This is a genomic window from Burkholderia anthina (assembly GCF_902498995.1).
Lineage (GTDB): Bacteria > Pseudomonadota > Gammaproteobacteria > Burkholderiales > Burkholderiaceae > Burkholderia > Burkholderia anthina.
The window spans coordinates 1-110431 of the sequence record NZ_CABVLY010000021.1; the positions used below are offsets into that span (position 1 = coordinate 1).

Here is a 110431-nt window from a genome sequence, read left to right on the forward strand (position 1 = left end):
GCTGGCAGGATTCGAACCCACGACCCCTTGGTTCGTAGCCAAGTACTCTATCCAACTGAGCTACAGCCGCACGCAAAACAAAAATACTACTGCATCGAACTGAAAGGGCCTTCGGTTCGGAAGGCCCTCGAAAAAAGTGGCGCGGCTGGCAGGATTCGAACCCACGACCCCTTGGTTCGTAGCCAAGTACTCTATCCAACTGAGCTACAGCCGCACGCAGAAGCGGAAGTATAGCAGGGTTGTATAAAAAGGGAAGCCTTATTCGCAAAATATGTCACCCGATCCCGCAGGGCCGCCTTCGTGTACCCTTGAGACATCGGTCATCCATGTATTGAATCTGCATCATGAACAAGGCGTTTGTCAAAGAGTCGGACGGTGACGACGACGATCTCGACCCGGGTCAGCCCGCGATTCCCGCGGGCGCGAAGAACTACATCACGCCGGCCGGTCACAAGCGGCTCAGGGACGAGCTGCTGAACCTCATCGACGTCGAGCGTCCCGAGGTCGTGCGGCTCGTGTCATGGGCCGCGTCGAATGGCGACCGGTCGGAGAATGGCGACTACATCTACGGCAAGCGGCGGCTTCGCGAGATCGACCGCCGCATCCGCTTCCTGACGAAGCGGCTCGATCTTGCCGAAGTCGTCGACGCGAGCCGGCAGGAGAGCGTCGACCAGGTGTTCTTCGGCGCGACCGTCGATTACGCGACGCCCGACGGCGAAGATCATACGATCACGATCGTCGGGATCGACGAGGTCGATCTCGATCGCGGTTGCGTCAGCTGGATTTCGCCGGTTGCGCGCGCGCTCATCAAAGCGAAGATCGGCGACACCGTCACGCTGATGACGCCGGCGGGGCCGCAGCCGATCGACGTGCTCGATGTCCGCTATCCGGCGCGAAGCGACGCGTGAGCGTTTGGCCGGCCTAACGGCGCTGCCGCACCGCGCCGCCGAAACGAAAAGCGCCCCGGGCGGGGCGCTTCGTCATGGCGGTCCGGGCCGAACGGTTGCGACGATTGCTTAGAAGCGGTGGCGCATGCCGGCCGTGACGGCGATCTGCTTGTTGGTCGACGATGCGGTGCCGAGCCCGTTGATGTTCGCGCCGATCGCGAGGCCGTCCGCATTCACCCGCTGGTATTCGCCCTGCAGATACAGGTCGGTGCGCTTCGACAGCGCGTAGTCGGCCTGCAGGTTGAACTGGTGCCAGCTCGGCGTCTGGCCGTCGAGGCGGCTGTCGGTGTACGTGTACGAGCCTGCCAGCGAGAACGCCGGTGTCAGCGCGTAGCGGCCGTTGATTTCGTAGTTGTTGAAGCGCGTGCCGCCGGCGAGCGGGATACCGTTCGACACGCCGGATTGTCCGGCGCTGATGCCGGACGAATCGGTCAGGCGCGTCTGCGTGAACACGAATCCGGCCGTCGCGGGCCCGAACGTGTAATTGAGGCCCGCGCCCCACGTGCGCTGACGGCTGGCGGCGAACGTCCAGTCGCCGGCCACCGCGCCGGGATCGCTGGTCGCGAGCGCCAGCGAGTTGATGTTGTTGTTCAGCTGCATGTACGCGGCCGCGACGTTGAAGCCCATGAAGCTGTACGACGCGCCGACGCTGTACGCCCGGTTGTTCGAGAAGTCGCTCGAGTTCGAGAAGCCGTACAGCGCGCCGAACTTCAGGCCGCCGTAGTTCGCGCTCTGGTACTTGACCGCGTTGTTGATCCGGAACGAGTTGTTCAGGTTGTCGTTGTCGAACGGATGCGCGAACTGCGTGCCGCCGTACTGGGTGCCGGTCAGCGACAATGGGCCGAGGAAGTCGACGACGCTGTCGTACTGGCGACCGAGCGTGAGCGAGCCGTAGCTGTCATGCGCCAGGCCGACGAACGCCTGGCGGCCGAACTCGCGGCCGTTCTGCTTGAGGGTGCCGTTGTTGATGCCGAAGCCGTTTTCCAGCGTGAAGATCGCTTTCAGGCCGCCGCCGAGATCCTCGGTGCCGCGCAGGCCCCAGCGGCTGCCGTTGATCGAGCCGCTCGTCTCCTGCCACGCACTGTGACCGCCCTGGTTGTTCGTATAGGTGATGCCTGCATCGATCAGGCCGTACAGCGTGACGCTGCTTTGCGCATGCGCGGCGGTGGTGCACACGCCCGCCAATGCTGTGACGATCAGGGTCTTCTTCATGATCTGTCTCCAAACAGGATGATGTCGATCGAGCCTGCTGCGGGCATTGGCGGCGGCACGGTCCGGCGATGCCGGATGCGCGGGGGCGGCTGCCCTTGTCGGATATCCATTTGCAGTGTACGGATCGCGCGGAACGCAGACGAAAACTGCTTCGGGAAATACTGTATTTTGAATCACGCAAGAATCGGCGGGAATGCCGAAAGCCATGCTGGTCAAGGCTTTGTGGCAACGCAGCAAGAACAACTGGCGATCAGGAGTCCGGAGTGTGCGTTGCGCGATCGCGACAAGCGATCACGACCGGGCGCAACCGGCGCTGGCCCGATTATTGACACATCGGCAATAGAGGTTTGTGCGAGCCATGGATAATGAAAGGATGTTCTCTCGCTATACTGCGATCTCTGCTTTCCGAAGCAGACTTTTTCGTTGACGGAAAAGATCTCCAAACCTTTGTCGGCGCGACTTCCCAGTCGCGCTTTTTTTTTGCCCCGCCGTTCCGATCGCTACTGCGCGTATGAGCGCCGCTTGCGCTTGGCGGTCGGCTCCGTATCGTCGGCGTCGGCTTGCAGCGGCGTGTACGTCCAGTCTTCCATCACGTAGTGGCGCGCATCCAGTGGCGACGCAAGCAGGTTCTGCCAGTGGTCGCCATGCCAGGTCGGGTCGAACTCGGTGTCGCACGGCGCTTCACGTGCGGACTCGGCCAGGGCGCGGGACTTGCGGCGTACGCGCCCGAGCCGGCTCGCGAAGCGCTTGATTCCGTCCAGCCACATGACCGTCTCCCTCCGTCGGCATTGCATGAGGATCGCAACGTCCCCCGTTTTCCGCAACCCGGAAAAAACCCGAGGATTTTACCGAGTCGATTTGTCCCCGGTAGGTTTTGCGCGCCGTTGATTATCTGCGATCCGATCCCGGTAACATTGACAGGTTTTTGATGCGAATCAATTAATAAAAGGCGGCGGTGTGCCGATTCCAGTGGCATTGATGTTTTTTTGATAAAGCAGTCGCTAAAAATTTTCTTGACGCACCCGGATTTTCCAATTTATAAAGTCAGCACTCCGTCCCTGTGTGGAGCGCTGGTGGGGGTATCGGCGCGATGTCGCGGGATTACGGGAGGCGGCTATAAACGGTAGCTTTTTTGATCTAAACGAGTGGGGAACGAAGGTATGGATACCGGTATCGTAAAATGGTTTAACGATGCTAAAGGTTTCGGTTTTATTACGTCCGACAATGGCGGCGAAGATTTGTTTGCACACTTCTCCGAAATCCGGATGGAAGGTTTCAAAACGCTGAAGGAAAACCAACGTGTTTCCTTTGACGTGAAAGTCGGGCCGAAAGGCAAGCAGGCAGCGAATATCCAGGCGGTCTGACGCGCCACGCAGTGCCGATCACGTCCGGCCCCCGCTTAGGCGGGGGCTTTTTGCTTTTATGGGGAAGAATCCTGTCGGCCGGCCGATTCCGCTTCGGGCTGGTCGTGAGCACGCATGCCGGTGCATACTCACGGAAGCATCGTTTCCCTGTCTTTTCATGTCCGATTCCCGTCCGTCCGATCCCGCCAGCGAACAGCCGCTCGTCTTCGTCGATCTTGAAACCACCGGTGGCTCGTTCGCCGAGCACCGCATCACCGAAATCGGCGTGGTCGAAATCGGGCCGCTCGGCGTATCGACGTGGACGACCCTCGTCAATCCGGGGCAGTCGATTCCGCCGTTCATCCAGCAACTGACGGGCATTTCGGACGAGATGGTGCGTGATGCGCCGTCGTTCGCCTCGCTCGCCTCCGCGCTGTTCGAGCGGCTCGACGGCAAGCTGTTCGTCGCGCACAACGCGAGCTTCGATCGCGGCTTCCTGCGTGTCGAATTCGAGCGTGCGGGCATTGCGTTCAATCCCGACGTACTGTGCACGGTGCGGCTGTCGCGCGCGCTGTTTCCGCGCGAGTCCCGGCATGGGCTCGATGCGCTGATCGAACGGCACGGCCTCGTTCCTGCCGCGCGACACCGGGCGCTCGCCGACGCCGATCTCCTGTGGCAGTTCTGGCGGCAGTTGCACGAGATCGTGCCGCTCGAGCGTCTGCGCGACCAGATCGCGCGCACGACACGCCACTTTCGCCTTGGCGGCGACCTGACCGAGGCGTGGCTCGATACCGCGCCGGCCGGATGCGGCGCGTACGCATTGTTCGGGGAGGGCGATGTGGCGCTTTACGTCGGCCGCAGCGTGCGCGTGCGCCAGCGCTTGCGTGCGCTGCTCACGGGCGAGCGGCGGTCGTCGAAGGAAATGCGGCTGGCGCAGCAGGTGCGCCGTGTCGAGTGGCGCGAGACCGGCAACGAGCTGGGCGCGATGCTCGCCGAAGCGCAGTGGATCGCACGGCTGCGGCCGTCGTACAACCGTCGGCCCGCAGCCGACGCCGGCCGGGCAGGCAACGCACCCTGGCCGTTCGACGGCCCGGTGGCATTCGAAGCGAGCGGCGAGCGCCGCTTCTTTCACGTGATAGATGGCTGGCGCTACCTCGGCGTGGCCGAATCGCTCGATGCGGCCCTGCAGCTCGTGGTCGACGGCGCGGATGGCCCGTTCGAGCCCCATACCCATCGTCTGCTGCAGACCCAGCTCGCGCGCGGCCTGCAACTGATTCCACTCGCGACGCTCGCGCCCGCCGACTGAGCGCCGCGTGTTGCGGCGCCGTGGCCGGGCGTCGTCAGCCGATCGCGCTGGCGCCGCCGCCGGCGCATACGTGCGACAGCGCGGTGCCGAGCGCCTGAGTTTGGGTCGAGTCGTAGCGGGTGAGCGTTTTCCAGTTCGCGATGCTGCGCGCGAGCCGTGCCTGGCAATTGGGTGCGTCGCGCAGCGGTGCGACCTGTGCGAGGCCCGCGAGCATCTTCTGCGTCAGCTGGTCGAGCGCCGGCCGCGTGCTGGTCGCGAGGTCGGGCGGCGCGCCTTCGGGCGGTCGCGTCGCGCGCCACGTTGCGAACAGCGCGTCCTGCACTTCCTTGCTCGCGGCGATCTGGTCCTCGAAGAACGTCCGTGCGAACGCCGGATCCACGCCGCTCTGTCCCGCACGCTTTTCCACCGACGACAGCAATGCCGCTTCGCGCGGCCGATCCTCGATCGCCTTGTGATTCGCCCATTTCCATCGCGCGACGGGCTCGGCGAGCGTGAGCCGCTGCGATGCGAGTGCGACGAGGTTGGTGAGTGCGGTGTCGTCGCCGTCCGCATGGGCAACGTGCGGGGACGAGAAGAGGGCGACGCCGAGCGCGGCGACAGCGAGGCTGGCACGAATGGCTTGCTTCATCGGAACGATCGGGAGAGCCGGGAAGGCCCGAGGCGTAAAACGAGAAGGATAGACGAAGACAGTCGCGCGGCGGAGCGTCGCGACAGAAGAATCAGCGGGCGAGCTGATCCGGCACCGTCAGGTCGTTGCAACCCGGGTGCGAGGTGATCTGCGCCGAAAACGCAGCGATGAACCGCACGATATCGATCGACACGTGGCGGTTACAGAACGGAACGTAGGTTCACTTCGGCGAGTACAGCTTGTGCTGCTCGTCGAAGAATGCCCGGACGTGCTCGGGCAATTCAGCGAGGAATTCCACGCCGACGGGTTCCGGATCCGGGCTCATCACTTGCTCGGGCGGGGGCATGCGAGTTGGTCTTTCGTCCATGGTCATTTCTCCAGCAGGTTCAATGATTATCAACCTCGGCCTTGGATTTGTGCCAGTGGCGAATCGTTAGATTTTGTCTCTGTTGTATTAACGGCACATGCGCTGCTGCACGCCGTGCAATGCCGACTATTGCACGCGGCAGAATCGGCAACAATCGGCCGCTTGTTATACTTGCACGCACTTTTTCCTGGACCGCGATGAAACGAACGACGCGATGGATCGGCCTCGTATGGCTGGCGCTGGTACTGAACGTACTGTCGCCCGTCGTCGGCTACGCGCGTCTCGCGTCGAGCGGTTCCGGCGAGCTCACGCTCGACCTGTGCAGTGCGACCGGCGCCCGCCAGGTCGTGCTGGCCCAGTCCGGCAGCGATCAGGACACGTCGTCGCTCGATCATGCCGGCGTGCCGCACTGCGTGTACTGCCCCGGCTTCGCGGCGAACGTCGCGCTCGGCACGAGTTTGCCCGTGCTGCCGGGCTTCGTGCGCGCGTTCGCCTACCGGGCGGCCGCGCCGGCCGTCCCCGACTTCCCGCGCAAGGGCATGCGTCTCGCGCAGCCGCGCGGCCCGCCTGAAAACGTCCCGATCTGATTGATATCGTCCGCGCGCCCTAGTGGCGCGCGTGCCGCACGCGGCCCGATCCGCGCGCCGCGCCGTCCGTGCGCGGGGCGTCGACTCGCGTCCGGCGGCGCCCGGTCACGTTTTCAGGAATTCATCCATGTCGTCTACCTTCGCCGCGCGACCGTCGCGCGGTCGGCTCGCACTTGCGTGCGCGGCCGCTTTTGCCTGGCCGGCTGCACAAGCGGCTTCGATCGACGGCGCGTCGTCCGATCCGGCACCGGGTGGCGCCGGCCATCCGGCCCGCAGCGCTGCCACGGTCGCCACGGTTGTACCCGCGCCGACGGGCGACACGCTGACCGCGGTCAGCGTGACCGCCCAGCGGCAACCCGTCGATCCGAATACGCCGGCCGTCGTCGAGTCGATCACGCGCGAGCAGATCGACGCGCATACCAACGTCACCACCGAGGACGCGCTGAAGTACGCGCCGAACCTGATGGTTCGCAAGCGCTACATCGGCGACCGCAACAGCGTGTTCGCCGGCCGCGACTTCAACGAATTGCAGAGCGCGCGCGGGCTCGTCTACGCCGATGGCCTGCTGCTGTCGAACTTGCTCGGCTCGAGCTACGCGTATCCGCCGCGCTGGTCGCTGATTTCCCCCGACGATATCGCGCGCGTCGACGTGCTTTACGGCCCCTTTTCCGCGCTGTATCCCGGCAACGCGATCGGCTCGACCGTGCTGCTGACGACGCGTCGCCCCGAAAAACTCGAGGCGTCGCTGTCGACGCAGTTCTTCACGCAGCGCTACCACGACGGCTACGGGGTCGCGGACAGCTTCGGCGGCAACCACCAGACTGCCCGGATCGCGAACCGCGTCGGCAAGTTCTGGTTTTCGCTGTCGCTCGACCGGCTGGAGAACGACGGTCAGCCGATGCAGTATGCGAGCCCCAATGCCGCATACAACCCGAAGCTCGGCGCCGCGGTGCCCGTGACGGGCGCGGCGACCGACATCGGGCCCAACGGCTCGCCGCGCACGATCGTCGGCGCGCAGACCATCGAGCGAACCGAGCAGCTCAACGAGACGGTCCGGATGGGTTATGCGTTCACCGACCACGTCGACGCGACGCTGACGCTCGGACACTGGGAGAACCACTACCGGCAGCACGGCGAAACTTTCCTGCGCGATGCGGCCGGCAATCCCGTCTACGGCGGCAACGTGTCGATCGGCGGTCAGAACATGACCGTCGCACCGGGCGCGTTCGCGCCGCAGCAAGGCGACCAGGAGAACTGGCTCTACGCGCTCGGTCTGAACGGCCGGCTCGATTCGGGCTGGCGGCTGTCGGGCGTGGTGTCGGCGTACGACGTGTCGCGCGACGTGCTGCGCGCCGCGTCGACCGTGCAGGGCGGCGCGGGCACGCTGTTCCAGGGCGACGGCACGGGCTGGCGCACGCTCGACCTGAAGGCCGAGGCGCCGGAAGTGAAGGGCCACACGTTCACGTTCGGCTATCACTACGACAACTATTTCCTGCGCAACATCACGTACAACACGGCCGACTGGCTCGCCGGGCCGACCACGTCGGTCGCGAACGTCTATCAGGGCGACACGCGCACGCAGGCGCTGTTCGCGCAGGATGCGTGGCGATTCGCGCCCGGCTGGCTCGCGACGCTGGGCCTGCGCTACGAGCGCTGGGATGCGTACGGCGGCGCGCTCGGCAACGCGAACGGCACGCTCGGTTATGCGGACCGCGGCGCGAACGCGCTGTCGCCGAAGGTCGCGGTGCAATGGGACGCGACCGACGTCTGGCGTTTCCGGCTGTCGTTCGCGACCGGCACGCGCTTCCCGACGGTCGGGGAGCTGTTCCAGGGCACGATCTCGAACAACGCGATCGTCAACAACAATCCGAACCTGCGGCCCGAGAAGGCGATCGACTGGGACTTCACGGCCGAGCGCGACGTGGGCGTGGGCGTCGTGCGCGCGAGCGTGTTCCAGAGCGATCTGCGCGACTCGATCTACAGCCAGACGACGGTATCGGGTGCCTCGAGCATCACCAATATCTCGAACGTCGACCGAGTGCGCGCGCGCGGCGTCGAACTCGCGTTCAGCGGCCAGAACGTCGGGCTGCGCGGGCTCGATATCGACGCGAACGTATCGGCAACCCATGCGCAGATCCTTGCCGACGCCGCGAACCCGGCGTACGTCGGCGCGCGCTTTCCGCGCATCCCGCGCATGCGCGCGAACCTGCTCGCGTCGTATCGCTTCGACGAGCACTGGCTCGCGAGCGTCGGCGTCCGCTATTCGGGCCGCCAGTTCAACACGCTCGACAACAGCGACGTGAATCCGGACGTCTACGGCGGCACGAGCATCTTCACGATCGTGGACCTGAAGGCGCGCTACCGGTTCGACCGTCACTGGACCGCGTCGGTCGGCATCGACAACCTGACGGACCGTCGCTACTACGTATTCCACCCGTATCCGGGCCGCACTTTCTATGGAGAATTGAAATGGTCGCTGTGAAATCGTTCGCGGCAGGCTGCGCGCTGTGGCTCGCGGCGCTGTCGCCCGCCGGCGCGCACGATGCGCCGAAGGCCGCCGATCCGCATGCCGCGCACATGAGCATGCAGGCCGCGCCGGCGCAACAGAAGCAGCCGCTCGCGACCGGCGCCGCCTTCGACGCGCGGCATCGGCTGTGGGTCGCATGGGTCGAAGGCGCGCACGTCGTCGTCGCGCATTCCGGCGATGCGGGCCGGACGTTGTCCGCGCCCGTGATCGTCAACGCGATGCCGGAGCCGATCTATACGAGCGCGGAGAATCGGCCGAAGGTCGCGACGAGCCCGGATGGCCGCGCAGTGTACGTGTCGTGGTCGATGCCGCTCGATGCGCCGTACACCGGCATGGTGCGCTTCTCGCGTTCGCTCGACGGCGGCGTGACCTGGAGCGTGCCCGTCACCGTCCATCGCGACCGGCAGGCGATCACGCACCGTTTCGACATGATGGCGGTCGACCCGGCCGGCAACATCGCGATCGCATGGATCGACAAGCGCGATCTCGTCGCGGCGAAAGCGGCGGGGCAGGCATACGAAGGCGCGGCCGTGTACTACGCGGTGTCGCGCGACGGCGGCGCGTCGTTCGAGCCCGAGCGCAAGGTGACCGACCACACGTGCGAATGCTGCCGCATCGCGATGGCGATCGACCCGGCCGGACATATCGAAGCCGTGTGGCGCAACGTATTCCCGGGGCAGATTCGCGATCATGCGCTGGCGGTGTTGCCGGTGTCGGCATCGGCGCCCGTCGTGCCCGTCCGTGCGACGTTCTCGAACTGGCATGTCGAGGCGTGCCCCGAGCACGGGCCGGCACTCGCGATCACGCCGGACGGTACGCGCCATCTGGCGTGGTTCGGCGTCGTCGACGGTCGTGCCGACGTGTTCTATTCGCGCATCGGCGCCGACGGCCGGCCGCTCGGCACGCCGTGGGCATTCGGCGAGAATCCCGCGGTGCCGGCCGAGCAGGCGTCGCATGCGGCGCTCGTCGCGCACGGCGATGTCGTCTGGCTCGCGTGGAAGGCGTTCGACGGCGAAACGATGCAGATCAAGCTGCGTCGCTCGGACGATCGCGGCGAGCATTGGTCGGTGCCGCGCGTGATCGCGGCGACGGCGGGTGCGAGCGACAATCCGCAATTGCTCGACGATGCCGGGCGCATCTACCTGTCGTGGCGTACGCGGAACGACGGCTATCGGCTGATTCCCGTGGAGGGCGCGCAATGAAACGGCTGATTGGATTGCTCTGCGCGGTACTTGCCAGTGTGCCGGCGTGGGCCGGCGAACTGCAGCCGCTGCATGCGGCCGATGTGGCGAAGCTGTATGCGAGTGCGCACGAACGGCCGCTCGCGATCGAGATCTGGTCGCTCGATTGCGGTTACTGCCGCGAGAACGCCGCGCACCTCGTTACATGGCAGCGCCTGCATCCGGACGTGCAGCTCGCAATGGTCGCGATGGATGCGTACGACGACAACGGTGCGGCGATCGCGCAGGCGCTTGCGCAAATGAACCTGCCGCCGCAGGTCGCGCAGTATGCGAATGCGGAGCCGATGCCCGAGCGTTTGCGCGCGGCGCTCGATGCGGGTTGGCGAGGGGAGATGCCGCGTACCGTGTGGATCGGACGCGATGGCGCACGTGATGCGCGCAGCGGCTTGCTGACGACCGACGTGCTCGACGGCTGGCTGCAGCGCGGCAAGCGCCGCTGAAACGGGCGGCGGCGCGCGAGGGATGCCGCGCGCCGCGTCGATGCAAAAACGCGCCCGAAGGCGCGCGAGAAGATCGTCAGGCCGCTCGCCTGAATAGCCGGATCACGAACAGCAGGATCACGGCGCCGATGACCGCGATGATCACCGAGCCGATGAAGCCGCTGCCGATGCTGATGCCGAGCAGCCCGGCAAGCCAGCCGCCGATCACCGCGCCGACGATACCGACGATGATGTCGACGATCAGGCCGAACCCGCCGCCCTTGACGAGCACGCCCGCCAGCCAGCCGGCGATTGCGCCGATGATGAGCCACATAATCAAGCCATGAGTCATGGTGATCCTCTCCTTTGTTGAGTCGAAATGACCGGACGTCGGCTGTTTCGCCGCAAGCTACGTGAGGGCGGCATTGCGACTGCCGCGCCGCCCACGCAATGTAACGCGATAGACGGGTCGGAATCGTTAAGTAATGTTATGCACCCTTAACCGGTTTTTCCAGGGGATTCGTCTGCCTACGGCGCGGCGCGTGCGCAGACGATGAGCGGTGAAATGAATTTGTAATGTTCGGGCGGCAGAAGCGGTGCGATTGCGTCGTGCGTCATCGTCCGGGCGTTGGCGCCGGTTCGGCTGCCTCGGGCAGGCCGTCGCCGGCCTCGTCGATCAGTCGGGTGACGGTTGCGGCGTCGCCGATCGTTTCGATTGCGAGCAGTGCAAAACGGGCAAGAAAAAGCGATGCGCCGGTTTCGCCGATGCGCGTCATCGTGCGGCACAGATCGGTATAGAGGGTGTCGCGTTCGGTGTCGGTCATCATGCGTTCTCTTGAAGGTCGGACGACGTGCGCGGGTGGAGCGCGCGGTCGAGGGCATTGCCGAGGTCGTCGGCGCGGGCGTCGTGCCAGCGGCCGAGTACGTGGCCGTCCGGCCGCACGAGATAGACGGTGCCCTCGCGTGCGCCGTACAGGTCGAACAGCCGGCCGTCGGCATCGTAGCCGCGGCACGCGCGGTATCGCGGTGCCGCGCGCCGTGCCAGCGTGACGAGCGAGAACGGCAGTCCGGCGTCCCGCAGGCGCCGTTCGAGTTCGACGAGAGACGGGCGGGGCACGCCGTCGGACGTGAAGCACAGCGCGGTGAAGCGCGGGCCGACGAGATCGGTCAGGTGGCCGGGGGTTGCGCCGTCGTCATGCGATGCCTGCAGCATCAGCGGACATTCCGCGAGTACCGTGCCCGGCGCCGGCCCGGCCGAAAACGCATCGCGCTCAGGCATATTGAGCGGCGACGCGGCATACGCGATCGCGGACGTCTGGCGCGGATTGATCAGCGAACGCAACGCCGGATGCCGGACCGCGAGCGTCAGCACGGCCTTGCGCATCAGGTCGAACGCGAACGACGGCGGCGCCATGAACTCGGTGCTTTTCGTGCCGTAGCGCAGGTTCTCGTGCGTCGCGAACACGCGTTCGTCCGAATAGCTGTCGAGCAGCGCGTCCGATGCGAGGCCGCGGATCACGAACGCCAGTTTCCACGCGACGTTGTCGGCGTCGTCGATGCCCGAATTCGCGCCGCGCACACCGAAGATCGGCACCAGATGCGTGGCGTCGCCGCAGAACAGCACGCGATCGTGCCGGTAGCGCTCGAGCGTCAGGGCGTTCGCCTTGTAGATCGTGATCCAGATCGGCGACCAGTCGCCGCGCTCGCCCATCATGTCGAGCAGGTTCTGCACGCGCGGGATCACGTTTTCGGGTTTCACCGCGGCGTCGGGATCCTCGTCGTCGCGCAACTGGTAGTCGATGCGCCAGACGTTGTCGGGCTGCTTGTGGACGAGCACCGTCGAGCCGGGGTTCGACGCCGGGTCGAAGTACGCGAGCCGTTCGGTCGGCCGGTCGCTGTCGAGCGCGATGTCGACGATCACGTAGCGGCCTTCGTAGCGCGTGCCGTGAAGCGACAGGCCGAGCGCATCGCGCATCGTGCTGCGTCCGCCGTCGCTCGCGACGATCCAGTCGGCGTCGAGCGCATAGCTGCCGAGCGGCGTATCGACGTCCAGACGCGCGCCGTCCGGATGCTGCGTCACGCCCGCGACCTTCGTCTGCCAGCGGATCTCGATGAGTTCGGGGCGGCGCAGCGCGGCGTCGAGCAGGAACTGCTCGATGTGATATTGCGCGAGGTTCACCATCGGCGGCAGCTTCTGGTTCTCGTCCTGCGGCATCGTGAAATGCAGCACTTCGTCGCGGCGGTAGAAGCTGCGCCCGCCTGCCCACGGCAGCCCGACGCGCAGGAAGTCGTCGAGCGCACCGAGCCGCTCGATGATCTCGAGGCTGCGTCGCGAGATGCAGATCGCGCGGCTGCCGTGGCAGACCGAATCGTCCGCTTCGAGCAGCACGCTGCGAATGCCGTGGTTCGCGAGGCCGAGCGCGACGGCGAGCCCGACCGGGCCGCCGCCGACGATCGCGACGCGGTGTCGTTGCGTATCGACGCCGTCGCTGCAGGCGGGCAGATGCGCAGGGTAGCGTTCGGCGACGAACGGGTATGGTTTGAATTCGATGGCCATCGTTGGCTTCCGGGTTGCAGTGATCGAATGCGCACGCAATCGCGCGATGCGTGCGGCAGGTCGATGCAGTATGGAAGCCGCGCCGGGCGCGGCTGTCCCCATTCCGGGTACAGCGAACGGCAGCCGGCGGGCCGGGATTTACCCCGATACGGTCAGGACCGGCGGGCCGCGTTCAGGGTTGCAGGCACAGCGCAAACAACTGACGCTGGCTCGAGATGCCGAGGCGCCGGTACGCTCGCTTCTGGTAGGTGACGACGCTCGATGCCTTCACGCCGATCGTCTCGCCGATCTCGTGCGCGGTCTGGCCTTCGAGTACGCCGCGCAGCACGTCGAGTTCGCGCTTGGACAGCGCCGGGCATGCGGTGCGCAGCCGCGCGAGCATCAATTGCGGGATGCCGATCTGCGCCGAACCGGCGAGCGTGTAGTGATGCTGGGCGGCCTGCGCGATCAGCGGCGCGAGCGTTTCGATGGCTGCGATTTCGCGCGGCTGGAATGCGCCGCTTCGATGCGCGCGATACAGGTTGATCGACAGCCAGGTCGAATCGTTCGGCTGCATCAGCAGCGCGAGACGATCGGAGACGTCGGGGCCGCGATAGCAGGCCGCGCGGTACGCGTCGTGGCCGATTTCATCGCCGGCCTGCTGATGCAGCAGCACGTCGCGGCGATGCGTGCCGCGGTGTGCTGCCGATACGATCTTCTGATTGCCGTCGAGTGCGTAGAAGTGTCGTGCATAGGTGTCGGCGACATCGCGCAGGTAGCGGCCGCCGCGATGATCGGCGACCGACATCGTGCGCGGCCGATTGCCGAACTCGTACGCGAAGATCGTGCACTGCGTGACGCACAGCGCATCGTCGAACAGCTTCAGGATTTCGCCGGCGAACGCATTCGGCTCGCTGCCGCCGATCGCGGCGACGAGACCGGTCGCGCGGGATACATCCAGTTGCCCGCTGAGGTTCGGTCGCTCGAGACGCCAGGTGCGCATGATGCTCGGGAAGGGCGGGTGATCCGGCGATTGTAATCGGCGGTGCGCGGCACGTGAGTCGGGAGATGCCCGCAAGCGGTATCGGCGGGGAGAGGGCGTGCGTGCGATTTCGTGGATCGGAAATCGCAGCCGGAAACGTGATCCGTGACCAGAAAAGAGAAAAGGCCTGACAAGCATCGCTTGTCAGGCCTTTATATCTTGGTGCCGGAGATAGGAGTCGAACCTACGACCTTCGCATTACGAATGCGCTGCTCTACCAACTGAGCTACACCGGCAGCAGAGAAATGAAATTATATGGTCAAATCCGAGATCTTGGCAATAGATTTTGCGAATTTTTTTCAGCTTGCTACTGCTGCTTCGCGAAACCATCGATCCGGCGAACTGCCCGCTTTCACTTCACTGCGATGCAACCGGTTAGGGCCACATCGCGAAGGCGCGATTGTACTGACGTCTCGCACCTTCGTCTAGTGCTGCAGTGCAAATTTACTTGCCGTCGGTGTGATAGCCGGTCACACGCTCGACTTCGTTCTTCGAACCGAGGAATACCGGCACGCGCTGATGCAGTCCGGTCGGCTGCACTTCCATGATCCGCTGCGTGCCCGTCGTCGCGGCGCCGCCTGCCTGTTCGACGATGAACGACATCGGATTCGCTTCGTACATCAGGCGCAGCTTGCCCGGACGATCCGGCGTGCGCTTGTCGGCCGGGTACATGAAGATGCCGCCGCGGTTCAGGATCCGGTGCACGTCGGCCACCATCGATGCGATCCAGCGCATGTTGAAGTTGTCGCCGCGCGGGCCTTCCTTGCCGGCATTCAGCTCGTCGACATAGCGCTGGACCGGCTCGTACCAGTGGCGTGCGTTCGATGCGTTGATCGCGTATTCGCGCGTATCGGCCGGGATCTGCATGTTGCTCTGGGTGAGCACCCACGAGCCGACTTCGCGGTCGAGCGTGAAGCAGTTCACGCCGTTGCCGGTCGTCAGCACGAACACGGTTTGCGGGCCGTACACCGCGTAGCCGGCCGCGACCTGCTCCGTGCCGGGCTGCAGGAAGGATTCTTCGGTGGCCTGCTTGCCGTCCGGGCAGCGCAGCACCGAGAAGATCGTGCCGATCGACACGTTCACGTCGATGTTCGACGAGCCGTCGAGCGGATCGAACACGAGCAGGTATTCGCCGCGCGGGTAGTTCTCCGGGATCGGGAAGAACGTTTCCATTTCCTCCGATGCCATCGCGGCGAGGTTGCCGCCCCATTCGTTCGCGTCGAGCAGGATCTCGTTCGACAGGATGTCGAGCTTCTTCTGCACTTCGCCCTGGACGTTTTCGCTGCCGGCGGTGCCCAGCGCATCGCCGAGCGCGCCCTTCGACACGTTGTAGCTGATCGCCTTGCACGCGCGGGCGACCACTTCGATCAGCAGGCGCAGGTCGGCGGGGAGGTTGTTGGTCTCACGTTGCTGTTCGATCAGGAACTTGGACAGCGTGGTGCGGCGGGCAATGGACATGACTGACTCCGAAAGGCCAAAAATCCTTGAATTGCCGCAATTTTACCTGTCGTGCTTCCCGACCCGCCGGCTTTTTTCGTCCCGTTACACGGCCGGGCGGCTGAAGCGGCCGGGGTGCGGCGGGCATGGCGCAGCAGATGCGCGCGGCAGCGGCGGGAAATCCGGGCGGCTGGCGCGGTGTCCGGCTCCGACCCCGCCCGCGCTCATGCAATCACGCAAGCAACAAAAAAAGCCGGCGCCGCAACGGGGCGGCGCCGGCTTCGTCACGCACCAACGCGACGCGGGAGTGCGGGTTACGCGAGCGCTTTCTCGACGATCTCGCGCACGTCGCGCGATTTCGCCCCGGCGGCGACCTGCTCGAGCGCTTCGCGCATCCGGTCGCGCAGCGCCGGCGTGAAGCGGCGCCACAGTTCGAGCGAGCGTGCGAGGCGCGCGGCGACCTGCGGGTTGATCGCGTCGAGCGCGAGCACCTGTTCGGCCCAGAACGCGTAACCGGAGCCGTCTGCCGCGTGGAATTGCGCGGGGTTCGCCGCGCAGAAGCTGAAGATCAGCGAGCGTGCGCGGTTCGGGTTCTTCAGGTTGAACGCGGGATGCGCCATCAGCTTGCGGACCTTCGCGAGCGTCGGCTGGGCGGGTGTGCCGCGCTGGGCGGCCTGCATCGCGAACCACTTGTCGATCACGAGCGCTTCCTTCTCGAAGCGGCAGTAGAAGTCGTCCAGCGCACGTTCGGCCGCATCGTTCGCGCCCGAGGCCGCGGCCGACAACAGCGCGCCGAGCGCGGCCGCGCGATCGGTCATGTTGTTCGCGTCGTCATACTGCGCGGCCGCGATGCGCACGGCGTCGGCCGGATCCTCGAGTTCGGCGAGATACGCCAGCGCAAGGTTCTTCAGCCCGCGGCGGCCGGACGCTTCGGGCGTCGGCTCGTAAGCGCCCGGCGTCTGGTGCTGCTCGTACGCGGCGAGCCACTCGGCGCGCAGCGCAGTCGCGAGCTGACGGCGCACGAACTGGCGTGCGCGGTGCACGGCAGCCGGATCGGCTTCGGCCATCTGGTCGGCCAGATAGGTTTCCGACGGCAGCGTCAGCGCGAGTTCGCGGAACGCGGGCGACAGGCTCGCGTCGGTCAGCACGCGGCGGAACGCGGCGACGAAGTTCTCGCCGAGCGCGAGCGGCTCGTTCGCGGCGGCGCGCGCGGCGAGCGTCAGCAGCGCGCGCGTCGCGAGCCGCTGGCCGGCTTCCCAGCGGTTGAACGGGTCGCTGTCGTGCGCGAGCAGGAACGCGAGGTCGTCGTCGCTGTAGTCGTACTCGACGATCACCGGCGCCGAGAAATTGCGCAGCAGCGACGGCAGCGGCTGTTCCGGCACGTCGACGAATGTGAAGGTCTGCTCGGCGCCGGTGAAGTCGAGCACGCGCGTCGTGCCCGCCGCGGCCGCTTCACCGTCGAGCTGCAACGGCAGGTCGCGCCCGTCGCGACCGATCAGGCCGATCGCGAACGGAATCAGCAGTGGCCCTTGCTGCGTCTCGCGCGCGGCCGCCGCCGCATCGCCGTAGCCTTGCGCGAGCGTGACTGTGTAGCGGCGCGCGGCTGCGTCGTACGCGGTGCGCACCGACACGCGCGGCGTGCCGGCCTGGCTGTACCAGCGCTCGAACTGCGCGAGGTCGCGCCCGTTCGCGTCGGCCATCGCGTGGCGGAAGTCGTCGCAGGTCACCGCATGGCCGTCGTGACGCTTGAAGTACAGGTCCATCCCCTTGCGGAACCCGTCGCGGCCGAACAGCGTCTGGTACATCCGCACGACTTCCGAGCCTTTCTCGTAGACGGTCATCGTGTAGAAGTTGTTGATCTCGACGTAGCTTTCCGGGCGCACCGGGTGCGCCATCGGGCCCGCGTCCTCGGCGAACTGCAACTGGCGCAGCACGCGCACGTCCTCGATGCGCTTGACCGCGCGGGCCGCCGATTCGACGGCGTCGCCCGCGGCCATGTCGGCCGAGAATTCCTGGTCGCGGAATACCGTCAGGCCTTCCTTCAGGCTCAGCTGGAACCAGTCGCGGCAGGTCACGCGATTTCCGGTCCAGTTGTGGAAGTACTCGTGGCCGACCACCGATTCGATGTTCGCGAAGTCGGTGTCGGTCGCGGTCTCGGGGTTCGCCAGCACGTACTTCGTGTTGAAGATGTTGAGCCCCTTGTTCTCCATCGCGCCCATGTTGAAGTCGCCGACCGCGACGATCATGAAGCGGTCGAGATCGAGCTCGAGGCCGAAGCGTTTTTCGTCCCAGCGGATCGAGTGGATCAGCGAATCCATCGCGTGACGGGTCTTGTCGAGATCGGCCGGTTCGACCCAGACTTGCAGCAGCTTTTCCTTGCCGGAGCCGGTCGTGATCTTCTCCTCGATCGCGACGAGCTTGCCCGCGACGAGTGCGAACAGGTAGCTCGGCTTCCGGAACGGGTCTTCCCACTTTGCGAAGTGGCGGCCGTCGGGCAGCTCGCCCGAATCGACGAGGTTGCCGTTCGACAGCAGCACCGGATACGCTGTCTTGTCGGCGCGCAGCGTGACGGTGTACGACACCATCACGTCGGGGCGATCGAGGAAATAGGTGATGCGGCGAAAGCCCTCGGCCTCGCACTGCGTGAAGAAGTTGCCGCTCGACACGTAGAGCCCGGACAGCGTCGTGTTCTGGTCCGGCGCGCAGGCGCTGTCGAGCGTCAGTTCGAACGCGTCGGGCACGTTTTCGACCGTCAGCCCGTGTTCGTGCGCACGCACCGCGCCGTACGGCGCGCCGTCGAGATGCGCGCCGACGAATTCGAGCGCTTCGCCCATCAGTTCCAGATGCGGGGCGGGCGCCGCGTCCGGATTGCGGCGCACGCGCATCGTATTCCTGACGATCGTACGGGCCGGTGCGAGATCGAATTCGAGTGCGACGGAATCGATGAGGAACGCCGGCGGCGTGTAATCGGCGCGGCGGATCACGGTGGAGGAGGCGTTGTCGGACATGGTCGTCGAGATCGGTGGAGTGGGGATCGGGCCCGCCACGCGGGCCGGGCGAATCGACCCATTGTACAAAGGCTTGCGGCCGCGTGCCGGGCGAACTTTTTACCGGTTCCGGCTGTCCGCGTATTATCGGCATCCCGTGCGCTTCGCGCGGTGCGACGAACGGGTGACGGATCGACGAGGATCGACATGAAACGCGAATGGATTCAACGCGGTGCGGGCTGGGCGGCGGTGCTGTGCGTGGCGCTGCTGACGGGCTGCACGAGCTACGTGACAACGCAGGTCACGGCCTTCTCCGACTGGAGCGGCAGCGACGCGACACGCACTTATGCCTTCACGCGCACCGATGCGCAGAAGCACAGCATCGAGCAGTCGACCTACGAGCCGATCGTCGCGAACGAGTTGTCCGCGTATGCGTTCCGGCAGGTGCCGACGGCGCAGGCGCGCTATCTGGTCGGGCTCGCGTATGGGGTCGGCAGCGATCTCGTGACGGTGCCGCAGCCGGTTTACTACGATCCGTGGTTCATGGGGCCGGGGCCGTACTGGCGAGGCGGGCCGTGGGGCCCGTGGGGGCCCTGGGGGCCGATGCCGGCCGGTTACGTCGCGCAGACGTACCAGGTCTTCGACTACACGCTCGGCATCCGGATCACCGAGCGCGCGACCGGCAAGGAGGTCTATAACGTGACTGCGCGCACCACCGGCGACAACGGCGCGCTGATGTATGCGATGCCGTTCCTCGTGCGCAGTGCGCTTGCCGATTTCCCGCTGGCGAATGGCGCGATCCGCACGGTGCGGCTGCCGGTCGACAAGCACGGCGGGCCGGCGGCGCCGCCGGCCGCGAACGAGCGTGCGGTGCCGGCCGTGCCGGCATCGGGCGCGGCGGTCGCGAAGTAACGCGCGACATCGATATCGGCGCGGCCGCCCGGCCGCGCCGCGCCCGCGTGCGTCAGATCCCGACGCCGAACAACGCCAGTGCGCCGAGCACGACGAACAGCACGGCCGCGATGCCGTGCACGAGCTTCGTCGGCAGACGGTGCGCGAAACGGTCGCCCAGCAGGATCGCGGGCACGTTCGCGAGCATCATCCCGAAAGTCGTGCCGGCCACGACGCCGATGTAATCCTGGAAGCGCGCGGCCAGCGCGACGGTCGCGATCTGCGTCTTGTCGCCCATTTCCGCGAGGAAGAACGCCACGAGCGTCGCGCCGAACACGCCGAGCCGCGAGCGCGTCGCATTGGCTTCGTCGGCATCGAGCTTGTCGGGCACGAGGATCCACAACCCCATCGCGATGAACGAGAACGCGAGCGCCCAGCGCATGATCGACGGCGTGACGAGCACGCCGAGCCATTCGCCGAGCGCACCGGCGAAACCGTGGTTGACGAGCGTCGCGACGAGCACGCCGAGAATGATCGGCATGGGCTTGCGATAGCGCGCGGCCAGCACGAGGGACAGCAGTTGGGTCTTGTCGCCGATTTCAGCGAGGGCGACGGCGCCGGTGGAGATCAGGAAGGCTTGGGACACGTATGGGGTTCCGCGGGCCGGTGTTGTGCGTGCGAGCGACGATCCGCCGCGCGCCGGGCCCTGAAGCGGCGCGCAGTGAACCATCGGTCTCGCCAGGCCTCGGTGGCTGCGTCCGCCATGGCCGAACGGCCAAGTCTGTTGACGGACGCCTCCGTCACGATGCGCGCCGGGGGCGCGGGACATCGAGCGGAGCGGCTACTCCCCAATGAGCGGCGAATTCTAGCACGGCGCGCGCCGTGTGCGGCGCATCGTGCGAATCCGGCGGCTCCGGCATGCGCGACAGCGTACGCCGGAGCCGGGCGGGGCAAACGGACGTTACGCGGAGGCGCCGCGTGCCGCGCCGCGCTCGTGCACGAGCCGGCCGGCCGCGTACGTGCGGTACACGGCGCGGTCGTCGCCCAGCAGTGCGAACGCGAACAGCAGTTCCTCGAGCGAATCCGCGCGCTTGGTGCGGCGCGCGAGCAGCGGCGTCGCCTGCGGGTCGAGCACGACGAAGTCGGCTTCCGTGCGCGGCGCGAGCGTGCCGACGGTATCGGCGAGGTCGAGCGCCTGCGCGGCGCCGGCCGTCGCGAGCCAGAACATGCGCGTCGCGCTCAGGTGGTGGCCCGACAGCCGCGCGACCTTGTGCGCCTCGTTCATCGTCTGCAGCATCGAGAACGACGTGCCGCCGCCGACGTCGGTCGCGAGCGTGACCGGCACGTCGTATTCGCCGGCCTTGTCGAAGTCGAACAGGCCGCTGCCGAGGAAGAAGTTCGACGTCGGGCAGTGTGCGACGACGGTACGCGTTTCGGCCATCCGGCGGCGGTCTTCGTCGTCGAGGTGAATGCAGTGGCCGTACACCGCGCGCGGACGCAGCAGCCCGTAGCGATCGTAGATGTCGAGATAGCTGCGGTGGCCGGGGAACAGCTCGGCGACCCATTTCACTTCATCGACGTTTTCCGCGACGTGACTCTGCACGAACACGTCCGGGTGGCGGCGCGCGAGTTCGCTGCATGCCTCGAGCTGCGCTTCGGTGGAAGTCGGCGCGAAGCGCGGCGTGAGCGCGTACATCTGGCGGCCGTGGCCGTGCCAGCGGTCGATCAGCTCGGCGCTGTCGTCATAGCCCGACTGCGCGGTGTCGCGCAGGAATTCGGGGCAGTTGCGGTCCATCAGCACCTTGCCCGCGATCATCCGCAGGTCGCGCGCGTCGCTCGCCGCGAACAGCGCGTCGGCCGACTGCTTGTGCACGGTGCAGTAGACGAGCGCGCTCGTCGTGCCGCACGCGAGCAGTTCGTCGACGAAGAAATCGGCGACTTCGCGTGCATGCTCGGGATCGCCGAACTGGCGCTCGGTCGGGAACGTGTACTTGTCGAGCCACGGCAGCAGGCCGGGTGCCGGCGACGCGATCATGTCCGTCTGCGGATAGTGGATGTGCGTGTCGATGAAGCCGGGCACGATCAGCTTGTCGCGCAGGTCGTGGACGACCGCGTCGCGCGCGAGCGTCGCGGCGAGCTTCGCATAGGGGCCGGCCGCGACGACCTTGCCGTCGTCGACGATCAGGAGGCCGTCGGTCTCGTAGTTCGCGGCCTGGCTCGACTGCGCCGGGTCGCCGTTGAAGGTCAGCAGCTGGGAACGGAAAGCGGTTTGCGTCATGACGAATGGTCCTGCATCAAGGTAAGGCGAACAGAAGAAAACGGTCGGCGCCGGGCGCGCGACAGGGGGGACGGCGCGCCCGGCGCCTGCACTCGGCGGCGATGCGCGGGCGGCACGGGTGCGAAGCCTGGCGCGCTGCGGGCTGCGATGGCACACACGAGCGCCGCGGCCAGGGCAGCCGGCACATGATTGCCGGCCGGCAGCGCCGCGATTGCAGTGGCCATCGCGACCGGCACGGCGACGAACGGCACGACGAGCCGCAACGACAGGCGTCCGCGAGCGACGGCGGACAGCCTCGTCGTCATGCTTGCGACGGATGCCATGCCCGCATGCACGCACGGTGCACGGGGGGCGCGGCGCAGTGCCGGGCCGGTCGTCGCGAAGCGGATGTCGTTGCGGTGTTTCATCTGTCTGGTGAACCTCGATGCCGGCGCGTTATGCGGCCTGCCAGTACGTATCGAGACGCGCGATCAGCGCATCGCGCTGCGCGGCGTCGACGAACGACGCCTCGAAACCGTTGCGGATCACCGCGTGCACTTCGGCGTCCGTCAGTTGCAGCCCGTCGACGGTGGCGAAGTAGTTGTCGTTGACGTAGCCGCCGAAATAGGCCGGATCGTCGGAGTTGATCGTCACCGCGACGCCGCGATCGAGCAGCGCCTTCAGCGTGTGCTTCGCCATGTCGTCGAACACGCACAGCTTCAGGTTCGACAGCGGACACACGGTGAGCGCCGTGCGGGTGCGCGCGAGGCGTTCGACGAGTGCCGCGTCCTCGATGCTGCGCACGCCGTGGTCGATCCGGTCGACCTTCAGCACGTCGAGCGCTTCGTAGATGTAGGCGGGAGGGCCTTCCTCGCCCGCGTGCGCGACGAGCTTCAATCCGAGCGTGCGCGCCTTCTCGAACACGCGCGCGAACTTCGTCGGCGGATGGCCGAGTTCGGACGAGTCGAGGCCGACGCCGATCAGGCGATGGCGATAGCGCTCGAACAGCGGCAACGCGGATTCGAACGTCGCGAGCGCGTCGTCTTCGGACAGGTGGCGCAGGAAACACAGGATCAGCTTGCTCGACAGCCCGCGCTGCTCGGCATCGGCAAGCGCGCGGTCGATGCCCGCGACGACCGTGTCGATCGGCACGCCGCGTTCGGTGTGCGTCTGCGGATCGAAGAACAATTCGGTGTGGACGACGTTGTCGGCGAGCGCGCGCTCGCAGTACGCGGCCGTCATGTCGTAGAAATCCTGCTCGGTCAGCAGCACGCTCGCGCCGGCGTAGTAGATGTCGAGGAACGACTGCAGGTCGGTGAACGCGTACGCGGCGCGCAGCGCGTCGATCGAGTCGTATGCGAGCTTCACGCCGTTGCGCTGCGCGAGCGCGAAAATCAGTTCGGGCTCGAGCGAGCCTTCGATATGGATGTGCAGCTCCGCCTTCGGTGCGCGGGCAATCTTGTCCTGGAATGTCGGGGTCATGGCGTGGTTCTTGGTCGGTCAGAATGTAGGGGAAGCCTGCGCGGGCGCATTCGCCTCGACGGCCTGCAGCAATTGCGCGGCCACCGAGATCGCGATCACTTCGGGCGCCTTGTCGATGATGCCTTCGACGCCGATCGGGCAGCGCATCCGCGCGACCTGGGCGGGATCGATGCCGATCGCGGCGAGACGGTGATCGAACTGCACGCGCTTGGTGTGCGAGCCGGTCATCCCGAAGTACGCATAGTCGCCGCGTCGCAGGATGCGCTCGGCCAGCACGAAATCGAGTGCGTGGTCGTGCGTCATCACGACGAAGTACGCGTGCGGCGGCGCCGCGTCGACGGCATCGGCCGGGGCGGCGAGCGCGTCGATCGCGAGATTGCCGATGCCGGCGAGTGCGTCGGCCGGCGGGAACACCGCATCGGGCCCGTCGATCCAGCGCACGTGGCACGGCAGCGTCGCCAGCACCTTCACGAGCGCGGTGCCGATGTGCCCGGCGCCGAACAGCACGACGGGGAATGCATACGGCGCGATCGTTTCGGTCATCAGCGACACACCGCCGGTTTCCCACAGCAGGCAGTCGGCACGCGCCGCCTGCGATTCGGGTTCGCTCAGCAGCGGCGCGCCCGGCGAGGGGCCGAATGATACGCTACGCACGGTCGCGGCGCCCGCCGCGACACGCTTCGCGAGCGACATGATCCAGCCGAGATCGCCGACGTCGAGCCGCTCGAACGCGAGCACGACCGCGCCGCCGCAGCACTGGCCGAGGCTCGGGCCGAGCGCGAGCCGTTCGAGCCGGCGTGCGTGGGGGACGTGTGCGCCGTCCTTCAGCAGATGCCGCGCGATCTCGATCGCTTTCCATTCCAGATGACCGCCGCCGATCGTATGGCGGGCCGTGTCGCGCGTGACGAGCATCTTGGTGCCGGCCTCGCGCGGCGCGGAGCCGTCGGTGTGCGCGACCGTCACGAGCACGGCCGCTTCCCCGTGCGCGAGCAGTTGCTGCAGATCGCCGAGCCACGCTTCCATCAGCACGCTCCGTTCGGGACGACGCGGCACGACACGCGGCGCGGGCTGGCGGACGTGGCGGCAACGAGGACGGACGGGAGCGGGGCGGGCCGGCCGCACGGCTGATGCGGGGCGGCGGCAATGCGCCGAGGGCGCGCGCGAACGACGCCGCGGGACGTGCGGACGCCATGAGGGTGACGGATGCGGATGGTTTGCGTTGTCATGATGAATCCAGTCGACATTGCGGATCGGGCGCGCGTTACGCAGGTGGTGAGACCGCCTGGCCTCGCGCACGTAGATCGCCATCCAGCCACGAAGATAGCACCGCAAAGTGACGGGAACATCGCCGGACGGTGATCCGGGCTATCAGACGGCGATCATGTCGATCATAGGCCCGCCGCGCGGGATCGGGGCGCCGATGCGCGTGCATCGGGCGCAAACGTACGTGTGGCGGGGCGCGAGCGCGATGTCGTTCGATGCGCGTTCGCCCGGACATCCGGGCGGCGGCGAGGGTAGGTGTTTACGCGCGGCGCGCGGAATGCGCACCGCTCGGGAGGCTGCCGGCACGGCCGGGCGAGCGGAAGCCGGCTGCGCGGCGCCGACCGGCAGGACGGGCCGCGCGTTGCGGGCGCTTAGCCTGCGAGCTTGCGGCGATGGCGCCAGAGGCTCGACACGACGGCGATCAGGATCACCGCGAAGCCGATCAGCGCCCAGCCGGGCAGCAGGATGCCGAAAATCGGCGGGTAGACCGTCTCGCACAGGCCGGCGACCTTGAACATGCCGGGGAACCAATGTGCGGGCGGCAGGCTGTCGACGATCGGCTGCAGCGTGTCGAAGCCGCAGCTGAAGCCGGGATTCATCTGGATCGACAGATGCCGTGCGGCCGTGCCGACGCCGGCGGCCGCGGCGATCGCGATCAGCAGCTCGAGCACCCAGATGCCGCGCCAGTTGCGCATCCCGGCGGCGAGGAACGCGAAGATCCCGATCGCCGCGAAGAAGTAGCGCTGGATGATGCACAGCGGGCACGGGTCTTCGTTCTTCACGTATTGCAGGTACAGCGCACCGGCCAGCAGGGCGATGCACACCCATCCGAGCAGCATTAGCAAGCGGCGTTCACGGCGGAGGGCGAGCGTGTAGTCGTTCATGTCGGCGGGATTCCTGTCGTTGGTCGGTCCGATGATCAATCGCGCGATTTTAGCGCGAACGATCCGGCACGAAACCGACGGCGTACATGCGGCAACCCGCCGCACGTGTTGCATGCGCCGCCCGGGCCGCCGTCATTTCGCTTGCGAGGTTACCGGATCGTGTTCAGCACGGCTTCGACCGACTGGCCGATCGCGAGCAGCGCGTCGTCGCGATGCGGCGCGGCGGCGAGCATCAGGCCGACCGGCGCCGTATCGCGCGGATGGCACGGCAGCGACAGCGCGCACGCGTCGAGGAAGTTGAATGCGCTCGGGTTGCGCAGGATCAGCGCGTTGGTGCGCGTGAATTCGGCGTCGTCGGCTTCGAGTTCGGCGATGCGCGGCGGCACGACCGGCACCGTCGGCGCGACGAGCGCGTCGAAACGCGCCCAGACCGTGTGCGCCGCTTCGTCGAGCATGGCCGCGCGCGCGGCGAGCAGGTCGAGATAGTCGGCCGCGCTCGCGGGTTCGCCCTTCAGGATGCGCGACAGCACGCGCGGGTCGTATTGGTCGCGATGCTGCGCGAGCAGCGGGCGATGCCACGCGTATGCCTCGATCGGCGAGAAGCCGAAGCGGTTGATTTCCGGCAAGCGGTCGAGCGCCGAAAAACGGACTTCCGTGACGATCGCGCCGGCGGCTTCGAGGTGCTTGAGCGACGCGTCGAGCGCGGCGGCGACGTCGGCATCGACGCCGTCCGTCACATAGTTCGTCAGCACGCCGAGGCGGACGCCTTCCAGCGGCCGCGCGGCCGGCACGTGCGGTTCGAGGCCGGCGAGCATCCGGTCGACGAGCGCGCAGCATGCAACGGTCAGGCCGATCGGGCCGAACGAGTCGAGCGTGGTCGACAGCGGCACGCCGCCTTGCGTCGGAATCCGGCTCGCGGTCGGCTTGAAGCCGGTGAGCCCGCACAGCGCGGCCGGAATGCGGATCGAGCCGCCCGTGTCGGTGCCGAGCGCGACGGCGGCCATCCCGTCCGCGACGGACGCGGCCGCGCCGGACGACGAGCCGCCCGAAATGCGCGCATCGCCCGGCACGTCGCGATGGTACGGCGAGCGCGGGGTGCCGAAGTGCGGATTCAGCCCGAGCCCCGAGAACGCGAATTCGCTCATGTTGGTGCGGCCGACCAGCACCGCGCCCGCGCGCTTGAGCCGCGCGACGGCGACCGCATCGGCCTTCGCGGGCGGCGCACCGTCGAGCACGCGCGAACCGGCCCGGGTCACCTGGCCCGCGACGTCGAACAGGTCCTTGACCGACACGGGGATGCCCGCGAGCGGCGACAGCACGGTGCCGGCGGCGCGCAGGCGATCGTGCGCATCGGCGGCCGCGCGTGCGTTGTCGGCGTCGACTTCGGTGAAGACGGCGGCGCCCTGGCCGGACGGGTCGGCGATCCGGTCGAGGGCAACGTCGACGAGCGCGCGGCTCGTGGTCCGGCCGGCGGCGAGGTCGGCGGCGAGCTGGGCGAGCGGGGGGAAGGGCGTGAAAGTGGTCATGAGCGGCTCAGGGGCGAAGATGTTGGACAAGGGCGGCGCGAAAGGAATCGATATGGCGTTCGACGGCCGCGCGCGCGCCGGCGGCGTCGCGCGCGGACAGCCGCTCGAACAGTTCCCGGTGTTCGCGCTGGACATCGGATAAATGGTGCGGCTCGGACAGCGTGACGAACCAGAAGCGCAGCGAGCGTTCGTGCAGCGCGCGCAGGACTTCCGCGAGGACCGTGTTGCGGGCCGCCGTGGCGATCGCCTGATGAAACGCGCGGTCGAGCTCCATCATGCCTTCGACGTCGTGCGTGTCGACGCATGCCTGCCCGTCGTCGAGCAGCGCGGCCATGCGGGCGAGATCGTCGGGCGTCGCGTGGCGCGCCGCGAGTTCGACGCAGTGCGCTTCGTTGATGCGCCGCACGTCGATCACCGACACGATGTCGTCGAGCGACAGCGGCTGGACCATCAGTCCCTTGCGCGGCATCACGGACAGCAGCCCTTCGAGCACCAGCCGGTGGACGGCCTGGTGCACGGGCGTGCGTCCGATGCCGGTGCGCGCGACGAGGTCGGCTTCGTTGAGCGCGGCGCCCGGCTTCAGCCGCATCGTGATGATGTCGCGCTGAATCAGCGCGTAGGCGCGATCGGCGAGGCTGACCGCCGAGGCGGCAGGGCGGTCGCGGAGCGCGTCGGTCAGGGCGTTCATGCGGACGGCGGCGCGGCGGCCGGGCGGGGCGCGATCATGGCGCGGGAATCGGGAGCGTGGACGATTCATGAATATTATTGTGATATATCACTGGTGTCCAGTGCGTGCCCGGGAAGGATCAGGCCGCCGCCCAATAAGGGCCGGGACGGTTGTGCCGCCGCATGCGACGACTTGCAACAATATCGACAGGATGTTGCAGGTTTGCCGCGCGATCGTGCACTGAAGCATAATGAATCCTCGTCAATCCAATACGCGCGAGCGACGTACCAGACCATCGTCATGAGCGAAAACACGCCTCCCCCGGCCGGTCTGCCCGGCACCTCTTCCGCTTCTTCCGATTCCCCACGTTCCGATCCGGCGAAAACGCCCGACGTGCCCGCCGCGCAGGTTGCTGCCGCGCAGAACGTCGCCGAGGACGGCGCATCGCCGGTCACGGCGGCGTCGGAGCCGGGCGCGCCCGGTGCGACGGGCGCCGCCGCTGAAGGCAATGCGGCGCCGCCGAAACCCGGCGCGCCGCCGCCCGGCTTCGGCGCGCCGCCCGATTTCGACACGCCGCGGCCGCCGCCTGCGAGTGCGCAGAATGCACCGCCGGCCTACCTGAAGCACAGCGATACGCCGTGGTCGGTATTCGGCCGGATCGTCGCGGCGCGTGCGCGCCGGCTGTTCGACCGTGCCGGGCAGCGCATCACGCAGCGTACGCTGCGCATCGGCGTGTCGGCGCGGATCTTCCATCCGGAGCCGGGCGCGAAGGGGCTGCGCGGCAAGACGCTGCAATATCTCGAGGAATCGATCGCGCACTGGGTGATGTCGCGCGACGTGCTCGTGTTCATGATTCCGACGGTCGGGCATCAGGGCATGCTGCATCCGAGCAACATCCGCCTGCGCGACTACGCGAAACATCTCGACGGCCTGCTGCTGCAAGGCGGCGCCGACGTGTCGCCGCAAACCTACGCGGCGTCGGATGCGCACCCCGAATGGCCGGGCGACCGTGTACGCGACATGTACGAGCTGGAGCTGTTTCACGAATTCGTCGAGTCCGGCAAGCCGGTGCTCGGCGTGTGCCGCGGCTGCCAGCTGATCAACGTCGCGTTCGGCGGCTCGCTGTACCAGGACATCGCGACCGACGTGCCGACCGCGAATCCGCACGTGAGCGAGCATTACGACCAGCATCGCCACGCGATCCGCTTTCCCGACACGTCGACGCTCGCGAGCATGTTCCCCGGGCGCAGCGAAGCGATCGTCAACTCGATCCACCATCAGGCGATTCGCGATCTCGGCCGCGATCTGAACATCGAGGCCGTGTCGGCCGGCGACGGGATCATCGAGGGCATTCGCTACCGGCGCGCGCCGTTCGTGGTCGGCGTGCAATGGCACCCGGAGTTCCATCGCGCGGGCGGCGCCGAACTGCTCGACTGCACGCCGCTGCTCGATGCATTCCTGCGCGCGGCGCGCGAAACCCGTCTGTAGCAAGCGCGGGCGCAATATTGCTGGAAGGCCGGCCGCATCCCGCCATGTTCGGGATGCGACCGTCCGGTTTTGAACGATAATCGCGAGTTCCGATTCGTTCGCCGGAGTCTGGCGTTGGCCTTCCGAAATTTCCCTTCCTCACGATGCGCAACCTGGATCGTTGCGATGGCTGCCTGCGCGTACGCGAGCGCCGCGTGGTCCGCCGACGCGACCGCGCCCGCAGCGGGCACGCGCCCCGCGGTCACGAGCCTGAGCGGCGATGCGGCACCGGCTTCGGCGTCGTCCGCGGCCGACGCCGGTACGCAAGGCAACGTCGCCGAACTCGCGCAGATGCTGCACGGCGGGCGCCTCGTCGAGATGCGCACCACGTACAACGGCAGCTATGGCGCGAGCCTGATGTTCGATCCGGACGAGATGACGTATTACGTCGCGCTGTTCCAGGACAAGCATCTGTGGCGCGTGATCAAGTCGCAGGAAAAGAATCGCGCGGAGATGGTGTATGCGAACTTCGTCCAGCAGACGGTCCAGCTCGCGGAGGTCGAGATCCGGCGCACCGAATTGCAGGCGCAGAAAGCGTTTCTCGAACGCGTGATTGCGCTGCAGGCGACCCGCGCGCAGCAACTGCAGGCCGATCTGAGCGTCGCGCGCAGCCAGCAGGCCCAGGTCGCGCAGCGGCAGAAGTCGGCGCAGGAACAGACCCAGGCGCTGCAGGTCGAGAAGCGGGCGGCGCAGATCCAGTTGCGCGATCTGCAGGAGCAGGTGCGGCAACTCGAGCGGCAGGCCGAAACGGGATTGCCTGCGCGCAAGTGACGAAGTGACGATACGCCGGTCCGATGGATCGGCGGATGGACGAAACCCGGTGATGCGTGCTTCGCCGGGTTTTTTATTGGGCGGTCGTCAGCGCTCGGGCAGCGGCAGGAGCGCCGCGATGTCCGGCCGAAACCGGCGGCGGGCGTGCCGGTTGTCGATACGGAAGATCCGGCGCCCGCGATCGACCGATCCGATTCGGCGTACTTGTCGGGGCGACGCGTACGAGCCGCGGGAAACCACGGTAACTGCAGGCCGGGTACAAGGCAATTGTCGGCTTCGCGTGGCATCATTTGCGGACGATGCCGGCACGCATCGATACGCGACGTGCTGCCGGCTGACAGCGATGTCCGTGCCCCCGATCGGCGTGACACGCATCGTCGGATCCACACGGCGCAAAGCTTGCGCCAGCCGAGCTGAGAGAAAAACATGTCCACTGCCTCACACGCCGTCGAGCAGGAATCGAAAGTCCGTACCGTTTTCCGGGTCGTCAGCGGCAATTTCCTGGAAATGTACGACTTCATGGTCTACGGGTATTACGCGTCGGCCATCGCGAAAACGTACTTTCCGAGCGGCAATGCGTTCGCGTCGCTGATGCTGTCGCTGTCGGTGTTCGGCGCGGGCTTCCTGATGCGGCCGGTCGGCGCGATCGTGCTCGGTGCGTACATCGATCATCACGGCCGCCGCAAGGGGCTGATCCTGACGCTCGGGCTGATGGCGCTCGGCACGCTCACGGTCGCCGCGGTGCCCGGCTATGCGACGATCGGCGTGCTCGCGCCGGCGCTCGTGCTGCTCGGCCGGCTGTTGCAGGGCTTTTCGGCGGGTGTCGAGCTCGGCGGCGTGTCGGTCTACCTGTCCGAGATCGCGACGAAGGGCCACAAGGGGTTCTATACGTCGTGGCAATCGGGCAGCCAGCAGGTCGCCGTCGTATTCGCCGCGTTCGTCGGCGTGCTGCTGAACCGCGCATTGCCGGCCGAGGACATGAGCGCGTGGGGCTGGCGCATTCCGTTCCTGATCGGCTGCCTGATCGTGCCGTTCCTGTTCCTGATCCGGCGTTCGCTGAAAGAGACCGACGAGTTCCTCGCGAAGCGCCATCGTCCGACGATGGGCGAGATCATGCGCTCGATGCTGGAGAACTGGGGCGTCGTGATCGCCGGCATGGGGATGGTCATCATGACGACGGTGTCGTTCTACATGATCACCGCGTACACGCCGACGTTCGGCAAGGAAGTGCTGCACCTGTCGTCGCTCGACGCGCTCGTCGTGACCGTCTGCGTCGGCCTGTCCAATCTCGTCTGGCTGCCGCTGTCCGGCGGGCTGTCGGACCGTATCGGCCGCCGCCCGGTGCTGATCACGTTCACGGTGCTCACGCTGCTGTCGGCTTATCCGGCGGTGCAGTGGCTCGTCGCGGATCCGTCGTTCCTGCGGCTGCTCGCGGTCGAGCTGTGGCTGTCGTTCCTGTACGGCTCGTACAACGGCGCGATGGTCGTCGCGCTGACCGAAGTGATGCCGGCCGACGTGCGTACCGCCGGCTTCTCGCTCGCATACAGCCTTGCGACGACGATCGGCGGTTTCACGCCGGCGATCTCGACGCTGCTGATTCACCAGACCGGCAACAAGGCCGCGCCGGGGCTGTGGCTGAGCGTCGCCGCGATTTGCGGGCTGATCGCGACGCTCGTGCTGTATCGCACGCCCGAGTCGCGCAACCAGTACAAGGCGGCCTGACACCGCAGGCGACGCCTCGGAATCGTGTTGAATGAAAAAGGGAGCGCAGCGCGCTCCCTTTTTTCGTATGCGATCGGGCGTTCAGGTATTCAGCCGTCGCGTAGCGCGTCGGCAACAGCCGTCGCCACGTCGAACCATTGCCCCGGTGCTGGCTGACGAGCGAGCGTGGCTTGCGGATACCACGGGCAGTCGCGGCGGGTGAACCACCGCCAGTCGGCAGCGAACGGCAGCATGATCCACAGCGGCTTGCCGAGCGCGCCGGCGAGGTGCGCGACGGCCGTATCGATCGTGACGACGCCGTCGAGCCGTTCGATCAACGCGGCCGTGTCGGCGAAATCGTTCAGGCGGCCGTCGAGACGATGCACGCGCGGGTGCGCATCGACGCGTGCCCGTTCGTCGTCGTCGAGCGCCGGCTGCAGCACGACCCAGTCGATGTCGGGCAGCGCGAGCAGCGGCGCGAGTGCGTCGAACGGCATCGAGCGGTTTTCCTGCGCCTGCCGGCGCCCCGACCACGCGAGGCCGAACTTGCGCTTCGACTGCCCGCCGAGCGAGCCGCGAAAGCGCCGGCGCGCGCTGTCCGGCGCGCCGAGGTAGCGCGTGTCCGCGACGATCTCGGCCGGCTGCAGCCCGAGCAGGAACGGCAGGCTCATCAGTGTGCATGCGACGTCTGCGGCCGGCAGCTTCGCGGCGCCCTGTGCAACGAGCGTCACGCGCCAGTGCGCGGCGGCCGGTGCGAGCAGCGCGACGAGTTCCGGCTGCACCTCGAGCACCACGCGGGCGCAGCGCGCGCGCGCCAGCGGCACGAAGCGGACGAACTGCAGCGTGTCGCCGAACCCCTGTTCCGCGCGGATCAGCAGCGTGTGCGACGCGATCGGCTCGCCTTGCCAGCGCGGCAGCGCGCCGAGCGTCGGTGCGCCCGGCGTGTCGTGACGTGTTTCGTAAGCGGGCAGGCCGCGGGTGAAGTCGCCCAGCGTCAGCAGCGTGACGGCGCGGTGCAGTTGCGCGAGCTTCAGGTCGGGCGCGACGCGCAGCGCCTGGTCGAATGCGCGCAGCGCCATTTCGTGCGCACCGAGCGCGTGATGCGCGTTGCCGAGGTTCAGCCACGCGAGACCGAACGACGGATCGAGCCCGACCGCGCGTTCGTAGTAGGGCAGCGCATCGCGCTGGCGCGCCTGCGCGCTCAGCGCGTTCGCGAGCCCGAAGAGTGCGAGTGAAAACGGCGGGTGCAGGGCAAGCGCGGCTTCGAACGCGGCGGCGGCTTCGACGTGACGGCCGATCGCCTCGAACGTGTTGCCGAGATTGAAATGCGCGGCGACGAAACGCGGTTGCGCGGCGATCGCGGCCTGGAAGTGCGCGATCGCGTCGTCGGCCCGGCCCATCGCGTTCAGCGCCATCGCGAGATTGTTGTGCGCGCCGGCGTGTCCCGGCCGCAGCGCGAGTGCGCGATGGAATGCGGCGAGCGCGTCGTCGTGACGGCCGAGCGCGTTCAGCGCGTTGCCGAGGTTGTTGTGGATCGACGCATCGTCGGGCGTGAGCCGAAGCGCGCGGCTGAATGCATCGACGGCATCCTCGTGGCGTTGCAGCGCCGCATACGCGTTGCCGAGGTTGTAGTGCGCGAGCGGAAATTCGGGCGCGAGCGTCAGCGCGTTGCGAAAGCGGTCGATCGCTTCGTCGAGCCGGCCGAGTGCCTTCAGCGCGTTGCCGAGGTTGAGCTGCAGCGCGGCGTCGCCCGGGCGCAGCGCGACCGCGCGCCCGACGAGATCGGCCGCCTCGGCATGTTGCCCCTGCTGATGCCGCAGCACGCCGAACAGATGGAGTGCGTCGGCGTCGGCGGGGTTGGTGGCGAGCGCGGCACGGTAGCCGTGCTCGGCCTCGGCGAGGTGGCCCGCGCGGTGCGCGGCGTACGCTCGGTCGAATGCGGAATCCATGACGCGAAAACTGACGGAAAGCGCGTATTTTCCCACACTGCGTGGGGGCACCCCAGATCGGCCGGTCGGCATATGGCCCCGTCACGCGGAGCGGCGTAGACTTGCAGGATCGCGTGTCATCGAGGTTCTCATGGCTGACACACTGCTCGACATTCCGCCCGTGCTGATCGTCGGCGCCGGGCCGACCGGCCTTGCCGCCGCAATGAGTCTCGCTCGGGCTCGCGTGCCGGTGCGCATCATCGACCGGCTCGTCACGCCCGCGCCGTATTCACGAGCGATCGGCATCCAGGCGCGCACGCTCGAATTGCTGGAGCAGCATCGCGCGGTCGAACCGTTCCTCGCGCTGGGCCATCGCGCGCATGCGGCCGCGCTGCATGCGGACGGCCGCGTGATCGCGCGGCTCGATTTCGACCCGCTGCAAACGCGCTATCCGTATCTGCTGTTTCTCGACCAGAGCATCACCGAGCGGCTGCTCGCCGAGCACCTCGCAGGGCTCGGCGTGACGGTCGAGCGTGGCGTCACGCTCACCGCGTGCGAGGCAGGCGGCACGTCGCTCGACGTGAAGATTCGCGGCGCCGACGGTCTCGAACAAGCGTTCGCGCCGTCATACCTGATCGCCGCCGACGGCGCGCACAGCACGGTCCGCCATCTGCTCGGCGTCGGCTTTGCCGGGCATGCGTTCGAACAGACTTTCCTGCTCGCCGATTTCGCGGCGATACCCGACTGGCCGGAAGAGGAGATTCACCTGTTCACGACGTCCAACGGCATCGCGGGGCTGTTCCCGATGGGCGGTGGCCGCTTCCGGCTTGTCGCCGACCGGCCGCCCGGCAGCGATGCATCGCCCGAGACGTCGACGCCGTCGCTTGCGGAATGCGAGGCGATCGTGCGTGCGCGCGTGGGCGCGTCGATCTCGCCGAGCGATCTCGCGTGGTCGTCGTATTTCCACCTGCACAGCCGGATGGTCGATCGGCTGCGTCACGGGCGCGTGTTTTTCGCGGGCGACGCCGCGCACGTCCACAGCCCGGCGGGCGCGCAGGGCATGAACACGGGCATTCAGGAAGCGTTCAATCTGGGCTGGAAGCTCGCGAGCGTGCTCGGCGCGGGCTCGCCGGAACGGCTGCTCGACACGTATCACGCGGAGCGTCATCCGATCGAGCGCGACGTGTTGCGGCAGACCGGCCTCGTCACGCAGATCGTCGAAGCCGACCACGGCGCGATGAAGCTGCTGCGCGATCATGTCGTGCCGCTGCTGGCGTCGTTCGGGCCGCTGCGCGATGCGGTGCGGCGCACCGTCAGCGAGCTCGGCGTGCAATACCGGAAGAGCGCGCTCACGCTCGAACGCGTGCTCGATGGCGGGCCGCGGGCCGGCGAGCGCGCGCCCGATGCGCTCGTGCACGTCGTCGACGGGCCGCTCGGTCAGGCGCCCGGAACCGCGCGGCTATACGACCTGCACGATCCGGCGAGCTTCACGCTGCTGCTGCTCGAGGAACCGGTCAACGGCGAAGCGGGCGAGACGGCCGATGTGCCGCCGATGCCCGCGGATGCGCAGGCGCTCGTGCAGGGGCTGGAGCGGATCATGCCGGGCGCCGTGCGTGCGTGGCGCGTCGCTGATGCCGCAAGCGACGGAGCGGACGGGCTCGCGCAGGCGTACGGTCGCTCGAGGCCATCGTTCTATCTGCTGCGGCCCGACGGTTACATCGCGGCGCGCGGCCGCACCGCAACCGATGCGAACGCGCTGCTGCGCCATTGCGAAAGCTGGTTCGCGGGCATGTCGCTGCCCGCGTAGCGGGGCGCTCAGGCAGACGCGGCGGCCGGCACGAGCGAAGCGCGGTGCGCGGCGATCGCGGCGAGCACGATCGGTGCCGCGCGTTGTGCGGCGGCGCTCGACGGATCGTCGAGCGCGGCGAGAAACGCGCGGCGCATCCGCGGCGCCCAGAAGCGCCGGATATGTTCGGCGATCCCGGTCAGCGCTTCTTCGCGATCGGGCATCGATTCGAAGAAAGCGCCGATCTGGTTGGCCATGTCGATCAGGTGTCCGTTGTCCATCGCGTCCTCACTTGCCCGTCGTCACGGCAGCCTGCGTGCCGGCGCGGCGCTCGAGCAGGTCGAGCTGCTCCGAGTTGAAGCGCGCGTACGCACGCTGCCAGTCGGACGGTTGCGCCACCGGCATCACCTGCACGGCCGTCACCTTGTATTCCGGGCAATTCGTCGCCCAGTCGGAACTGTCCGTCGTGATCACGTTCGCGCCCGATTCGGGGAAGTGGAACGTCGTGTACACGACCCCCGGCTGCATGCGCTCGGCCACGAGCGCGCGCAGCACCGTATGACCGGCGCGCGATTCGATGCCGACCCAGTCGCCGGTGCGGATCCCGCGATCCTCCGCGTCGTGCGGATGGATCTCGAGGCGGTCCTCTTCGTGCCACTGGACGTTTTCGGTGCGACGGGTCTGCGCGCCGACGTTGTATTGCGACAGAATGCGGCCCGTCGTCAGGATCAGCGGATAGCGCTGCGTGACCTTTTCCGGCGTCGGGATGAACTGCGTGATCACGAACCGGCCCTTGCCGCGCACGAATTCGTCGATGTGCATCGTCGGCGTGCCTTCCGGCGCCTGTTCGTTGCACGGCCACTGGATGCTGCCCATCGCGTCGAGCTTCTCGTACGACACGCCCGAGAAGGTCGGCGTGAGCCGCGCGATCTCGTCCATGATTTCCGACGGATGCGTGTAGTGCATGTCGTAGCCGAGCGCCTGCGACAGCAGCAGCGTCACTTCCCAGTCCGCGTAGCCGGCGAGCGGCGGCATCACCTTGCGCACGCGCGAGATGCGGCGCTCCGCGTTTGTGAACGTGCCGTCCTTCTCGAGGAACGTCGAGCCCGGCAGCAGCACGTGAGCGTATTTCGCGGTTTCGTTCAGGAAGATGTCCTGCACGACGATGCATTCCATCGACGACAGCGCGGCGGCGACATGCTGCGTGTTCGGGTCCGACTGGACGATGTCTTCGCCCTGGCAGTAGAGCCCCTTGAAGCTGCCGTCGAGCGCTGCGTCGAACATGTTCGGAATGCGCAGCCCCGGTTCCGGTTGCAGCGTGGCCGACCATGCCTGTTCGAACTGCGTGCGGACGACTTCGTCGCCGATGTGCCGGTAGCCGGGCAGCTCGTGCGGGAACGAGCCCATGTCGCACGAACCCTGCACGTTGTTCTGGCCGCGCAGCGGATTGACGCCGACGCCTTCGCGGCCGATATTGCCGGTCGCCATCGCGAGGTTCGCGATGCCCATCACCGTCGTCGAGCCCTGAGCGTGTTCGGTCACGCCGAGACCGTAGTAGATCGCGGCGTTGCCGCCGGTCGCATAGAGGCGCGCGGCTTCGCGCACCAGCGCCGCCGGCACGCCCGTCACGTCCGCGGTCGCTTCCGGCGAGTTCTCGGCGCGCGACACGAACTCGCGCCATTGCTCGAATGCACGCGTCTCGCAGCGCTCGGCAACGAACGCGTCGGCGACGAGCCCTTCGGTGACGATCACGTGCGCGAGGGCATTGACCATCGCGACGTTGGTGCCGGGCCGCAGTTGCAGATGATGCGTGGCCTTCACGTGCGGACCGTCGACCACGTCGATGCGGCGCGGATCGATCACGATCAGCTTCGCGCCTTCGCGGATGCGCCGTTTCAGGCGCGAGCCGAACACCGGGTGGCCGTCGGTCGGGTTCGCACCCATCACGACGATCACGTCGGCGTGGCCGACGGACGCGAAGGTCTGCGTGCCGGCCGATTCGCCGAGCGTCGTCTTCAGGCCGTAGCCGGTCGGCGAATGGCACACGCGGGCGCAGGTGTCGACGTTGTTGTTGCCGAACGCGGCGCGCACGAGCTTCTGTACGAGGTAGGTTTCCTCGTTCGTGCAGCGCGACGACGTGATGCCGCCGATCGAATCGCGGCCGTACTTCTGCTGCAGCTTGCGGAACTGCGTCGCCGCGTAGGCGAGCGCTTCTTCCCAGCTGACTTCGCGCCACGGATCGGTGATCTTCTCGCGGATCATCGGCTTCGTGATGCGGTCCTTGTGCGTCGCATAGCCCCACGCGAAGCGCCCCTTCACGCAGGCGTGGCCTTCGTTCGCGAGGCCGTTCTTGTGCGGTGTCATGCGCACGACCTGCGTGCCCTTCATCTCCGCCTTGAACGAGCAGCCGACGCCGCAATACGCGCAGGTGGTGATGACCGAATGCTCGGCCTGGCCGAGCTGGACAACGGACTTCTCCTGCAGCGTGGCGGTCGGGCAGGCGGCGACGCAGGCGCCGCACGATACGCATTCCGAGGCCATGAACGATTCGCTTTCGCCGGCGGCGACGCGCGATTCGAAGCCGCGCGCGGCGATCGTCAGCGCGAACGTGCCTTGCGTTTCCTCGCACGCGCGCACGCAGCGGTTGCATACGATGCACTTCGACGGATCGTACGTGAAGTACGGATTCGATTCGTCCTTGGTGTCGCGCAGGTGATTCGCGCCATCGAAGCCGTAGCGCACTTCGCGCAGCCCGACGACGCCGGCCATGTCCTGCAGTTCGCAATCGCCGTTGGCGGGGCAGGTGAGACAGTCGAGCGGGTGATCGGAGATGTACAGCTCCATCACGTTACGGCGCAGCGATTGCAGCCGGTCGGATTGCGTGCGCACCTTCATGCCGGCTTCGGCCGGTGTCGTGCACGACGCCGGGTAGCCGCGCCGGCCTTCGATTTCGACGAGGCACAGACGGCACGAGCCGAACGGTTCGAGCGAGTCGGTCGCGCAAAGTTTCGGGACGTTCACGCCGGCTTCGATCGCGGCGCGCATCACCGACGTGCCGGCCGGCACCGTGACCGGCCGGCCGTCGATTTCGAGCGTGACGTCGGTGTCGGCATGGCGTTGCGGCGTGCCGTAGTCGGTATCGTCGAACGGATCGAGCGCGCGTGCCTGTGCGGCGCTCTTGCACGCGCATTGGCCCGAGCCGCAGCCGCCTTGGCGGACGTTGTTCGTGTCGAGTGACATGCAGGGCTCCTTCTGGATCAGGCCGCAGCCTTGACCGGACCCGCCGCGGCTTGCTTGCCGGCGGCGAGCCCGAAATCTTCGGGGAAATGGTCGAGTGCGGACAGCACCGGGTACGGCGTCATCCCGCCCATCGCGCACAACGAACCGGCCAGCATCGTGTCGCACAGGTCGCGCAGCAGCGTGACCTGCCGCTCCGACGTGTCGCCCTGGCGGATGCGGGCGATCGTCTCGACGCCGCGCGTCGATCCGATCCGGCACGGCGTGCACTTGCCGCACGATTCGATCGCGCAGAACTTCATCGCGTATTCGGCGAGTTCGGCGAGATTCGACGTGTCGTCGTGCAGCACGATGCCGCCGTGACCGACGACTGCACCGATCGCCGTATAGGCCTCGTAGTCGAGCGGCACGTCCCATTGATGTTCGGGCAGGTAGGTGCCGAGCGGGCCGCCCACTTGAGCGGCGCGCGCGGGGCGCCCGCTTGCCGTGCCGCCGCCGTAGTCGAACAGCAGCTCGCGCAGCGTGACGCCGAATGCGAGTTCGACGAGCCCGCCGTGACGGATGTTGCCCGCGAGCTGGAACGGCAGCGTGCCGCGCGAGCGGCCCATCCCGTAGTCGCGATAGAACGCGGCGCCGCGTGCGAAGATCACCGGCGCCGTTGCGAGCGTGATCACGTTGTTGATCACGGTCGGCTGGCCGAACAGGCCGGCGAGCGCAGGCAGCGGCGGCTTCGCGCGCACGACGCCGCGCTTGCCTTCGAGCGATTCGAGCAGCGCCGTTTCCTCGCCGCACACGTACGAGCCTGCGCCTTTCGCGACGTGCAGGTCGAACGCATGCGCGGAGCCGAGCACGTGTTCGCCGAGCCAGCCGGCTGCGCGGGCGCGCTCGATCGCGGTTTCGAGCGCCGCGATCGCGTGCGGGTATTCGCTGCGCACGTAGATGTAGCCGAGCGTCGCGCCTGTTGCGATGCCCGCGATGATCATCCCTTCGATCAGGCAGTACGGATCGCTTTCCATGATCAGGCGGTCGGAAAACGTGCCCGAATCGCCTTCGTCCGCGTTGCAGACGATGTATTTTTGAGCGGCGCTCGCGTGCCGGACGGTGCGCCACTTGATGCCGGCCGGGAAAGCCGCGCCGCCGCGGCCGCGCAGCCCCGATTCGATCAGCGTCTCGCATGCGGCGTCGCCGTCGAGCGCGAGGGCGTTTTTCAGGCCGGCGAGGCCGTCGTGCTTCAGGTAATCGTCGATCGACAGCGGATCGGTCAGGCCGATGCGCGCGAAGGTCAGGCGCTGCTGGCGGGCGAGATAGGGCAACCCGTCGACGAGACCGACGCCGCTCGGATGCGCGCCGCCGTCGATCCAGTTCGCGTCGAACAGGGCCGGCACGTCGGCGGCCGACAGGTTCGCATAGCCGACGCGTCCGGCGGTCGTGCCGACCTCGACGAGCGGCTCGAGCCAGAGCAGCCCGCGCGAGCCGTTGCGGATCAGCTCGATCTCGATGCCGCGCCGTTCGGCTTCCGCGACGATTGCGCCGGCCAGTGCATCGGCGCCGAGTGCCAGCGCGGACGAATCGCGCGGAACGTAGATGCGGGTCGTCATGCGGCCTCCGGGGTGTGAGCGGCCGCGTCGGCGAGCAACGCGTCGAATTTCTCCGGCGTGACCTTTGCGTGCAGCACGCCGTTGACCGTCATCGACGGCGATTGCGCGCACAGCCCGAGGCAGTAGACCGATTCGAGCGCGACTGCATCCGGCGCGTGCGCGTCGGCGCCGTTGCCGTGTGCCGCGTCGAACCGGCAACCCGTGCGTGCTTCCGCGTGCGCGGCCAGTGCCTCGCAACCCATGCTGCGGCACGCTTCGGCGCGGCACACCTGGATCGTCACGCGCGCGGGCGGCGTGGTGCGGAAGTGATGGTAGTAGGTGAGCACGCCGTGGACTTCCGCGCGCGACAGGTTCAGCGCCTTCGCAAGCGGCGCGACGCAGCCCGCCGGCACGTAACCCGCGTCGTCCTGGATCGCGTGCAGGATCGCGACGAGCGAGCGGCCGGCGCGCGCATGGCGCTCGACGAGCGCGTCGGGCGCATGGGAATTCGGGGACATCGGTTATGCTCCTCCAAAGTCTCATATGCGCTCGAAATTCATATAGTGCGCACCGGGACTTCGTTCTGATTGATTTTAGCCAACGATAAGCGGAAGATTTCGCGGTCGCAATAGGAAATCGGAGTACATAATTGGTTCGAATCGAATGCGACGCGTATCTGACCGTACGCGACACCGAGGGCCGCACGGCCAGTCTGTCGGACGTCGCGCCGTTGCTGGAGCTGGTGGCCGACACGGGCAGCATCGCGCAGGCCGCGCAGGTGAAAGGGCTGTCGTATCGGCACGCGTGGGGCATGCTGCGCGCGCTGGAGGCGTGCGTCGGCGCGGAGTTGATCGAAACCGCGCGCGGCAAGGGATCGACGCTGTCGGAGCTCGGGCAGGCGATCGTCGATGCGCAGCGCCTCGCGCGCAGCCGTCTCGACGGCAACCTGCGCGCGCTGGCGGCCGAAGTGGCGAGCGACCTGAACCGGCGGCTCGCGCAGCGCGACGGCGCCGTGCGCATTCATGCGTCGCACGGCTACGCGGTGGCGGCACTCGTTTCCGCGCTCGTCGACGTGCAGGCAGCCGTCGACATCAAGTATCGGGAGAGCGTCGAGGCGGTGCAGGCGCTTGCGCGCGGCGAATGCGAGCTGGCCGGCTTCCATCTGCCGCGCGGCGCATTCCGTGAGCAGTGCGCGCAGATCTACCGGCCGTGGCTCGACGATACGCGTCATGTGCTCATTCATCTGACGCGTCGTCAGCAAGGGTTGTTCGTGCCGCGCGGCAATCCGAAGCAGGTCCGCGGGCTCGCCGATCTCGCCCGCAACGACATCCGCTTCGTCAACCGGCAGCCGGGGTCGGGCACCCGGATGTTGCTGGATCTCGCGCTGCGCGCGATCGGCATCGATCCCGAGCGCATCGACGGCTATGCGTCGGCCGAGCTCACGCACTCGGCGATCGCGGCGTTCGTCGCGAGCGGGATGGCCGACCTCGGCTTCGGCGTCGAACCGGCCGCCCATCATTTCGGGCTCGATTTCATCCCGGTCGTCGACGAGGACTACTACTTCGCGTGCGAGCGGGCGCGGCTCGACTCGCGGCCGCTCGCCGGCGTGCTGGCATTGTTGCGCGATGCGCGTTTCGTCGAGCGTGTCGCTCATCTCGACGGCTACGATCCGGCCGCTTGCGGAACGCTGACCGGCATCGCGACGGGGCTGGCCGGCAGCGACGGCGCGGCCGCGACGGACGGCAATGCGCGGTAACAAGGCCCGGATTGGACCGCGCTGCAGCAGCGGGGGATTTGCGCTACGCTTGCCGCTTGATCAACGTTCCAACAAGCACGCCGTTCAGGCGTCATCCCGCCATGAAACTTTCCGTTCCCCTCTCCGCGGCAGCGTTGACCGCGGGGCTTCTGGTCGCCGTATCGCCGTTTGCGTTTGCGCAGAATTCGCCGGGCGTACCCGGCGGCATCCTGAGCGACCAGTTTCGCCTGAACGAGCATCCGCAGATGCCGTTCGCTGCGTCGGCGCCGTCGCAGAAATATCAGTCCGGCAAGAAGTCGTCGCTGCGTCGCAAGGGTGACTTGGGTGACCCGAACGGCTGCAACCTGAAGTGCCCGATGGATAGCCAGTAAAGACGGACGCAGGCGCGCTGCAGGGTCACCGGCACGCGTCTGGCCGATGGCTGCACGGGGTCCGTGCGGTTCTCTCCGAGCCCCGCGCAGCTTGCTGCTTCGCGGGGCTCGTGCTTTTTGGCGCGGCGCCGTGCAAGAGGGCGAACGGGGAGGGGATGAATATAGGGTTAACCCTGAATTCTGGAAGGATGTCTTCCACAAACCTGCCTTATTCTTAAGCACTCACCTACATAAACTTTGGTTTGTCAGCGGTGAACGAGGTGTCCACCGCGAAAACAGACAAATGTGGAGGTAGGTCATCATGAAGTCGCTCGTTCAAGCCGTTGTCGTTGCTGCCGCTCTCGTTGCCCCGGTCGTGTCGTTCGCGCAGTCCGGCTCGGCACTCACCCGCGCACAGGTTCGCGCCGAACTGGTTCAACTGCAGCAAGCGGGTTACAACACGGCCCGCGGCGAAGATCCGCACTATCCGGAAGCCATCCAGGCTGCCACCGCGCGTGTTGCCGAGCAGCAGCGCCTCGCCCAGGCACAGGGTGCCGACGCCAGCGGGTACGGCGCACAAGCGCAAGGTGCATCGGCATCGGGTTCGCGCGCCATGGGTGTGCGCCCGGCCAGCGCGGAAGAAATGAAGTCGCTGTATCGCGGCAGCTAAGTCGCGCATCGCCCGGTAGGCCGCGTGCCGGGTGCGACGATGCGTCGCGCTCCGGTTGCGGTACCGGGCGGCAAGCCGTCGGCGGTCGATGATCGCGCGGACGGCACCGAACACCCGTCACCTCCTGTCGCCGGTATATCGGCGGCATTTCGCCCGGCCCGTCCGCGGCTGGGCGCTTTTTCGGAAGGAGCGGGGGGTATGGTTTCACCGGCAACAAAAAACCCCGCAGACTTGCGTCGTGCGGGGTTCGTGCGTCAAGCGCGGAATTTGGTGGAGGCGGCGGGAATCGAACCCGCGTCCAGAAGCGCTCCACGACTAGTTCTACATGTTTAGTTCAGTCATTTGATTTAACCGCAGCGACGCGGACGAACACGCTGCACTACGGCGATTCGCTAGGTTTTCGACCCTGGCGTCGCGACGCCGACAGGGCTTAACTGACGTAAATGACCTCTGGCGGTATTGCTACCGGTCTTGCGACACTAGCCCGTCAGTGAACTAGGCAGAGGACGGCGGCCGTTAGGCTGCCAGTGCGAACGTATCGTCGTTTGCAGTTACGATTTTCCCATTGATTAACGAGGTGACGGGTCCTCGACATGCCCTAGCCGCTTCACAACCCCTGTCGAAACCAGGTCGCCCCCGCGGATAAGATCGAACATTATATCCCAACATCGCTCAGCAGTTCGCGCAGTTGCTGCGTCGTGCCGACGAGATGCTGTGCTTGCCAGTCGGCCGGCGCGGCGCCGTCGCCGCAGTAGCCGTACGCGGCCGCGACCGTCGCCATGCCTGCCGCGCTGCCGGCCTGGATGTCGCGAAGATCGTCGCCGACATAGACGATGCGCGCCGGCGCGAGCGACAGGCGCTCGGCCGCATGCAGCAGCGGGGCCGGATGCGGTTTCGGGTGCGGCGTCGTGTCTCCGCCGACGACGCAGGCCGCGCGCTGCGCGAGGCCGAGCAACTCGACGAGCGGGGTGGTGAGGCGCATCACCTTGTTCGTGACGATGCCCCAGCGCACGTCGCGCGCATCGAGTTCGTCGAGTACGTCGCCGATGCCGGGGAACAGCGTCGTGTGCACGCAGATGTCCGTCGCGTAATTGGCCAGGAATTCGTCGCGCATCGCTTCGTAGCCGGGCGTTTGCGGGTTGATGCCGAATGCGCCGCCGAGCAGGCCGCGCGCACCGGCCGATGCCAGCGGCCGCAGCACGTCGAGCGGCGTTTCCGGCAGATCGCGCACTCGCTGCATCTTGTGGACGGCCGCCGCGAGATCGGGTGCCGTGTCGGCGAGCGTGCCGTCGAGGTCGAACAGCACCGCATCGCAGTGCAGCAGGCGCGGCTCGTCGAGTGCGGCCTGCGCGGTCGAAAGAGGAGTCGTCATGCCGTTCGGAAGGTCACGCGCCGCGGCGGCACGCGACGAGGTAGTTGATGTCGGTGTCGTTCGACAGCGCGAAGCGCTTGCCGATCGGGTGATAGGTGATGCCCTTGATGTCGATGATGTGCAGATCCGTCGCGCGCACGAAGCCGGCCAGTTCCGACGGGCGGATGAAGCGCGCGTAGTCGTGGGTGCCCTTGGGCAGCATTTGTGCGATGTATTCCGCGCCGATCACGGCGAACAGGTACGACTTCAGGTTGCGGTTCAGCGTCGAGAAGAACACCCAGCCGCCCGGTTTCACGAGCGTCGCGCACGCGGAAACCACGCCGGCGGGCGACGGCACGTGCTCGAGCATCTCCATGCAGGTGACCACGTCGTAGCTGCCTGGCTCGCGTTCGGCGATCGCTTCGGCGGCGATCGCCTCGTAGTCGACCGTAATGCCGCTTTCGAGGCTGTGCAGGTCGGCGACGCCGAGCGCTTCGGTCGACAGGTCGATGCCTTTCACCTGCGCGCCGAGTCCGGCCATCGATTCGGACAGGATGCCGCCGCCGCAGCCGATATCGAGTGCGCGCTTGCCGGCCAGGTGGGCATGTGCGTCGATCCAGCCGAGCCGGACCGGGTTCAGGTCGTGCAGCGGCTTGAATTCGGCATTCGGATCCCACCACCGATGGGCGAGGTCGCTGAATTTCTGGAGTTCGTGCGGATCGGCGTTGGTCATGTCGGCAAACGGGCTACGGAAGGAGGGCGGTGCGTCGGTACGTCAGCCCCGAGTATATAAGCGGGCGGACGACGAGGCCAGCGAGCGCCTGAACGGGCGTCAAAGAAAAAGCCCCGCCGGAGCGGGGCTTTGAAGCAGTCGAAAACCGTGGCTTAGTTTGCCGGAACGGTCGTCTTCTGGACTTCTTGCGTACCGACCACTTCGACTTCCACGCGGCGGTCCGGTGCGAGGCAGGCGATCAGCTGCTTGCGGTTCTTCTGGTTGCAGCCAGTCGTAACCGGGTTGCGCTTGCCCTTGCCTTCCGTGTAGATCTTGTTCGACGGAACGCCCTTGCTGACCAGGTACGACTTGACAGCTTGCGCACGGCGCAGCGACAGACGGTCGTTGTACTTGTCCGAACCGATGCGGTCCGTGTAGCCCGTAGCGACGACCACTTCCGTGTTCATGCCTTCGATCTTCGAAGCCAGTTCGTCCAGCTTTTGCTTGCCGGCCGGCTTCAGCGTTGCCTTGTCGAAGTCGAACAGCGCGTCGGCTTGGTACGTGATCTTCTGGCTGGTGATGGCCGGAGCGACCGGAGCGACCGGCGGCTGCGGTGCCTGGGCGACCAGTGCGCCATCGCACTTCGCGTTGGCGGTGGCCGGCGTCCAGAACGCGTCACGCCAGCAGAGCTCGTTCGTGCCGTTCATCCACACCCATTCGCCCGTGCCGTTCACCCAGTTGTCGTTGACGGCTTGACGCGACGCCGGCACCGACTGTGCCGAAGCGGATGCAGCCATAACTGCGGTAGCTGCAATGAACGCGAGCTTTGAAAGTTTATTCATATTTCTCCTCTCGAAATTGAGATTACCGCAGGTTTACTGCGAGCCTGTTGACGGTGACAAGTCATACATTGCTCGAAGTATAACATTGGTGCGGCACAAAAAACGCGGCACCGCTCTGTGTAGACTTCGAGCAGCGTCTAACTTTCAGTGCGTTGGCATTTTGCCATATCGTTCCCTTCCTACGAAAAAAAATCCTCCCCACCCCAAGATCGCCTCAACGTTTGTGGTGCATGCGCAACACCGGCCTGCCGTAACTTTTAGAGATTGTCAAGAGCGGTCGTGAGAAATTGCGGGAAAGCCGGCAAGTGGTTTACTCGCGGGCATGACGCGGATCCGGTGCAACCCTGATCCGTGTTGAAGGGTACGATCGCGGTCGATCCGGCCCGTATCGCCGTGGCTACGATTTTTGCTGTTTACATATAGTGTGTGGCCGGCGAATTGGCGGCTGATGGGCGCATGTTAGAATCTCGCGTTGCGTTGCGCATGCAGCGCCCACGCGAAAGGCGTTCGCCGTCTTCGCTCCGAAACGATACGGATACATGGATCAATTCGCCAAAGAGACCCTGCCCACCTCCCTAGAGGAGGAAATGCGCCGTTCGTATCTCGATTACGCGATGAGCGTGATCGTCGGACGTGCCCTTCCGGATGTCCGCGATGGCCTGAAGCCCGTGCACCGGCGCGTACTGTTCGCGATGCACGAACTGAACAACGACTGGAACCGCGCGTACAAGAAATCGGCGCGTATCGTCGGTGACGTGATCGGTAAGTACCACCCTCACGGCGATACCGCGGTGTACGACACGATCGTGCGGATGGCGCAGGACTTCTCGCTGCGCTACATGCTGATCGACGGGCAGGGCAACTTCGGCTCGATCGACGGCGACAATGCCGCGGCGATGCGTTACACCGAAATTCGCATGGCGAAGATCGGTCACGAACTGCTGGCCGACATCGACAAGGAAACGGTCGACTTCGAGCCGAACTACGACGGCAACGAGATGCAGCCGTCGGTTCTGCCGTCGCGCATTCCGAACCTGCTGATCAACGGCTCGTCGGGCATCGCGGTCGGCATGGCGACCAACATCCCGCCGCACAACCTGAACGAAGTCGTCGATGCGTGCCAGCATCTGCTGGGCAACCCCGAGGCGACGATCGACGAGCTGATCGAGATCATTCCGGCACCGGACTTCCCGACGGCCGGCATCATCTATGGCGTCGCCGGCGTGCGCGACGGCTACCGCACCGGGCGCGGCCGCGTCGTGATGCGCGCGGCCACGCACTTCGAGGAGATCGACCGCGGCCAGCGGATGGCGATCATCGTCGACGAGCTGCCGTACCAGGTCAACAAGCGCTCGCTGCTCGAGCGTATCGCCGAACTCGTCAACGAGAAGAAGCTCGAAGGCATTTCCGACATCCGCGACGAGTCGGACAAGAGCGGCATGCGCGTCGTGATCGAGCTGAAGCGCGGCGAAGTGCCTGAAGTGGTGCTGAACAACCTGTACAAGGCGACGCAGCTGCAGGACACGTTCGGCATGAACATGGTCGCGCTCGTCGACGGCCAGCCGAAGCTGCTGAACCTGAAGGAAATCCTGCAGTGCTTCCTGTCGCATCGACGCGAAGTGCTGACGCGCCGCACGATCTACGAACTGCGCAAGGCCCGCGAACGCGGCCACGTGCTCGAAGGTCTCGCGGTCGCGCTCGCGAACATCGACGAATTCATCGCGATCATCAAGGCCGCGCCGACGCCGCCGATCGCGAAGCAGGAGTTGATGGCGAAGCCGTGGGATTCGTCGCTCGTGCGCGAGATGCTCACGCGTGCCGAGACGGACAACGCCGCGGCAGGCGGCCGCTCCGCGTATCGTCCGGAAGGCCTGAACCCGGCATTCGGGATGCAGACCGACGGGCTGTATCGCCTGTCCGACACGCAGGCGCAGGAAATCCTGCAGATGCGTCTGCAACGCCTGACCGGTCTCGAGCAGGACAAGATCATCGGCGAGTACCGCGAAGTGATGGCGCAGATCGCCGACCTGCTGGACATCCTCGCGCGCCCCGAGCGGATCACGACGATGATCGGCGAAGAGCTGACGTCGGTGAAGGCCGAATTCGGCGACGCGCGCCGCTCGAAGATCGAGCTGAACGCAACCGAACTGAATACGGAAGACCTGATCACGCCGCAGGACATGGTCGTCACCATGTCGCACGCCGGTTACGTGAAGTCGCAGCCGCTGTCCGAGTATCGCGCGCAGAAGCGCGGCGGTCGCGGCAAGCAGGCGACGCAGATGAAGGAAGACGACTGGATCGAGACGCTGTTCATCGCGAACACGCACGACTACATCCTGTGCTTCTCGAACCGCGGTCGCGTGTACTGGGTCAAGGTCTATGAAGTGCCGCAGGGCTCGCGCAACTCGCGCGGCCGCCCGATCGTCAACATGTTCCCGCTGCAGGAAGGCGAGAAGATCAACGTCGTGCTGCCGGTCAAGGAATTCTCGGCCGACAAGTTCATCTTCATGGCGACGTCGCTCGGCACCGTGAAGAAGACGCCGCTCGAAGCATTCAGCCGCCCGATGAAGAAAGGCATCATCGCGGTCGGCCTCGACGAGGGCGACTACCTGATCGGCGCCTCGATCACCGACGGCGCGCACGACGTGATGCTGTTCTCCGACGCCGGCAAGGCCGTGCGCTTCGACGAGAACGACGTGCGCCCGATGGGCCGCGAAGCGCGCGGCGTACGCGGCATGCAGCTCGAGGACGGGCAGCAGGTCATCGCGCTGCTGGTCGCCGGCAGCGAAGAGCAGACCGTGCTCACCGCCACCGAGAACGGCTACGGCAAGCGCACGCCGATTACCGAGTACACGCGTCACGGCCGCGGCACGAAGGGGATGATCGCGATCCAGACGTCCGAGCGCAACGGCAAGGTCGTCGCCGCGACGCTCGTCGACGCCGAGGATCAGATCATGCTGATCACGACCGCGGGCGTATTGATTCGTACCCGTGTGTCCGAGGTTCGCGAGATGGGGCGCGCCACGCAAGGTGTTACACTCATCAGTCTCGATGAGGGTACCAAGCTCTCCGGCCTGCAGCAGATCGCGGAAGCCGAAGAGGGCGATGGCGAGGCCGACGAGGCGTCGGACGGCGAAGCCTGAGAACGGATGAGACTCGAGCCGCCGCAGGCGTAAGACGCCGCGGTCGGCGAGCAACCATTCATATTTCCAAGAGGGAGTGATGATGCAAAAGCAATTCAAGCAACTGGTTCTGCTGGCTGCACTGGTGCCGACGTTCGCGATGGCGCAAGCGCTGTCGAATTCCGCGCCGGCTGCAACCGCAGCAGCTGCGCCGATCGACGCCGACAAGAAGGCGGCGATCAAGGATCTGCTCGACGCGATCGACGCGCCGAAGCTCGTGTCGGCTATCGGCAACAGCGCCGAAATGCAGGCAAAGCAACTCGTTCCGGCGATCCTGTCGGACGCGCTGTCGGAAAACAAGACGCTGAACGACAAGCAGAAGCAGGCTGCCGTGCCGACGCTGCAGAAGAACGCGGTGCCGAAGCTGGTTGACGGCGCGGGCAAGGTGTTCGGTACGCAGCAGTTCCAGAGCGACGCGATGTCGGCTCAGTACGACGCATACGCGAAGTACTACAGCACGTCGGAGATCAAGGATCTGACGACGTTCTACAAGAGCCCGACGGGCCGCAAGTTCATCCAGGTTCAGGATCAGGTTGGCCGCGACGTGGTCAACGGCCTGATGCAGAAGTACATGCCGCAAGCGATCCAGGCAACGCGCGCACAGGCTGACAAGGAAGTCGCGGCAGTCAAGCCGGGCAAGTAAGCCGTCCGGGCACGCGCCCGGCCGTTCGGCCGGGTTTGGCGGGAGCCTGATGACAGTGCGATAATGGCCGTTTGCGCGCGAGCGCAAGCGGCCATTCCTTTTCTGGCGCGGCCCAATTGCAACTGACACGCGGCGGCAAGCCGCCGGTCGCGTCCCTCCCGAGGTTTTCACGATGCGCGTCTTTAATTTCTCCGCCGGCCCTGCGGCGCTGCCCGAGGAAGTGCTGCGGCAGGCTGCCGACGAAATGCTCGACTGGCATGGCAGCGGCATGAGCGTGATGGAGATGAGCCATCGCGGCAAGGAATTCATGTCGATCCACGAGGCGGCGCTGGCCGACCTGCGCGAGCTGCTCGGCGTGCCGGCGAGCCACCGGATCCTGTTCCTGCAGGGCGGCGGCATTGCCGAGAACGCGATCGTGCCGATGAACCTGCTCGGCTCGCGCAAGACGGCCGACTTCGTCGTGACGGGCTCGTGGTCGCAGAAGTCGTTCAACGAGGCGAAGAAATACGGCACGCCGCATCTGGCCGCGTCGGGCAAGACGGCCGACGGGTTCACGCGCGCGCCGGGCCGCGCCGAGTGGCAGCTGTCGGACGATCCGGCCTACGTGCATCTGTGTACGAACGAAACGATCGACGGCGTCGAGACGTTCGAGATTCCGGATCTCGGCGACGTGCCGCTCGTCGCGGATGTGTCGTCGCACATCCTGTCGCGCCCGATGGACGTCGCGAAATACGGCGTGCTGTTCGGCGGCGCGCAGAAGAACATCGGGATGGCCGGCGTGACGGTGCTGATCGTGCGCGAGGATCTGCTCGATCGCGCGCAGCCGATCTGCCCGTCCGCATTCGAATGGAAGACCGTCGCCGCGAACAACTCGCTGTACAACACGCCGCCCACCTATGCGATCTATATCGCGGGCCTCGTGTTCCAGTGGTTGAAGCGGCAGGGTGGCCTCGAGGCGATGGAGGCACGCAATATCGAGAAGGCGAAGCTGCTCTACGACACGATCGATGCGAGCAGCTTCTATCTGAACAAGGTCGAGCCGGCGGTGCGTTCGCGGATGAACGTGCCCTTTTTCCTGGCCGACGAAACGCGCAATGAAGACTTCCTTGCCGGCGCAAAGGCGCGCGGGCTGCTGCAGCTGAAGGGCCACAAGTCCGTCGGCGGCATGCGGGCGTCGATCTACAACGCGGTGCCGCTCGAGGGCGTGAAAGCGCTCGTCGAGTACATGAAGGACTTCGAGCAGCGCGGCGCCTGAGCGCGACGCTGTTCAAACTGCACGGCAAAACGCATGGACGACGAACTGAATTCCCGCCTGAAACCGCTGCGCGACCGCATCGACGCGATCGACGCGCAGCTGATCGCGCTCCTGAACCAGCGCGCCGCGGTGGCGCTCGAGGTGGGCGAGGTCAAGAAGCATTACAACGCGCCGGTGTTCCGGCCGGAGCGCGAGCTGCAGGTGATCGCGCGCCTGCAGGACATGAGCGCGGGCCCGCTCGCGAGCGACCACATCAGCGCCATCTGGCGCGAGATCATGGCCGCGAGTCGCGCGCTCGAACAGACGATCCACGTCGCGTTCCTCGGGCCGGTCGGCACGTATACCGAACAGGCGATGTTCGAGTATTTCGGCCAGTCGATCGAGGGGCTGCCGTGCCCGTCGGTCGACGAGGTGTTCCGCTCGGTCGAGGCGGGTGCGTCCGCATTCGGCGTCGCACCGGTCGAAAATTCGACCGAAGGCGCCGTGTCGCGCACGCTCGACCTGCTGCTGCAGACGCAGTTGCTGATCAGCGGCGAGCTCGCGTTGCCGATTCATCACAACCTGCTCACGCAGAACGGCACGCTCGACGGCGTGACGCGCGTCTGCGCGCATGCGCAGGCGCTCGCGCAATGCCAGCAGTGGCTGGCCGCGAACGCGCCGCAACTCGAGCGGCAGGCCGTGTCGAGCAACGCCGAGGCCGCGCGTCTCGCCGCGGCCGATCCGAGCGTCGCGGCGATCGCCGGCGATCGCGCGGCCGCGCACTACGGGCTGCAGATCGCGTTCTCGCTGATTCAGGACGATCCGCACAATCGCACGCGTTTCGTGATCGTCGGCAAGCAGCCGGCGGGGCAGAGCGGTCACGACCAGACATCGCTGATCGTCTCGGTGAAGAACGAGCCGGGCGCCGTATTCAAGCTGCTCGAACCGCTCGCGCGGCACGGCGTGTCGATGACGCGCTTCGAGTCGCGTCCCGCGCGCGTCGGCACGTGGGAGTATTACTTCTACATCGACATCGAAGGGCACCGGGACGAGGCGGCCGTGGCCGCCGCGCTCGCGGAGCTCGGCCAGAAGGCCGCGTTCCTGAAGATACTCGGTTCGTATCCGCGCGCGCGCTGACGCGCAGCGGCCCGTCGCCTGCCACGCGCAGGCGGCGCGGCGAAGCGGGCAAGGCAGGCCGGGCGGCGCTGCCGAAGGCGGGTTCGGGCGGCATCCGGCGCAGATCGCGCCGGGTGCGGGCTCGTTGCCCGGAATCTGGACTTCCGTGCGCGGGGCGTCGTTCCGCGCGCGTCACTTGGCTCTTGTCGTGTCAGGCTTTGCATTCAACAAACTGGTCATCTTCGGCGTCGGCCTGATCGGTGGATCGCTGGCTCGCGCATTGCGCGAGCGCACGCCGGGCAGCGCGGGCGAAGTCGTCGGCGTCGGCCGCTTGCGTGCGTCGGTCGAACGCGCGCTGGCGCTCGGTGTGATCGATCGCGCGGCTGCGCTCGACGATGACGCGCAATTGCGCGACGCGCTGGCCGGCGCGGATCTCGTGCTGCTGGCCGCACCGGTCGCGCAAACGGGCCCGCTGCTCGCGCGTATTGCGCCGTGGCTCGGCGACGCGACGATCGTGACCGATGCGGGCAGCACCAAGTCCGACGTCGTCGCGGCCGCGCGCGCAGCGCTCGGTGAGCGGATCGCGCAGTTCGTGCCGGGGCATCCGATCGCCGGGCGCGAGTCGAGCGGCGTCGAAGCCGCGCTGCCGGATCTGTACGTCGGCCGCAACGTCGTGCTGTGTCCGCTGCCGGAGAATGCACGTGAAGCGGTCGCGCGGATCGACGCGATGTGGCGGGCGACCGGCGCCGACGTGCGCATGATGAGCACGGCGCAGCACGATCGCGTGTTTGCGTCGATCAGCCATCTGCCGCACGTGTTGTCGTTCGCGCTCGTCGAGCAGATTCTCGGCGAGGCGGATGCCGAACTGAAATTCTCGTACGCGGCCGGCGGTTTCCGCGATTTCACGCGGATCGCGGCGTCGAGCCCGGAAATGTGGCGCGACGTGTGCGTCGCGAATCGCGCGGCGCTGCTCGACGAACTCGATGGCTATACGCGCGTGCTCGCACGGCTGCGTGACGCGATCGACGCCGGCGACGGCGCGGCGCTCGAAGCCGTGTTCGCGCGCTCGCGCGCTGCACGCAAGGCATGGCAGGAGCGCGGTGCGCAGCCCGCCGCCGAACCGGTCAAGAAATAACAGGACGATTCCCATGGACTATCTCGATCTCGGCCCGTATTCCAGCGCATCGGGCACCGTGCGTCTGCCCGGCTCGAAGAGCATCTCGAACCGCGTGCTGCTGCTCGCGGCACTCGCCGAAGGCGACACGACGATCACCAACCTGCTGGATTCCGACGACACGCGCGTGATGCTCGATGCGCTCGGCAAGCTCGGCGTGAAACTCGATCGCGAAGGCGACACCTGTGTCGTCACCGGCACGCGCGGCGCATTCACCGCGAAGACGGCCGATCTGTTCCTCGGCAACGCGGGCACGGCCGTGCGGCCGCTGACGGCCGCGCTCGCGGTCAACGGCGGCGACTATCGCGTGCACGGCGTGCCGCGCATGCACGAGCGGCCGATCGGCGATCTCGTCGACGGGCTGCGGCAGATCGGCGCGCAGATCGACTACGAACTGAACGAAGGCTATCCGCCGCTGCGGATCAAGCCCGCGACCGTCACGGTCGACGCGCCGATCCGCGTGCGCGGCGACGTGTCGAGCCAGTTCCTCACCGCGCTGCTGATGACGCTGCCGCTCGTGAAGGCGAAGGACGGAAAGACCGTCGTCGAAGTCGACGGCGAGCTGATCTCGAAACCGTACATCGACATCACGATCCGGCTGATGGAGCGCTTCGGCGTGAGCGTCGAGCGCGACGGCTGGCAACGCTTCATCGTGCCGGCCGGCGTGCGCTATCGTTCGCCGGGCCGGATCATGGTCGAGGGCGATGCGTCGTCGGCCTCGTACTTCCTCGCGGCCGGCGCACTCGGCGGCGGCCCGCTGCGCGTCGAGGGCGTGGGGCGCGCGAGCATCCAGGGCGACGTCGGCTTCGCGAGCGCGCTGATGCAGATGGGCGCGAACGTGACGATGGGCGACGACTGGATCGAGGTGCGCGGCATCGGCCACGACCACGGCAAGCTCGAGCCGATCGACATGGACTTCAACCTGATTCCCGACGCGGCGATGACCATTGCGGTCGCGGCGCTGTTCGCGAGCGGCACGAGCACGCTGCGCAACATCGCGAGCTGGCGCGTGAAGGAGACCGACCGCATCGCCGCGATGGCGACCGAGCTGCGCAAGGTCGGTGCGATCGTCGAGGAGGGCGCCGACTATCTCGTCGTCACGCCGCCGCAACAGCTCACGCCGAACGCGGCGATCGACACGTACGACGATCACCGGATGGCGATGTGCTTCTCGCTCGTCAGCCTGGGCGGTGTGCCCGTGCGGATCAACGATCCGAAGTGCGTCGGCAAGACGTTCCCCGACTATTTCGACCGCTTCGCCGCGCTCGCCAAAGCCTGACCCGACTGACCCGATGAAATCGACCCGACCCTTTCACCCGACTCCCGTCATCACGATCGACGGCCCGACTGCTTCCGGCAAGGGCACCGTCGCGGCGCTCGTCGCTGCCCATCTGGGCTTCCACTTGCTCGACAGCGGCGCGCTGTACCGTCTCGCGGCGCTCGCGAGCGTGCGCTACGGCATCGCGGCGGAGGACATCGACGCGCTTGTAAAACTGATCGACGATCTCCACATCACGTTCCGCGAAGGCTGCGCGCAGCTCGACGGCGTCGACGTGTCGAACGACATCCGCGCCGAGGCGGTGGGCAACCGCGCGTCCGCCATCGCCGTGCACGGGCCGGTGCGTACCGCGCTCGTCGCGCGCCAGCGCGCGTTCCGCAAGACGCCGGGCCTCGTCGCCGACGGCCGCGACATGGGCACCGTGATCTTCCCGGACGCCGTGCTGAAGGTGTTCCTGACGGCCAGCGCCGAGGCACGCGCGACCAGACGGCATAAGCAATTGATGCAAAAAGGTTTTTCTGCTAATATAGATGACTTGCTCCGGGATCTGCGTGAGCGTGACGCGCGCGACAGCAATCGCGCGGCCGCGCCGCTGAAGCCCGCAGCAGATGCCAAGCTGCTCGATACGTCGGCGCTTTCGGTCGATGAAGCCGTCGACCAGGTGCTGCAGTGGTACCGGGCGCTCGGTCAGCCGGCCTGAGAAGGCAGGCAGCGGTAGGTGCTCCGCGCCGCAAGCGTGGAGCGTGTTTCAAACCCTTAACCCCGTATGGTCTCGATCTGGCCCTTTCAGCCTGCCATTCCGGCCGGCGTGGCACAGCGATCCATGCACAATCAGATTTTTATGTCCGACCTGCAAACCTCCACCCCGAATACCGAATCCTTTGCGGCTCTGTTCGAAGAGTCGCTGACCCGCCAAGACATGCGCGCCGGCGAAGTGATTTCCGCCGAAGTCGTGCGCGTCGACCACAACTTCGTGGTCGTCAATGCAGGCCTGAAGTCCGAGGCTTACATTCCGATCGAGGAATTCCTGAACGATCAGGGCGAGGTTGAGGTGCAGTCGGGCGATTTCGTGTCCGTCGCAATCGACGCACTCGAAAACGGCTACGGCGACACGATCCTGTCGCGCGACAAGGCGAAGCGCCTTGCATCGTGGCTGTCGCTGGAAAAGGCCCTCGACAACAACGAACTCGTCACCGGCACGATCACCGGCAAGGTGAAGGGCGGCATGACCGTGATGGTCAACGGCATCCGCGCGTTCCTGCCGGGTTCGCTGGTCGACACGCGTCCGGTCAAGGACACGACCCCGTACGAAGGCAAGACGCTCGAGTTCCGCGTGATCAAGCTCGATCGCAAGCGTAACAACGTCGTGCTGTCGCGTCGTGCAGTGATCGAAGCAACGCAAGGCGAAGAGCGCGCGAAGCTGCTCGAAACGCTGAAGGAAGGCGCGATCGTCAACGGCGTGGTCAAGAACATCACCGACTACGGCGCGTTCGTCGACCTCGGCGGCATCGACGGCCTGCTGCACATCACCGACATCGCATGGCGTCGTGTGCGTCACCCGAGCGAAGTCCTGTCGGTTGGCCAGGAAGTCACCGCGAAGATCCTCAAGTTCGACCAAGAGAAGAACCGCGTCTCGCTGGGCATCAAGCAACTGGGCGACGATCCGTGGGAAGGCATCTCGCGCCGTTACCCGTCGGGCACGCGCCTGTTCGGCAAGGTCACGAACATCACTGACTACGGCGCATTCGTCGAAGTGGAATCGGGCATCGAAGGCCTGGTCCACGTGTCGGAAATGGACTGGACCAACAAGAACGTTGCGCCGTCGAAGGTTGTCCAGCTGGGCGACGAAGTCGAAGTCATGGTCCTCGAGATCGACGAAGACCGCCGTCGTATCAGCCTCGGCATGAAGCAATGCAAGCCGAATCCGTGGGATGACTTCAGCCGCAACTTCAAGAAGGGCGACAAGATCACGGGCGCAATCAAGTCGATCACCGACTTCGGCGTGTTCATCGGTCTGCCGGGCGGCATCGACGGCCTGGTTCACCTGTCGGACCTGTCGTGGAGCGAAGCCGGCGAAGAAGCTGTTCGCAAGTACAAGAAGGGCGACGAAGTCGAAGCAATCGTGCTCGGTATCGACGTCGAGAAGGAGCGCATTTCGCTCGGCATCAAGCAGCTCGAAGGCGACCCGTTCAGCAACTACGTTGCAATGAACGACAAGGGTTCGATCGTCGACGGCGTGGTGAAGTCGGTCGATGCGAAGGGCGCGGTCATCACGCTGACGGGCGACATCGAAGGCTACCTGCGTGCATCGGAAATCTCGCAGGATCGCGTCGAAGACGCACGCAACGTGCTGAAGGAAGGCGACAAGGTCAACGCGATGGTGATCAACATCGATCGCAAGTCGCGTGGCATCAACCTGTCGATCAAGGCGAAGGATTCGGCTGAACAACAGGAAGCGATCCGCGGCCTGCAGTCGGACACCAGCTCGGCTGCGACCGGTACGACCAACCTCGGCGCGCTGCTGAAGGCGAAGCTCGACGGCCAGAACCAGTAAGCCTTACGAGGTCTGCTGAAGTATGACCAAATCCGAGTTGGTCGCGCAGCTGGCATTGCGATTTCCGCAACTTGTCCTCAAGGATGCGGATTTCGCAGTGAAAACGATGCTCGATGCGATGTCCGACGCCCTGGCGAAAGGGCATCGCATTGAAATTCGGGGTTTCGGCAGCTTCGGCCTCAACCGTCGCCCGGCGCGCGTCGGACGCAACCCGAAATCGGGGGAGAAAGTGCAGGTGCCCGAAAAGTTCGTGCCGCACTTCAAGCCTGGCAAGGAGTTGCGCGAACGCGTCGACGGCCGCGCCGGCGAGCCGCTGAAAGCTGATGATGATCCGGACGACGAGCGTTGAGCGTCGTTCGGTGTGCCCGGAACCCATCCGGCGAAGGCTGAAGAAAAAAGCGCCCCTTGCGGGCGCTTTTTTCATTTCCGGCGACCGCGTGGCAGCCCCCGCGCGCAGGATGTGCGGTGCCGCGGAAACGCTTCCTTTACAATACGGGTCGATTCGGCGCTGCGAAGGGGAGTCGCGCGCCGCGGCAAACCTCAACAAAGAGAGGGCTACATGAAGTTTATCGTCTGGCTGATCCGGGTATTGGTGTTCGTGCTGCTGCTGGTGCTCGCGCTGGCCAATACGCAAACCGCGACGCTGAATTTCCTTGCCGGCTACACATGGCAGGCGCCGCTGATCCTGATCGGTCTCGCGTTCTTCGCCGTGGGGCTGGTGGCTGGCCTGCTGTCCGCGCTGCCTGCGATCTTCCGTTTGCGTCTCGAGAACGGGCGCTTGAAGCGCGATCTGCGCGCGGCGCGCGAAACCCCGGCCGTCGTCGACCAGCCGCCGATGCCGCCCGTCATTTAACACGGACGCCGCGCGAGGCTCGCGCGGTTTTCGTCTCTGCTTCGATATTTCGCATGGATCTGGATTTCTGGTGGTTGCTCGCGATTCCGGTGGCGTTTGCGCTCGGCTGGGCGGCGTCACGCTATGACCTGAAGAATCTCCTGTCGGAGAGCGCCAACTTGCCGCGATCGTATTTTCGCGGCCTGAATTTTCTGCTGAACGAACAACCCGACAAGGCGATCGACGCGTTCATCGAGGTCGCGAAGCTCGACCCGGAGACGGTCGAACTGCACTTCGCGCTCGGCAACCTGTTTCGCCGCCGCGGTGAAACGGACCGCGCGATCCGCGTGCACCAGAACCTGCTGAGCCGCACCGATCTGCCCGTCAACGAGCGCGATCACGCGCTGTACGAACTCGGCCAGGATTTTCTGAAGGCCGGGCTGCTCGATCGCGCCGAGGAGGCGTTCCATCGGCTCGCCGACGGCGACTACGCGCTGGGCGCGCAGCGGGCGCTGCTGACGATCTATGAGATCGAGAAGGACTGGAACAAGTCGATCGATACCGCGAAGCGCATCGAGTCGATGAGCGAGAAGTCGCTCGGCACCGAAATCGCGCAGTTCCATTGCGAACTTGCGCAGGACGCGCTGCAGCGCAAGAACGCGGCGGCCGCGGCCGAGCAACTGAAGCTCGCGCTCGTCGCGAACTCCCAGAACGTTCGCGCGACGATCCTGTCCGGCGATGCGGCCGAAGCGGCGGGCGACCCCGCGGCGGCGATCGAGCACTGGAAGCGTGTGGAAAAGCAGAATCCGGCTTATCTGCCGCTCGTTGCCGACAAGCTGATGAAGGCCTACGTCGCACTCGGCAAGCCGGTCGAGGGCGCCGAACTGCTGATGGACTACGTCGACCGTTATCCGTCGAACGACCTGCTCGATATTGCGTACCAGCACATCGCAGGGCTGCGCGGCCAGGAAGCGGCGCATATGCTCGCGCGCGCGCAGATGGAGAAGGCACCGAACCTGTCGGGCATGCTGCATCTGCTCGATGCGCAGATCGCGGCCGCCGACGAGCCGCGCCGCAAGGAACTTGAAATGATGCGCACGCTGATCCGGCAGCGCACCAAAAATCTGCCACGCTATACGTGCCAGAATTGCGGTTTCCGCGCACGGCTCTTTTACTGGCAGTGCCCGGGGTGCAGCGGTTGGGAAACCTATGCGCCGCGCCGCGTCGAGCCTGCGATGCCGGGCTGATTCCGGCTACGGCGCCGACGCGCAGCGGTTGCCGCCGGGTTCCTCCCGGCGGGGAAGTTAGTCAATTACCGGGAAGTACCGGAGCATCTATGAAAATCACCATCATCGGCACCGGCTATGTCGGTCTCGTCACGGGTTCCTGTCTCGCCGAGATCGGCCACGACGTCTTCTGCCTGGACGTCGATCCGCGCAAGATCGAAATCCTGAACAACGGCGGGATGCCGATTCACGAACCCGGTCTGCAGGACATCATCGCGCGCAACCGCGCGGCGGGGCGCCTGCGGTTCTCGACCGACATCGAAGCAAGCGTCGCGCACGGCGAGATCCAGTTCATCGCGGTCGGCACGCCGCCCGACGAGGACGGCTCGGCCGATCTGCAATACGTGCTCGAGGCCGCGCGCAACATCGGCCGTCACATGACGGGCTTCAAGGTGATCGTCGACAAGTCGACGGTGCCGGTCGGCACCGCGCAACGCGTACGCGCCGTGGTCGACGAGGCACTCGGCGCACGCGGGCTCGCGGGCAGCGTCGCGCATCGCTTTTCGGTCGTGTCGAATCCGGAGTTCCTGAAGGAGGGGGCGGCGGTCGAGGACTTCATGCGTCCGGACCGGATCATCATCGGCGTCGATGACGACGAGACGGGCACGGTCGCGCGCGAAAAGATGAAGAAGCTGTACGCGCCGTTCAACCGCAATCACGAGCGCACGATCTACATGGACGTGCGTTCGGCGGAATTCGCGAAATATGCGGCGAACGCAATGCTGGCAACGCGTATCTCGTTCATGAACGAGATGTCGAATCTTGCAGACAAGGTCGGCGCCGACATCGAAGCCGTGCGCCGCGGGATCGGTTCCGACCCGCGCATCGGCTATCACTTCCTGTACGCAGGCATCGGTTACGGCGGCTCGTGCTTCCCGAAGGACGTGCAGGCGCTGATCCGCACGGCCGGCGAGAACGGCCAGCCGCTGCGCATCCTGGAAGCCGTCGAAGCGGCCAACTCTGCGCAGAAGGACGTGCTGATCGGCAAGATCGAGCAGCGCTTCGGCGCGGATCTGAGCGGCCGCGAATTCGCGGTCTGGGGCCTCGCGTTCAAGCCGAATACGGACGACATGCGCGAGGCGCCGAGCCGCCGGCTGATCGCCGCATTGGTCGGGCGCGGCGCGACCGTCCGTGCGTACGACCCGGTCGCGATCGACGAGGCGCGCCGCGTGTTCGCGCTCGACCTCGGCGAAAAGCCCGACGCGCTCGCGCGCCTGCATTTCGTCGATACGCAAGATGCGGCCGTGGCGGCAGCGGACGCGCTCGTGATCGTCACCGAGTGGAAGGAATTCAGGAGCCCGGATTTCACGCGCCTGAAAACAGAATTGAAGGCACCGGTGATCTTCGACGGGCGCAACCTGTACGAGCCGGATGCGATGGCCGAACTCGGCATTGATTACTACGCGATCGGGCGCCCGCATGTCGATCCCCAGTCGCTCTCCCGTGGATGACCGCGATGACCATTCTTCGCGAAGTGGTGCCGGTACCGCGCGAGCAACTTGCGCGCTCGCGTGTGCTCGTTGTCGGTGACGTGATGCTCGACCGCTACTGGTTCGGCAACGTCGACCGCATTTCCCCGGAGGCGCCGGTGCCGGTCGTGCACGTGCAGCGGCAGGAAGAGCGGCTCGGCGGTGCGGCCAACGTCGCGCGCAACGCCGTCACGCTCGGCGCTCAGGCCGGGCTGCTGTGCGTCGTGGGCTGCGATGAGCCCGGGGAGCGGATCGTCGAGCTGCTCGCCAGCAGCGGCGTGACGCCTCATCTCGAACGCGATGCCGCGCTGCCGACGACGATCAAGCTGCGTGTGCTCGCACGCCAGCAGCAACTGCTGCGCGTCGACTTCGAGGCGATGCCGACGCACGAGGTGCTGCTTGCCGGGCTCGCGCATTTCGATGCGCTGCTGCCGCAGCATGACGTCGTGCTGATGTCGGATTACGCGAAAGGCGGTCTGACCCACGTGACGACGATGATCGAGAAGGCGCGCGCGGCCGGCAAGACGGTGCTCGTCGATCCGAAGGGCGGCGACTGGGCGCGCTATCGCGGCGCATCGCTGATCACGCCGAACCGCGCCGAGTTGCGCGAAGTCGTCGGTCAGTGGAAATCGGAAGACGACTTGCGCGTGCGCGTCGCCAAGCTGCGCGAGGAACTCGACCTCGACGCGTTGCTGCTCACGCGTTCGGAAGAGGGGATGACGCTCTTTTCCGACACGGGCGAACTGCATGCGCCGGCGCTTGCGCGCGAGGTGTACGACGTATCCGGCGCGGGCGATACGGTGATCGCGACGGTCGCGACGATGCTCGGCGCAGGCGTGCCGCTCGTCGATGCCGTCGTGCTTGCCAACCGCGCGGCGGGCATCGTGGTCGGCAAGCTCGGCACGGCTACCGTCGACTACGACGAACTGTTTCACTGAGCGCATCCGGCGGCGGCGCCAGTGCGTCGCCGGGATGTCTCGTACTTTTCAGGCAGGACGGTCATGACCATTATCGTTACCGGCGCAGCCGGTTTTATCGGCGCGAACATCGTCAAGGCGCTCAACGAGCGCGGCGAGACGCGCATCGTCGCGGTCGACAATCTGACGCGCGCGGACAAGTTCCGCAACCTCGTCGATTGCGAGATCGACGACTATCTCGACAAGACGGAATTCGTCGAGCGCTTCGCGCGCGGCGATTTCGGCAAGGTACGCGCGGTGTTCCATGAAGGCGCCTGTTCGGACACGATGGAAACCGACGGCCGCTACATGATGGACAACAACTTCCGCTACAGCCGCGCGGTGCTCGACGCATGCCTCGCGCAAGGCGCGCAGTTCCTGTACGCATCGTCGGCCGCGATCTACGGTGGCTCGACGCGTTTCGTCGAGGAGCGTGAAGTCGAAGCGCCGCTGAACGTCTACGGCTATTCGAAGTTCCTGTTCGACCAGGTGATCCGTCGTGTGCTGCCGAGCGCGAAGAGCCAGATCGCCGGGTTCCGCTATTTCAACGTGTATGGCCAGCGCGAGACGCACAAGGGCCGGATGGCGTCGGTTGCGTTCCACAACTTCAACCAGTTCCGTGCGGAAGGCAAGGTCAAGCTGTTCGGCGAGTACAACGGCTATGCGCCGGGCGAGCAGACGCGCGACTTCGTGTCGGTCGAGGACGTCGCGAAGGTGAACCTGTTCTTCTTCGATCATCCGGAGAAGTCGGGCATCTTCAATCTCGGCACCGGCCGTGCGCAACCGTTCAACGACATCGCGTCGACGGTCGTGAACACGCTGCGCGCGCTCGACAACCTGCCGCCGCTGACGCTCGCGCAGCAGGTCGAGCAGGGCTTGATCGAATACGTGCCGTTCCCCGATGCACTGCGTGGCAAGTACCAGTGCTTCACGCAGGCCGATCAGACGAAACTGCGCGCGGCCGGCTACGATGCACCGTTCTTCACCGTGCAGGAAGGTGTCGACCGCTACGTACGTTGGCTGTCCGGCCAGGTTTAAACGCAAGCGCTGCATCGATAGACTGGGTCTCACGGTCGGCAGCCGCCGGCCGTTTTCATCGGAGATCCAGCACATGATCAGGAAATGGTTTGCTGCAGTTGCCATGCTCGGCGCGATCGCGTCGGCCTGGGCAGCCGTCGACGTCAACACGGCGAACGAGGATGCGCTCGTGGGCATCAAGGGCATCGGTCCTGCGCGGGCCAAGGCGATTCTCGACGAGCGCAGCGCGCGCGGCCCGTTCAGGAATGCAGAAGATCTCGCGTCGCGCGTGAAAGGCATGGGCGGCCATACGGTCGAGCGTCTTCGGCAGGAAGGCTTGACGATCGGTGCTGCGGGTTCGGCAGCGCTGGCGCCTGCCATCGGCAAACCGGCTGCGGCGAAACCCGCCGCGGCACCGGCCCGCACCGCACAAAAGTAACGCGCACCAGACGAAAGGCTCCTTCAGTCGCCGTCGTTGCGACGGCTTCCCGCGGCGTGCCGCGGGCTTTTTGCGTGCATGCCGCGTGTGTGCGATCGCGGATCGTGCGACGAGTCTATTCCATCGTCGCAATGGGGTTGCCGGCGCGAGCCGCGGCACTGGTTTACAATCAATCGATTGATCGGCCTCGTACTCACGGTATCTCCATGGCTTACAAAACTATCGAAGACACGATCGGCAATACGCCGCTCGTACAACTGGTCCGTTTGGCGGACGACGAGATTCGCGCACGCAACAACGTGGTGCTCGCGAAGCTGGAAGGCAACAACCCGGCCGGCTCCGTGAAGGATCGTCCGGCGTTGTCGATGATCAGCAAGGCCGAGGCGCGCGGCCGGATCAAGCCGGGCGATACGCTGATCGAGGCGACGAGCGGCAACACGGGTATCGCGCTCGCGATGGCGGCGGCGATCCGCGGCTACAAGATGGTGCTGATCATGCCGGAAGACCTGTCGGTCGAGCGCCGCCAGAGCATGGCCGCTTACGGCGCAGAGATCATCCTTACGCCGTTGAAGGGCGGGATGGAGCTGGCCCGCGACCTCGCGGAGCAGATGCAGCGCGAAGGCAAGGGCGTGATCCTCGATCAGTTCGGAAACCCCGACAATCCGGTCGCGCACTATGAAACGACGGGCCCGGAGATCTGGCGCGACACCGAAGGCCGCGTCACGCATTTCGTGTCGGCGATGGGCACGACGGGCACGATCATGGGCACGTCGCGCTATCTGAAGGAGCAGAATTCGGCGATCGAGATCGTCGGCGCGCAGCCGGAAGACGGCTCGCGTATTCCCGGTATCCGCAAGTGGCCGGAAGCCTATATGCCGACGATTTTCGATCGCAGCCGCGTCGATCGCGTCGAGAACGTGAGCCAGGCCGCGGCCGAAACGATGGCGCGGCGGCTCGCCGCCGTCGAAGGCATTTTCGCCGGCATTTCGTCGGGCGGCGCATGTGAAGTCGCGATGCGTATCGCGCGTCAGGCCGAGAACGCGACGATCGTGTTCATCGTCTGCGATCGCGGCGACCGCTACCTGTCGACCGGCGTATTCCCTGCTTGAGCCCTGGCGGTACGCACCATGCACGTAATAAAAAGCGCCGCATATGCGGCGCTTTTTATTTGGGCGGGTCGCGCTTAGCGCTTATTGTGCCTGTGTATCCACCGCGGGCAGCGGGAGCGCGCCGCTCGCTTCCATCTGCGCTTTCACGGCTTCGCCAAGCTGATATACCGCGAGGGCATAGAAGAAGCTGCGGTTGTAGCGCGTCAGCACGTAGAAATTCTTGAGGCCGAGCATGTATTCGGTCGCGCGCCCCGGCGACGGCAGGTCGACCACGGTGACCGGCGTGCCGGCTTCGGTGGTGATGTTGACCATCGGCTCGTTGAGCGTCATGCCTGCGCGCAACAGTTGCGACAGCGCCCAGTGCGGCTCGGGCTGGCCGTCGGCTGCCGCTTGCGCGATGCCGAGGCTGCCCGTGTCGGGCGTGATGCGCCAGACCACCGGACGATCGGTTTCCCAGCCGTGCTGCTTCAGGTAGTTCGCGACGCTGCCGATCGCATCGGCAGGGCTGCTGCGCAGGTCGACGTGGCCCGTGCCGTCGAAATCGACCGCATACTCGCGGATGCTGCTCGGCAGGAACTGCGGGATGCCGATTGCGCCCGTGTACGAGCCGAGCACGGTGGTCGGGTCGAGCTGGTTGTCGCGCGTCCAGACGAGGAAGTCTTCGAGGTTCTTGCGGAAGGTCGCCTGGCGGCTCTCGCGATTCGGCGTGTCCGGATAGTCGAACGTGAGCGTCGTCAGTGCGTCGAGCACGCGGAAGTTGCCCATGTAGCGGCCATAGATCGTTTCGACGCCGATGATCCCGACGATCACCTCCGGCGGCACGCCGAATTCCTCGGACGCGCGCTGCAACGTCGCCTGGTTCGCCTTCCAGAATTTCACGCCCGCATTGATGCGGATCGGCTCGATGAAGCGCGATCGATAGACGCGCCAGTTCTTGATCGACGGCGTCGGCGCGGGCCGCACGAGCTTGACGGCGGTTGCCGAGTAGCTGATGCGCGAGAACAGCGCGTGCAGGCTCGCGGAATCGAAGCTGTCGCGGCTCACCAGCTCGTCGATGAATGCGTCGACCTGCGCGTTGTTCGCGTAACGCTGCGGGACGATTTCCTCTTCGAACGTCTGACCTTGCGGTGCAGGCTGCTGCGGTTGTGCTTGCGCGACCTGGGTGCCGGCGGGCGTCGCAGGCTGTGTCTGTGCAACGGCGGGCGCGGCGGCCAGCGTGGCGACGACGGCAGCGGCAACGAGCGGAACGCGAACACGGAACAGCGCGGAGAGTAGGGCGGCAGGCTTGCTGGAATTCATGTCGAAGCGGGCGGACAGGGCGATGGGGTTCGGCGCAGTATACCCGACGCATCCCGCGTGCCGGGGCGAGGCAGCGCACCGTTGTGGTAAGTTAGCGGCGAATTCGCGGCAGACGATGGACATCATTGATGGAGACGTGCGGCGCGCCAAGCGCCGCAGATGACAGCTTATGGCAACCGCCTTCTATACGCACCCCGACTGCATGTTGCACGAGATGGGGGAATGGCACCCGGAATGTCCGGCGCGACTGTCGGCGATCCAGGATCAACTGATCGCGAGCCGCATCGACGATCTGATCGTGCACGAGACCGCACCGTTCGCGAGCGAGGTCGCGCTGGGCCGCGTGCATACGCAGGCCCATATCGATTACATCCGCAGCATGACGCCCGTCGACGGCTACGTCGAGATTGATCCGGACACGCTGATGAACCGCGACACGTGGCGTGCCGCGTTGCGCGCGGCCGGCGCCGCGATCGCGGCGACCGACGCGGTGATCGAAGGCCGCTACGCGAATGCGTTCTGCAGTGTCCGGCCGCCGGGCCATCACGCGGAACCCGCGCGCGCGATGGGCTTCTGCTTCTTCAACAACGTCGCGATCGCCGCGCGGCATGCGCTCGACGTCCACGGCATCGAGCGCGTCGCGATCGTCGATTTCGACGTGCACCACGGCAACGGCACCGAAGCCGCGTTCGCGAACGACGAGCGCGTGCTGATGTGCAGTTTCTTCCAGCATCCGCTGTATCCGTTCTCGGGCGTCGATCACCAGGCGCCGAACATGGTCAACCTGCCGATGCCCGCGCGCAGCAACGGGATGGCGATCCGCGAAGCGGTCGACATGTTCTGGCTGCCGCGTCTCGACGCGTTCAAGCCGCAAATGCTGTTCGTATCGGCGGGCTTCGACGCGCATCGCGAGGACGACATCGGCAACCTCGGCCTCGTCGAGGCCGATTTCGAGTGGCTGACCGCGCAGATCGTCGACGTTGCGCGCCGACACGCGCAGGGCCGCATCGTGAGTTGCCTCGAGGGCGGCTACAACCTGTCGGCGCTCGGGCGCAGCGTCGTCGCGCATCTGCGCGTGCTGGCCGGCATCTGAGGCGAGTGGCGGTCGCGTCTGCTCAACGGGCCGGCGCGCGCGCGTGAATCCACGCGATCAGCGCGTCGATCACGCGGTCGCGCTCGAGATCGTTCATCGTTTCGTGAAAGCCGCCTTCGTATAACGTCAGCGTGCGATCGGTCGAGCCGACGCGGGCGCCGAACGCGCGGCTTCCATCCGGCTCGGTCAACTTGTCGTCGGTGCCGTGGTAGACGAGCACCGGCGTGCGCAGCGCTCCGCGGCCGCGCTCGATGCGTGCCATCGCATCGAGGATTTCCGCGCCGGTGCGTGCCGGCACCGCGCCGTGGTGCACGAGCGGATCGGCGCGATTGGCCGCGACGATGGCCGGATCGCGCGACAGCAGCGCCGCATCGATCCTGATCGCAGGGAAGGTCGGCCAGATACGGCTGATGATGCGGCTCATCGCGAGCATCCAGCGCGGCACGTCGCGTCCCGGCGCGAGCGCCGGGCTCGACAGCACGAGCCCCGCCAGCGCGTACCCGCGCGCCGGCACGCGCTCGATCGCATAGAGCGCCGCGACGGCGCCGCCCATGCTGTGACCCATCAGGAAGAGCGGCGTATCGTCGCGGGCGGCTTCCGCGACGAGCGCATCCGCATCGATCAGGTACCCGTCGAAGCGCTCGACCCACGCGCGCTTGCCGGGCGACTGGCCGTGCCCGCGCAGATCGATTGCCAGCACTTCGATGCCGGCCGCGTTCAGTCTGGCGGCAAGCGCGGCGTAGCGGCCCGCATGCTCGGCGAGGCCGTGCACGAGCGCGATCGTCGCGCGCGGCGGCGCGGTGCCGTCGCCGGCCGGCCAGCGATATGACGCCAGTTCGAGCCCATCCGCGGTACGCAGTCGGCCCATTCGCGGCGCGGGCGACGCCGCCGGGCCCGGCGCAGCGGTGGCGGATGCGGTGGCCGGCGTGGTGATGACGGTCATCTGGCGTGTCCCCTGTTTCGTTGGCATCGGTGTTTCCGGATCATAGTCGCGGCATTCCCGTCACGGCCTCGCGGCGCCCCTCTAATTTCGTGTGGTTATGAAAAGATCGAAATCGATTATTAAGGGGAATGAGGCGTTTGCGGTAAAATCGTCGGTTACTCCAGATGCATCGGCGGCCGACTGGCGGGCCTCTTCGCCAGGCGGTCGCCGTTTTGTTTACATGATCGAATTACGCAATCTGTCGCAGCGTTTCCCCGGGCCGACCGGCTGGGTCGACGCATTGCACAACGTCAATCTGACGATCCCGCAGGGCGAGGTGTTCGGCATCATCGGCCGAAGCGGCGCCGGCAAGAGCACGCTCGTGCGCACCATCAACCTGCTCACGCGGCCGACGGAAGGCAACGTCGTCGTCGGCGGGCGCGATCTCACGGTGCTGCCGGCCGGTGCGCTGCGCGAAGCGCGCCGCGAAATCGGCATGATCTTCCAGCACTTCAACCTGTTGTCGTCGCGTACGGTGTTCGAGAACGTCGCGCTGCCGCTCGAGCTGGCCGGCGCAAGCCGCGCCGACATCGAGGCGGCCGTGCTGCCGCTGCTCGACCTTGTCGGGCTGTCCGCGCAGAAGGATCGATATCCGGCGCAGATCAGCGGCGGCCAGAAACAGCGCGTCGGCATTGCCCGCGCGCTTGCGAGCAAGCCGAAGGTGCTGCTGTCGGACGAAGCGACGTCGGCGCTCGATCCCGAAACCACCCGTTCGATTCTCGACCTGCTGAAGCGCATCAACCGCGAGCTCGGCCTGACGATCGTGCTGATCACGCACCAGATGGAAGTGATCAAGCAGGTGTGCGATCGCGTCGCCGTGCTCGACGCGGGTCGCGTGGTCGAGGAGGGCCGGGTGATCGACGTGTTCCTGCAGCCGCATCACGAAGTGACGCGCGCGCTGATCGGCGACGTGATCGCGCAGGAGCTGCCGCCGGCGCTGAAGGCGCGTGTGGCCGAGCGGCTGAAGACGGGCAGCGGGCATTTGCTGCGGCTCGCGTTCACCGGCTCGGGCGTCGACCAGCCGATCCTGTCGGAGACGATTCGCCGGTACGAACTGGATTTCAACATCCTGCACGGCCAGATCGACGAGATCCAGGGGCAGGCGTTCGGATCGCTCGCGGTGCTCGCGGGCGGCGAGCCGGGCAAGGTCGGGGAAGCGCTTGCGTTCCTGCGCGAGCAAGGTGTGGTGGTAGAGGAGCTTTCGTATGTTGAGTGAGATGTTCGATATGTTCGTGCAGTCGTTCTGGGAGACGCTGATCATGGTCGGCATCTCGGGGGCGGTCGGCGCGCTCGTCGGGCTGCCGCTCGGCGTGCTGCTCTATCTGACCGACCGCCAGGGCGTGCTGCAGAACCTCGGCGTGAACCGCGTGCTCGGCGGCATCGTGAACGCGGTGCGCTCGACGCCGTTCATCATCCTGCTGGTCGCGGTCATTCCGTTCACGCGGCTCGTCACGGGTTCGTCGATCGGCACGGCCGCGGCGGTCGTGCCGTTGACGCTCGCGGCCGCGCCGTTCGTCGCGCGGCTGGTCGAAACCGCGCTGCGTGAAGTCGACCGCGGGCTGATCGAGGCCGCGCAGTCGATGGGCGCGACGACGTCGCAGATCGTCTTCAAGGTGCTGCTGCCCGAATCGCTGCCGGGCATCGTCGCGGGCCTGACGATCACGTTCGTGTCGCTGGTCGGCTATTCGGCGATGGCCGGTGCGATCGGCGGCGGCGGGCTCGGCGATCTCGGGATCCGCTACGGCTATCAGCGCTACCTGCCGGAAGTGATGTGGACGGTCGTCGCGATCCTGATCGTGTTCGTGCAGATCGTGCAATCGTTCGGCGACTGGCTGGTGCGCCGGCTGAGCCACAAGTAAAAGCGACAATCATCCGTTGGGGGAGACGATGCAACGACGCATCATGCTGAAGTTCGCGGCTGCACTCGGTGCGGCCGTACTGTTCACGAGCGCGCACGCGCAGGCGGAAACCATCAAGGTGGGCGTGACGGGCGGCCCGCACGCGCAGATCATGGAAGTGGTGAAGAAGGTCGCGGCGAAGAGCGGCCTCGATATCCGCGTCGTCGAATTCTCCGACTACGTGCAGCCGAACGCGGCGCTCGCGTCCGGCGATCTCGATGCGAACAGCTACCAGCACGATCCGTATCTGCAGGCGCAGGTAAAGGACCGCGGCTACAAGCTGATCAAGGTCGCGGATACCGTTACGTTCCCGATGGGCATCTATTCGAAGCGGGTGAAGTCGCTGGCCGAGCTGAAGCCGGGTGCGCGCATCGCGGTGCCGAACGACCCGACCAACGGCGGCCGTGCGCTGCTGTTGCTGCAAAAGCAGGGGCTGCTGAAGCTGCGCGCGGACGCCGGGCTGAAGGCGACGCCGCTCGATATCGTCGACAATCCGCGCAAGCTGAAAATCGTCGAGCTCGATGCGGCACAGATTCCGCGCTCGCTCGGCGACGTCGACGCGGCGGCAATCAATACGAACTACGCGATGGAAGCGGGCCTGAAGCCGAAACAGGACGCGATCGCAATCGAGGGTCCGAACGGTCCGTACGCGAACATTCTCGCGATTCGCGAGGCCGATCGCAGCAAGCCGTGGGTCGCGAAGCTGATCGCTGCCTATCATTCCGCGGAAGTGAAGCAGTTCATCGAGCAGAAGTTCGGCGGCGCGGTCATTGCTGCCTGGTAACGCGAAGTACTGGGCGCGCCCGGCGACGATTAGAGTCGATGATCGAAAACCCGGGCTTTGCGTCCGGGTTTTTTCTCTTTTAAAATAGAACGATCGTTCGCTATTGCCGGCGCACCGAAGCGGAGCGCTATCCTTGATAGTCGCGATGGATTGGTCCGCTTGGCCGCGCAGTCATGAGGCCTCGCTATAGAATGGCCTCTGGTCGTATTCGTAACTTTGGAGCGTGTGCATGAAAATCCTGGTGCCAGTGAAAAGAGTGGTCGATTACAACGTGAAGGTCCGCGTGAAGTCGGACAACACGGGTGTGGACATCGCGAACGTGAAGATGTCGATGAACCCGTTCGACGAGATCGCGGTGGAAGAAGCCGTGCGTCTGAAGGAAGCGGGCGTGGCAACGGAAGTGATCGCGGTGTCGGTGGGCGTTGCGCAAGCGCAGGAAACGCTGCGCACGGCGCTGGCGATCGGCGCGGATCGCGCGATCCTCGTCGAGTCGAACGACAGCGTCGAGCCGCTGGCCGTCGCGAAGATCCTGAAGGCGCTGGTCGACAAGGAACAGCCGCAACTGGTGATCCTCGGCAAGCAGGCGATCGACGACGATTCGAATCAGACGGGCCAGATGCTGGCTGCGCTGGCTGGCCTGCCGCAAGCGACGTTCGCGTCGAAGGTGACGATCGCCGACGGCAAGGCGACTGTTGCACGCGAAGTCGACGGCGGCGCGGAAACGCTGTCGCTTCAACTGCCCGCGGTCGTGACGACCGACCTTCGCCTGAACGAGCCGCGCTACGTGACGCTGCCGAACATCATGAAGGCGAAGAAGAAGCCGCTGGAAACGGTGAAGCCGGAAGACCTGGGCGTGGACGTCGCGCCGCGTCTGAAGACGCTGAAGGTGGTGGAGCCGCCGAAGCGGGCGGCCGGCGTGAAGGTGCCGGACGTGAAGACGCTGGTCGAGAAGCTGAAGACCGAAGCCAAGGTGCTGTAAGAGGGAGCGGAAAGAAATGACGATTCTGGTGATTGCAGAACACGACAACGCGTCGATCAAGGCCGCGACGCTGAACACGGTGGCAGCGGCAGCGAAGATTGGCGGCGACATCCACGTGCTGGTGGCAGGCCACAACGCGCAAGCGGCGGCCGATGCGGCAGCGAAGATCGCAGGCGTATCGAAGGTGCTGCTGGCCGACGCGCCGCAACTGGCCGCAGGCCTGGCGGAAAACGTCGAGGCGACGGCGCTGAACATCGCGAAGGACTACTCGCACATCCTCGCGCCGGCGACCGCCTACGGCAAGAACATCGCCCCGCGTATCGCCGCGAAGCTGGACGTCGCGCAGATCTCGGACATCACGGCAGTGGACTCGGCCGACACGTTCGAGCGTCCGATCTACGCAGGCAACGCGATCGCGACGGTGCAGTCGAGCGACCCGATCAAGGTGATCACGGTGCGTGCGACGGGTTTCGACCCGGTGGCAGCGGAAGGCGGAAGCGCATCGGTCGAGAAGATCGAAGCGGCAGCGGACGCAGGCAAGTCGCAATTCGTGAGCCGTGAGGTGACGAAGCTCGATCGTCCGGAGCTCACCAGCGCAAGCATCATCGTGTCGGGTGGTCGTGGTCTGGGTAGCGGCGAGAACTATACGAAGGTGCTGGAGCCGCTGGCGGACAAGCTGTCGGCAGCACTCGGCGCGTCGCGCGCGGCAGTCGATGCAGGCTACGTGCCGAACGACTACCAGGTCGGCCAGACCGGCAAGATCGTCGCGCCGCAGCTGTACATCGCGGTCGGCATCTCGGGTGCGATCCAGCATCTGGCCGGCATGAAGGATTCGAAGGTGATCGTCGCGATCAACAAGGATCCGGAAGCGCCGATCTTCAGCGTGGCCGATTACGGTCTTGTCGGCGATCTGTTCGCGCTCGTGCCGGAACTCGTGACCGAGCTCGGCTGAAGCGGCATGCTGCTTCAACGATAAGCAGCAAGACGAGGGGCGCGATGAGCGCCCCTTTTTCATGCTTTGAGCGAAGAAGGGGAGGTTCCCGGTGCGAAGATCGCGTTAGGGCGATGCTGCTCGGAACATGTCTTCATGCCGGCGACGGACTCGAAGCAGAGGGCGCCGGGAGTGGGTTCGCATTGACGGACATCCGGTTCCGATCCGGCTGCCCGTTCACCGAAGCGAAAAAGGTGCCCCGCGGGGCACCTTTCCTTTCGATGCCGGCCGGCCGCGGCATGGCGGCGAGCCGTCTGGACTTACGCGTATGCCGGACGCGTCTGGCCGGCCACGTCCTTCAGGTAGCGGTGTACCGACAGGTCGTCGGCCTGGATCGCCGGCTTCTTGCCCGAGATCAGGTCGGCCAGCAGCTGGCCCGAGCCGCATGACATCGTCCAGCCGAGCGTGCCATGGCCGGTGTTCAGGAACAGGTTCGATACCGGCGTGCGGCCGACGATCGGCGTGCCGTCCGGCGTCATCGGGCGCAGGCCCGTCCAGAACGTCGCGTTCGACGTATCGCCGCCGCCCGGGAACAGGTCGTTCACGCACATTTCGAGCGTTTCGCGACGTGCTGCGCGCAGGTTCTTGTCGAAGCCGACGATTTCCGCCATGCCGCCGACGCGGATGCGCTGGTCGAAACGCGTGATCGCGATCTTGTAGGTTTCGTCGAGCACCGTCGACACGGGCGCGGCCGCTTCGTTGACGATCGGCGCGGTGATCGAATAACCCTTGAGCGGATAGACCGGGATCTTCATCAGGTTCGAGATGAAGCTGGTCGAATACGAGCCGAGCGCTACGACATACGCATCCGCGCGCACCGTCTCGCTGCCGCACTGCACGCCGGCAATCTTGCCGCCGGCAATCGCGAGTGCGTCGATCGGCGTGTTGTAGCGGAACTTGACGCCGAGCGATTCGGCGAGCGCCGCGAGGCGCGTCGTGAACAGCTGGCAGTCACCCGTTTCGTCGCCCGGCAGGCGCAGGCCGCCCGTCAGCTTGTGCGACACGGCGGCGAGCGCGGGTTCGGCGTTCTTCAGTTCGGCCGGCGACAGCAGTTCGAACGGCACGTTCGCTTCCTGCAGCACCGCGATGTCCTTCGCGGCGCCGTCGAGTTGCTGCTGCGTGCGGAACAGCTGCAGCGTGCCGCCCGTGCGTCCTTCGTACTGGATGCCGGTGTCGGCGCGCAGCGCCTGCAGGCAATCGCGGCTGTATTCGGCGAGGCGGACCATGCGGCCCTTGTTGACCGCATAGCGCTCGGCCGTGCAGTTGCGCAGCATCTGCCACATCCACTGCAGCTGGAAGCGCGTGCCGTCGAGGCGGATCGCGAGCGGTGCATGCTTCTCGAACATCCATTTGACAGCCTTCAACGGCACGCCGGGAGCGGCCCATGGCGCGGCATAGCCCGGCGAGATCTGGCCCGCGTTCGCGAAGCTCGTCTCGAGCGCCGGGCCGGCCTCCCGGTCGATCACCGTGACTTCATGACCGGCGCGCGCGAGGTAATACGCGCTTGCCACGCCGACCACACCGCTGCCCAGAATGACGACTCGCATAGCTGCTCCAGATGGATGGGATCAGGTCGAGGCCGGGCGCACCCGCGGCTCCGTGTAACCTCTAGCTGATCTAGTTTTTTGAGCTATGGTATTGTCGAATGTGTAGGTTTTGTTATCGTATTTTTCAGGTTTTCAGCAGAAACAAATGAGAACGCAACGCCAGCCAGTACGCTCCCTCGACAAGCTCGACCGGCGCATCCTGAAACTGCTTCAGAACGACGGCCGGATGGCGATGAAGGACCTCGCGGAACAGGTCGGACTGACCGTGACGCCGTGCATCGAACGCGTGCGGCGCATGGAGCGGGATGGCGTCATCACCGGCTATCACGCACGCGTCGATCCGGGCCAGCTCGGCGCTGCGCTGCTGGTATTCGTCGAGATCACGCTCGGCCACAAGGGCGGCAACATGTTCGAGCAGTTTCGCCGCGAAGTGATGAAGATCGACGAGGTGCTCGAGTGTCATCTCGTGTCGGGCGATTTCGACTACCTGATCAAGGCGCGGATCGGCGAGATGGCCGACTATCGCAAGCTGCTCGGCGACATCCTGCTGCAATTGCCCGGCGCGGTGCAGTCGAAGAGCTATGTCGTGATGGAGGAAATCAAGGAGACGCTGACGATTTCAGTCGGCGAATGACCGCTGCGGCGGCCCGGCATCGGGCTGCCTGTCGGTCCCCATATCGCACCCTTGGCACGCTGCACCCAATACTGTATAAATATACAGTATTGGGTGCAGGCGAATGGGTGAGCGCATGGACGGTCTGTCCGACAACGAATTTCCGATAGCACCGCCCGCGCCCCGCAAGGGGCGTGGTGCGGTCGACAACCTGCAGGGCCGTTACGAAACGGCGCTGCGCGAAACGGTGGACGACGGCTGGATCCACGAATCGGACGATGCCGATCTGGCCGCGCCGCTGCGCACGCAGGTGTTCGAGGAGCGCGCCAAGAGCATTCTGACGCACAACCAGTCGCCGGACATTCCGTTCAGCGTGTCGCTCAATCCGTATCGCGGCTGCGAGCACGGTTGCATCTACTGCTTCGCGCGGCCGACGCACAGCTATCTCGGTTTATCGCCGGGGCTCGATTTCGAGAGCCGCATCTATGCGAAGGTCAATGCAGCCGAACTGCTCGAACGCGAGATATCGCGCAAGCGCTACGTGCCCGAACCCATCGCGCTCGGCGTGAACACCGATGCCTACCAGCCGGTCGAGCGCGACCTGCGCATCACGCGCAGCGTGATCCAGGTGATGCACGATCACGGGCTGCCGTTCGCCGCGATCACGAAGTCGTCGCTGATCGAGCGCGATCTCGATCTGCTCGCGCCGATGGCCGCGCGCGGACAGGTGATGGCTGCGGTCACGATCACCACGCTCGACGCCGATCTCGCGCGCACGCTGGAGCCGCGAGCGGCGACCCCGGCGCGTCGCTTGCGGACGATCCGCGCGCTGCGCGATGCGGGCGTGCCGGTGGGCGTGAGCATTGCGCCGATGATCCCGTTCGTCACCGAGCCCGACCTGGAGCGCGTGCTCGAAGCCTGCGCGGATGCCGGTGCGACGCATGCGAGCTACATCATCCTGCGGCTGCCGTGGGAGGTTGCGCCGCTGTTCAAGAACTGGCTGTCCGCGCATTTCCCCGATCGTGCGGAGCGCGTCATGAACCGCGTGCGCGACATGCGCGGCGGGAAGGACTACGACTCGGATTTCTCGAAGCGGATGAAGGGGGAAGGGATCTGGGCCGACCTGTTGCGGCAGCGCTTCCGTCAGGCCGTCAAGCGGCTCGGGCTGAACGAACGCACGAACGGCATTCTGGATCTGTCGCAGTTTCGCGGCGCACCGGCTGGCGTGGCGCCCGTGCAGCGCCTCGTTGCGGGCACAACCGGTGCGAAGGTGCGTGACGACGCACAGTTGAGCCTGTTCTGACCCGCGCGTCGGCGCTTATTGCGAAATCTGCTTGGCTGCTTCGACTTGCGACTCGAAATACGTCTGGAACGACAGCGCGAGCGCGGTCATCAGCAGGAACGCGCCGATCAGCAGCGAGAAGATCACGATGAAGATCACCGTCCAGCCGGATCGGCTGTGCTTGCCGGTGTCGGCATTGAATTGCGCATCCCATTTTTCGTCGGGGCGCAGCCCGTAGACAAGCGCGGCGAGGAACGCGGCCAGCAGCGAGATCGCGCCGGGCACCGCGAGCCACCAGCCGAGGCCGGCGCTGCGCTGCGTGGCAGCGAGCAGCAGGAAGCCGGGAATGCCGACGATCGTCGCGAGCAGGTGCGCCCAGCCGTACACGTCGCGAAAGCCATACAGGTAGAAGCGGTGCGCGCCGAGCGATCCGAACAGGAAGGCGAGGGCGGCGGTGAGCGTCTTGGAGCGGAAGCGGCGGGACGGTGCGGTGCTGCTGGACATGGGTGGCGGCGGATGATCGTTGCATGGGCGGCCGACAGGCCGGCGCGGGCGCACGGCCCGGCACGCATTCTACGATGCCCGGTCGGACCCGGTCACCCCTCGCCTGCGTCAAGGTGACGCATAGGTGACGCGGTAGATGGCGCCCGCGTAATCGTCGCTGACGAGCAGCGAGCCGTCCGGCAGCGGCAGCACGTCGGCCGGGCGGCCCCACACCGTGCCGTTCGCGCGCAGCCAGCCCGTGATGAACGGCGTCTGGCTTGCGTGACTGCCGTCGGCCGACACGACGGCGCGCATTACGCGGTAGCCGACTTTCGTGCTGCGGTTCCACGAGCCGTGCTCGGCAATGAATACGTTATTGCGATACGACGCCGGAAACATCGGTCCCGTATAGAAGCGCATGCCCAGTGCCGCGACGTGCGCGCCGAGCTTCAGCACGGGCGGCACGTACCGGCGGCACACGTCGGGGCTGCCGAATTCGGGGTCGGGCGTGTCGCCGCCGTGGCAGTACGGGAAACCGAAGTCGAGGCCGGCGCGCGGTGCGCGGTTCAGCTTGTCGTCGGGCACGTTGTCGCCCATCATGTCGCGCCCGTTGTCGGTGAACCAAAGTTCGCCGGAGTCGGGGTGCCACGCGAAGCCGACCGTGTTGCGCACACCGCGGGCAAATACCTCGCGCCCGCTGCCGTCGGCGTTCATCCGTGCGATGATCGCGTAGCGGTTGCGATCGGCGAGGCACACGTTGCACGGTGCACCGGTCGGCACATAAAGCTTGCCGTCGGGGCCGAACGCGATGAATTTCCAGCCGTGATGATGTTCGGTCGGCAGCGCGTCCGTCACGACCACCGGCGCGGGCGGCTTCGAGAGCCGGTCGTCGATGTGGTCGAGGCGCAGGATGCGCGACACGGCTGATATATAGAGCGCACCGTCGCGATACGCGACACCGACGGGCATGTCGAGCCCCGACGCGATCACGTAGTGGGCGCCGATCCGGCCCTCGTGCATCACGAACGCGTGCACGCGGCCTTCCTGCGTGCCGACATACAGGATGTCGCGAGGCGACCACGCCATCTCGCGTGCAGTCGGCACGGCGTCGGTCAGCACGTCCACGTGAAAGCCGGGCGGCACGACAAGCTCGTCCACTGGCGGTGCGGCGCAAGCCGTAGCGGACGCGAGACAGATGACGAGGCCGGCCAGCAAGCCCGCGAGGCGGTGCTGCGGGTGGCCCTCCGACGTGGCGCGAAATAGCGGCATGGCTGCGGGAGGCGTCGTGAACACGACGATTGTATGCCCGGTGGCCGGGGCGTCCGCGGAATTTTTGCGCGTAAGTGTTTGTTGTGGCTTCAGTTTCCGGCTATAATCGCACGTTTCAGTAGTTTCGAACCCGGTTTTCCCGAAGGATTTCATATGGTTATCATCCGTCTGGCTCGCGGCGGCTCGAAGAAGCGCCCGTTCTACAACATCGTTGCTACCGATTCGCGTAACCGTCGTGACGGCCGCTTCATCGAGCGCGTCGGCTTCTACAACCCGGTTGCTACGAAGGGCGAAGCGCTGCGTATCGCTCAGGACCGTCTGACGTACTGGCAAGGCGTTGGCGCACAACTGTCGCCGACCGTCCAGCGTCTCGTGAAGGAAGCGCAAAAGGCGCAACCGGCTGCCTAACATGGCGCGGTGTGCCGGTCGTGCCGGCTGCAAGGAGCATTGATGTCCGGTCACGATTCCGGTAACACGAAGCGCGGGCGAGCGTCGTTTGGCGCATTCGTCCGCAAGCCGGTCGCACGCGACGCTGTCGCGGACGCCGGTACGGCTGCCGAGCAGGGCAGCCTGGAGGCGGTGCAGGCCTGGCCCGACGATGCTGTCGAGGTCGGGGCGGTAGTCGACGCCTATGGCCTGAAGGGCTGGGTCAAGGTGGCGACGCATGCCGACGCCGGCCGCGGCGGCGATGCGCTGCTCAATGCGCGCCGCTGGTGGCTGGAACGGGGTGGGGAGCGGTTGTCCGCCCGCATCCTGCAGTCGAAGACGCACGGCGACACGGTCGTCGCGCAATCCGCGGGTGTCAGCGACCGCGATGCCGCACTGGCTTTGCGCGGCTTTCGCGTGTTCGTGCGCCGGGAGGATTTCCCGGCATTGGCCGCGGACGAATTCTATTGGGTCGACCTGATCGGTCTCGAGGTCGTCAACGAGCAATCGGTGGCGCTCGGGACGGTGAGCGGGATGATCGACAACGGCGTGCATTCGATCATGCGCGTCGCGTATCCGGCGATCGGCAAAGACGGTCAGCCGGACACCGCCGAACGGCTGATTCCGTTCGTCGGCGTATACGTCAAAACGGTGGATCAGGCGGCACGTCGCATCGTCGTCGACTGGGAAGCCGATTACTAAATGAACCAGGTTACGGAGAGCGCGGTGCAGTTCGATGTCGTCACGCTCTTTCCCGAAATGTTCCGCGCGCTGACCGACTGGGGAATCACCAGCCGGGCCGTGAAGCAGGAGCGCTTCGGGCTGCGCACCTGGAACCCGCGTGATTTCACGACGGACAACTACCGCACGGTCGATGATCGTCCGTACGGCGGCGGTCCGGGCATGGTGATGCTGGCCAGGCCGCTCGAAGCTGCGATCGGTGCTGCGAAGGCAGCGCAGGCGGAGCAGGGTGTCGCGAGCACGCGTGTGGTGATGATGTCGCCGCAAGGCGCGCCTTTCACGCACGAACGTGCGATGCGAATGGCGCAGGAGCCTGGCGTCATCGTGCTGTGCGGTCGCTACGAGGCGATCGATCAGCGCCTGCTCGATCGTTGCGTCGACGAGGAAATCAGTCTCGGCGATTTCGTTCTGTCCGGTGGCGAACTCCCGGCGATGGCGATGATGGATGCCGTCGTGCGCTTGCTGCCCGGTGTGCTGAACGATGCGCAGTCGGCCGTGCAGGACAGCTTCGCCGACGGGTTGCTCGATTGTCCGCATTACACGCGCCCCGAGGAATACGAGGGGATGCGCGTGCCGGACGTGCTGCTCGGCGGGCATCACGCCGAGATCGAGCGGTGGCGGCGCCAGGAAGCGTTGAAGAATACGTTGCAGAAGCGGCCGGATCTGATCGACCGGGCGCGTCGCGGCAAATTGCTGAGCCGTGCCGACGAGGCATGGCTCGCGAACCTCGCACGCGAAGCGAAGAACGCCTCCTGAGGCGGCGTCGCAGGCGGGAAATGGCGGTACCGTGCATGCGTGTGCGGTGCCTGATGTAAATCCATCCTCTATCGGGGCCAAGCCTGGAAGCAGGCGGGTGCAAACGCCGACATGATGGCTTTAGGAGTCAGTGATGAATCTGATTGCAAAACTTGAGCAGGAAGAGATCGAGCGCGCGCTCGCCGGCAAGACGATCCCCGAATTCGCCCCGGGCGACACGGTGATCGTGAACGTGAACGTGGTTGAAGGTAACCGCAAGCGCGTTCAGGCATACGAAGGCGTCGTGATCGCGATTCGCAACCGTGGCCTGAACTCGAACTTCATCGTCCGCAAGATCTCGTCGGGCGAAGGCGTCGAGCGTACGTTCCAGACCTACTCGCCGCTGCTGGCGAGCATCGTCGTGAAGCGTCGCGGCGATGTGCGTCGTGCGAAGCTGTACTACCTGCGCGAGCGTTCGGGCAAGTCGGCTCGGATCAAGGAAAAGCTGGTGTCGAAGGATCGCACCGCAGCAGCTTCCCAAGCGTAAGAGCTGTAAGGAAAAAGCACCCACCCGGGTGCTTTTTTCATTCTGGCGCGACAATATGCTCGATACGACACGAACGCGAGCGCTCCATTGAATCGTCGCCCCATCATTGATCCCGAAGTCCTGCCGGTCGAAGGCACCGGCGCGGGCCTGCCCTCCATCGATTCCCGTCTGCTGACACCGGCCGGCTTGCGCGAGCGTTTCGCGCGCACGCTCGAATGGAGCGTCGAGCCCGGCGAAGCGCGGCTGCAAGAGGGGGTCGATCCGCGCAGCGCTGCCGTCCTCGTGCCGCTCGTCGTTCGCGACACCGGCCTCACCGTGCTGCTCACGCAGCGCGCGGACCATCTGAACGACCACGCCGGGCAGATCAGTTTCCCCGGCGGCCGTCGAGAACCGTTCGATCGCGACACGACCGCGACCGCGTTGCGCGAGGCGAAGGAAGAAATCGGGCTGGCCGCCGAGCGGGTCGAGATTCTCGGTGCGTTGCCCGACTACCTGACGGGCACCGGCTTTTGCGTGACACCCGTCGTGGGACTCGTGCATCCGCCATTTACCGTGCAGGCCGATACGTTCGAAGTCGCCGAGATTTTCGAGGTGCCGCTCGCGTTCCTGATGGGCCCGGCGAATCATCAGGTCCGCGTGTTCCGCTGGGAAGGCGGCGAGCGTCGTTTTTTTGCGATGCCCTATCCGAATGGCAAATCCGACGGGCATTACTTCATCTGGGGCGCAACTGCCGGCATGTTGCGCAATCTGTACCGCTTCTTGGCAGCCGGATGACATCCCGCCGCATCCGGCGCACGCGGCCGTCTGCCGGGCGTTCGCACCGGCAGCCATGCGCTGCTTACGCTGTGCTATCGTTATGCAAAAAATGACATAACTCCGAAGACGGCGCCACGCATGACTTTCTTTTCGGTTCTCCTCGCTCTCATCATCGAACAGGTCCGCGCGTTGTCGCCGAGCAATCCCGTGTTCGCGCTGTTCCAGTTTCATGCGGAAACCGTCGCGCATGGTCTCGACGCCGGCAAGCAAAAGCATGGCGTTCTCGCGTGGCTCGCGGTCGTGCTGCCGTGGGTGCTGATCGTCGCGCTGATCTATTTCCTGCTTTACAAGGTGAGCTTCGTGCTCGCGTTCATCTGGAACGTCGTCGTCGTGTATTTCACGCTCGGATTCCGTCAGTTCAGCCACTATTTCACCGACATCCACCTCGCGCTCAACAACGACGACGTGCCGCGCGCGCGCGAAATCCTGCACGAGTGGACGGGCCTCGATACGGTCGACATGCCGGTCGGCGAAATCGTCCGCCACACGCTGATTCATGCGGTCGTCGCATCGCATCGCCATGTGTTCGGCGTGTTCTTCTGGTACGTGCTGCCGCTCGGCCCGGCCGGCGCCGTGCTGTACCGCATTTCCGAATATCTTGCGCGCACGTGGTCGACGCCGGGCGACGATCGCACGGCCGCATTCTCGACGTTCGCGCAGCGCGCGTTCTTCGTGATCGACTGGATTCCGTCGCGACTGACGGCGCTCGGCTTCGCGATCGTCGGCAACTTCGAGGATGCGATCTACGCGTGGCGCAACCACACGCGTCAGTGGCCGGACCCGAACGACGGCGTGCTGCTCGCGGCCGGTAGCGGTGCGCTCGGCGCACGTCTGGCGGGGCCGCTCGCGGAACCGTCGAGTCTCGACGCGCTCGCAGTCGGCGACAGCGGCCCGCTGACGGTTGGCGACGACTGCACGCCGCGCACGCTGCAGTCGGCCGTCGGCCTGGTCTGGCGCGCGGTGATCCTGTGGATGATCCTGCTGTTGATGCTGACGCTTGCCGTCTGGGTGTCGTGATGCGCAAGGGCGGCGCCCGATGAAATGAAAAGGCCGGCTTGATGCCGGCCTTTTTGCTGTGGATTCGCGCGGCGCATTCAGTCGTCGCGCGGATCGCGCACCGCGCCGCATTGCCAGCAGGCCGTGAACTGGGCCTCCAGCGCCTCGCCGCACTGGCGACAGCGCCATGGGGCAGCGCCGGCCGACGGGCCGTTCGACGCGGCATCGAGAAGGCGCCGCGCCAGTGTATCGTCGCGCTCGTCGGCGAGCCACAGCTCGGGCGCGCACGCGTCGGCGGGCAGGCCGCCGAGCGCGCCGGTCGCGTAGCAGTTATGCAGTTCGCAACCGATGCCGGCCACCTGCAGGACATTGGCCCAATGCTGCGCAGTCGCGAGATCGGGTGCCTTGAAACGCATCGCGGCTCCTGTCGGTGAGGGCCGGTCCGAACCGGCCCGGCTGCCTTCTGCCCGCCGCGCGATCAGCGGACGATCTGGCTTGCCTCGTGCACGAGCTGGGCATAGAGCGCATGCCGCGACGGCGCGATGCGGCCATCGGCGACGGCTTCGAGAATCGCGCAGCCGGGCTCGTGCAGATGATGGCAATTATAGAAACGGCAGTCCGCGAGCAGCGGGCGGAATTCCGGAAATGCACGCTCGAGACGGCCTTCGGTCAGGTGATAAAGGCCGAATTCCTGGAACCCCGGCGAATCGATCAGCGCACCGCCGCCTTCGAGCGGATAGAGGCGGGTGAACGTCGTCGTGTGGCGACCGCTGTTGAGCGCGGCGGAGATTTCGCGGGTCGCGGCCTCGGCATCGGGCACGAGCAGGTTCACGAGCGTCGACTTGCCCATCCCGGACTGGCCGAGCAGGATCGTCGAATGCCCGGCCAGATGCGGCATCAGCTGCGCGCGCGCATCGTCGGGCGAGCCCTTCACCGACAGCTCGAGCACGTCGTAGCCGAGGGCCCGGTAGGGTGCGAGACGCTCGCGGGCGACCGGCAGGGCGGCTTCGACGTCGATCTTGTTCAGCACGACGAGCGGCTTCAGTTCGTTCGCCTCGGCCGCGATCAGCGCGCGGCCGAGCAGGTCCTCGCTGAAATAGGGCTCGGTCGCGAGCACGATCAGCAACTGGTCGAGGTTGGCCGCGAAGAGTTTCGACTTGAACTGGTCCGAGCGGTACAGCAGGTTGCGCCGCTCGCCGATCTCGACGATCACGCCCTGGTCGGCCGATGCCTGTTCGTACACGACGCAGTCGCCGACCGCGATGTCGCTCTTCTTGCCGCGCGGGAAGCACTGCAGCATCGGGCCGCCGTCGTCGGGTGCGACGATGTAGTGACGGCCATGCGCCGCGATCACGCGGCCTTCGACGCGCGGCGCGTCCGATGCGCGCGGGACCGGCTTGCGGGAGGTCGGCCGGCTCATGCGTGCTGCATCAGGCGGTCGATCCGCTGCGAGGCGGGCGGATGCGAGTAGTAGAAGGCCGTGTAGACGGGGTCGGGCGTCAGCGTCGACGCGTTGTCCTCGTAAAGCTTCACGAGCGCGCTGACGAGATCCTGTGCGTCGGTCTGGCTGGCCGCGAACGCGTCGGCCTCGAATTCGTGCTTGCGCGACGTGAGGCTGCTGAACGGCGTCGCGAAGAACAGGAACACGGGAATCGCGAGGAAGAACAGCACGAGTGCGGCACCCGCGTTGCTGGAGTCGAGCGACGGCGTGACGCCGAGACCGGTGTAGAACCACGTGCGTTGCGCGAGCCAGCCGAGCAGGGCGAGCAGCACGAGGCTCAGCACGAACGACACGAGCATCCGCTTCATCACGTGACGGCGCTTGAAGTGGCCGAGTTCGTGCGCGAGCACGGCTTCGATTTCCTGGCCCGACAGCCGCGCGAGCAGCGTGTCGAAGAACACGATCCGCTTCGATGCGCCGAAGCCGGTGAAGTACGCGTTGCCGTGCGCGGAACGGCGGCTGCCGTCCATCACGAACAGGCCCTTCGCCGCGAAGCCGCAACGCTTCATCAGCGACTCGATGCGCGCGCGCAGCGCGTCGTCCTTCAGTGGTTCGAACTTGTTGAAGATCGGCGCGATGAAGGTCGGGTAGATCAGCAGCACGAGCATCTGGAACGCGACCCAGACGATCCACGTCCACAGCCACCACAGGCTGCCGGCCTGGTTCATCAGCCACAGCACGACGAACAGCAGCGGCAGGCCCAGCACGGCGCCGAGCAGCGTGTTTTTCAGCATGTCGGTGAAGAACAGCCGTTTGGTCATCCGGTTGAAGCCGAAACGCTGCTCGATCCCGAACTGGCGGTAGTACTCGAACGGCACGTCGATCACGCTCGTGATCGCGAGCACGGCGGCGACGAGCGCGACCTGCTGCCCGTAGCCACGACCGAACCAGCCGGTGAGCAGCGTGTCGAGCGCGCCGACGCCGCCGAGCAGCGTGAGGCCGACCAGCACGGCCGCGCTGACGACGATCTCGAACATCGCGAGCCGGGTGCGCTCGACCGTGTAGTCGGCCGCGCGCTGGTGAGCACTCAGCGCAATGGTGGCGCTGAACCGCGCGGGCACGCCGTTGCGGTGCGCGGCGACGAAGCGGATCTGCCGCGACGCGAGCCAGAGCTTGGTGACGACCATCGCGAGCACGGCGATCGCAAACAGCAGGGTGAACGAAAAGGGTGACATCGAAGGCGCCAAAGGGTTCTATGCGAGAATTATATGTTCTTGCGGACCGGGCCCGCTCACGCGATGCCGCCCGCCCGGGCGCCGCCGCATCGGCGAGCCCGATCCGCCATTTTCCAGGATGACTCATGACCGATACCGCCGCTTCCGCCAGCCAGCCCGCGCTCGTGCGCAACGAGTTGAACCTCGTCTGGCTCGACATGGAGATGACGGGCCTCGACCCGGATAACGACCGCATCATCGAAATCGCGGTCGTCGTGACCAATTCCACGCTCGACATCGCCGTGGAAGGCCCCGTGTTCGCGATCCACCAGAGCGACGAAACGCTCGCGAAGATGGACGACTGGAACAAGTCGACGCACGGCCGTTCGGGCCTGATCGATCGCGTGCGCGCGTCGACCGTGACCGAGGCGGAAGCCGCCGCGCAGCTGCAGGCGTTCCTCGCACAGTACGTGTCGCCCGGCAAGTCGCCGATGTGCGGCAACTCGATCTGCCAGGACCGCCGCTTCATGGCGCGCTGGATGCCGGAATTCGAGCGGTTCTTCCACTACCGCAACCTCGACGTCAGCACGCTCAAGGAATTGTGCCGCCGCTGGCAGCCCGCGATCTACAAGGGTTTCCAGAAGCGCGCGATGCATACGGCGCTGGCGGACATCCACGAGTCGATCGACGAGCTCAAGTACTACCGCCAGCATTTCCTGATTCCGGCCGCATCGGCGGCGCCGGCAGGCGAGTCCGCGCCGGCCGCCTGAGCGGGCCGGCACACGCTCAGCGCGGCGCGCGCTGGGCGCTCTTCGGCCGGAACGCCGCGACCACCGCGGCGTCGGTCTCGATGTACGGGCCGCCGATCAGGTCGATGCAATAGGGCACCGCGGCGAAGATGCCGGGCACGGTCGACTTGCCGTCCGCATCGCGCAGCCCTTCGAGCGTTTCCCGGATCGACTTCGGCTGGCCGGGCAGGTTGACGATCAGCGCCGCGTGGTCGGCCTGGGCCGTTTCGCGGATCACCGCGACCTGCCGTGACAGGATCGCGGTCGGCACGAAATTCAGGCTGATCTGCCGCATCTGTTCGCCGAATCCCGGCATTTCCTTCGTCGCCACGGCCAGCGTGGCCTCCGGCGTCACGTCGCGGCGCGCGGGGCCGGTGCCGCCCGTTGTCAGCACGAGATCGCAGCCGGCGACGTCGACGAGTTCGGCCAGCGTGGCGGAGATCGTCGGAGCGTCGTCCTGGATCAGCCGGGTTTCGGCGCGCCACGGCGACGTGAGTGCGCCGGCGAGCCATTCCTGCAGCGCGGGAATGCCCTTGTCCTCGTAGACGCCGGTGCTCGCGCGGTCGCTGATCGACACGAGGCCGACCACGAGCTCGTCCGGGTGGTTACGCTTCGTCGTCATGGTCGTCTCCGGCGTCGTCCGGCGCGTCATCGCCGTCCGCCTCGTCGGTGCCGCTTGCGGTCTTGATCCACTGGAACAGTTCGCGGAAATAGCGCGGCGGCTTGCCTTGCTGCGCTTCCTTGCGTGCGTTGCGGATCAGCGTACGGCCTTCCTGGATGTCGGCCTCGGGGTGCTGGCGGAGGAATTCGGTCAGCGCGTCGTCGTTCGCGAGCAGCTGTTCGCGCGTGCGTTCGATCCAGTGCAGGCGGGCCGTCGCGGCCTTGTTGACGCCGCGCTGCGCGTCGAGCGCGGTGCGCAGCGCGGCCGTTTCGTCGTCGGTCAGCGAGCGCATCACGCGGCCGACGTACTGCAGCTGGCGGCGCTTGCCTTCGTGATCGGTGATCCGGCGCGCCTCGCGCACGGCGTCCGCGAGATCTTCGGGCATCGGCATGCGCTTGAGCGCGTCCTTCGGCAGGTCGACCAGGGCCTGGCCGAGCTCCTGCAGCGCGTGCATCTCGCGCTTCAACTGGGATTTGCTGGGGCGATCGTAGCCGTTGTCGTCGTCTTCGACGGCATGCTCGATCGGCTGGATTCGGGTTTTGCGTGTCATGGGCGGCATTGTATCGCGGCGCGGACCCCCGAAGCTTGTCGGTATCCGGCCCCGGACCTTGCTATGATCGCGGGATACGCAACATTTTGAACATGCGGGCGCCCGCCCGCCACCGGATATCAAGACGATGGCAGCCAATCTCGACGTACAAGCGCGCTATTTCCCGCACACGCAGGACCAGCTCAAAGAAATTGCCTCGGACATCCTTCGCCATGCGAAGGCGCTCGGCGCGAGCGACGCCGCGACCGAAATCTCCGAAGGTGACGGCCTGTCGGTGTCGGTGCGCCGCGGCGAGGTGGAGACGATCGAACACAACCGCGACAAGATGGTCGGCGTGACTGTGTTCATCGGCAAGAAGCGCGGCAACGCGAGCACGTCCGATTTTTCGCCGGCCGCGATCAAGGATACCGTTGCCGCCGCATACAACATCGCGCGCTTCACGGCCGAAGACGACGCGGCAGGCCTCGCCGAGGCCGAGCTGCTCGAAACCGATCCGCGCGATCTCGATCTCTATCACCCGTGGGCGCTGTCGGCCGACGAGGCCGTCGAGCTCGCCCGCCGCGCGGAAGACGCCGCGTTCGCGGTCAGCCCGCAGATCCGCAACTCGGAAGGCGCGAGCGTGTCGGCGCAGCATTCGCAGTTCGTGCTTGCGACGTCGCGCGGCTTTCTCGCCGGCTACCCGTATTCGCGCCACTACATCGCGTGCGCGCCGATCGCCGGCAGCGGCCGCCACATGCAGCGCGACGACTGGTACTCGTCGAAGCGCAGCGCGGTCGATCTCGCCGCACCCGAGGCCGTCGGGCGCTACGCGGCCGAGCGTGCGCTCGCCCGGATGGGGGCACGCCGTCTCGACACCCGCAAGGTGCCCGTGCTGTTCGAGGCGCCGCTTGCGGCCGGCCTGCTCGGTGCATTCGTGCAGGCCGTGAGCGGCGGCGCGCTGTACCGCAAGACGTCGTTCCTCGTCGACAGCCTCGGCAAGCCGGTGTTCGCGCCGCACGTCCAGGTCGTCGAGGATCCGCACGTGCCGCGCGCAATGGGCAGCGCACCGTTCGACGAGGAAGGCGTGCGCACGCGCGCGCGCAGCGTGGTCAGCGACGGTGTCGTCGAGGGCTACTTCCTGTCGACCTATTCTGCACGCAAGCTCGGCACGCAGACCACCGGCAATGCAGGCGGCTCGCACAACCTCGCGCTGCGCAGCGCGAACACGCAACCGGGCGACGACTTCGACGCGATGCTGAAGAAGCTCGGCACGGGCCTGCTGCTGACCGAACTGATGGGGCAGGGCGTGAACTATGTGACCGGCGACTATTCGCGCGGCGCGGCGGGCTTCTGGGTCGAGAACGGCGTGATCCAGTACCCGGTCGAGGAAATCACCGTCGCGAGCACGCTGCAGGAAATGTTCCGGCATATCGTCGCGATCGGCGCGGATTCGATCGTGCGCGGCACGAAGGAAACGGGCTCGGTGCTGATCGAGCAGATGACGATCGCCGGCCAGTAAGCCGGGCGGCATCGGCCGCCAGAAAAACGAAAAGCCCGACCGGCGTGAGCCGGTCGGGCTTTTTCATTGTGCGTCGCGTCGCTTTGCGCGTCAGCCGTGCTTGCGCGCGTAGACGACGAACGCATAGCCGAACGCGTTCGGCGCGGCAGCCTGGTGCGGGTCGCGCGACACTTCGTGCCAGTGCGCGGGATCGGGCGCCGGGAACGACGCGTCGCCGTCGAAATCCGCATCGATCTCGGTGACGACCAGCTTGTCCGCGAGCGCTAGGCCTTCCGTATAGAGCTGAGCCCCGCCGATCAGGAATGCTTCGGGCACGCCATCGCGCGCGGCGAGCGCGAGCGCGTCGGCGAGGGACGTGACGGTGTCGCAGCCATCGAAGCGGCGCGCGGCGTCGCGTGTGACGACGATGTTGCGGCGGCCCGGCAGCGGTCGGCCGATCGACTCATGGGTTTTGCGGCCCATCACGATCGGCGCACCCATCGTCGTACGCTTGAAGAACGCGAGGTCTTCGGGAAGTTTCCAGGGCAACTGGTTGTCGCGGCCGATGATGCCGTTGCGGGCACGCGCGACGATCAGGGTCAACGTCGTCATGAGAGTCGGGAAAGGGGAATCGGAACTGCGCCGATTCTACCGGAACGACGACCTGCGCCGGATTTGGCGCGGGAGGGCAGCGGTGTTCGTTTTCGGTCATCCGCGACGGCGATATCCCGAACAAAAAGAGTGCCCGCCGGGGGACGGGCACGAAAAAGGTGCGCGTGGTTGCGTCGGCGATGCGGGACGCGATTCGGCATGCGTTCATCACGAACTCAATCGATATGCAATCCTCATTGAATATCGGGTATGCGAAATCGCGTGCGCGTCATTGATGCAACTGGCTTCCTGCGCTTCCTGAGCCTCCTGCCATCGCGTGCCGCATGTCGCCGGGGCGTGGTGCGGGAATCGGCATCGGCAGCCGGGCAGGCGGTACGATTTCATCCCACAGTGTCACCGAGGACTTGTCGGAGGAAAGCGGTTGCGGCGCCGCGACGAACATGATGTCGAATTCGTCGTCCTGCCGTGCGTTCAGCGTGTTTTCGGCAAGCAGCGTCGCGCGATCAGGCGTCACGCTTTCGCCCGCGTATGCCGGCATGAACGGGCCGCCCGCCGCGAGCGCAATCGCGGCGGGCATGAAAGAGAGAAAAAGGGCTTTTCGCATGGTCGGGCTCTCCGATCTGTTACCCATCCAGCGAAATGCATGCCATCGCGCGAGGAGCGTTGTCGCATCAGCGACTCGTGCGTGAGCGTTGCGAATCATGGTCGAAAACGCTGAAAAATGTTTCAGGCATGAAACGAAGGGGCTCGGGAATACTGCGGATTCAATCGCCACGCTTCAAGGATGAAAATCGGCGCGTGTGTCGATACGGAAAGATGTCACTGCCCACGTGCTATGTGCAGATGATTGACTTATATCGACAGCTGAGCGATTCGGCCGCTCGCCCATGTGCGCTGCAATTGGTTTGTCGTATTCGGCGCCTATAACTAAGCTGTCTTGATCAAAAAAATAACTGGACGCGAAACAAGCGCCGTCATCCGAGGCATGTCGTTGCCGCGTATGAACATGGCGAATCGAGCCGCTTCGGCTGACCCGATTTGATCCTTTTCGCACGTGATTTCGCGTGCGCGACAATCGTTAGACGGTTGATGAACGGGGTGTGCATATGGGAGCCGAGCAGCGGCATGTGATCTATTTTTCGCGCGAACCGAACGACGCGTTGCGCGGACATTTCGACGAATGCGGATGGCGTGTCGATCTTGCGGAGACCGCACGCGACGTGCGGCGCGTCGTGCAGCACGGCGTCGCATCTGCCGGCCTGCTCGATTTTTCGCCGGGTTTCAGGCCCGCGGATCTGCGCGAACTCGAAGCGTGCCTGAGCATTCAGCACATCGGCTGGATCGCTGCGACGCGGCGCGGCCAATTGCAGGATGCCACGCTGCGGCACCTGATTCGTGACTACTGCTTCGACTACGTGACGATGCCGTACGAAACCGCGCGCATCGTCGAGACGGTCGGCCATGCGCACGGGATGGTCGCCCTGACGGATCCCGTGGCGTCGCCGGTCGGCGCCGGGCGTGCCGAAGGCGAGATGGTCGGCACCTGCGATGCGATGCTCGGGCTGTTCAAGACGATCCGGCGCGTCGCGACGACCGATGCACCGGTATTTATTTCCGGTGAATCGGGCACGGGCAAGGAACTGACGGCCGTCGCGATTCACGAGCGCTCGTCGCGCGCGCACGCGCCGTTCGTCGCGATCAATTGCGGTGCCATCCCGTCGACGCTGCTGCAGGCCGAACTGTTCGGCTATGAGCGCGGTGCGTTTACGGGGGCGAATCAGCGCAAGATCGGCCGCGTCGAAGCCGCCAATGGCGGCACGCTGTTTCTCGACGAGATCGGCGACCTGCCGCTCGAAAGCCAGGCGAGCCTGCTGCGCTTCCTGCAGGAAGGCAAGATCGAGCGGCTCGGCGCGCACGTATCGGTGCCGGTCGACGTGCGCGTGATCTGCGCGACCCACGTGGACATGGAGGCCGCGCTGCGCGAAGGGCGTTTTCGCGAGGACCTGTTCCATCGCCTGTGCGTGCTGAAGATCGAGGAGCCGCCGCTGCGCGCGCGCGGCAAGGATATCGAGGTGCTGGCGCGCCACATGCTCGAGCGTTTCAAGGGCGATGCGCATCGCCGCCTGCGCGGTTTCTCGCCGGATGCGATCGCCGCGCTGTACGGCTATCCGTGGCCGGGCAACGTGCGCGAACTGATCAACCGCGTGCGCCGGGCAATCGTGATGTCCGAGGGCCGGATGATTACCGCGGCCGATCTCGAGCTGAACGAGTTCGCGATGCTCGCGCCCGTGTCGCTGACGGAGGCGCGGGAGGCGGCCGAACGGCAGGCGATCGAGCAGGCGCTGTTGCGGCATCGCGGTCGTTTTGCCGATGCCGCACGCGAACTCGGCGTGTCGCGCGTCACGCTCTACCGGCTGATGTGCGCGCACGGAATGCGCGATCGCGGCGACACGCTGGCAGGGTTTTCGGCACCGTTGCCGGAGGTTCCGCGGCACGCTTGCTAAAATTGGCGGGTACGGCCGCCCTCGCGGCCGAAGGAACCCGCATGAAACAGTACCTCGATCTCGTTCGCACCATCCTCGATACCGGCACCTGGCAGGAGAACCGCACGGGTATCCGCACCATCAGCATGCCCGGTGCGATGCTGCGTTTCGATCTTCAGCAAGGTTTCCCGGCCGTCACGACCAAGAAGCTCGCGTTCAAGTCCGCGGTCGGCGAACTGGTCGGTTTCCTGCGCGCATCGCGCAGCGCGGCCGATTTCCGCGCGCTCGGCTGCAAGGTGTGGGACGCGAACGCGAACGACAATGCGCAGTGGCTCGCGAACCCGTATCGCCAGGGCGTCGACGATCTGGGCGACGTGTACGGCGTGCAATGGCGCCAGTGGCCGGGCTACAAGGTGCTCGATGCAGGCGCGGACGCGCAGATCGCCGACGCGACGCGTCGCGGTTTCCGGATCGTCACGCGTTTCGACGAGGACGGTGCGCCGAAGGTGTTGTTGTACAAGGCGATCGACCAGTTGCGCCAGTGTCTCGACACGATCATGGAAAACCCGTCCGATCGCCGCATTCTGTTTCATGCATGGAATCCGGCGGTGCTCGATCAGATCGCGCTGCCCGCATGCCATCTGCTGTACCAGTTCCTGCCGAACGTCACGAAGCGCGAGATTTCGCTGTGCCTGTACATCCGCAGCAACGACGTCGGGCTCGGCACGCCGTTCAACCTGACCGAAGGGGCCGCCCTGCTGGCGCTGGTCGGCCGGCTGACGGGCTATACGCCGCGCTGGTTCACGTATTTCATCGGCGACGCGCACATCTACGAGAATCAGCTCGACATGCTGCAGCGGCAGCTCACGCGCGAGCCGTACGAGAGCCCGCGGCTCGAGATCGCCGAGCGCGTGCCGGAGTACGCGAAGACGGGCGTGTATGCGCCTGAATGGCTCGAGCAGATCGAACCGTCCGATTTCTCGCTCGTCGGCTATCGGCACCATGAGCCGCTGACCGCGCCGATGGCGGTCTGACAACCGCCGGCGCGGAACACGCGATTCCCGCCCGGCAGCAGGATGAAGGCCCGACCGGCATCGCCCGGCCGGGCCTTTGCGTTTTATCGGACGACGGTTACGGACGGCGGTGTTCCTCGTGACCGCCGGCCGGCGGATTGCCGTGGCGCGGCGCTTCGACGTGCGGTGCCGGCTGCGGCCGCGGTTCCATGTGCGGCGCGGGCATCGATGGCCGCGGTTCCATGTGCGGTGCCGGCGGCTGCGGTCGCGGCACGGGATGCACGGCGGGCGCAGGCGGGCGGTACTCGTTCACGCGCGGCGGCGCGACTTCGTGACGCGGTGCCGGTTGCGCGAATTCGGGGCGTGGCTGCGGTGTGGGAACTGCCCGCTCCGGTCGCGGTTGCGAATGCTGGGCCGGCGCCGCGAAATCGGGGCGCGGCCGCGGTTGCGGAATTTGCGCGGTCGTGTCGAGTCGCGGTTGCGGCAACGCGCGCGGCATCTCCTGGCGCATGCCGGATTGGGTGCCCGGTGTGTTTTCCGGATGCGGCACCGGCGCCGCGCTGCGCACGGGCGGCAGCGCGTTCTGTCCCGCCGCGTGCAGTGCGGTCGGCGGCGTCGGGCGCTGACGCTCCATGGGCGTATGCGGTTGCATCCAGGCGGGCGCCGGCGTGGCGGCCGCATGCGGGGTGCCGCGTTCGTCCGGACCGTTGCCGGCCGTCGGCGGATGCGGAACGGTGTTGCCGGGCGCGAATGCCGGATGCGGGGTCTCGCGGCCCGGCTGCTGCGGTGTGCCGCCGTTGGCAAAGCGCGCTGCATCGGGTGCCGCACCGTTCTCGGGCCGCGCAACGTTCGCCATGACCTGCATCGGCATACCCGGCCGCGCGGCCGGTGCCTGAGCCTGGATCTGGGCCGGCTGGCCTTCGCGCGGCGCGTGAGCCGGCTGCACGACGGGGCCGTGCGGATTCACGAGCTGCACGTTGCGCATCGCCCATGCGCCGCCTTTCGGATCGCCCGGCACGTGGACTTGGCGCGCCGTATAGTCGGACGGTACGGTCGTCTTCACGACCGGCGCACCCGCGCCCGGCACGTGCTCGCCTTGCCGGGCGAGATGCGCGGCGGCCTGGTCGCGATAGGCGGCCGGGACGGCCGGATTCCGGGTCGCGACGAACGGGTGCTGTCCGATCGCCGCCGGCGGACGGTAGCTGGCGGTGCGCAGTGCTCCGGTAAAGCTCTGGCGCACCGGCGCGATGCCGGGCGTACCGGGCATCACGTGTGCATTGCGCCATTGCCGCGGATCGACGTGCTGCGAGAAGTGCGCGACAGGCTGGCCGTGCACGAACGCCGACGCCGGCACGGCCGTGATCGCATGCGGCGCGCGGAAGTTCACGTACGTCTTGTTGATGTTGGTGATGTTCGTCACGTTGACGGTCTTGTTCACCGTGACGTTGTTCACCACGATGTTCCGGTTCACGCGATCGTAGTAATGCGGACTCCAGCCGCCCCAGCCCGGATGCCACGCTTCGCCCGGGCCGAGCGCGAACCATGCGCAGCCGGCCGCCGCGACGCCGCCGACTGTCAGCGCGACGCGCCAGTCGGGGCCACCACCACCGCCCACGAACGCGACGAGTGCCGGGGCGTAGACGGGCGGCTGGCTGACGGCCATCGTGCCGGGCACCCACGCCCAACTGTCGTCGACATAGGCCCAGCGGCCGTAGTGATATGGCGCGAAGCCCCACGGGGCGTCGTCGACCCACGTCCAGCCCCACGGCGCCTGCCAGATCCAGTGCCCGTCGTGATAGGGCGCCCAGTCGGCCGGCGTGTCGTTCGGCACCCAGACCGCGCCGTAATTCGGGGTTTCCCGCCATGTGCCGTTCGCGTCGAGATCCTGATAGCCGGGGATGTCGCGCGACACGTAGCGGGCCGACACCGAGCGCTCCTCGGCCGCGTCGCGGCTGGCGGCCCACTGGTCGAGCGCATCGGGGCCGGGCGCCGCCGACTGCTGCGCGACCCGCAGGTCGGTGCCGGTGAACACGACCTGCTGCCCGGCCGACAGCGGATACTGCCCGTTGCTGCCGTAGACGGTCGCCGTGCCGCTGCGTACGGTCACCGTCGTGCTCGTGCCGTTCGGCGCGACGTCGACGCGATAGTCGCCGGGGCCGCCGATGCCGAGCGCGAGGTTGGGCGTGTCGATTTCATACGAGCCACCAGGCGGCAGCTCGCGCACGTGCGTCGATACTGTGCCGAGGCCGACCTTGAGCTGGGTCGTCGTGTCGTCCAGGTTCAGCACGGACAGGCTCGTCGATGCACCGAGCCGCACGGCCGTCGAGCCGATGTGCAGCTCCGAGCGTGCGTCGGCGTCGTTCCACAATTGATCGCCGGTGGTCAGCGGCCGGTTCACGGCGGCGTACGACCACGTGTCGGTGCCTGCAGGCTCCGTCGTCACCGCGCCCGACAGGTAGTTGAGCCGGGCGACGCGCCCGGGTGGGTCGCCGCCCGTTTGCCGGGGAGCGGCCGCATACGGCGCCGCGGCGGTCGATTGCGCGAATGCGGGGGGCACGGTAGCCAGCGCGACGCACGCGAGCAGGGTGCAGCGGGCGGTTCGCTTCAGCTTGAACAGGGAGGCCATGTTGAGCGTCTTGTCGTAGGCGCGGCGCGTCGATTCGTGCCGTCCAGTTCACAATATCCGCTCGGCCTGTTTCAATGCTCGGTGTTTTGTAAGGCGAATGGCTCGCGATGTAACAAAACCTGTCCATCGCGCGCCGCTGTCGTGCGGCGCAAGGCGCGTGTCAAACGGACGTAAGCCACCCGTCGAAAATCTGCTGGCCGGGCACGGTGACGCGCAGCACGCGCGGTCGCGCGGTGCGCTCGATCCAGCCGTGCGCGCAGAAGCTGTCGAGCAGCGCTGCACCGAGTGCGCCGCCGAGATGTGCGCGGCGCTCGCTCCAGTCGAGACAGCCGCATGCGAAGCGGCGCCGGCGCGCGCGTTGCTGCTCGACATCGATGCCCCAGCGCGCGAGCGCCTGCGTGCCGAGCTCGGTGGTCTCGATCTCGTCGCCGTTTGCCTGCAGCCAGCCGCGCGCGGTGAGCCCGTCGAAGATCCGGACCGCAAGTTCGCCGGCCATGTGGTCGTAGCAGGTGCGCGCATAGCGCAACTCTGCCGGCACTGTGCGCGATGGCGGCGGCACCGGGCGATGCGGGGCTGCCGCGCGGGCGACGTTCGCGAGCGCTTCGAGCGACGCCGCGATGTCGGCCGACGCGAGCCGGTAGTAGCGGTGCCGGCCGCGCACGTCGAGCGCGAGCAGGCCGCCTTCGGTCAGGCGGGCGAGGTGCGCACTCGCGGCGGACGGTGACAGCCCCGCGATCATCGTCAGTTCCCCGGCCGGCCGTGCGCTGCCGTCCATCAGCACCCACAGCATCGCGGCGCGCCCCGGATCCGCGATCAGCGCGCCGATGCGGCTCAGGCCCGGAAAGTGGTGGTCGTCTTGGTCGGTCATCGTCATGTCTCGTCTGGCGGGATGACTGCAGTGTAGGTGCTGAGCGCATTCGATGTTTCGCGTTCGGGTGAAATGTCGGATGCAGTGGGGCGGTGCCGCAGCGTCGCGGCGGGCCGGACTGCGGCCGCCGGCCGTGCACGCGTAGAATGGCCGGACGCGGCGGCAGTGGGCCGCCGGATGCGACGCGATGCAATGATGAAGACGATTTTCTGCCTGTTGGCGGTCGCGCTGGTCTGCGCGGCCTGTGCGCAGGGCGGCGCGGGTGCCGCCGGCGAGCGGGGCGGCAGCCTCGAGATGTACGGGACGATCGATCAGGGAATCACGGTGCGCCGCTGACGGGCGCCGGTTTCCGGCGAGCATTCCCGCGTCAGCGCGCGGTTGTGCGTGCGACGCCCGCCGCGTGGCGCGTATTGCGACGCGTTGCCGCAGTGCAACGTATAATGCGCCGATTGCAGCGCCCCCGCCGCCTGGAGCCCACAAGATGTCCCGACCGTCCCCCGTACCGGCCGCCCTCGACCGCACTGAAACCGTATTCCGCTTCCTTGCCGAGCCGTCGTCCGTGAATTTCGGCGGCAAGGTGCATGGCGGCGCGCTGATGAAGTGGATCGACGAGGTCGCGTATGCATGCGCGGCGGTCTGGTCGAGCCGCTACTGCGTGACGGTCAGCGTCGGCAACATCCGCTTCCAGCGTCCGATCCTCGTCGGCAACCTCGTCGAACTGAAGGCGCGCGTCGTTGCGACGGGCCGCACCAGCATGCACATCCACGTGTCCGTGCATGCCGGCGATCCGAAGGGCGGCGTGCTGCGTCAGACGACCGATTGCCTCGTCGTGTTCGTCGCGGTCGACGAGAACGGCAACCCGGTGCCGGTGCCGCCGTTCGTGCCCGAGACCGACGAGCAGAAAGTGCTCGCGAAATATGCGGCCGACGTGCGTGCCGCGCTCGACAAGATCGTCGAGATGAAGCCCGAGGAAGTGGCGAAGGGCACGGTCTGACACCCACGGGCGCCGCGCGTTCGCGCCGCGCCCGTCATCGCGTGATTACCGCGATCCGATCATCTGCTCGGGCCGCACCCACGCATCGAATTCCGCTTCGGTCAGGTAACCGAGCGCGAGCGCGGCGGCCTTCAGCGTCGTGCCTTCCTTGTGCGCCTTCTTCGCGATCTGCGCGGCCTTGTCGTAGCCGATGTGCGGGTTGAGCGCCGTCACCAGCATCAGCGATTCGTTCAGCAGCAGGTCGATGCGCGCGCGGTTCGGCTCGATGCCTACCGCGCAGTGGTCGTTGAAGCTCTGCGCGCCGTCGGCGAGCAGCCGCACCGATTGCAGCACGTTGTGCGCGATCATCGGCCGGAACACGTTCAGCTCGAAATTGCCGCTTGCGCCGCCGACGTTGACCGCGACGTCGTTGCCGAACACCTGGCAGCACAGCATCGTCACGGCTTCCGACTGCGTCGGATTCACCTTGCCCGGCATGATCGAGCTGCCCGGCTCGTTTTCCGGAATCGACAGTTCGCCAAGCCCGCAGCGCGGCCCGCTCGCGAGCCAGCGGACGTCGTTCGCGATCTTCATCAGGCTGGCCGCGACGGTCTTCAGCGCGCCGTGCGCGAACACCAGCGCGTCGGCGGCCGCCATCACCTCGAACTTGCTCGGCGCCGTCACGAACGGCAGCTTGGTCAGCCGGCCGATCTCGTCGGCGACGCGCACCGCGAATTCCGGATGCGCGTTCAGCCCGGTGCCGACCGCGGTGCCGCCCAGCGCGAGTTCGTACAGGTGCGGCAGCGTCGATTCGAGGTGCCGGATGCCCTGGTCGAGTTGCGCGACGTAGCCGGAGAATTCCTGGCCGAGCGTGAGCGGCGTCGCGTCCTGCAGGTGCGTGCGGCCGATCTTCACGATGTCGGCGAATGCCTTCGACTTCGCATCGAGCGTCGTGCGCAGCGTGCGCAGCGCGGGCAGCAGGTGATTGACGATCGCGTACGCGGCGGCGATGTGCATCGCGGTCGGGAACACGTCGTTCGACGATTGGCCGCGGTTCACGTCGTCGTTCGGATGCACCTTGCGCGCTTCGCCGCGCTCGCCGCCCATCAGCTCGCTCGCGCGGTTCGCGATCACCTCGTTGAGGTTCATGTTGGTCTGCGTGCCGGAGCCCGTCTGCCATACGGCGAGCGGGAATTCGCGCGGATGCTTGCCCGCGATGATTTCGTCGGCCGTGTCGATGATCGCGCGCGCCTTGTCGTCGGCGAGCACGCCGAGCGACTGGTTCACCGCGGCTGCCGCGCGCTTGACGATCGCGAGCGCGTGGATCAGCTCGGGCGACTGCTTCTCCGTCGAGATCCGGAAATTCTGCAGCGAGCGCTCGGTCTGCGCGCCCCAGAGCCGGTCGGCCGGCACGGCGATCTCGCCGAACGTGTCGCGTTCCATCCGAACTGCTTCGTTCATGATGCACTCCTCCTGGAAAAGGGAAAGGCCGCGCGTCGCGCGGCGTCTGGCGTATCGTGGGGCAGTCGCGCCGCCTGGATGGCGGCGTTCTGGATCTTCAACCGACAAGCATAGCGCTGGCGGCGATTTCGCGTCGTGTCGCGCTCAGCGCGTCGCCGCGATGAGCGACGCGCTTTTCAGATGGAAGCGCCATGCCATCAGCACGGCGACGCTCGCGAGGCCGGCCGCGAGCCCCCACCACAGGCCGCGGGCCCCGAGGCCCGCGTGGAATGCCAGCCAGTAGCCGGTCGGGAAGCCGATTCCCCAGTAGCCGAAAGTCGCCGCGAGCATCGGGATGCGCGTGTCCTTCAACCCGCGCAACGCGCCGGATGCGACGGTCTGCATGCCGTCGACGATCTGGAACACCGCGGCGATGCCGAGCAGCGACGCGGCGAGCGACACCGTGCCGACGTTCGACGGATCGTCGAGGTGCAGGTACAGGCCGACGATCGCATGCGGTGCGACGATCAGCACGAGACCGGACAGCGACATGAACGCGACGCCGAGGCCGAGCGCGACGAAGCCCGCGTGCCGCGCGGCGACAGGCGCACCGGCGCCGACCCAGTAGCCGACCCGCACGTTGGCGGCCTGGCCGATCGCGAGCGGCACCATGAAGGCTACCGACGCGACGTTCAGCGCGATCTGGTGCGCGGCAAGCGAGGTCGCGCCGAGCACGCCGATGGTCAGGCCCGTCGCGAGAAAGAGCGTCGATTCGACCCCGTACGTGATCGCCACCGGCCAGCCGATGCCGATCAGCTCGCCCATCACCGGCAGCTTCGGGCGCGCGGCGGTCACGAAATGACGGAACCGCTGGCGGCCGTGCAGCAGCCAGATCAGCGCGAGTGCCGTGAGCCAGATCGTGATCGTCGTCGCGACGGCCGAACCGAGGAAGCCCAGCCGCGGCAACCCGAAGGCGCCGTGGATCAGTCCGTAGTTCAGCACGCCGTTGATGCCGACGCCGCCGATCGACACCCACAGCAGCCGCCGCGCGGCGCCGATCGCGGGCAGGAACGCGCGCATCAGCCCGACGCCGATCAGGCTGCCGAGCGCCGCGAAACGCAGGATGCCGGTGTACTCGCCGACGTGATGCGCGAGCAGCGGCGGCTCGTGGAACATCAGCAGGATCGGTTCGGACAGCGACAGCGCGACGATCGCCGGAATCGCGAGCAGCACGGACAGCACGAAGCCGGTCCAGTAGATGTGCGGCACCCGGTGTTCGGCCTGCGCGCCGCGCGCATGCGCGACGCTCACGCTCACCGACGACAGCACGCCCTGCAGCACGGTCACGATGACGAAGAAGAAGTTTGCGCCGAGGCCGCCGGCCGCGAGCGAATCGGGGCCGAGCGAGCCGAGCAGCACCGTGTCGGTGACGCTCATCGCCATCTGCGAGAGTTGCGCGATCGCAAGCGGGGCGGCGAGGCGCGCGGTATCGGCGGCATGACTGGACAGGGACGGCGGCGCGGCGGCCGTCCGCGTAAGACCGGAATGCGACATGGAATGGGCGCTCGCGCAGGTGCGGGCCCGCGCTGCCTGTATTTATTTTGAGAGACAGCTAGCTTACGGCTTTATTGAAACCGTGTCGAACGCGCGCCGATGGCCATGTCGAGGTCAGGGGGAACCGCTATGCGTCGTGGACCGCGATCCGCGTGTCGCCGAACAGCACGACCTGACCCGCGCGGATCTTGCAGGTCTTGCGCAGCTCGACCGCGCCGTCGACTTTCACCGCGCCGGACGCGACGAACATCTTCGCGGTGCCGCCGCTGTCCGCGAGGCCGGTGATCTTGAGGAGGTTGTGCAGCTCGACGTATTCGCCGGTCAGCGTGAAATCCAGGTTGGGCATGACGAAAGGGGGGCGCAATGCGCGGGAGGAGTCGCCCCGCATCATACGGCACCGCGGGCCGGCACGCGAGCGCGGACGGCCGCGGCCCGCAGTTGTTAAGGACTGTGAGCCATTCGTCAGCAAATGAAACGGTGGGTAACAGTCTGAGAGATTCGAGAACCGGCCGTGCGGCCCGCGGGTCTTTCGTCGTACCTGCTGCATGTTGCGGCAGGGGACGCGACGGATCGCATCGATGCGATCCGCGCCAACAACTTCTTGAGGAGGATTGTCATGTCCAAGATTCGTACGATGCTGATCGGTGCCGCGCTGACGGCGTTCGCCACTTCGGCCGCATTCGCGCAGACGGGCGTCGCGACCCAGGGCAGCGCGGGAGCCGGCGTGCAGGCACAGGCGCCGGCCGCGGGTGTCGGGGCAGGCGTGCAAGGCGGTGCCGGCGCGAACGCATCGGGCAATGCGGCGGGCGGCGCGACCGACGCGCTCGGCACGGCAGCCGACGGCGCGAAGGATACGGCTGCGTCGTCGGTTCACTCGGCCAAGAAGCACGCGAAGCATGCGGCGAAGTCGGCCAAGCACCATGCCGGTACGGCCAAGTCGAAGGTGGGTGACGCAGCGGCCGAAGGCGGTGCGTCGGCAGACGTGCAGGGCGGTGCATCGGCCCAGGGCGCCACGCAGTAAGCGGTGCCCCGTCGCCGCGCGATGCTCGCCCCGGACGGCGCATCGCGACGGCGGTGATCCGGCGGCCCGGTTCGCATTGCGCGGCCCGGGCCGTTTTTCATGCGCCGGCGCGGGCCGTCATGGCCGGCGCTGGTCCGGCCCCGGGCCGGGCGCACGCCGCGCGGCGGCGGCCGGCGCAAACACGCTGCGCAGCCATCCGGCAAGCCGCGCGAAGACGTCATATGGCTCGTCGACGAAGATCTCGGGTTTCAGGAGCCGCATGTACTCCATGATCTGCTGCGCTTCCTGTTTCTGGAACGAGCCGTGCGAGAGACCGAGCCGCAGCAGCCCGCGCAGTTCGCCGAGCTTGTCGCGCGCCGCGCTGCCGACGCTCATCTCGCACGCGAGCTTCGCCTCGTAGATGCGCTGCCGCAGCGACTCCGCGAGCCGCCACGCGGGCGTCTGCATCATCTCCTCGAGTGTCTGGATGTCGTGCACCGCGCTCTTGATCTGTGCGGCGAGCGGGTCGACGAGCGATGCGTCGCTCTGCGCCTCGGCGACGATCGCCTTGGCCCAGTCGCGGCAGGCCTTCGCGAGCTCGTCCGGCGTCCATTCGGAGCGCGACGCGAAACCGAAGCCGAATTCGCCGGCCTGCCGCATCAGGATCGCGACGACGTCCGGGAACTCCTTGTCGAGGGTGCGCTTTGCCCACGCGTACTGGCCGCCCTCGAGCATCCGCTGTACCGCGTGCTCGGTCAGCGGCACCATGTTGTCGAGCAGCTTGGCGCGCAGGAAATCCTCGAACGACGGCGTCGCGAACTGCGGGTCGAGCTTCAGCGATACGCGCACGAACGCATCGTAGTCCTTGCGCAGTGACGCAAGGGTGTCGTCCTTGATGGAAAGGGTGATCTGGCCCATGAATCGTCTCGATGGCGGCCCGCGCGGGCAGGTCGCCGGCATCACGCACCAGGACGGGCGCAGCGTCGACGGACCGGTTCGCGCCGAGGCCGATGGCGGGTCTTCATTCCCTATATCGGCGCGCCGCACGCAAACTTGAGCGCGACCGGCGAAGCGCGCTTACGCCGGCAGCCAGTGCGGCATCACGATCCCTTGCCAGAAGAAGAACACCGCGAGCCCGACCGCGATCGTCAGGAGCGGCCGGCGCGTCGTTGCCGATACGAGCACGGCGGCGAGCGCGCCGACGAGCTGCGGATTGCGCCAGGTCAGTTCGGCCGTGCCGCCGTGCGGCGAGACGACCATCGGCACGATGATCGCGGTCAGCACGGTGACGGGCACGAAGCCGAGCGCGGTCCGCACGAGCGGCGGAAAGGTCAGCCGCTCGCCGAACAGGAACAGCGTCGTCCGGATCGCATAGGTGATGACGGCCATCCCGAGGATCAGCAACGCGTAGCTCACGATGCGGCCTCCGTGCACGAACCGGTGCGCGAGCGTGCGTGCAGCAGCGTGAGCGCGACGCCGACCGCGACGCCGGCGGCCACGGCGCCGAGCAGCCCGAGCTTGTACGGCCAGCCCTGCCAGAAGTACGCGAGCGTGCCGGCTGTCGCGGCGGCCGCGAAATAGCGCAGCGTGCCGAGTTGCGGGACGACGATCGCGATGAAGGTCGCCGCCATCGCGAAATCGAGCCCGAGCGACTGGAGGCCCGGGAACGCGGCGCCGAAGCCGATGCCCGCGAGCGTCCAGACCTGCCAGTTCAGGTACATCGCGAGGCCCGAGCCGAAGAAGTAGTACGGGCCGATCGCACCGGGCGGGAAGTGCCGGTAGTGCGCATAGGCGACCGCGAACACCTCGTCGGTCATCAGCGCGCCGAGCGTTGCGCGCCAGCGCAGCGGCAGGTGCGCGACGTACGGCGCGAGCGTCGCGCTGTACAGCAGGTGACGCAGGTTCACGATCAGCGTCGTCGCGAGCACGACGACGAAGCTCGCGCTGCCGGCGATCAGGCCGAGCGCGATGAATTGCGCGGAGCCGGCGAACACGACGAGCGACATCAGCGCGCCGTGCCAGGCGGCGAGCGGGCCGCCGCCGACGAGCGTGCCGAAGATCACGCCGAACGGCGCCGCGCCGATCATCATCGGGATCGTGTCGCGTGCGCCGTCGAGCCATTCGTTCAGCGGACGGCGGGGTGGGGGCGAGGGTACGGGGTTCAAGGGGCGCTTCTCCATGAGTCGGAGGATAGCGGGCCGGCGCCGTGACGGCTTGTATGTTCTTGCGCCCGCCGATGTCGGCGGTGCGATGTGCTGGCACGGTTTCCCGTGCCAGCGAAGCGCGAAAGCGTGCGTCAGCGGGCCTGCCAGCGTCCGGGCGGCACGCCGAACATCCGTTTGAAGTGTCGCGTGAAGTGGCTCTGGTCGACGAAGCCGCTTGCCGCCGCGACATCGGCGACGGGCACGCCCGCGCGCAACGGCGCAAGCGCGCGCTGCAGCCGCAACTGGTTGCGCCACGCATGCGGCGGCATCCCGGTCGTACGGGTGAACAGACGCGCTGCGTGGAACGACGACAGGCCGGCTGCCTGCGCGACATCGTCGAGCGTCACCGTGCACGTGAGATCGGCCGCGAGCCGTTCGCGCATCGCGTCGACGCGCGGCTCGTCTGCCGCGAGCACCGCCGGTTGCAGCCGCGCGTCGGCGTGGCGCGCGATCAGGGTCGACAGTGCGTCGAGCATCGCGGTTTCGGCGGCGAGCGGGTCGTACGCGCGCGGCGCGCCGGGAGCGGGACCGGCGGCGGCCGCCGGCCCGTGCGCGCCGGATGGCGGCATGGGTTCGCTGCCGGCTTCCATCATCCGGTGCGCGAGCGCGAGGCGCGCCGCGAGATCGGGGTCGCGGATCACGCCGGACGGGAACCACGGCGCATCTTGCGGGCGACCCGCGATCGCGCTCGCGAGTGCGCGGATATAGTCGACCGGCACGTAGCTGACGCGATAGCACCAGCCCTCGTCGGTCGCGCGCGAGCCCGTGTGCACTTCGCCGGGATTGATCACCGGCACGGTGCCCGTTTCGGCGACATGGCCGCTGCCGCGACAGGTGTAGCGCTCCGCGCCCTCGAGGATCACCGGAATCGTGTACGCGTCGTGCCAGTGCGGCGCGAACGTATGATCGCGATAGGTGGCCGTGAGCAGATCCGCATCCGGCAGCAGCGGCGTGCGCCAGTAGCGTGCGGAATCCGGAAGGCGGGTGGCGGACATGGTCGGGCGCGGGAACGGTCGAATCGACAGTGTATCGCTCGCGCGCCCGGCAGGCGCGGGCTTACTTGACCGGGATCGTCGTGCCGGCCGGCATCGGCACCGCGGTGACGGCGTTCTTCGGGCTGCCGCTGACGATGCGGTCGCTGTAGGTCAGGTAGACGAGCGTGTTGCGCTTCTTGTCGACCACGCGTACGACGTGCAGCGTCTTGAAGATGAACGACATGCGCTCGCTGAACACGTCGGTCTGCTGCTTGAGCGGCTCCTTGAAGCTGAGCGGGCCGACTTGCCGGCAGGCGATCGACGCTTCGCTCGGATCTTCCGCGACGCCGAGCGTGCCCTTGATGCCGCCGGTGCGCGCGCGCGACACGTAGCAGGTCACGCCGCTCACGAGCGGATCGTCGTACGCTTCGACGACCACGCGATCGGAGCCCGTCACGCGGAAATGGGTGTTGACGCTGCCGACTTCCTCCGCGTGCGCGAGCGGGGCGGCGGCAAGGGCGGAAAAGAGAAGGGCGAACGGCGTGGCGGAAAGGAGGCGGTGCTTCATCGACGGAACCGGATGCGAATGCGGGACAGAGACTCTAGCATGCGCGGCGGTGGCCGACGGGCGCCGAAAAGACAAAAGGCCCGTCGAATGACGGGCCTTTCATTGTCTGGCTCCCCGACCTGGGCTCGAACCAGGGACCTACGGATTAACAGTCCGGCGCTCTACCGACTGAGCTATCGGGGAATAAATCGGTATATCTGCGTGTTGGGTTCCCAACAAAGGGTTTCCAACAAAAAACCCGTCCACTTTCAACGGGCTTTGTGTTTTTGGCTCCCCGACCTGGGCTCGAACCAGGGACCTACGGATTAACAGTCCGGCGCTCTACCGACTGAGCTATCGGGGAACAAACAACAACAGCAGAGAAACGAGATTGTATGGAGTGTTCGCTAACCTGTCAATACTTTTGGGCCGCGGCGCACAAAAAAATTCGACGCCGCTGCGCGATCAGCGCTCGAGCAGGTGCAGCTTCTCTTGCACGTCCTTCCACTCGTCCGCGTCGGCCGGCGCCGGCTTGGTCTTCGTGATCGACGGCCAGCCCTTCGCCAGCTCGGCGTTCAGCTCGGTGAACTGCTGCTGGTCGCCCGGAACGTCTTCTTCGGCATAGATCGCATTGGTCGGGCACTCGGCGACGCACACGGCGCAGTCGATGCACTCGTCCGGATCGATGGCGAGAAAGTTGGGACCTTCACGGAAGCAATCCACCGGGCACACATCCACGCAATCCGTGTATTTGCACTTGATGCAGCCTTCGGTCACAACGTGAGTCATTAAAACGCTCCTGCTTGGCGGTATATATGGGGTGGCGTTTGCGCCAAAAGCGGCATTGTAACTGAAGCGCAAAACCCGCATGACGTGGTCGGCTTTCCGGCTTATATCGTTTCGTGATTAGTTTATGGCGTCGGGCGGCGGCAGAAGGCGCCCGACCGACGGCGGCGGGCGGGGAGGGGTTTCACGATGGTCCGGCACGCATTCGGGTAACATGGCCGACAGACCGGGCGGCGCGCGGTGCGCCGGGGCCCGGTCACGATATCGGCGGTACCGCAATCATGATCATCACTTCGCTGCTCGACACGGATCTCTACAAGTTCACGATGATGCAGGTCGTCCTGCATCACTTTCCTGCCGCAAACGTCGAATACCGGTTTCGGTGCCGCACGCCCGGCGTCGATCTCGTGCCGTATATCGACGAGATCCGCGACGAGGTGCGCGGCCTCTGTTCGCTGCGCTTCACCGACGACGAGCTCGACTACCTGCGGCGCATGCGCTTCATCAAGAGCGACTTCGTCGACTTCCTGGCGCTGTTCCACCTGAACGAGAAGTACATCTCGATCACGCCTTCGCCGAAGGGCAACGGCGAGATCGACATCGAGATCGTGGGGCCGTGGCTGCACACGATCCTGTTCGAGATCCCGGTGCTGGCGATCGTCAACGAAGTCTATTTCCGCAACACGCAGCGCGAGCCCGACTATCGCGAAGGCCGCGAGCGGCTGCGCGAGAAGGTCAAGCTGCTCGGCGCGAAGCCGGAGTTCGCCGACTGCAAGATCGCCGACTACGGCACGCGCCGGCGCTTCTCGAAGGTGTGGCACGAGGAGGTCGCGCTGACGCTGCGCGACGGGCTCGGGCCGCAATTCGCGGGCACGAGCAACGTGTTCTACGCGATGAAGCACGACCTGACGCCGCTCGGCACGATGGCGCACGAATACCTGCAGGCATGCCAGGCGCTCGGCCCGCGGCTGCGCGATTCGCAGACCTACGGTTTCGAGATGTGGGCGAAGGAATATCGCGGCGACCTCGGGATCGCCCTGTCGGACGTCTACGGGATGGACGCGTTCCTGAACGACTTCGACATGTACTTCTGCAAGCTGTTCGACGGCGCGCGTCACGATTCGGGCGATCCGTTCGACTGGGGCGAGCGCATGCTGCGTCACTACGAGGCGAACCGCTGCGACCCGCGCACCAAGGTGCTCGTGTTCTCGGACGCGCTCGACATCCCGAAGGTCATGCAGCTGTACGAACGGTTCCGCAGCCGCTGCAAGCTCGCGTTCGGCGTCGGCACCAACCTCACGAACGATCTCGGCTACGTGCCGCTGCAGATCGTGATCAAGATGGTTCGCTGCAACGGGCAGCCGGTCGCCAAGCTGTCGGATTCGCCGGGCAAGAGCATGTGCGACGACAAGGCGTATCTCGCCTACCTGCGCCAGGTGTTCGGTATCGCGCAACCGGCCGACGACGACGCGTCGAAGTAGGCGTCGGCCGAACGGGCAGGTGCGTCGCGGCGAGGGCCGCCGGTATAATCCGACGGTATCGCACGCCAACGTCACGAGGACCGTTCATGGACACTTCCGCTGCCCGTCGCCAGATCCTCGCGCGCATTCGCGCGGCGCAGGGACGCACGGGCGAACCCGATGCAACGGAGCGCGAAGGCGTCGCCGACTATCTCGCCCGTCATCCCGAGGGGCCGCGTCCGCCGATGCCGGCCGACCTCGTTGCCGCGTTCGTCGACGAAGCGGCGCGTTTGTCGACGACGGTCGACGAAGTCGCGACGCTCGCCGACGCGCCCGCCGCCGCTGCCCGCTATCTTTCCGCTCACGGCCTGCCGATGCAGGCCGTCGCATGGCGCACGCTGTCCGATCTCGACTGGGCCGGCGCCGGCCTGTCGGTCGAGTGCCGCAAGCCGCGCGACGGCGATCTCGTCGGCCTGACGGGCTGCTTCTGCGCGACCGCCGAAACGGGGTCGCTGGTGCTGCTTTCCGGCCCCGACACCTACGCATCGGCCGGTCTCCTGCCGGAAACGCACATCGCGATCGTGCCGGCGTCGCGGATCGTCGCCGGTCATGAAGACGCATTCGCGCTGATTCGCGCGGAGCGGGGCGAATTGCCGCGCGCGGTCAATTTCGTATCGGGCCCGTCGCGCACCGGCGACATCGAGCAGACCATCGTGCTGGGCGCACACGGCCCGTACCGCGTTCACGCGATCGTCGTGCGGGGCGCATGACGCGTCCGCTGCATCCACTGCCATTCGTACAAGGAAGTTCTGCATGAAACGACATGCCGCCTGGGCGGGCATGGCGTCGGGAGCCGCGCTTGGCGCCGTTCCCGCGCTCGCATCGGCCGCCACGCTCGACGGTGCCGCGCTGTCCGCGCTCTGGGGCATCCCGTTCGCCGGGATCCTGCTGTCCATCGCGGTGTTCCCGCTCGTCGCTCCGGTGTTCTGGCATCACCACTTCGGCAAGATCGCCGCCGCGTGGGCCGTCGCGTTCCTGGCGCCGTTTGCGTTCGCGTTCGGCGCGGGCACCGCGTTCGGTACGTTGGTGCATGCGCTGCTTGAGGAGTACATCCCGTTCATCGTGCTGCTGACCGCGCTTTACACGGTGGCCGGCGGCATCTGCGTGAACGGCAACCTGCACGGCACGCCGAAGCTGAACACGGCGATCCTCGCGCTCGGCACGCTGCTCGCGAGCGTGATGGGCACGACGGGCGCCGCCATGCTGCTGATCCGGCCGCTGCTGCGCGCGAACGACAACCGCAAGCACGTCGTGCATGTCGTGATCTTCTTCATCTTCCTCGTCGCGAACGCGGGCGGCTCGCTGTCGCCGCTCGGCGATCCGCCGCTGTTCCTCGGTTTCCTGAACGGCGTGAGCTTTTTCTGGACGACCACGCATCTTGCGCTGCCGATGCTGTTCATCTGTGCGGTGCTGCTGACGCTGTTCTTCGTGCTCGACACGTATTTCTACCGCAAGGGCGGCGAGGAGCGGCCGGCCGCGCTCGATCCGACGCCCGACGGCGCCGCGCTGTCGATCGACGGCAAGATCAACTTCGCGCTGCTCGCGGCCGTGATCGGCCTCGTGCTGATGAGCGGTATCTGGAAGCCGGGCGTCACGTTCGACGTGTGGGGCACGCACGTCGCGCTGCAGAATCTCGTGCGCGACGTCGCGCTCGTCGTCGTGGCGCTCGCGTCGCTCGCGCTGACGCCGCGTTCGGCGCGCGAGGGCAACGCGTTCAACTGGGCGCCGATCGAAGAGGTCGCGAAGCTGTTCGCGGGGATCTTCGTGACGATCGCGCCCGTGATCGTGATCCTGCGCGCGGGTGCGGACGGCGCGTTCGCGCAGATCGTCCATCTCGTCACGGGCCCCGACGGCAAGCCGATCGACGCGATGTACTTCTGGGCGACCGGCCTGCTGTCGTCGTTCCTCGACAACGCACCGACCTACCTCGTGTTCTTCAACCTCGCGGGCGGCGACGCGCAGTCGCTGATGACGACCGGCGCGACGACGCTCGCCGCGATTTCCGCGGGGGCCGTATTCATGGGCGCGAACAGCTACATCGGCAATGCGCCGAACTTCATGGTGAAGGCGATCGCGGAATCGCGCGGCGTGAAGATGCCGAGCTTCTTTGCGTATCTCGGCTGGTCGCTGGTCGTCCTGGTGCCGGTGTTTCTGCTGACGTCGTGGATCTTTTTCACGGCGTAGGCTGACGATTTTCAACCAAGCGCGGCGGTCCCGGCGGCACACGGCGTGCCGCGTTCCGGCTGCGGCATGTGGAGATGACGATGCAGAAGATCCTGGTCGCACGTCCGATTTTTCCGGACGTGATCGAGCGGCTCAAGCAGTATTTCGAAGTCGACTGGAACAACGGCGACGCGCTCGCCCCCGATGCGCTCGCCGCGCGTCTTGCCGACAAGGACGGCGCGCTGACGGCCGGCGACCCGGTCGGCGCGGCCGTGCTCGCGGCGGCGCCGCGCTTGCGCGTCGTGTCGAACATGGCGGTCGGCTACAACAACTTCGACATGACCGCGTTCAACGCGGCGAACGTGCTCGGCACCAATACGCCCGACGTGCTGAACGAGTCGACCGCGGATTTCGGCTGGGCGCTGATGATGGCCGCTGCGCGGCGAATCGCCGAATCCGAGCACTGGCTGCGGGCCGGGCACTGGCAGAAGTGGGCGTACGACGGCTTCCTCGGCAGCGACATTTACGGGTCGACGCTGGGTGTCATCGGGATGGGGCGTATCGGCCAGGCGCTCGCGCGCCGTGCGCGCGGTTTCGGGATGCAGGTGATCTATCACAACCGCTCGCGGGTCGCGCCCGAAATCGAGACCGAACTGAATGCCGAATACGTGTCGAAGGATGCGCTGCTGTCGCGTGCCGATCACGTCGTGCTGGTGCTGCCGTATACGAAGGAGAACCATCACACGATCGGCGCGGCCGAACTCGCGAAGATGAAGCCCACCGCGACGCTGACCAACATCGCGCGCGGCGGCATCGTCGACGACGCGGCGCTGGCCGTTGCGCTGCGCAACGGGACGATCGCCGCAGCAGGCCTGGACGTGTATGAAGGCGAGCCGAGCGTGCATCCGGCGCTGCTCGAGGTGCCGAACGTCGTGCTGACGCCGCACATCGCGAGCGCGACCGAAAAGACGCGCCGCGCGATGGCGAACCTCGCCGCCGACAACCTGATTGCCGCACTGGGCGAAGGGCCGCGAGCGGGCCAGCCGCCGAATCCGATCAACCCGGATGTGATGGGGAAGCCGCGCGCATGACGACGACGTTGTTGCTGGCGGCGGTCGTCGTGCTGGCCGTCGCGCTGACGGTGGCGGTCGTCGTGATCGTGCGCGGCGGTGGAAGTCACGACGATGCAGCCGTGCTCGGCGACCAGATCGAGGACGCCGCGCACGCGCAGGCGCGCGCGGTCGAGCGGCTCGAACGCGAGTTGCGCGGCGAGATCGTCGAGAGCGCGCGCGGCTCGCGTACCGAGCTGGCCGGCAATTTTTCGCAGCTTCAGCAGACGCTCGCGACGCAGCTGACGAGCATCGCGACCGTGCAGAACAACCAGATCGAGGGGTTCGCGCAGCAGCTCGGCAAGCTCGTCGCCGGCAACGCGCAGCAGTTCGACGCGATGCGTGAAAGCGTGCAGCGCCAGGCGCAGCAGGCGCGCGAAGAGCAGACGGTCGCGCTGCGGCTGTTCGGCGACACGCTGAACCGGCAGCTCACGCAGCTGACCGAAGCAAACGACCGCCGGATCGGCGAAGTGCGCGCGACGCTCGAACAGCGGCTGAAGGAAATCGAGACGAACAACGCGGCGAAGCTCGAGGAGATGCGCCGCACCGTCGACGAGAAGCTGCATGCGACGCTCGAACAGCGGCTCGGCGAATCGTTCAAGCTCGTGTCGGACCGGCTCGAGCAGGTGCACCGCGGGCTCGGCGAGATGCAGACGCTGGCGGCCGGTGTCGGCGACCTGAAGAAAGTGCTGACCAACGTGAAGACGCGCGGCACGTGGGGCGAGGTGCAACTCGAGGCGCTGCTCGAACAGATGCTCACGCCGGACCAGTACGCGAAGAACGTCGCGACGGTGCCCAAGAGCAGCGAGCGCGTCGAGTTCGCGATCCGGCTGCCGGGCCGCGAGGGCGGCACGCGCGACGCGCCGCCGGTGTGGCTGCCGATCGATGCGAAATTCCCGC

The 110431-nt window shown here is 66.6% G+C and carries 107 protein-coding genes, 4 tRNA genes, 1 other RNA gene and 1 riboswitch (1 of these 113 cut by a window edge); of the genes, 58 read left to right on the forward strand and 54 right to left on the reverse strand.

What is annotated here, in order from left to right:
- Window positions 1–137: 137 nt before the first annotated feature.
- A tRNA-Arg gene (locus BME24068_RS24275) sits at window positions 138–214 on the reverse strand.
- A 130-nt stretch (window positions 215–344) separates the two neighbouring features.
- Here BME24068_RS24275 and greB point away from each other — a divergent pair.
- Window positions 345–908 carry a transcription elongation factor GreB gene (gene greB, locus BME24068_RS24280; protein ID WP_096503661.1) on the forward strand — a complete coding sequence of 188 codons (564 nt, stop codon included), beginning with the start codon at window positions 345–347 and terminating at the stop codon, window positions 906–908.
- Between the two features lie 108 nt (window positions 909–1016).
- On the opposite strand, the gene BME24068_RS24285 is transcribed toward greB, so the two are convergent.
- Window positions 1017–2159 carry a porin gene (locus BME24068_RS24285; RefSeq protein WP_174927651.1) on the reverse strand — a complete coding sequence of 381 codons (1143 nt, stop codon included), beginning with the start codon at window positions 2157–2159 and terminating at the stop codon, window positions 1017–1019.
- 500 nt (window positions 2160–2659) lie between these two features.
- On the reverse strand, window positions 2660–2926 hold the full coding sequence (locus tag BME24068_RS24290) for a hypothetical protein (protein ID WP_096503665.1): 267 nt from the start codon (window positions 2924–2926) through the stop codon (window positions 2660–2662).
- Window positions 2927–3319: 393 nt separating this feature from the next.
- Here BME24068_RS24290 and BME24068_RS24295 point away from each other — a divergent pair, with 393 nt between their 5' ends.
- Both BME24068_RS24295 and BME24068_RS24300 read left to right on the forward strand, forming a co-directional pair.
- Entirely contained in the window at window positions 3320–3523 is a 204-nt protein-coding gene (locus BME24068_RS24295) for a cold-shock protein (RefSeq protein WP_059499959.1), read from the forward strand.
- 157 nt (window positions 3524–3680) lie between these two features.
- Complete coding sequence (locus BME24068_RS24300) at window positions 3681–4808, forward strand: exonuclease domain-containing protein (protein WP_174927652.1); 1128 nt, start codon at window positions 3681–3683, stop codon at window positions 4806–4808.
- A 34-nt stretch (window positions 4809–4842) separates the two neighbouring features.
- Here BME24068_RS24300 and BME24068_RS24305 read toward each other — a convergent pair whose 3' ends face one another.
- Together BME24068_RS24305 and BME24068_RS24310 are read right to left on the reverse strand one after the other, a co-directional pair.
- A complete protein-coding gene (locus tag BME24068_RS24305) occupies window positions 4843–5436 on the reverse strand; it encodes a chorismate mutase (RefSeq protein ID WP_174927653.1) in 594 nt (197 codons plus the stop codon).
- 220 nt (window positions 5437–5656) lie between these two features.
- Entirely contained in the window at window positions 5657–5803 is a 147-nt protein-coding gene (locus BME24068_RS24310) for a hypothetical protein (RefSeq protein ID WP_009690993.1), read from the reverse strand.
- Between the two features lie 197 nt (window positions 5804–6000).
- Between BME24068_RS24310 and BME24068_RS24315 the strand changes: the two genes are divergently transcribed.
- From BME24068_RS24315 to BME24068_RS24330, 4 genes are all read left to right on the forward strand, one after another.
- A complete protein-coding gene (locus BME24068_RS24315; RefSeq protein ID WP_174927654.1) occupies window positions 6001–6390 on the forward strand; it encodes a DUF2946 domain-containing protein in 390 nt (129 codons plus the stop codon).
- 127 nt (window positions 6391–6517) lie between these two features.
- Entirely contained in the window at window positions 6518–8872 is a 2355-nt protein-coding gene (locus tag BME24068_RS24320) for a TonB-dependent receptor (RefSeq protein WP_174927655.1), read from the forward strand.
- On the forward strand, window positions 8860–10119 hold the full coding sequence (locus tag BME24068_RS24325) for a sialidase family protein (RefSeq protein ID WP_174927656.1): 1260 nt from the start codon (window positions 8860–8862) through the stop codon (window positions 10117–10119). The genes BME24068_RS24320 and BME24068_RS24325 overlap by 13 nt, the downstream gene beginning before the upstream one ends.
- On the forward strand, window positions 10116–10598 hold the full coding sequence (locus tag BME24068_RS24330) for a thioredoxin domain-containing protein (protein WP_174927657.1): 483 nt from the start codon (window positions 10116–10118) through the stop codon (window positions 10596–10598). The genes BME24068_RS24325 and BME24068_RS24330 overlap by 4 nt, the downstream gene beginning before the upstream one ends.
- 76 nt (window positions 10599–10674) lie before the next feature.
- Here BME24068_RS24330 and BME24068_RS24335 read toward each other — a convergent pair whose 3' ends face one another.
- From BME24068_RS24335 to pepN, 7 genes are all read right to left on the reverse strand, one after another.
- The gene (locus tag BME24068_RS24335; RefSeq protein ID WP_096503679.1) at window positions 10675–10929 is read right to left on the reverse strand and encodes a GlsB/YeaQ/YmgE family stress response membrane protein; all 255 of its coding nucleotides are present in this window, start codon (window positions 10927–10929) and stop codon (window positions 10675–10677) included.
- A gap of 262 nt (window positions 10930–11191) precedes the next feature.
- Window positions 11192–11404 carry a hypothetical protein gene (locus BME24068_RS24340; RefSeq protein ID WP_096503681.1) on the reverse strand — a complete coding sequence of 71 codons (213 nt, stop codon included), beginning with the start codon at window positions 11402–11404 and terminating at the stop codon, window positions 11192–11194.
- Window positions 11401–13134 carry an FAD-dependent oxidoreductase gene (locus tag BME24068_RS24345; protein ID WP_174927658.1) on the reverse strand — a complete coding sequence of 578 codons (1734 nt, stop codon included), beginning with the start codon at window positions 13132–13134 and terminating at the stop codon, window positions 11401–11403. Before BME24068_RS24345 ends, BME24068_RS24340 begins: the two co-directional genes overlap by 4 nt.
- Window positions 13135–13306: 172 nt before the next feature.
- The gene (locus tag BME24068_RS24350; RefSeq protein WP_096503683.1) at window positions 13307–14116 is read right to left on the reverse strand and encodes a helix-turn-helix transcriptional regulator; all 810 of its coding nucleotides are present in this window, start codon (window positions 14114–14116) and stop codon (window positions 13307–13309) included.
- 199 nt (window positions 14117–14315) lie between these two features.
- Window positions 14316–14391, reverse strand: a tRNA-Thr gene (locus tag BME24068_RS24355).
- A 208-nt stretch (window positions 14392–14599) separates the two neighbouring features.
- Window positions 14600–15613: a class 1 fructose-bisphosphatase gene (locus BME24068_RS24360; RefSeq protein WP_096503684.1), complete on the reverse strand. Its 1014-nt coding sequence runs from the start codon at window positions 15611–15613 to the stop codon at window positions 14600–14602.
- Between the two features lie 293 nt (window positions 15614–15906).
- On the reverse strand, window positions 15907–18600 hold the full coding sequence (gene pepN, locus BME24068_RS24365; protein WP_174927659.1) for an aminopeptidase N: 2694 nt from the start codon (window positions 18598–18600) through the stop codon (window positions 15907–15909).
- Window positions 18601–18786: 186 nt separating this feature from the next.
- On the opposite strand from pepN, the gene BME24068_RS24370 reads away from it, so the two are divergent.
- The gene (locus BME24068_RS24370; RefSeq protein WP_096503690.1) at window positions 18787–19491 is read left to right on the forward strand and encodes a DUF4136 domain-containing protein; all 705 of its coding nucleotides are present in this window, start codon (window positions 18787–18789) and stop codon (window positions 19489–19491) included.
- Window positions 19492–19543: 52 nt separating this feature from the next.
- On the opposite strand, the gene BME24068_RS24375 is transcribed toward BME24068_RS24370, so the two are convergent.
- The 8 genes from BME24068_RS24375 to BME24068_RS24410 form a co-directional block, all read right to left on the reverse strand.
- A complete protein-coding gene (locus tag BME24068_RS24375) occupies window positions 19544–20116 on the reverse strand; it encodes a TMEM165/GDT1 family protein (RefSeq protein ID WP_096503692.1) in 573 nt (190 codons plus the stop codon).
- Window positions 20117–20194: 78 nt separating this feature from the next.
- Window positions 20195–20332: riboswitch (yybP-ykoY riboswitch) on the reverse strand.
- Between the two features lie 99 nt (window positions 20333–20431).
- Complete coding sequence (gene guaD, locus BME24068_RS24380) at window positions 20432–21748, reverse strand: guanine deaminase (RefSeq protein ID WP_096503694.1); 1317 nt, start codon at window positions 21746–21748, stop codon at window positions 20432–20434.
- Window positions 21745–22155: a hypothetical protein gene (locus BME24068_RS24385; protein ID WP_174927660.1), complete on the reverse strand. Its 411-nt coding sequence runs from the start codon at window positions 22153–22155 to the stop codon at window positions 21745–21747. The genes guaD and BME24068_RS24385 overlap by 4 nt, the downstream gene beginning before the upstream one ends.
- A gap of 28 nt (window positions 22156–22183) precedes the next feature.
- Entirely contained in the window at window positions 22184–23209 is a 1026-nt protein-coding gene (locus BME24068_RS24390) for an adenosine deaminase (protein WP_174927661.1), read from the reverse strand.
- Between the two features lie 18 nt (window positions 23210–23227).
- Window positions 23228–24232 (reverse strand): xanthine dehydrogenase accessory protein XdhC, encoded by a 1005-nt coding sequence (gene xdhC / locus BME24068_RS24395; protein WP_174927662.1) that lies wholly within the window; start codon window positions 24230–24232, stop codon window positions 23228–23230.
- A gap of 611 nt (window positions 24233–24843) precedes the next feature.
- Window positions 24844–25356: a disulfide bond formation protein B gene (locus tag BME24068_RS24400; protein WP_096503700.1), complete on the reverse strand. Its 513-nt coding sequence runs from the start codon at window positions 25354–25356 to the stop codon at window positions 24844–24846.
- A 149-nt stretch (window positions 25357–25505) separates the two neighbouring features.
- Window positions 25506–26882 carry an amidase gene (locus BME24068_RS24405; protein ID WP_174927663.1) on the reverse strand — a complete coding sequence of 459 codons (1377 nt, stop codon included), beginning with the start codon at window positions 26880–26882 and terminating at the stop codon, window positions 25506–25508.
- A 7-nt stretch (window positions 26883–26889) separates the two neighbouring features.
- The gene (locus BME24068_RS24410) at window positions 26890–27570 is read right to left on the reverse strand and encodes a GntR family transcriptional regulator (RefSeq protein WP_174927664.1); all 681 of its coding nucleotides are present in this window, start codon (window positions 27568–27570) and stop codon (window positions 26890–26892) included.
- A 279-nt stretch (window positions 27571–27849) separates the two neighbouring features.
- Here BME24068_RS24410 and BME24068_RS24415 point away from each other — a divergent pair, with 279 nt between their 5' ends.
- The 3 genes from BME24068_RS24415 (at window position 27850) to tcuC (ending at window position 31569) form a co-directional block, all read left to right on the forward strand.
- On the forward strand, window positions 27850–29037 hold the full coding sequence (locus BME24068_RS24415) for a gamma-glutamyl-gamma-aminobutyrate hydrolase family protein (protein ID WP_174927665.1): 1188 nt from the start codon (window positions 27850–27852) through the stop codon (window positions 29035–29037).
- Window positions 29038–29151: 114 nt separating this feature from the next.
- On the forward strand, window positions 29152–29847 hold the full coding sequence (locus BME24068_RS24420) for a DUF2968 domain-containing protein (protein WP_174927666.1): 696 nt from the start codon (window positions 29152–29154) through the stop codon (window positions 29845–29847).
- 426 nt (window positions 29848–30273) lie between these two features.
- Window positions 30274–31569, forward strand: a complete 1296-nt coding sequence (gene tcuC, locus BME24068_RS24425) for an MFS transporter (RefSeq protein WP_096503708.1) — start codon at window positions 30274–30276, stop codon at window positions 31567–31569.
- Window positions 31570–31658: 89 nt separating this feature from the next.
- Here tcuC and BME24068_RS24430 read toward each other — a convergent pair whose 3' ends face one another.
- A complete protein-coding gene (locus BME24068_RS24430; RefSeq protein WP_420887563.1) occupies window positions 31659–33497 on the reverse strand; it encodes a tetratricopeptide repeat protein in 1839 nt (612 codons plus the stop codon).
- A 130-nt stretch (window positions 33498–33627) separates the two neighbouring features.
- Here BME24068_RS24430 and BME24068_RS24435 point away from each other — a divergent pair, with 130 nt between their 5' ends.
- The gene (locus BME24068_RS24435) at window positions 33628–35283 is read left to right on the forward strand and encodes an FAD-dependent monooxygenase (RefSeq protein WP_174927668.1); all 1656 of its coding nucleotides are present in this window, start codon (window positions 33628–33630) and stop codon (window positions 35281–35283) included.
- An 8-nt stretch (window positions 35284–35291) separates the two neighbouring features.
- Here the strand turns inward: BME24068_RS24435 and BME24068_RS24440 are convergent, their stop codons facing one another.
- From BME24068_RS24440 to BME24068_RS24455, 4 genes are read right to left on the reverse strand one after another with little or no spacing between them, the layout of a single operon-like run.
- Window positions 35292–35543: a formate dehydrogenase subunit delta gene (locus BME24068_RS24440; protein WP_096503714.1), complete on the reverse strand. Its 252-nt coding sequence runs from the start codon at window positions 35541–35543 to the stop codon at window positions 35292–35294.
- Between the two features lie 7 nt (window positions 35544–35550).
- Window positions 35551–38502, reverse strand: coding sequence for a formate dehydrogenase subunit alpha (fdhF, locus tag BME24068_RS24445; protein WP_174927669.1), 2952 nt, complete (start codon window positions 38500–38502; stop codon window positions 35551–35553).
- 17 nt (window positions 38503–38519) lie between these two features.
- Window positions 38520–40097, reverse strand: a complete 1578-nt coding sequence (locus BME24068_RS24450) for a formate dehydrogenase beta subunit (protein WP_174927670.1) — start codon at window positions 40095–40097, stop codon at window positions 38520–38522.
- Window positions 40094–40594 (reverse strand): NAD(P)H-dependent oxidoreductase subunit E, encoded by a 501-nt coding sequence (locus BME24068_RS24455; protein WP_096503720.1) that lies wholly within the window; start codon window positions 40592–40594, stop codon window positions 40094–40096. The genes BME24068_RS24450 and BME24068_RS24455 overlap by 4 nt, the downstream gene beginning before the upstream one ends.
- Window positions 40595–40725: 131 nt before the next feature.
- Between BME24068_RS24455 and BME24068_RS24460 the strand changes: the two genes are divergently transcribed.
- The 3 genes from BME24068_RS24460 (at window position 40726) to BME24068_RS24470 (ending at window position 42852) form a co-directional block, all read left to right on the forward strand.
- Window positions 40726–41832: a substrate-binding domain-containing protein gene (locus BME24068_RS24460; protein ID WP_174927671.1), complete on the forward strand. Its 1107-nt coding sequence runs from the start codon at window positions 40726–40728 to the stop codon at window positions 41830–41832.
- A gap of 101 nt (window positions 41833–41933) precedes the next feature.
- A complete protein-coding gene (locus BME24068_RS24465; protein WP_096503724.1) occupies window positions 41934–42203 on the forward strand; it encodes a hypothetical protein in 270 nt (89 codons plus the stop codon).
- A gap of 301 nt (window positions 42204–42504) precedes the next feature.
- The gene (locus BME24068_RS24470) at window positions 42505–42852 is read left to right on the forward strand and encodes a DUF4148 domain-containing protein (protein ID WP_096503726.1); all 348 of its coding nucleotides are present in this window, start codon (window positions 42505–42507) and stop codon (window positions 42850–42852) included.
- Window positions 42853–43120: 268 nt separating this feature from the next.
- Here BME24068_RS24470 and ssrA read toward each other — a convergent pair.
- From ssrA to ompA, 4 genes are all read right to left on the reverse strand, one after another.
- Window positions 43121–43490: a transfer-messenger RNA gene (gene ssrA, locus BME24068_RS24475) on the reverse strand.
- Window positions 43491–43507: 17 nt separating this feature from the next.
- Window positions 43508–44224 (reverse strand): phosphoglycolate phosphatase, encoded by a 717-nt coding sequence (gene gph, locus BME24068_RS24480; RefSeq protein WP_096503728.1) that lies wholly within the window; start codon window positions 44222–44224, stop codon window positions 43508–43510.
- A gap of 13 nt (window positions 44225–44237) precedes the next feature.
- Window positions 44238–44936 carry a bifunctional 2-polyprenyl-6-hydroxyphenol methylase/3-demethylubiquinol 3-O-methyltransferase UbiG gene (gene ubiG / locus BME24068_RS24485; protein WP_174927672.1) on the reverse strand — a complete coding sequence of 233 codons (699 nt, stop codon included), beginning with the start codon at window positions 44934–44936 and terminating at the stop codon, window positions 44238–44240.
- 152 nt (window positions 44937–45088) lie between these two features.
- Window positions 45089–45757 (reverse strand): outer membrane protein OmpA, encoded by a 669-nt coding sequence (gene ompA, locus BME24068_RS24490; protein ID WP_096503732.1) that lies wholly within the window; start codon window positions 45755–45757, stop codon window positions 45089–45091.
- A 539-nt stretch (window positions 45758–46296) separates the two neighbouring features.
- Between ompA and gyrA the strand changes: the two genes are divergently transcribed.
- The 16 genes from gyrA (at window position 46297) to cysM (ending at window position 64047) form a co-directional block, all read left to right on the forward strand.
- Window positions 46297–48900, forward strand: a complete 2604-nt coding sequence (gene gyrA / locus BME24068_RS24495; protein WP_174927673.1) for a DNA gyrase subunit A — start codon at window positions 46297–46299, stop codon at window positions 48898–48900.
- Window positions 48901–48982: 82 nt separating this feature from the next.
- Complete coding sequence (locus tag BME24068_RS24500) at window positions 48983–49582, forward strand: DUF2059 domain-containing protein (protein ID WP_059448245.1); 600 nt, start codon at window positions 48983–48985, stop codon at window positions 49580–49582.
- 172 nt (window positions 49583–49754) lie between these two features.
- Entirely contained in the window at window positions 49755–50837 is a 1083-nt protein-coding gene (gene serC / locus BME24068_RS24505) for a 3-phosphoserine/phosphohydroxythreonine transaminase (protein ID WP_174927674.1), read from the forward strand.
- A 33-nt stretch (window positions 50838–50870) separates the two neighbouring features.
- Complete coding sequence (gene pheA / locus BME24068_RS24510; protein WP_174927675.1) at window positions 50871–51953, forward strand: prephenate dehydratase; 1083 nt, start codon at window positions 50871–50873, stop codon at window positions 51951–51953.
- Window positions 51954–52140: 187 nt separating this feature from the next.
- Complete coding sequence (locus BME24068_RS24515; RefSeq protein ID WP_174927676.1) at window positions 52141–53067, forward strand: prephenate dehydrogenase; 927 nt, start codon at window positions 52141–52143, stop codon at window positions 53065–53067.
- Window positions 53068–53080: 13 nt separating this feature from the next.
- Window positions 53081–54385 (forward strand): 3-phosphoshikimate 1-carboxyvinyltransferase, encoded by a 1305-nt coding sequence (gene aroA, locus BME24068_RS24520; protein WP_174927677.1) that lies wholly within the window; start codon window positions 53081–53083, stop codon window positions 54383–54385.
- Between the two features lie 13 nt (window positions 54386–54398).
- Entirely contained in the window at window positions 54399–55085 is a 687-nt protein-coding gene (gene cmk / locus BME24068_RS24525; RefSeq protein WP_006476573.1) for a (d)CMP kinase, read from the forward strand.
- A gap of 141 nt (window positions 55086–55226) precedes the next feature.
- On the forward strand, window positions 55227–56939 hold the full coding sequence (rpsA, locus tag BME24068_RS24530; protein WP_096503780.1) for a 30S ribosomal protein S1: 1713 nt from the start codon (window positions 55227–55229) through the stop codon (window positions 56937–56939).
- A gap of 22 nt (window positions 56940–56961) precedes the next feature.
- The gene (locus tag BME24068_RS24535; RefSeq protein WP_096503744.1) at window positions 56962–57288 is read left to right on the forward strand and encodes an integration host factor subunit beta; all 327 of its coding nucleotides are present in this window, start codon (window positions 56962–56964) and stop codon (window positions 57286–57288) included.
- A gap of 210 nt (window positions 57289–57498) precedes the next feature.
- Window positions 57499–57792 carry a LapA family protein gene (locus BME24068_RS24540; RefSeq protein WP_096503746.1) on the forward strand — a complete coding sequence of 98 codons (294 nt, stop codon included), beginning with the start codon at window positions 57499–57501 and terminating at the stop codon, window positions 57790–57792.
- 53 nt (window positions 57793–57845) lie between these two features.
- Complete coding sequence (lapB, locus tag BME24068_RS24545) at window positions 57846–59018, forward strand: lipopolysaccharide assembly protein LapB (RefSeq protein WP_096503748.1); 1173 nt, start codon at window positions 57846–57848, stop codon at window positions 59016–59018.
- Between the two features lie 89 nt (window positions 59019–59107).
- Window positions 59108–60508, forward strand: a complete 1401-nt coding sequence (locus BME24068_RS24550) for a UDP-glucose dehydrogenase family protein (RefSeq protein WP_174927678.1) — start codon at window positions 59108–59110, stop codon at window positions 60506–60508.
- A 5-nt stretch (window positions 60509–60513) separates the two neighbouring features.
- Window positions 60514–61464 carry a D-glycero-beta-D-manno-heptose-7-phosphate kinase gene (rfaE1, locus tag BME24068_RS24555; protein ID WP_174927679.1) on the forward strand — a complete coding sequence of 317 codons (951 nt, stop codon included), beginning with the start codon at window positions 60514–60516 and terminating at the stop codon, window positions 61462–61464.
- A 63-nt stretch (window positions 61465–61527) separates the two neighbouring features.
- Window positions 61528–62520 carry an ADP-glyceromanno-heptose 6-epimerase gene (rfaD, locus tag BME24068_RS24560; protein ID WP_096503752.1) on the forward strand — a complete coding sequence of 331 codons (993 nt, stop codon included), beginning with the start codon at window positions 61528–61530 and terminating at the stop codon, window positions 62518–62520.
- A 73-nt stretch (window positions 62521–62593) separates the two neighbouring features.
- Window positions 62594–62938 carry a ComEA family DNA-binding protein gene (locus tag BME24068_RS24565; RefSeq protein ID WP_096503754.1) on the forward strand — a complete coding sequence of 115 codons (345 nt, stop codon included), beginning with the start codon at window positions 62594–62596 and terminating at the stop codon, window positions 62936–62938.
- A 206-nt stretch (window positions 62939–63144) separates the two neighbouring features.
- Complete coding sequence (cysM, locus tag BME24068_RS24570) at window positions 63145–64047, forward strand: cysteine synthase CysM (RefSeq protein WP_096503756.1); 903 nt, start codon at window positions 63145–63147, stop codon at window positions 64045–64047.
- A gap of 81 nt (window positions 64048–64128) precedes the next feature.
- Here the strand turns inward: cysM and mltB are convergent, their stop codons facing one another.
- Window positions 64129–65472 (reverse strand): lytic murein transglycosylase B, encoded by a 1344-nt coding sequence (gene mltB / locus BME24068_RS24575; protein ID WP_162826226.1) that lies wholly within the window; start codon window positions 65470–65472, stop codon window positions 64129–64131.
- Window positions 65473–65515: 43 nt separating this feature from the next.
- Here mltB and BME24068_RS24580 point away from each other — a divergent pair, with 43 nt between their 5' ends.
- Window positions 65516–66439 carry a histone deacetylase family protein gene (locus BME24068_RS24580; protein WP_096503758.1) on the forward strand — a complete coding sequence of 308 codons (924 nt, stop codon included), beginning with the start codon at window positions 65516–65518 and terminating at the stop codon, window positions 66437–66439.
- Between the two features lie 22 nt (window positions 66440–66461).
- On the opposite strand, the gene BME24068_RS24585 is transcribed toward BME24068_RS24580, so the two are convergent.
- Entirely contained in the window at window positions 66462–67382 is a 921-nt protein-coding gene (locus tag BME24068_RS24585; protein WP_096503760.1) for an alpha/beta hydrolase, read from the reverse strand.
- Between the two features lie 220 nt (window positions 67383–67602).
- On the opposite strand from BME24068_RS24585, the gene BME24068_RS24590 reads away from it, so the two are divergent.
- The 5 genes from BME24068_RS24590 (at window position 67603) to BME24068_RS24610 (ending at window position 72034) form a co-directional block, all read left to right on the forward strand.
- Window positions 67603–68637, forward strand: a complete 1035-nt coding sequence (locus tag BME24068_RS24590) for a methionine ABC transporter ATP-binding protein (protein ID WP_096503762.1) — start codon at window positions 67603–67605, stop codon at window positions 68635–68637.
- Window positions 68627–69280: a methionine ABC transporter permease gene (locus tag BME24068_RS24595; RefSeq protein ID WP_044844825.1), complete on the forward strand. Its 654-nt coding sequence runs from the start codon at window positions 68627–68629 to the stop codon at window positions 69278–69280. The genes BME24068_RS24590 and BME24068_RS24595 overlap by 11 nt, the downstream gene beginning before the upstream one ends.
- 28 nt (window positions 69281–69308) lie before the next feature.
- A complete protein-coding gene (locus BME24068_RS24600) occupies window positions 69309–70103 on the forward strand; it encodes a MetQ/NlpA family ABC transporter substrate-binding protein (protein ID WP_174927680.1) in 795 nt (264 codons plus the stop codon).
- 229 nt (window positions 70104–70332) lie between these two features.
- On the forward strand, window positions 70333–71082 hold the full coding sequence (locus BME24068_RS24605; protein ID WP_174927681.1) for an electron transfer flavoprotein subunit beta/FixA family protein: 750 nt from the start codon (window positions 70333–70335) through the stop codon (window positions 71080–71082).
- A 16-nt stretch (window positions 71083–71098) separates the two neighbouring features.
- A complete protein-coding gene (locus BME24068_RS24610; RefSeq protein ID WP_174927682.1) occupies window positions 71099–72034 on the forward strand; it encodes an electron transfer flavoprotein subunit alpha/FixB family protein in 936 nt (311 codons plus the stop codon).
- 299 nt (window positions 72035–72333) lie between these two features.
- Here the strand turns inward: BME24068_RS24610 and BME24068_RS24615 are convergent, their stop codons facing one another.
- The gene (locus tag BME24068_RS24615) at window positions 72334–73620 is read right to left on the reverse strand and encodes a D-amino acid dehydrogenase (RefSeq protein ID WP_174927683.1); all 1287 of its coding nucleotides are present in this window, start codon (window positions 73618–73620) and stop codon (window positions 72334–72336) included.
- A gap of 145 nt (window positions 73621–73765) precedes the next feature.
- On the opposite strand from BME24068_RS24615, the gene BME24068_RS24620 reads away from it, so the two are divergent.
- Together BME24068_RS24620 and BME24068_RS24625 are read left to right on the forward strand one after the other, a co-directional pair.
- On the forward strand, window positions 73766–74254 hold the full coding sequence (locus BME24068_RS24620) for an Lrp/AsnC ligand binding domain-containing protein (RefSeq protein WP_096507579.1): 489 nt from the start codon (window positions 73766–73768) through the stop codon (window positions 74252–74254).
- Window positions 74255–74357: 103 nt separating this feature from the next.
- Entirely contained in the window at window positions 74358–75536 is a 1179-nt protein-coding gene (locus BME24068_RS24625; protein ID WP_096507578.1) for a PA0069 family radical SAM protein, read from the forward strand.
- A 15-nt stretch (window positions 75537–75551) separates the two neighbouring features.
- Here the strand turns inward: BME24068_RS24625 and BME24068_RS24630 are convergent, their stop codons facing one another.
- Both BME24068_RS24630 and BME24068_RS24635 read right to left on the reverse strand, forming a co-directional pair.
- On the reverse strand, window positions 75552–76019 hold the full coding sequence (locus BME24068_RS24630; protein ID WP_096507577.1) for an NINE protein: 468 nt from the start codon (window positions 76017–76019) through the stop codon (window positions 75552–75554).
- A 108-nt stretch (window positions 76020–76127) separates the two neighbouring features.
- Window positions 76128–77267, reverse strand: a complete 1140-nt coding sequence (locus BME24068_RS24635) for a PQQ-dependent sugar dehydrogenase (RefSeq protein WP_174927715.1) — start codon at window positions 77265–77267, stop codon at window positions 76128–76130.
- A 153-nt stretch (window positions 77268–77420) separates the two neighbouring features.
- Here BME24068_RS24635 and rpsP point away from each other — a divergent pair, with 153 nt between their 5' ends.
- The 6 genes from rpsP to BME24068_RS24665 all read left to right on the forward strand — a co-directional run bounded on the left by rpsP (window position 77421) and on the right by BME24068_RS24665 (window position 81549).
- On the forward strand, window positions 77421–77675 hold the full coding sequence (gene rpsP, locus BME24068_RS24640) for a 30S ribosomal protein S16 (RefSeq protein ID WP_006400702.1): 255 nt from the start codon (window positions 77421–77423) through the stop codon (window positions 77673–77675).
- A 42-nt stretch (window positions 77676–77717) separates the two neighbouring features.
- Complete coding sequence (gene rimM, locus BME24068_RS24645; RefSeq protein WP_096507575.1) at window positions 77718–78395, forward strand: ribosome maturation factor RimM; 678 nt, start codon at window positions 77718–77720, stop codon at window positions 78393–78395.
- Window positions 78396–79190, forward strand: coding sequence for a tRNA (guanosine(37)-N1)-methyltransferase TrmD (trmD, locus tag BME24068_RS24650; protein ID WP_096507574.1), 795 nt, complete (start codon window positions 78396–78398; stop codon window positions 79188–79190).
- A 133-nt stretch (window positions 79191–79323) separates the two neighbouring features.
- Window positions 79324–79716: a 50S ribosomal protein L19 gene (gene rplS, locus BME24068_RS24655; protein ID WP_096507573.1), complete on the forward strand. Its 393-nt coding sequence runs from the start codon at window positions 79324–79326 to the stop codon at window positions 79714–79716.
- Between the two features lie 87 nt (window positions 79717–79803).
- Window positions 79804–80490: a CoA pyrophosphatase gene (locus BME24068_RS24660; RefSeq protein WP_096507572.1), complete on the forward strand. Its 687-nt coding sequence runs from the start codon at window positions 79804–79806 to the stop codon at window positions 80488–80490.
- Between the two features lie 120 nt (window positions 80491–80610).
- Complete coding sequence (locus BME24068_RS24665) at window positions 80611–81549, forward strand: CobD/CbiB family protein (RefSeq protein WP_174927684.1); 939 nt, start codon at window positions 80611–80613, stop codon at window positions 81547–81549.
- Between the two features lie 77 nt (window positions 81550–81626).
- Here BME24068_RS24665 and BME24068_RS24670 read toward each other — a convergent pair whose 3' ends face one another.
- The 3 genes from BME24068_RS24670 to BME24068_RS24680 form a co-directional block, all read right to left on the reverse strand.
- Window positions 81627–81944, reverse strand: coding sequence for a putative signal transducing protein (locus tag BME24068_RS24670; RefSeq protein ID WP_174927685.1), 318 nt, complete (start codon window positions 81942–81944; stop codon window positions 81627–81629).
- Between the two features lie 62 nt (window positions 81945–82006).
- Entirely contained in the window at window positions 82007–82948 is a 942-nt protein-coding gene (rsgA, locus tag BME24068_RS24675; protein WP_174927686.1) for a ribosome small subunit-dependent GTPase A, read from the reverse strand.
- Complete coding sequence (locus BME24068_RS24680) at window positions 82945–84204, reverse strand: M48 family metallopeptidase (RefSeq protein ID WP_096507591.1); 1260 nt, start codon at window positions 84202–84204, stop codon at window positions 82945–82947. The genes rsgA and BME24068_RS24680 overlap by 4 nt, the downstream gene beginning before the upstream one ends.
- A 125-nt stretch (window positions 84205–84329) precedes the next feature.
- Here BME24068_RS24680 and orn point away from each other — a divergent pair, with 125 nt between their 5' ends.
- Window positions 84330–84953 carry an oligoribonuclease gene (gene orn / locus BME24068_RS24685; protein ID WP_174927687.1) on the forward strand — a complete coding sequence of 208 codons (624 nt, stop codon included), beginning with the start codon at window positions 84330–84332 and terminating at the stop codon, window positions 84951–84953.
- A gap of 16 nt (window positions 84954–84969) precedes the next feature.
- Here orn and mog read toward each other — a convergent pair whose 3' ends face one another.
- Together mog and yjgA are read right to left on the reverse strand one after the other, a co-directional pair.
- Entirely contained in the window at window positions 84970–85593 is a 624-nt protein-coding gene (gene mog, locus BME24068_RS24690) for a molybdopterin adenylyltransferase (RefSeq protein WP_174927688.1), read from the reverse strand.
- A complete protein-coding gene (yjgA, locus tag BME24068_RS24695; RefSeq protein ID WP_275405004.1) occupies window positions 85577–86182 on the reverse strand; it encodes a ribosome biogenesis factor YjgA in 606 nt (201 codons plus the stop codon). Before yjgA ends, mog begins: the two co-directional genes overlap by 17 nt.
- Before the next feature lie 127 nt (window positions 86183–86309).
- On the opposite strand from yjgA, the gene pmbA reads away from it, so the two are divergent.
- Complete coding sequence (gene pmbA / locus BME24068_RS24700; protein ID WP_096507565.1) at window positions 86310–87680, forward strand: metalloprotease PmbA; 1371 nt, start codon at window positions 86310–86312, stop codon at window positions 87678–87680.
- Window positions 87681–87770: 90 nt separating this feature from the next.
- On the opposite strand, the gene BME24068_RS24705 is transcribed toward pmbA, so the two are convergent.
- Window positions 87771–88271 carry a dihydrofolate reductase gene (locus BME24068_RS24705; RefSeq protein ID WP_174927689.1) on the reverse strand — a complete coding sequence of 167 codons (501 nt, stop codon included), beginning with the start codon at window positions 88269–88271 and terminating at the stop codon, window positions 87771–87773.
- Between the two features lie 268 nt (window positions 88272–88539).
- On the reverse strand, window positions 88540–88902 hold the full coding sequence (locus BME24068_RS24710; RefSeq protein WP_341772243.1) for a hypothetical protein: 363 nt from the start codon (window positions 88900–88902) through the stop codon (window positions 88540–88542).
- Window positions 88903–89377: 475 nt separating this feature from the next.
- Here BME24068_RS24710 and BME24068_RS24715 point away from each other — a divergent pair, with 475 nt between their 5' ends.
- On the forward strand, window positions 89378–90775 hold the full coding sequence (locus tag BME24068_RS24715) for a sigma-54 dependent transcriptional regulator (RefSeq protein WP_096507562.1): 1398 nt from the start codon (window positions 89378–89380) through the stop codon (window positions 90773–90775).
- A gap of 41 nt (window positions 90776–90816) precedes the next feature.
- Complete coding sequence (locus BME24068_RS24720) at window positions 90817–91788, forward strand: thymidylate synthase (protein ID WP_174927690.1); 972 nt, start codon at window positions 90817–90819, stop codon at window positions 91786–91788.
- Window positions 91789–91885: 97 nt separating this feature from the next.
- Here BME24068_RS24720 and BME24068_RS24725 read toward each other — a convergent pair whose 3' ends face one another.
- Entirely contained in the window at window positions 91886–94393 is a 2508-nt protein-coding gene (locus BME24068_RS24725; protein WP_174927691.1) for a DUF6600 domain-containing protein, read from the reverse strand.
- Window positions 94394–94553: 160 nt separating this feature from the next.
- A complete protein-coding gene (locus BME24068_RS24730; RefSeq protein WP_174927692.1) occupies window positions 94554–95261 on the reverse strand; it encodes an ArsR/SmtB family transcription factor in 708 nt (235 codons plus the stop codon).
- Window positions 95262–95456: 195 nt separating this feature from the next.
- Here BME24068_RS24730 and BME24068_RS24735 point away from each other — a divergent pair, with 195 nt between their 5' ends.
- Both BME24068_RS24735 and BME24068_RS24740 read left to right on the forward strand, forming a co-directional pair.
- On the forward strand, window positions 95457–95597 hold the full coding sequence (locus BME24068_RS24735; protein ID WP_174927693.1) for a hypothetical protein: 141 nt from the start codon (window positions 95457–95459) through the stop codon (window positions 95595–95597).
- A 145-nt stretch (window positions 95598–95742) separates the two neighbouring features.
- On the forward strand, window positions 95743–96255 hold the full coding sequence (locus BME24068_RS24740) for an acyl-CoA thioesterase (protein WP_096507558.1): 513 nt from the start codon (window positions 95743–95745) through the stop codon (window positions 96253–96255).
- Between the two features lie 45 nt (window positions 96256–96300).
- Here BME24068_RS24740 and fumC read toward each other — a convergent pair whose 3' ends face one another.
- The 3 genes from fumC to BME24068_RS24755 form a co-directional block, all read right to left on the reverse strand.
- A complete protein-coding gene (gene fumC, locus BME24068_RS24745; RefSeq protein WP_098549366.1) occupies window positions 96301–97695 on the reverse strand; it encodes a class II fumarate hydratase in 1395 nt (464 codons plus the stop codon).
- 144 nt (window positions 97696–97839) lie between these two features.
- Window positions 97840–99228 (reverse strand): multidrug efflux MATE transporter NorM, encoded by a 1389-nt coding sequence (norM, locus tag BME24068_RS24750; protein ID WP_096507556.1) that lies wholly within the window; start codon window positions 99226–99228, stop codon window positions 97840–97842.
- Window positions 99229–99355: 127 nt separating this feature from the next.
- A complete protein-coding gene (locus tag BME24068_RS24755) occupies window positions 99356–99574 on the reverse strand; it encodes an RNA-binding S4 domain-containing protein (protein ID WP_014897685.1) in 219 nt (72 codons plus the stop codon).
- Window positions 99575–99844: 270 nt separating this feature from the next.
- Between BME24068_RS24755 and BME24068_RS24760 the strand changes: the two genes are divergently transcribed.
- A complete protein-coding gene (locus tag BME24068_RS24760; RefSeq protein ID WP_174927694.1) occupies window positions 99845–100249 on the forward strand; it encodes a hypothetical protein in 405 nt (134 codons plus the stop codon).
- A gap of 117 nt (window positions 100250–100366) precedes the next feature.
- Here the strand turns inward: BME24068_RS24760 and BME24068_RS24765 are convergent, their stop codons facing one another.
- Window positions 100367–101146 carry a DUF4088 family protein gene (locus BME24068_RS24765; protein WP_096507554.1) on the reverse strand — a complete coding sequence of 260 codons (780 nt, stop codon included), beginning with the start codon at window positions 101144–101146 and terminating at the stop codon, window positions 100367–100369.
- Here BME24068_RS24765 and BME24068_RS24770 point away from each other — a divergent pair.
- A complete protein-coding gene (locus tag BME24068_RS24770) occupies window positions 101145–101285 on the forward strand; it encodes a hypothetical protein (RefSeq protein ID WP_162826227.1) in 141 nt (46 codons plus the stop codon). The two genes, BME24068_RS24765 and BME24068_RS24770, sit on opposite strands and share 2 nt — an antisense overlap.
- A gap of 20 nt (window positions 101286–101305) precedes the next feature.
- Here BME24068_RS24770 and BME24068_RS24775 read toward each other — a convergent pair whose 3' ends face one another.
- The 7 genes from BME24068_RS24775 to fdxA all read right to left on the reverse strand — a co-directional run bounded on the left by BME24068_RS24775 (window position 101306) and on the right by fdxA (window position 104742).
- Window positions 101306–101644 carry an AzlD domain-containing protein gene (locus BME24068_RS24775; RefSeq protein WP_096507553.1) on the reverse strand — a complete coding sequence of 113 codons (339 nt, stop codon included), beginning with the start codon at window positions 101642–101644 and terminating at the stop codon, window positions 101306–101308.
- The gene (locus BME24068_RS24780) at window positions 101641–102408 is read right to left on the reverse strand and encodes an AzlC family ABC transporter permease (RefSeq protein ID WP_174927695.1); all 768 of its coding nucleotides are present in this window, start codon (window positions 102406–102408) and stop codon (window positions 101641–101643) included. Before BME24068_RS24780 ends, BME24068_RS24775 begins: the two co-directional genes overlap by 4 nt.
- A gap of 116 nt (window positions 102409–102524) precedes the next feature.
- Window positions 102525–103427, reverse strand: a complete 903-nt coding sequence (locus tag BME24068_RS24785) for an AraC family transcriptional regulator (protein ID WP_174927696.1) — start codon at window positions 103425–103427, stop codon at window positions 102525–102527.
- 61 nt (window positions 103428–103488) lie between these two features.
- Entirely contained in the window at window positions 103489–103974 is a 486-nt protein-coding gene (locus BME24068_RS24790) for a CreA family protein (RefSeq protein ID WP_174927697.1), read from the reverse strand.
- Between the two features lie 107 nt (window positions 103975–104081).
- Window positions 104082–104157: transfer RNA gene (locus BME24068_RS24795), tRNA-Asn, on the reverse strand.
- A gap of 84 nt (window positions 104158–104241) precedes the next feature.
- Window positions 104242–104317: transfer RNA gene (locus BME24068_RS24800), tRNA-Asn, on the reverse strand.
- 101 nt (window positions 104318–104418) lie between these two features.
- Window positions 104419–104742: a ferredoxin FdxA gene (gene fdxA / locus BME24068_RS24805; RefSeq protein WP_059235411.1), complete on the reverse strand. Its 324-nt coding sequence runs from the start codon at window positions 104740–104742 to the stop codon at window positions 104419–104421.
- Between the two features lie 278 nt (window positions 104743–105020).
- Here fdxA and pncB point away from each other — a divergent pair, with 278 nt between their 5' ends.
- From pncB to BME24068_RS24830, 5 genes are all read left to right on the forward strand, one after another.
- On the forward strand, window positions 105021–106220 hold the full coding sequence (pncB, locus tag BME24068_RS24810; RefSeq protein WP_096507549.1) for a nicotinate phosphoribosyltransferase: 1200 nt from the start codon (window positions 105021–105023) through the stop codon (window positions 106218–106220).
- An 86-nt stretch (window positions 106221–106306) separates the two neighbouring features.
- Entirely contained in the window at window positions 106307–106969 is a 663-nt protein-coding gene (locus tag BME24068_RS24815) for a LutC/YkgG family protein (RefSeq protein WP_096507548.1), read from the forward strand.
- A gap of 43 nt (window positions 106970–107012) precedes the next feature.
- The gene (locus BME24068_RS24820; RefSeq protein ID WP_096507547.1) at window positions 107013–108443 is read left to right on the forward strand and encodes a sodium:proton antiporter; all 1431 of its coding nucleotides are present in this window, start codon (window positions 107013–107015) and stop codon (window positions 108441–108443) included.
- Between the two features lie 80 nt (window positions 108444–108523).
- Window positions 108524–109513 (forward strand): 2-hydroxyacid dehydrogenase, encoded by a 990-nt coding sequence (locus BME24068_RS24825; RefSeq protein ID WP_174927698.1) that lies wholly within the window; start codon window positions 108524–108526, stop codon window positions 109511–109513.
- Window positions 109510–110431 carry the 5' portion of a DNA recombination protein RmuC gene (locus tag BME24068_RS24830; protein ID WP_096507546.1) on the forward strand. The gene runs 557 nt beyond the window's last position, so the window shows 922 of its 1479 coding nt (coding positions 1–922); it begins with the start codon at window positions 109510–109512; its stop codon lies off the right edge, out of view. Before BME24068_RS24825 ends, BME24068_RS24830 begins: the two co-directional genes overlap by 4 nt.

Bases quoted from the DNA above. Each gene is read 5' to 3' on its own strand.
- greB (WP_096503661.1), top strand. From the start codon at position 345: ATGAACAAGGCGTTTGTCAAAGAGTCGGACGGTGACGACGACGATCTC.
- BME24068_RS24285 (WP_174927651.1), bottom strand. From the start codon at position 2,159: ATGAAGAAGACCCTGATCGTCACAGCATTGGCGGGCGTGTGCACCACC.
- BME24068_RS24290 (WP_096503665.1), bottom strand. From the start codon at position 2,926: ATGTGGCTGGACGGAATCAAGCGCTTCGCGAGCCGGCTCGGGCGCGTA.
- BME24068_RS24295 (WP_059499959.1), top strand. From the start codon at position 3,320: ATGGATACCGGTATCGTAAAATGGTTTAACGATGCTAAAGGTTTCGGT.
- BME24068_RS24300 (WP_174927652.1), top strand. From the start codon at position 3,681: ATGTCCGATTCCCGTCCGTCCGATCCCGCCAGCGAACAGCCGCTCGTC.
- BME24068_RS24305 (WP_174927653.1), bottom strand. From the start codon at position 5,436: ATGAAGCAAGCCATTCGTGCCAGCCTCGCTGTCGCCGCGCTCGGCGTC.
- BME24068_RS24310 (WP_009690993.1), bottom strand. From the start codon at position 5,803: ATGGACGAAAGACCAACTCGCATGCCCCCGCCCGAGCAAGTGATGAGC.
- BME24068_RS24315 (WP_174927654.1), top strand. From the start codon at position 6,001: ATGAAACGAACGACGCGATGGATCGGCCTCGTATGGCTGGCGCTGGTA.
- BME24068_RS24320 (WP_174927655.1), top strand. From the start codon at position 6,518: ATGTCGTCTACCTTCGCCGCGCGACCGTCGCGCGGTCGGCTCGCACTT.
- BME24068_RS24325 (WP_174927656.1), top strand. From the start codon at position 8,860: ATGGTCGCTGTGAAATCGTTCGCGGCAGGCTGCGCGCTGTGGCTCGCG.
- BME24068_RS24330 (WP_174927657.1), top strand. From the start codon at position 10,116: ATGAAACGGCTGATTGGATTGCTCTGCGCGGTACTTGCCAGTGTGCCG.
- BME24068_RS24335 (WP_096503679.1), bottom strand. From the start codon at position 10,929: ATGACTCATGGCTTGATTATGTGGCTCATCATCGGCGCAATCGCCGGC.
- BME24068_RS24340 (WP_096503681.1), bottom strand. From the start codon at position 11,404: ATGATGACCGACACCGAACGCGACACCCTCTATACCGATCTGTGCCGC.
- BME24068_RS24345 (WP_174927658.1), bottom strand. From the start codon at position 13,134: ATGGCCATCGAATTCAAACCATACCCGTTCGTCGCCGAACGCTACCCT.
- BME24068_RS24350 (WP_096503683.1), bottom strand. From the start codon at position 14,116: ATGCGCACCTGGCGTCTCGAGCGACCGAACCTCAGCGGGCAACTGGAT.
- BME24068_RS24360 (WP_096503684.1), bottom strand. From the start codon at position 15,613: ATGTCCATTGCCCGCCGCACCACGCTGTCCAAGTTCCTGATCGAACAG.
- pepN (WP_174927659.1), bottom strand. From the start codon at position 18,600: ATGTCCGACAACGCCTCCTCCACCGTGATCCGCCGCGCCGATTACACG.
- BME24068_RS24370 (WP_096503690.1), top strand. From the start codon at position 18,787: ATGAAACGCGAATGGATTCAACGCGGTGCGGGCTGGGCGGCGGTGCTG.
- guaD (WP_096503694.1), bottom strand. From the start codon at position 21,748: ATGACGCAAACCGCTTTCCGTTCCCAGCTGCTGACCTTCAACGGCGAC.
- BME24068_RS24385 (WP_174927660.1), bottom strand. From the start codon at position 22,155: ATGAAACACCGCAACGACATCCGCTTCGCGACGACCGGCCCGGCACTG.
- BME24068_RS24390 (WP_174927661.1), bottom strand. From the start codon at position 23,209: ATGACCCCGACATTCCAGGACAAGATTGCCCGCGCACCGAAGGCGGAG.
- xdhC (WP_174927662.1), bottom strand. From the start codon at position 24,232: ATGGAAGCGTGGCTCGGCGATCTGCAGCAACTGCTCGCGCACGGGGAA.
- BME24068_RS24400 (WP_096503700.1), bottom strand. From the start codon at position 25,356: ATGAACGACTACACGCTCGCCCTCCGCCGTGAACGCCGCTTGCTAATG.
- BME24068_RS24405 (WP_174927663.1), bottom strand. From the start codon at position 26,882: ATGACCACTTTCACGCCCTTCCCCCCGCTCGCCCAGCTCGCCGCCGAC.
- BME24068_RS24410 (WP_174927664.1), bottom strand. From the start codon at position 27,570: ATGAACGCCCTGACCGACGCGCTCCGCGACCGCCCTGCCGCCTCGGCG.
- BME24068_RS24415 (WP_174927665.1), top strand. From the start codon at position 27,850: ATGAGCGAAAACACGCCTCCCCCGGCCGGTCTGCCCGGCACCTCTTCC.
- tcuC (WP_096503708.1), top strand. From the start codon at position 30,274: ATGTCCACTGCCTCACACGCCGTCGAGCAGGAATCGAAAGTCCGTACC.
- BME24068_RS24430 (WP_420887563.1), bottom strand. From the start codon at position 33,497: ATGGATTCCGCATTCGACCGAGCGTACGCCGCGCACCGCGCGGGCCAC.
- BME24068_RS24435 (WP_174927668.1), top strand. From the start codon at position 33,628: ATGGCTGACACACTGCTCGACATTCCGCCCGTGCTGATCGTCGGCGCC.
- BME24068_RS24440 (WP_096503714.1), bottom strand. From the start codon at position 35,543: ATGGACAACGGACACCTGATCGACATGGCCAACCAGATCGGCGCTTTC.
- fdhF (WP_174927669.1), bottom strand. From the start codon at position 38,502: ATGTCACTCGACACGAACAACGTCCGCCAAGGCGGCTGCGGCTCGGGC.
- BME24068_RS24450 (WP_174927670.1), bottom strand. From the start codon at position 40,097: ATGACGACCCGCATCTACGTTCCGCGCGATTCGTCCGCGCTGGCACTC.
- BME24068_RS24455 (WP_096503720.1), bottom strand. From the start codon at position 40,594: ATGTCCCCGAATTCCCATGCGCCCGACGCGCTCGTCGAGCGCCATGCG.
- BME24068_RS24465 (WP_096503724.1), top strand. From the start codon at position 41,934: ATGAAACTTTCCGTTCCCCTCTCCGCGGCAGCGTTGACCGCGGGGCTT.
- BME24068_RS24470 (WP_096503726.1), top strand. From the start codon at position 42,505: ATGAAGTCGCTCGTTCAAGCCGTTGTCGTTGCTGCCGCTCTCGTTGCC.
- gph (WP_096503728.1), bottom strand. From the start codon at position 44,224: ATGACGACTCCTCTTTCGACCGCGCAGGCCGCACTCGACGAGCCGCGC.
- ubiG (WP_174927672.1), bottom strand. From the start codon at position 44,936: ATGACCAACGCCGATCCGCACGAACTCCAGAAATTCAGCGACCTCGCC.
- ompA (WP_096503732.1), bottom strand. From the start codon at position 45,757: ATGAATAAACTTTCAAAGCTCGCGTTCATTGCAGCTACCGCAGTTATG.
- gyrA (WP_174927673.1), top strand. From the start codon at position 46,297: ATGGATCAATTCGCCAAAGAGACCCTGCCCACCTCCCTAGAGGAGGAA.
- BME24068_RS24500 (WP_059448245.1), top strand. From the start codon at position 48,983: ATGCAAAAGCAATTCAAGCAACTGGTTCTGCTGGCTGCACTGGTGCCG.
- serC (WP_174927674.1), top strand. From the start codon at position 49,755: ATGCGCGTCTTTAATTTCTCCGCCGGCCCTGCGGCGCTGCCCGAGGAA.
- pheA (WP_174927675.1), top strand. From the start codon at position 50,871: ATGGACGACGAACTGAATTCCCGCCTGAAACCGCTGCGCGACCGCATC.
- aroA (WP_174927677.1), top strand. From the start codon at position 53,081: ATGGACTATCTCGATCTCGGCCCGTATTCCAGCGCATCGGGCACCGTG.
- cmk (WP_006476573.1), top strand. From the start codon at position 54,399: ATGAAATCGACCCGACCCTTTCACCCGACTCCCGTCATCACGATCGAC.
- rpsA (WP_096503780.1), top strand. From the start codon at position 55,227: ATGTCCGACCTGCAAACCTCCACCCCGAATACCGAATCCTTTGCGGCT.
- BME24068_RS24535 (WP_096503744.1), top strand. From the start codon at position 56,962: ATGACCAAATCCGAGTTGGTCGCGCAGCTGGCATTGCGATTTCCGCAA.
- BME24068_RS24540 (WP_096503746.1), top strand. From the start codon at position 57,499: ATGAAGTTTATCGTCTGGCTGATCCGGGTATTGGTGTTCGTGCTGCTG.
- lapB (WP_096503748.1), top strand. From the start codon at position 57,846: ATGGATCTGGATTTCTGGTGGTTGCTCGCGATTCCGGTGGCGTTTGCG.
- BME24068_RS24550 (WP_174927678.1), top strand. From the start codon at position 59,108: ATGAAAATCACCATCATCGGCACCGGCTATGTCGGTCTCGTCACGGGT.
- rfaE1 (WP_174927679.1), top strand. From the start codon at position 60,514: ATGACCATTCTTCGCGAAGTGGTGCCGGTACCGCGCGAGCAACTTGCG.
- rfaD (WP_096503752.1), top strand. From the start codon at position 61,528: ATGACCATTATCGTTACCGGCGCAGCCGGTTTTATCGGCGCGAACATC.
- BME24068_RS24565 (WP_096503754.1), top strand. From the start codon at position 62,594: ATGATCAGGAAATGGTTTGCTGCAGTTGCCATGCTCGGCGCGATCGCG.
- cysM (WP_096503756.1), top strand. From the start codon at position 63,145: ATGGCTTACAAAACTATCGAAGACACGATCGGCAATACGCCGCTCGTA.
- mltB (WP_162826226.1), bottom strand. From the start codon at position 65,472: ATGATGTCCATCGTCTGCCGCGAATTCGCCGCTAACTTACCACAACGG.
- BME24068_RS24580 (WP_096503758.1), top strand. From the start codon at position 65,516: ATGGCAACCGCCTTCTATACGCACCCCGACTGCATGTTGCACGAGATG.
- BME24068_RS24585 (WP_096503760.1), bottom strand. From the start codon at position 67,382: ATGACCGTCATCACCACGCCGGCCACCGCATCCGCCACCGCTGCGCCG.
- BME24068_RS24590 (WP_096503762.1), top strand. From the start codon at position 67,603: ATGATCGAATTACGCAATCTGTCGCAGCGTTTCCCCGGGCCGACCGGC.
- BME24068_RS24595 (WP_044844825.1), top strand. From the start codon at position 68,627: ATGTTGAGTGAGATGTTCGATATGTTCGTGCAGTCGTTCTGGGAGACG.
- BME24068_RS24600 (WP_174927680.1), top strand. From the start codon at position 69,309: ATGCAACGACGCATCATGCTGAAGTTCGCGGCTGCACTCGGTGCGGCC.
- BME24068_RS24605 (WP_174927681.1), top strand. From the start codon at position 70,333: ATGAAAATCCTGGTGCCAGTGAAAAGAGTGGTCGATTACAACGTGAAG.
- BME24068_RS24610 (WP_174927682.1), top strand. From the start codon at position 71,099: ATGACGATTCTGGTGATTGCAGAACACGACAACGCGTCGATCAAGGCC.
- BME24068_RS24615 (WP_174927683.1), bottom strand. From the start codon at position 73,620: ATGCGAGTCGTCATTCTGGGCAGCGGTGTGGTCGGCGTGGCAAGCGCG.
- BME24068_RS24620 (WP_096507579.1), top strand. From the start codon at position 73,766: ATGAGAACGCAACGCCAGCCAGTACGCTCCCTCGACAAGCTCGACCGG.
- BME24068_RS24625 (WP_096507578.1), top strand. From the start codon at position 74,358: ATGGGTGAGCGCATGGACGGTCTGTCCGACAACGAATTTCCGATAGCA.
- BME24068_RS24630 (WP_096507577.1), bottom strand. From the start codon at position 76,019: ATGTCCAGCAGCACCGCACCGTCCCGCCGCTTCCGCTCCAAGACGCTC.
- BME24068_RS24635 (WP_174927715.1), bottom strand. From the start codon at position 77,267: ATGCCGCTATTTCGCGCCACGTCGGAGGGCCACCCGCAGCACCGCCTC.
- rpsP (WP_006400702.1), top strand. From the start codon at position 77,421: ATGGTTATCATCCGTCTGGCTCGCGGCGGCTCGAAGAAGCGCCCGTTC.
- rimM (WP_096507575.1), top strand. From the start codon at position 77,718: ATGTCCGGTCACGATTCCGGTAACACGAAGCGCGGGCGAGCGTCGTTT.
- trmD (WP_096507574.1), top strand. From the start codon at position 78,396: ATGAACCAGGTTACGGAGAGCGCGGTGCAGTTCGATGTCGTCACGCTC.
- rplS (WP_096507573.1), top strand. From the start codon at position 79,324: ATGAATCTGATTGCAAAACTTGAGCAGGAAGAGATCGAGCGCGCGCTC.
- BME24068_RS24665 (WP_174927684.1), top strand. From the start codon at position 80,611: ATGACTTTCTTTTCGGTTCTCCTCGCTCTCATCATCGAACAGGTCCGC.
- BME24068_RS24670 (WP_174927685.1), bottom strand. From the start codon at position 81,944: ATGCGTTTCAAGGCACCCGATCTCGCGACTGCGCAGCATTGGGCCAAT.
- rsgA (WP_174927686.1), bottom strand. From the start codon at position 82,948: ATGAGCCGGCCGACCTCCCGCAAGCCGGTCCCGCGCGCATCGGACGCG.
- BME24068_RS24680 (WP_096507591.1), bottom strand. From the start codon at position 84,204: ATGTCACCCTTTTCGTTCACCCTGCTGTTTGCGATCGCCGTGCTCGCG.
- orn (WP_174927687.1), top strand. From the start codon at position 84,330: ATGACCGATACCGCCGCTTCCGCCAGCCAGCCCGCGCTCGTGCGCAAC.
- mog (WP_174927688.1), bottom strand. From the start codon at position 85,593: ATGACGACGAAGCGTAACCACCCGGACGAGCTCGTGGTCGGCCTCGTG.
- yjgA (WP_275405004.1), bottom strand. From the start codon at position 86,182: ATGACACGCAAAACCCGAATCCAGCCGATCGAGCATGCCGTCGAAGAC.
- pmbA (WP_096507565.1), top strand. From the start codon at position 86,310: ATGGCAGCCAATCTCGACGTACAAGCGCGCTATTTCCCGCACACGCAG.
- BME24068_RS24705 (WP_174927689.1), bottom strand. From the start codon at position 88,271: ATGACGACGTTGACCCTGATCGTCGCGCGTGCCCGCAACGGCATCATC.
- BME24068_RS24710 (WP_341772243.1), bottom strand. From the start codon at position 88,902: ATGGGTAACAGATCGGAGAGCCCGACCATGCGAAAAGCCCTTTTTCTC.
- BME24068_RS24715 (WP_096507562.1), top strand. From the start codon at position 89,378: ATGGGAGCCGAGCAGCGGCATGTGATCTATTTTTCGCGCGAACCGAAC.
- BME24068_RS24720 (WP_174927690.1), top strand. From the start codon at position 90,817: ATGAAACAGTACCTCGATCTCGTTCGCACCATCCTCGATACCGGCACC.
- BME24068_RS24725 (WP_174927691.1), bottom strand. From the start codon at position 94,393: ATGGCCTCCCTGTTCAAGCTGAAGCGAACCGCCCGCTGCACCCTGCTC.
- BME24068_RS24730 (WP_174927692.1), bottom strand. From the start codon at position 95,261: ATGACCGACCAAGACGACCACCACTTTCCGGGCCTGAGCCGCATCGGC.
- BME24068_RS24735 (WP_174927693.1), top strand. From the start codon at position 95,457: ATGAAGACGATTTTCTGCCTGTTGGCGGTCGCGCTGGTCTGCGCGGCC.
- BME24068_RS24740 (WP_096507558.1), top strand. From the start codon at position 95,743: ATGTCCCGACCGTCCCCCGTACCGGCCGCCCTCGACCGCACTGAAACC.
- fumC (WP_098549366.1), bottom strand. From the start codon at position 97,695: ATGAACGAAGCAGTTCGGATGGAACGCGACACGTTCGGCGAGATCGCC.
- norM (WP_096507556.1), bottom strand. From the start codon at position 99,228: ATGTCGCATTCCGGTCTTACGCGGACGGCCGCCGCGCCGCCGTCCCTG.
- BME24068_RS24755 (WP_014897685.1), bottom strand. From the start codon at position 99,574: ATGCCCAACCTGGATTTCACGCTGACCGGCGAATACGTCGAGCTGCAC.
- BME24068_RS24760 (WP_174927694.1), top strand. From the start codon at position 99,845: ATGTCCAAGATTCGTACGATGCTGATCGGTGCCGCGCTGACGGCGTTC.
- BME24068_RS24770 (WP_162826227.1), top strand. From the start codon at position 101,145: ATGAATCGTCTCGATGGCGGCCCGCGCGGGCAGGTCGCCGGCATCACG.
- BME24068_RS24765 (WP_096507554.1), bottom strand. From the start codon at position 101,146: ATGGGCCAGATCACCCTTTCCATCAAGGACGACACCCTTGCGTCACTG.
- BME24068_RS24780 (WP_174927695.1), bottom strand. From the start codon at position 102,408: ATGGAGAAGCGCCCCTTGAACCCCGTACCCTCGCCCCCACCCCGCCGT.
- BME24068_RS24785 (WP_174927696.1), bottom strand. From the start codon at position 103,427: ATGTCCGCCACCCGCCTTCCGGATTCCGCACGCTACTGGCGCACGCCG.
- BME24068_RS24790 (WP_174927697.1), bottom strand. From the start codon at position 103,974: ATGAAGCACCGCCTCCTTTCCGCCACGCCGTTCGCCCTTCTCTTTTCC.
- fdxA (WP_059235411.1), bottom strand. From the start codon at position 104,742: ATGACTCACGTTGTGACCGAAGGCTGCATCAAGTGCAAATACACGGAT.
- pncB (WP_096507549.1), top strand. From the start codon at position 105,021: ATGATCATCACTTCGCTGCTCGACACGGATCTCTACAAGTTCACGATG.
- BME24068_RS24815 (WP_096507548.1), top strand. From the start codon at position 106,307: ATGGACACTTCCGCTGCCCGTCGCCAGATCCTCGCGCGCATTCGCGCG.
- BME24068_RS24820 (WP_096507547.1), top strand. From the start codon at position 107,013: ATGAAACGACATGCCGCCTGGGCGGGCATGGCGTCGGGAGCCGCGCTT.
- BME24068_RS24825 (WP_174927698.1), top strand. From the start codon at position 108,524: ATGCAGAAGATCCTGGTCGCACGTCCGATTTTTCCGGACGTGATCGAG.